General features: G+C 42.6%; 105 protein-coding genes, 1 tRNA gene and 4 pseudogenes (2 of these 110 cut by a window edge). 97 read left to right on the plus strand and 13 right to left on the minus strand.

Annotation, left to right across the window (positions count from 1 at the left end):
- The 12 genes from HMPREF1150_RS03675 to HMPREF1150_RS03620 form a co-directional block, all read left to right on the plus strand.
- A protein-coding gene (locus HMPREF1150_RS03675) for a hypothetical protein (RefSeq protein WP_002902213.1) crosses the window boundary here: on the plus strand, window positions 1–315 show its 3' portion. Its footprint begins 48 nt before the window's first position; 315 of the gene's 363 nt are visible here — the last part of the coding sequence; its start codon lies off the left edge, out of view; its stop codon occupies window positions 313–315.
- Window positions 305–1,885: a hypothetical protein gene (locus HMPREF1150_RS03670; protein WP_002902214.1), complete on the plus strand. Its 1,581-nt coding sequence runs from the start codon at window positions 305–307 to the stop codon at window positions 1,883–1,885. The genes HMPREF1150_RS03675 and HMPREF1150_RS03670 overlap by 11 nt, the downstream gene beginning before the upstream one ends.
- Before the next feature lie 17 nt (window positions 1,886–1,902).
- Window positions 1,903–2,223 carry a DUF4176 domain-containing protein gene (locus HMPREF1150_RS03665; protein WP_002902215.1) on the plus strand — a complete coding sequence of 107 codons (321 nt, stop codon included), beginning with the start codon at window positions 1,903–1,905 and terminating at the stop codon, window positions 2,221–2,223.
- Window positions 2,213–2,623: a hypothetical protein gene (locus HMPREF1150_RS03660; protein WP_009660045.1), complete on the plus strand. Its 411-nt coding sequence runs from the start codon at window positions 2,213–2,215 to the stop codon at window positions 2,621–2,623. Before HMPREF1150_RS03665 ends, HMPREF1150_RS03660 begins: the two co-directional genes overlap by 11 nt.
- 641 nt (window positions 2,624–3,264) lie before the next feature.
- Entirely contained in the window at window positions 3,265–3,522 is a 258-nt protein-coding gene (locus tag HMPREF1150_RS03655) for a hypothetical protein (protein ID WP_002893837.1), read from the plus strand.
- A gap of 548 nt (window positions 3,523–4,070) precedes the next feature.
- Window positions 4,071–6,047 carry a transketolase gene (gene tkt, locus HMPREF1150_RS03650; protein ID WP_002911641.1) on the plus strand — a complete coding sequence of 659 codons (1,977 nt, stop codon included), beginning with the start codon at window positions 4,071–4,073 and terminating at the stop codon, window positions 6,045–6,047.
- A 177-nt stretch (window positions 6,048–6,224) separates the two neighbouring features.
- Window positions 6,225–6,560 (plus strand): preprotein translocase subunit YajC, encoded by a 336-nt coding sequence (yajC, locus tag HMPREF1150_RS03645; protein ID WP_002911642.1) that lies wholly within the window; start codon window positions 6,225–6,227, stop codon window positions 6,558–6,560.
- Between the two features lie 241 nt (window positions 6,561–6,801).
- Entirely contained in the window at window positions 6,802–7,551 is a 750-nt protein-coding gene (locus HMPREF1150_RS03640) for an isoprenyl transferase (RefSeq protein WP_002902229.1), read from the plus strand.
- Window positions 7,552–7,569: 18 nt separating this feature from the next.
- Window positions 7,570–8,373 (plus strand): phosphatidate cytidylyltransferase, encoded by an 804-nt coding sequence (locus tag HMPREF1150_RS03635; RefSeq protein ID WP_002911643.1) that lies wholly within the window; start codon window positions 7,570–7,572, stop codon window positions 8,371–8,373.
- Window positions 8,374–8,599: 226 nt separating this feature from the next.
- Complete coding sequence (gene rseP / locus HMPREF1150_RS03630) at window positions 8,600–9,856, plus strand: RIP metalloprotease RseP (protein ID WP_002905401.1); 1,257 nt, start codon at window positions 8,600–8,602, stop codon at window positions 9,854–9,856.
- 65 nt (window positions 9,857–9,921) lie between these two features.
- On the plus strand, window positions 9,922–11,772 hold the full coding sequence (locus HMPREF1150_RS03625) for a proline--tRNA ligase (protein ID WP_002905400.1): 1,851 nt from the start codon (window positions 9,922–9,924) through the stop codon (window positions 11,770–11,772).
- Window positions 11,773–11,862: 90 nt separating this feature from the next.
- Entirely contained in the window at window positions 11,863–12,243 is a 381-nt protein-coding gene (locus HMPREF1150_RS03620; RefSeq protein ID WP_032905620.1) for a PH domain-containing protein, read from the plus strand.
- 55 nt (window positions 12,244–12,298) lie between these two features.
- Here HMPREF1150_RS03620 and HMPREF1150_RS03615 read toward each other — a convergent pair whose 3' ends face one another.
- Window positions 12,299–12,841 carry a hypothetical protein gene (locus HMPREF1150_RS03615; RefSeq protein ID WP_002911644.1) on the minus strand — a complete coding sequence of 181 codons (543 nt, stop codon included), beginning with the start codon at window positions 12,839–12,841 and terminating at the stop codon, window positions 12,299–12,301.
- Between the two features lie 167 nt (window positions 12,842–13,008).
- Between HMPREF1150_RS03615 and HMPREF1150_RS03610 the strand changes: the two genes are divergently transcribed.
- From HMPREF1150_RS03610 to HMPREF1150_RS03570, 9 genes are all read left to right on the plus strand, one after another.
- The gene (locus HMPREF1150_RS03610) at window positions 13,009–17,397 is read left to right on the plus strand and encodes a PolC-type DNA polymerase III (protein ID WP_002911646.1); all 4,389 of its coding nucleotides are present in this window, start codon (window positions 13,009–13,011) and stop codon (window positions 17,395–17,397) included.
- A 271-nt stretch (window positions 17,398–17,668) separates the two neighbouring features.
- Entirely contained in the window at window positions 17,669–18,934 is a 1,266-nt protein-coding gene (locus HMPREF1150_RS03605; RefSeq protein WP_002911647.1) for an ABC-three component system protein, read from the plus strand.
- A gap of 4 nt (window positions 18,935–18,938) precedes the next feature.
- A complete protein-coding gene (locus HMPREF1150_RS03600) occupies window positions 18,939–19,634 on the plus strand; it encodes an ABC-three component system middle component 1 (RefSeq protein ID WP_223321695.1) in 696 nt (231 codons plus the stop codon).
- A 4-nt stretch (window positions 19,635–19,638) separates the two neighbouring features.
- Window positions 19,639–22,338 (plus strand): AAA family ATPase, encoded by a 2,700-nt coding sequence (locus HMPREF1150_RS03595; protein ID WP_002911649.1) that lies wholly within the window; start codon window positions 19,639–19,641, stop codon window positions 22,336–22,338.
- A 148-nt stretch (window positions 22,339–22,486) separates the two neighbouring features.
- Window positions 22,487–22,750 carry a type II toxin-antitoxin system RelB/DinJ family antitoxin gene (locus HMPREF1150_RS03590; protein ID WP_002911650.1) on the plus strand — a complete coding sequence of 88 codons (264 nt, stop codon included), beginning with the start codon at window positions 22,487–22,489 and terminating at the stop codon, window positions 22,748–22,750.
- Window positions 22,743–23,021 carry a type II toxin-antitoxin system YafQ family toxin gene (locus tag HMPREF1150_RS03585; protein WP_002911652.1) on the plus strand — a complete coding sequence of 93 codons (279 nt, stop codon included), beginning with the start codon at window positions 22,743–22,745 and terminating at the stop codon, window positions 23,019–23,021. The genes HMPREF1150_RS03590 and HMPREF1150_RS03585 overlap by 8 nt, the downstream gene beginning before the upstream one ends.
- 87 nt (window positions 23,022–23,108) lie before the next feature.
- Window positions 23,109–23,261 (plus strand): hypothetical protein, encoded by a 153-nt coding sequence (locus HMPREF1150_RS12160; protein WP_002911653.1) that lies wholly within the window; start codon window positions 23,109–23,111, stop codon window positions 23,259–23,261.
- A gap of 21 nt (window positions 23,262–23,282) precedes the next feature.
- Window positions 23,283–24,524, plus strand: coding sequence for an aminopeptidase (locus HMPREF1150_RS03575; protein ID WP_002911654.1), 1,242 nt, complete (start codon window positions 23,283–23,285; stop codon window positions 24,522–24,524).
- A gap of 94 nt (window positions 24,525–24,618) precedes the next feature.
- Window positions 24,619–24,849 carry a GlsB/YeaQ/YmgE family stress response membrane protein gene (locus HMPREF1150_RS03570; protein ID WP_002893807.1) on the plus strand — a complete coding sequence of 77 codons (231 nt, stop codon included), beginning with the start codon at window positions 24,619–24,621 and terminating at the stop codon, window positions 24,847–24,849.
- A 61-nt stretch (window positions 24,850–24,910) separates the two neighbouring features.
- Here the strand turns inward: HMPREF1150_RS03570 and def are convergent, their stop codons facing one another.
- Window positions 24,911–25,525, minus strand: coding sequence for a peptide deformylase (gene def / locus HMPREF1150_RS03565; protein ID WP_032905622.1), 615 nt, complete (start codon window positions 25,523–25,525; stop codon window positions 24,911–24,913).
- Between the two features lie 211 nt (window positions 25,526–25,736).
- Between def and HMPREF1150_RS03560 the strand changes: the two genes are divergently transcribed.
- The 4 genes from HMPREF1150_RS03560 (at window position 25,737) to rpsO (ending at window position 29,384) form a co-directional block, all read left to right on the plus strand.
- On the plus strand, window positions 25,737–26,906 hold the full coding sequence (locus HMPREF1150_RS03560) for an MFS transporter (protein ID WP_002911656.1): 1,170 nt from the start codon (window positions 25,737–25,739) through the stop codon (window positions 26,904–26,906).
- An 11-nt stretch (window positions 26,907–26,917) separates the two neighbouring features.
- The gene (locus HMPREF1150_RS03555; RefSeq protein WP_009660069.1) at window positions 26,918–27,646 is read left to right on the plus strand and encodes a pseudouridine synthase; all 729 of its coding nucleotides are present in this window, start codon (window positions 26,918–26,920) and stop codon (window positions 27,644–27,646) included.
- 197 nt (window positions 27,647–27,843) lie between these two features.
- Entirely contained in the window at window positions 27,844–28,839 is a 996-nt protein-coding gene (locus HMPREF1150_RS03550; RefSeq protein ID WP_009660047.1) for a hypothetical protein, read from the plus strand.
- Window positions 28,840–29,114: 275 nt separating this feature from the next.
- Entirely contained in the window at window positions 29,115–29,384 is a 270-nt protein-coding gene (gene rpsO / locus HMPREF1150_RS03545; RefSeq protein WP_004193424.1) for a 30S ribosomal protein S15, read from the plus strand.
- An 885-nt stretch (window positions 29,385–30,269) separates the two neighbouring features.
- Here rpsO and HMPREF1150_RS03540 read toward each other — a convergent pair.
- Entirely contained in the window at window positions 30,270–31,196 is a 927-nt protein-coding gene (locus HMPREF1150_RS03540; protein WP_009660048.1) for a S9 family peptidase, read from the minus strand.
- A gap of 288 nt (window positions 31,197–31,484) precedes the next feature.
- On the opposite strand from HMPREF1150_RS03540, the pseudogene HMPREF1150_RS0111290 reads away from it, so the two are divergent.
- From HMPREF1150_RS0111290 to HMPREF1150_RS03525, 5 genes and pseudogenes are all read left to right on the plus strand, one after another.
- Window positions 31,485–31,898: pseudogene (locus HMPREF1150_RS0111290) on the plus strand (YjdF family protein).
- Between the two features lie 188 nt (window positions 31,899–32,086).
- Window positions 32,087–32,308, plus strand: coding sequence for a DUF4649 family protein (locus HMPREF1150_RS03535; RefSeq protein ID WP_002899027.1), 222 nt, complete (start codon window positions 32,087–32,089; stop codon window positions 32,306–32,308).
- 18 nt (window positions 32,309–32,326) lie between these two features.
- The gene (gene trxA, locus HMPREF1150_RS03530) at window positions 32,327–32,641 is read left to right on the plus strand and encodes a thioredoxin (protein WP_002922416.1); all 315 of its coding nucleotides are present in this window, start codon (window positions 32,327–32,329) and stop codon (window positions 32,639–32,641) included.
- 156 nt (window positions 32,642–32,797) lie between these two features.
- Window positions 32,798–33,208: a hypothetical protein gene (locus HMPREF1150_RS12240; protein ID WP_002922412.1), complete on the plus strand. Its 411-nt coding sequence runs from the start codon at window positions 32,798–32,800 to the stop codon at window positions 33,206–33,208.
- 192 nt (window positions 33,209–33,400) lie between these two features.
- On the plus strand, window positions 33,401–34,372 hold the full coding sequence (locus HMPREF1150_RS03525; RefSeq protein WP_009660113.1) for a hypothetical protein: 972 nt from the start codon (window positions 33,401–33,403) through the stop codon (window positions 34,370–34,372).
- A gap of 232 nt (window positions 34,373–34,604) precedes the next feature.
- Here HMPREF1150_RS03525 and HMPREF1150_RS03520 read toward each other — a convergent pair whose 3' ends face one another.
- The 3 genes from HMPREF1150_RS03520 to HMPREF1150_RS03510 all read right to left on the minus strand — a co-directional run bounded on the left by HMPREF1150_RS03520 (window position 34,605) and on the right by HMPREF1150_RS03510 (window position 38,599).
- A complete protein-coding gene (locus tag HMPREF1150_RS03520; protein WP_002922406.1) occupies window positions 34,605–35,252 on the minus strand; it encodes a hypothetical protein in 648 nt (215 codons plus the stop codon).
- A 74-nt stretch (window positions 35,253–35,326) separates the two neighbouring features.
- Window positions 35,327–37,123, minus strand: coding sequence for an oligoendopeptidase F (pepF, locus tag HMPREF1150_RS03515; RefSeq protein WP_009660032.1), 1,797 nt, complete (start codon window positions 37,121–37,123; stop codon window positions 35,327–35,329).
- Between the two features lie 114 nt (window positions 37,124–37,237).
- Complete coding sequence (locus HMPREF1150_RS03510) at window positions 37,238–38,599, minus strand: MFS transporter (RefSeq protein WP_009660085.1); 1,362 nt, start codon at window positions 38,597–38,599, stop codon at window positions 37,238–37,240.
- A 520-nt stretch (window positions 38,600–39,119) separates the two neighbouring features.
- On the opposite strand from HMPREF1150_RS03510, the gene pnp reads away from it, so the two are divergent.
- From pnp to HMPREF1150_RS03470, 8 genes are all read left to right on the plus strand, one after another.
- Complete coding sequence (gene pnp / locus HMPREF1150_RS03505) at window positions 39,120–41,321, plus strand: polyribonucleotide nucleotidyltransferase (RefSeq protein WP_009660114.1); 2,202 nt, start codon at window positions 39,120–39,122, stop codon at window positions 41,319–41,321.
- Window positions 41,322–41,411: 90 nt separating this feature from the next.
- Window positions 41,412–42,029 (plus strand): serine O-acetyltransferase, encoded by a 618-nt coding sequence (cysE, locus tag HMPREF1150_RS03500; RefSeq protein WP_002899011.1) that lies wholly within the window; start codon window positions 41,412–41,414, stop codon window positions 42,027–42,029.
- Window positions 42,030–42,059: 30 nt separating this feature from the next.
- Window positions 42,060–42,278: a YdeI/OmpD-associated family protein gene (locus tag HMPREF1150_RS03495; RefSeq protein ID WP_002911671.1), complete on the plus strand. Its 219-nt coding sequence runs from the start codon at window positions 42,060–42,062 to the stop codon at window positions 42,276–42,278.
- Between the two features lie 13 nt (window positions 42,279–42,291).
- The gene (locus tag HMPREF1150_RS03490) at window positions 42,292–43,056 is read left to right on the plus strand and encodes a nucleoside phosphorylase (protein ID WP_002911672.1); all 765 of its coding nucleotides are present in this window, start codon (window positions 42,292–42,294) and stop codon (window positions 43,054–43,056) included.
- Between the two features lie 8 nt (window positions 43,057–43,064).
- Entirely contained in the window at window positions 43,065–43,586 is a 522-nt protein-coding gene (locus tag HMPREF1150_RS03485) for a dihydrofolate reductase family protein (protein WP_000301974.1), read from the plus strand.
- A 17-nt stretch (window positions 43,587–43,603) separates the two neighbouring features.
- Window positions 43,604–44,947, plus strand: a complete 1,344-nt coding sequence (gene cysS / locus HMPREF1150_RS03480; RefSeq protein WP_009660039.1) for a cysteine--tRNA ligase — start codon at window positions 43,604–43,606, stop codon at window positions 44,945–44,947.
- The gene (locus HMPREF1150_RS03475) at window positions 44,940–45,332 is read left to right on the plus strand and encodes a Mini-ribonuclease 3 (protein ID WP_002911674.1); all 393 of its coding nucleotides are present in this window, start codon (window positions 44,940–44,942) and stop codon (window positions 45,330–45,332) included. Before cysS ends, HMPREF1150_RS03475 begins: the two co-directional genes overlap by 8 nt.
- A 128-nt stretch (window positions 45,333–45,460) precedes the next feature.
- Window positions 45,461–45,931 (plus strand): DUF6287 domain-containing protein, encoded by a 471-nt coding sequence (locus HMPREF1150_RS03470; protein ID WP_002911675.1) that lies wholly within the window; start codon window positions 45,461–45,463, stop codon window positions 45,929–45,931.
- Window positions 45,932–46,088: 157 nt separating this feature from the next.
- On the opposite strand, the gene HMPREF1150_RS03465 is transcribed toward HMPREF1150_RS03470, so the two are convergent.
- Window positions 46,089–47,045 (minus strand): aromatic acid exporter family protein, encoded by a 957-nt coding sequence (locus tag HMPREF1150_RS03465; protein WP_002911677.1) that lies wholly within the window; start codon window positions 47,043–47,045, stop codon window positions 46,089–46,091.
- A gap of 152 nt (window positions 47,046–47,197) precedes the next feature.
- Here HMPREF1150_RS03465 and rlmB point away from each other — a divergent pair, with 152 nt between their 5' ends.
- The 5 genes from rlmB (at window position 47,198) to rpsI (ending at window position 50,336) form a co-directional block, all read left to right on the plus strand.
- Window positions 47,198–47,926, plus strand: a complete 729-nt coding sequence (gene rlmB / locus HMPREF1150_RS03460) for a 23S rRNA (guanosine(2251)-2'-O)-methyltransferase RlmB (RefSeq protein WP_002911678.1) — start codon at window positions 47,198–47,200, stop codon at window positions 47,924–47,926.
- The gene (locus tag HMPREF1150_RS03455) at window positions 47,923–48,444 is read left to right on the plus strand and encodes an NYN domain-containing protein (RefSeq protein WP_002902298.1); all 522 of its coding nucleotides are present in this window, start codon (window positions 47,923–47,925) and stop codon (window positions 48,442–48,444) included. Before rlmB ends, HMPREF1150_RS03455 begins: the two co-directional genes overlap by 4 nt.
- Window positions 48,434–49,297, plus strand: coding sequence for a DegV family protein (locus HMPREF1150_RS03450; RefSeq protein ID WP_002911680.1), 864 nt, complete (start codon window positions 48,434–48,436; stop codon window positions 49,295–49,297). The genes HMPREF1150_RS03455 and HMPREF1150_RS03450 overlap by 11 nt, the downstream gene beginning before the upstream one ends.
- A gap of 180 nt (window positions 49,298–49,477) precedes the next feature.
- Window positions 49,478–49,924, plus strand: a complete 447-nt coding sequence (gene rplM / locus HMPREF1150_RS03445) for a 50S ribosomal protein L13 (RefSeq protein WP_002893769.1) — start codon at window positions 49,478–49,480, stop codon at window positions 49,922–49,924.
- A 19-nt stretch (window positions 49,925–49,943) separates the two neighbouring features.
- The gene (rpsI, locus tag HMPREF1150_RS03440; protein ID WP_002911681.1) at window positions 49,944–50,336 is read left to right on the plus strand and encodes a 30S ribosomal protein S9; all 393 of its coding nucleotides are present in this window, start codon (window positions 49,944–49,946) and stop codon (window positions 50,334–50,336) included.
- A 109-nt stretch (window positions 50,337–50,445) separates the two neighbouring features.
- Here the strand turns inward: rpsI and HMPREF1150_RS03435 are convergent, their stop codons facing one another.
- Together HMPREF1150_RS03435 and HMPREF1150_RS03430 are read right to left on the minus strand one after the other, a co-directional pair.
- Window positions 50,446–50,667, minus strand: a complete 222-nt coding sequence (locus HMPREF1150_RS03435) for a tyrosine-type recombinase/integrase (protein ID WP_002893762.1) — start codon at window positions 50,665–50,667, stop codon at window positions 50,446–50,448.
- 244 nt (window positions 50,668–50,911) lie between these two features.
- Complete coding sequence (locus tag HMPREF1150_RS03430; protein ID WP_002893760.1) at window positions 50,912–51,520, minus strand: DUF1269 domain-containing protein; 609 nt, start codon at window positions 51,518–51,520, stop codon at window positions 50,912–50,914.
- Window positions 51,521–51,873: 353 nt separating this feature from the next.
- Between HMPREF1150_RS03430 and HMPREF1150_RS12165 the strand changes: the two are divergent.
- The 12 genes and pseudogenes from HMPREF1150_RS12165 to HMPREF1150_RS03385 form a co-directional block, all read left to right on the plus strand.
- Window positions 51,874–51,999: pseudogene (locus HMPREF1150_RS12165) on the plus strand (IS982 family transposase); the annotation flags it as partial.
- A gap of 18 nt (window positions 52,000–52,017) precedes the next feature.
- Window positions 52,018–52,351, plus strand: a pseudogene (locus HMPREF1150_RS12245) (diacylglycerol kinase family lipid kinase); the annotation flags it as partial.
- Window positions 52,352–52,487: 136 nt separating this feature from the next.
- Entirely contained in the window at window positions 52,488–53,090 is a 603-nt protein-coding gene (locus HMPREF1150_RS03420; protein ID WP_255260894.1) for a transposase, read from the plus strand.
- A gap of 180 nt (window positions 53,091–53,270) precedes the next feature.
- The gene (locus HMPREF1150_RS03415; RefSeq protein WP_002893755.1) at window positions 53,271–53,549 is read left to right on the plus strand and encodes a DUF6110 family protein; all 279 of its coding nucleotides are present in this window, start codon (window positions 53,271–53,273) and stop codon (window positions 53,547–53,549) included.
- A 1-nt stretch (window position 53,550) separates the two neighbouring features.
- Complete coding sequence (locus tag HMPREF1150_RS03410) at window positions 53,551–55,614, plus strand: heavy metal translocating P-type ATPase (RefSeq protein ID WP_009660066.1); 2,064 nt, start codon at window positions 53,551–53,553, stop codon at window positions 55,612–55,614.
- A gap of 299 nt (window positions 55,615–55,913) precedes the next feature.
- Window positions 55,914–56,528 (plus strand): CadD family cadmium resistance transporter, encoded by a 615-nt coding sequence (locus HMPREF1150_RS03405; protein WP_002911684.1) that lies wholly within the window; start codon window positions 55,914–55,916, stop codon window positions 56,526–56,528.
- 11 nt (window positions 56,529–56,539) lie between these two features.
- The gene (gene cadX, locus HMPREF1150_RS03400) at window positions 56,540–56,878 is read left to right on the plus strand and encodes a Cd(II)/Zn(II)-sensing metalloregulatory transcriptional regulator CadX (RefSeq protein WP_000711078.1); all 339 of its coding nucleotides are present in this window, start codon (window positions 56,540–56,542) and stop codon (window positions 56,876–56,878) included.
- 42 nt (window positions 56,879–56,920) lie between these two features.
- A pseudogene (locus HMPREF1150_RS12295) lies at window positions 56,921–57,172 on the plus strand (hypothetical protein); the annotation flags it as partial.
- A gap of 570 nt (window positions 57,173–57,742) precedes the next feature.
- Window positions 57,743–58,045, plus strand: a complete 303-nt coding sequence (locus HMPREF1150_RS11825) for a TMEM175 family protein (protein WP_006151097.1) — start codon at window positions 57,743–57,745, stop codon at window positions 58,043–58,045.
- Complete coding sequence (locus HMPREF1150_RS03395) at window positions 57,970–58,329, plus strand: hypothetical protein (RefSeq protein WP_000397555.1); 360 nt, start codon at window positions 57,970–57,972, stop codon at window positions 58,327–58,329. Before HMPREF1150_RS11825 ends, HMPREF1150_RS03395 begins: the two co-directional genes overlap by 76 nt.
- Window positions 58,326–58,649: a potassium channel family protein gene (locus HMPREF1150_RS03390; RefSeq protein ID WP_000825751.1), complete on the plus strand. Its 324-nt coding sequence runs from the start codon at window positions 58,326–58,328 to the stop codon at window positions 58,647–58,649. Before HMPREF1150_RS03395 ends, HMPREF1150_RS03390 begins: the two co-directional genes overlap by 4 nt.
- Window positions 58,646–59,695 (plus strand): DUF389 domain-containing protein, encoded by a 1,050-nt coding sequence (locus tag HMPREF1150_RS03385; protein WP_000126416.1) that lies wholly within the window; start codon window positions 58,646–58,648, stop codon window positions 59,693–59,695. The genes HMPREF1150_RS03390 and HMPREF1150_RS03385 overlap by 4 nt, the downstream gene beginning before the upstream one ends.
- A gap of 479 nt (window positions 59,696–60,174) precedes the next feature.
- On the opposite strand, the gene HMPREF1150_RS03380 is transcribed toward HMPREF1150_RS03385, so the two are convergent.
- Both HMPREF1150_RS03380 and HMPREF1150_RS03375 read right to left on the minus strand, forming a co-directional pair.
- Entirely contained in the window at window positions 60,175–61,311 is a 1,137-nt protein-coding gene (locus HMPREF1150_RS03380; protein WP_002911688.1) for a YcjF family protein, read from the minus strand.
- Complete coding sequence (locus tag HMPREF1150_RS03375; protein WP_002911689.1) at window positions 61,301–61,537, minus strand: hypothetical protein; 237 nt, start codon at window positions 61,535–61,537, stop codon at window positions 61,301–61,303. Before HMPREF1150_RS03375 ends, HMPREF1150_RS03380 begins: the two co-directional genes overlap by 11 nt.
- Before the next feature lie 462 nt (window positions 61,538–61,999).
- Here HMPREF1150_RS03375 and HMPREF1150_RS03370 point away from each other — a divergent pair, with 462 nt between their 5' ends.
- The 8 genes from HMPREF1150_RS03370 (at window position 62,000) to HMPREF1150_RS03335 (ending at window position 72,429) form a co-directional block, all read left to right on the plus strand.
- Entirely contained in the window at window positions 62,000–62,443 is a 444-nt protein-coding gene (locus HMPREF1150_RS03370; protein WP_002908719.1) for a hypothetical protein, read from the plus strand.
- A gap of 267 nt (window positions 62,444–62,710) precedes the next feature.
- The gene (locus HMPREF1150_RS03365; RefSeq protein WP_032905594.1) at window positions 62,711–63,163 is read left to right on the plus strand and encodes a hypothetical protein; all 453 of its coding nucleotides are present in this window, start codon (window positions 62,711–62,713) and stop codon (window positions 63,161–63,163) included.
- A complete protein-coding gene (locus HMPREF1150_RS03360) occupies window positions 63,147–64,880 on the plus strand; it encodes a hypothetical protein (RefSeq protein WP_152904139.1) in 1,734 nt (577 codons plus the stop codon). The genes HMPREF1150_RS03365 and HMPREF1150_RS03360 overlap by 17 nt, the downstream gene beginning before the upstream one ends.
- A gap of 38 nt (window positions 64,881–64,918) precedes the next feature.
- Window positions 64,919–65,200 carry a hypothetical protein gene (locus HMPREF1150_RS03355; protein ID WP_002908722.1) on the plus strand — a complete coding sequence of 94 codons (282 nt, stop codon included), beginning with the start codon at window positions 64,919–64,921 and terminating at the stop codon, window positions 65,198–65,200.
- Between the two features lie 15 nt (window positions 65,201–65,215).
- Window positions 65,216–65,545: a hypothetical protein gene (locus HMPREF1150_RS03350; RefSeq protein ID WP_002908723.1), complete on the plus strand. Its 330-nt coding sequence runs from the start codon at window positions 65,216–65,218 to the stop codon at window positions 65,543–65,545.
- Between the two features lie 184 nt (window positions 65,546–65,729).
- Window positions 65,730–66,980, plus strand: a complete 1,251-nt coding sequence (locus HMPREF1150_RS03345; RefSeq protein WP_002908724.1) for a dicarboxylate/amino acid:cation symporter — start codon at window positions 65,730–65,732, stop codon at window positions 66,978–66,980.
- Between the two features lie 14 nt (window positions 66,981–66,994).
- Complete coding sequence (locus HMPREF1150_RS12170) at window positions 66,995–67,933, plus strand: RimK family alpha-L-glutamate ligase (protein ID WP_009660041.1); 939 nt, start codon at window positions 66,995–66,997, stop codon at window positions 67,931–67,933.
- Window positions 67,934–68,211: 278 nt separating this feature from the next.
- Window positions 68,212–72,429, plus strand: a complete 4,218-nt coding sequence (locus HMPREF1150_RS03335) for a GH32 C-terminal domain-containing protein (RefSeq protein ID WP_009660062.1) — start codon at window positions 68,212–68,214, stop codon at window positions 72,427–72,429.
- A gap of 150 nt (window positions 72,430–72,579) precedes the next feature.
- Here the strand turns inward: HMPREF1150_RS03335 and HMPREF1150_RS03330 are convergent, their stop codons facing one another.
- Window positions 72,580–73,416 carry a helix-turn-helix domain-containing protein gene (locus HMPREF1150_RS03330; protein ID WP_009660054.1) on the minus strand — a complete coding sequence of 279 codons (837 nt, stop codon included), beginning with the start codon at window positions 73,414–73,416 and terminating at the stop codon, window positions 72,580–72,582.
- A gap of 86 nt (window positions 73,417–73,502) precedes the next feature.
- Between HMPREF1150_RS03330 and HMPREF1150_RS03325 the strand changes: the two genes are divergently transcribed.
- Window positions 73,503–74,537 (plus strand): dihydrodipicolinate reductase, encoded by a 1,035-nt coding sequence (locus tag HMPREF1150_RS03325; protein ID WP_009660109.1) that lies wholly within the window; start codon window positions 73,503–73,505, stop codon window positions 74,535–74,537.
- Window positions 74,538–74,595: 58 nt separating this feature from the next.
- On the opposite strand, the gene HMPREF1150_RS03320 is transcribed toward HMPREF1150_RS03325, so the two are convergent.
- Entirely contained in the window at window positions 74,596–77,703 is a 3,108-nt protein-coding gene (locus tag HMPREF1150_RS03320) for an LPXTG-anchored zinc carboxypeptidase (protein ID WP_009660065.1), read from the minus strand.
- A gap of 255 nt (window positions 77,704–77,958) precedes the next feature.
- Here HMPREF1150_RS03320 and HMPREF1150_RS03315 point away from each other — a divergent pair, with 255 nt between their 5' ends.
- The 33 genes from HMPREF1150_RS03315 to HMPREF1150_RS03155 form a co-directional block, all read left to right on the plus strand.
- The gene (locus HMPREF1150_RS03315; protein WP_009660056.1) at window positions 77,959–78,225 is read left to right on the plus strand and encodes an ACT domain-containing protein; all 267 of its coding nucleotides are present in this window, start codon (window positions 77,959–77,961) and stop codon (window positions 78,223–78,225) included.
- A 10-nt stretch (window positions 78,226–78,235) separates the two neighbouring features.
- Entirely contained in the window at window positions 78,236–79,573 is a 1,338-nt protein-coding gene (locus HMPREF1150_RS03310; RefSeq protein WP_002905355.1) for a PFL family protein, read from the plus strand.
- Window positions 79,574–79,705: 132 nt separating this feature from the next.
- On the plus strand, window positions 79,706–80,602 hold the full coding sequence (locus HMPREF1150_RS03305; protein WP_009660051.1) for a hypothetical protein: 897 nt from the start codon (window positions 79,706–79,708) through the stop codon (window positions 80,600–80,602).
- A gap of 136 nt (window positions 80,603–80,738) precedes the next feature.
- The gene (locus HMPREF1150_RS03300) at window positions 80,739–81,440 is read left to right on the plus strand and encodes a histidine phosphatase family protein (RefSeq protein WP_009660043.1); all 702 of its coding nucleotides are present in this window, start codon (window positions 80,739–80,741) and stop codon (window positions 81,438–81,440) included.
- 99 nt (window positions 81,441–81,539) lie between these two features.
- The gene (locus tag HMPREF1150_RS03295) at window positions 81,540–82,238 is read left to right on the plus strand and encodes a histidine phosphatase family protein (protein ID WP_009660033.1); all 699 of its coding nucleotides are present in this window, start codon (window positions 81,540–81,542) and stop codon (window positions 82,236–82,238) included.
- Window positions 82,225–83,013, plus strand: coding sequence for a D-alanyl-D-alanine carboxypeptidase family protein (locus HMPREF1150_RS03290; RefSeq protein WP_032905596.1), 789 nt, complete (start codon window positions 82,225–82,227; stop codon window positions 83,011–83,013). The genes HMPREF1150_RS03295 and HMPREF1150_RS03290 overlap by 14 nt, the downstream gene beginning before the upstream one ends.
- 220 nt (window positions 83,014–83,233) lie before the next feature.
- On the plus strand, window positions 83,234–83,557 hold the full coding sequence (locus HMPREF1150_RS03285; protein WP_032905599.1) for a PadR family transcriptional regulator: 324 nt from the start codon (window positions 83,234–83,236) through the stop codon (window positions 83,555–83,557).
- Window positions 83,557–84,129: a DUF2812 domain-containing protein gene (locus HMPREF1150_RS03280; RefSeq protein ID WP_009660093.1), complete on the plus strand. Its 573-nt coding sequence runs from the start codon at window positions 83,557–83,559 to the stop codon at window positions 84,127–84,129. The genes HMPREF1150_RS03285 and HMPREF1150_RS03280 overlap by 1 nt, the downstream gene beginning before the upstream one ends.
- 41 nt (window positions 84,130–84,170) lie before the next feature.
- Entirely contained in the window at window positions 84,171–85,010 is an 840-nt protein-coding gene (locus HMPREF1150_RS03275; RefSeq protein WP_009660104.1) for an ABC transporter ATP-binding protein, read from the plus strand.
- Window positions 85,003–85,731, plus strand: coding sequence for an ABC transporter permease (locus HMPREF1150_RS03270; RefSeq protein ID WP_002911717.1), 729 nt, complete (start codon window positions 85,003–85,005; stop codon window positions 85,729–85,731). The genes HMPREF1150_RS03275 and HMPREF1150_RS03270 overlap by 8 nt, the downstream gene beginning before the upstream one ends.
- A gap of 163 nt (window positions 85,732–85,894) precedes the next feature.
- Window positions 85,895–86,929: a heat-inducible transcriptional repressor HrcA gene (gene hrcA, locus HMPREF1150_RS03265; RefSeq protein WP_009660105.1), complete on the plus strand. Its 1,035-nt coding sequence runs from the start codon at window positions 85,895–85,897 to the stop codon at window positions 86,927–86,929.
- Window positions 86,930–86,964: 35 nt separating this feature from the next.
- Window positions 86,965–87,501, plus strand: coding sequence for a nucleotide exchange factor GrpE (grpE, locus tag HMPREF1150_RS03260; protein ID WP_002905347.1), 537 nt, complete (start codon window positions 86,965–86,967; stop codon window positions 87,499–87,501).
- 253 nt (window positions 87,502–87,754) lie between these two features.
- Entirely contained in the window at window positions 87,755–89,584 is a 1,830-nt protein-coding gene (dnaK, locus tag HMPREF1150_RS03255; RefSeq protein WP_009660060.1) for a molecular chaperone DnaK, read from the plus strand.
- 227 nt (window positions 89,585–89,811) lie between these two features.
- Window positions 89,812–90,444, plus strand: coding sequence for a DJ-1/PfpI family protein (locus tag HMPREF1150_RS03250; RefSeq protein WP_009660091.1), 633 nt, complete (start codon window positions 89,812–89,814; stop codon window positions 90,442–90,444).
- Window positions 90,445–90,581: 137 nt separating this feature from the next.
- Window positions 90,582–91,715: a molecular chaperone DnaJ gene (gene dnaJ, locus HMPREF1150_RS03245; protein ID WP_002905343.1), complete on the plus strand. Its 1,134-nt coding sequence runs from the start codon at window positions 90,582–90,584 to the stop codon at window positions 91,713–91,715.
- A gap of 320 nt (window positions 91,716–92,035) precedes the next feature.
- The gene (locus HMPREF1150_RS03240; RefSeq protein WP_009660078.1) at window positions 92,036–97,768 is read left to right on the plus strand and encodes a ZmpA/ZmpB/ZmpC family metallo-endopeptidase; all 5,733 of its coding nucleotides are present in this window, start codon (window positions 92,036–92,038) and stop codon (window positions 97,766–97,768) included.
- A 254-nt stretch (window positions 97,769–98,022) separates the two neighbouring features.
- Complete coding sequence (truA, locus tag HMPREF1150_RS03235) at window positions 98,023–98,772, plus strand: tRNA pseudouridine(38-40) synthase TruA (RefSeq protein WP_009660030.1); 750 nt, start codon at window positions 98,023–98,025, stop codon at window positions 98,770–98,772.
- Window positions 98,762–99,532, plus strand: coding sequence for a bifunctional hydroxymethylpyrimidine kinase/phosphomethylpyrimidine kinase (locus HMPREF1150_RS03230; RefSeq protein WP_009660083.1), 771 nt, complete (start codon window positions 98,762–98,764; stop codon window positions 99,530–99,532). Before truA ends, HMPREF1150_RS03230 begins: the two co-directional genes overlap by 11 nt.
- On the plus strand, window positions 99,513–99,995 hold the full coding sequence (locus tag HMPREF1150_RS03225) for an ECF transporter S component (RefSeq protein ID WP_009660028.1): 483 nt from the start codon (window positions 99,513–99,515) through the stop codon (window positions 99,993–99,995). Before HMPREF1150_RS03230 ends, HMPREF1150_RS03225 begins: the two co-directional genes overlap by 20 nt.
- A 12-nt stretch (window positions 99,996–100,007) precedes the next feature.
- Window positions 100,008–100,571: a TIGR01440 family protein gene (locus tag HMPREF1150_RS03220; RefSeq protein WP_009660086.1), complete on the plus strand. Its 564-nt coding sequence runs from the start codon at window positions 100,008–100,010 to the stop codon at window positions 100,569–100,571.
- Window positions 100,572–100,650: 79 nt separating this feature from the next.
- Window positions 100,651–101,934 (plus strand): trigger factor, encoded by a 1,284-nt coding sequence (gene tig, locus HMPREF1150_RS03215; protein WP_009660077.1) that lies wholly within the window; start codon window positions 100,651–100,653, stop codon window positions 101,932–101,934.
- Window positions 101,935–102,120: 186 nt separating this feature from the next.
- Entirely contained in the window at window positions 102,121–102,711 is a 591-nt protein-coding gene (gene rpoE / locus HMPREF1150_RS03210) for a DNA-directed RNA polymerase subunit delta (protein ID WP_002898937.1), read from the plus strand.
- A gap of 120 nt (window positions 102,712–102,831) precedes the next feature.
- Window positions 102,832–103,515 carry a B3/4 domain-containing protein gene (locus tag HMPREF1150_RS03205; RefSeq protein WP_009660116.1) on the plus strand — a complete coding sequence of 228 codons (684 nt, stop codon included), beginning with the start codon at window positions 102,832–102,834 and terminating at the stop codon, window positions 103,513–103,515.
- Window positions 103,516–103,713: 198 nt separating this feature from the next.
- Window positions 103,714–104,415, plus strand: a complete 702-nt coding sequence (locus tag HMPREF1150_RS03200; protein WP_002911738.1) for an ABC transporter ATP-binding protein — start codon at window positions 103,714–103,716, stop codon at window positions 104,413–104,415.
- A gap of 1 nt (window position 104,416) precedes the next feature.
- Window positions 104,417–106,123 (plus strand): FtsX-like permease family protein, encoded by a 1,707-nt coding sequence (locus tag HMPREF1150_RS03195; protein WP_002911740.1) that lies wholly within the window; start codon window positions 104,417–104,419, stop codon window positions 106,121–106,123.
- A gap of 324 nt (window positions 106,124–106,447) precedes the next feature.
- Window positions 106,448–108,061 carry a CTP synthase gene (locus HMPREF1150_RS03190; RefSeq protein ID WP_002911743.1) on the plus strand — a complete coding sequence of 538 codons (1,614 nt, stop codon included), beginning with the start codon at window positions 106,448–106,450 and terminating at the stop codon, window positions 108,059–108,061.
- A gap of 70 nt (window positions 108,062–108,131) precedes the next feature.
- A complete protein-coding gene (locus HMPREF1150_RS03185) occupies window positions 108,132–108,542 on the plus strand; it encodes a GyrI-like domain-containing protein (protein WP_002911744.1) in 411 nt (136 codons plus the stop codon).
- Window positions 108,543–108,686: 144 nt separating this feature from the next.
- Window positions 108,687–108,772: transfer RNA gene (locus HMPREF1150_RS03180), tRNA-Leu, on the plus strand.
- A 177-nt stretch (window positions 108,773–108,949) separates the two neighbouring features.
- Window positions 108,950–109,831 carry a class II fructose-bisphosphate aldolase gene (locus HMPREF1150_RS03175; RefSeq protein ID WP_002905307.1) on the plus strand — a complete coding sequence of 294 codons (882 nt, stop codon included), beginning with the start codon at window positions 108,950–108,952 and terminating at the stop codon, window positions 109,829–109,831.
- Between the two features lie 319 nt (window positions 109,832–110,150).
- Window positions 110,151–112,571 (plus strand): pneumococcal-type histidine triad protein, encoded by a 2,421-nt coding sequence (locus HMPREF1150_RS03170; protein WP_002911746.1) that lies wholly within the window; start codon window positions 110,151–110,153, stop codon window positions 112,569–112,571.
- A 20-nt stretch (window positions 112,572–112,591) separates the two neighbouring features.
- Window positions 112,592–113,509, plus strand: a complete 918-nt coding sequence (locus HMPREF1150_RS03165) for a metal ABC transporter solute-binding protein, Zn/Mn family (protein WP_002911747.1) — start codon at window positions 112,592–112,594, stop codon at window positions 113,507–113,509.
- Window positions 113,510–113,727: 218 nt separating this feature from the next.
- On the plus strand, window positions 113,728–114,720 hold the full coding sequence (locus tag HMPREF1150_RS03160; RefSeq protein WP_009660027.1) for an ATP-binding cassette domain-containing protein: 993 nt from the start codon (window positions 113,728–113,730) through the stop codon (window positions 114,718–114,720).
- A gap of 1 nt (window position 114,721) precedes the next feature.
- On the plus strand, window positions 114,722–115,343 hold the 5' portion of the coding sequence (locus HMPREF1150_RS03155; RefSeq protein WP_009660115.1) for an ABC-2 family transporter protein. The gene runs 197 nt beyond the window's last position; the window shows 622 of its 819 coding nt (coding positions 1–622); it begins with the start codon at window positions 114,722–114,724; its stop codon lies beyond the right edge, outside the window.

Below are 115,343 nucleotides of genomic sequence, written 5' to 3' on the forward strand. Positions count from 1 at the left end.
AAACTGGATAAGGCTGAGGAGCAAAAGCGTCGTCTAGACCGCTTTGAAGAGGATATTGATTATCTCTATGACCGGGGACTTTCGGCCTTGAGAGAGCTGAATTACCTGCCCTTAACGGCCAAGGACAGTCAGGATTTTTATGATATTATGGGTCTGGTTGAGCACAGTCACCGATTGCTGGATTTGGATATCCAGGATGGTCAGGATCGGCTGGATAAGGAAAGAAAAAAGCTAGACCGTCAGATTGAGATCATCCAGGGTCAGTATAGACAAGCTCTGGAAGCAGAAGACAAGGAGGCTGGATATGGGCGCTAAGATGGAACTCCCCGTTTCCAACCAGCAGGCAGGGTCAATGGCCACTGCCAGCCAGGTGAGGATCGCGGCTTATGAATCTGCCATGCAGGCCATGGAAAATTTTGCAGGGGAAAGCGGGCTGACCGGAACAGCATATGACAGTGCTAAAACCTACTGTCAGGGGATGTTCCTTCCCCTCTTTAAGGCAGCGATTCTCTTTGAAGAAGAGCTGGTCAAAGCTGGCAGCGATCTGCCCAGCCGTTATGTCAGTGAGGTGGCAGAAGAGAGTTTGGATCAGGATGTCCTGGAGAGTCAGATTGCTTCTTATGATCAGACCATTGACAGCCAAAATCAGGCTCTGACCGAGGCCAATAAACAGAAGGATGTGGCTGCTTCTACCAAAAGCAGCATCCAGAATGCCATTACAGCAGCTCAGGACAAACGTCATGAATTGCAGGACAAGCTGAATAAACTGCTGGCCTTTTATTCATCGTCGGCCACTATTTTCGACAATCTGCCGGGGCTGGCTGCTGCTTTGGACCAAGCTCTGAGCCTGATGACAGAAGGCTTTGCAAACTTTAACGGCAGCTTTGTCCTGCCTAGTCCGGACAGGATGACCTGGACCCAGACTGTTGAAACAGCTTGGGAGAGCAAAAAAGCAGTTGAAGCTGCCTTTCAAAAGGTCATGGATAAGCTAGACAGCGGTGAAGAGCTGACTCCGGAGGATATCCAGGCTGTCCAGGCCTATCTAGAGCGCTATCCCAGCCGGAACATTCCGCAGGCCCTCCGCAGCCATCTGGAAGAAGCGGTCCAGCAGGCTGATCCCATCCTCAAGGTACGACTGGACCAGGCCAAGGCAGATCAGGCTTCTGGTAGTCTCTCGCAGGCTGCTTTCAATGGGCTGTGGGCTGGGGCTATGCTGGGCTTTATGAAGCAAGCAGGCAATCAAACTGGTGCCCAAACAGTAGCTATGCCTGCTGCCAAACAGGCTGCTGGTAGTAGCGGTGGTTCATCGGGCTTTTGGGACTTTCTTTTTGGTCATACCAATACCCTGGAACACTCCAAAAAGACTGACTGGAGTACAGGCTGGTTATATAGTACCTATGCCAAATACTCGACAACTGTGGAAGAAGATGATCCTGGTATTTTCAAGTACAAGACAAATAATGGTATTTTTAATGGAGTAGCTGTAGATTTGGGTGTGGCTTCTGTTGATATAGATGCCAGTGACTGGAAGCTTAATGCCAGTCCTCAAATCAGTGTCGGTGGCTATCATATTGGTGTCAATGGCAGTGTTGGCTTAAATACAGACACAGGTTGGCTCCCTATGCCGGAGATTAATCTTTCTCTACATGCTGGAACAGAGCAGCACGATACTGGGGCCGGTCTTAAAGTATCTACTGATATCTGGAATGGTATGGTTGGAGTCTATGGCGTCGACTCGAATATCAGTAAAGACTCGAATGGAAATAAAACGGTGAATTCGGTTGAAACGGGGGCGCAAACCGTGAATGGTCTGGAAGTTGCAGCTGTAGTAGTTGCAGTGACAGTAGCTCCTGTAGTCGCCCTCCCAGCGCTTGCTCTGGCTTAAGGAGAAAGGAGACTTTGATGAAGCAACAATTACCTATCGGAAGTGTAGTCATGGTTAAGGGCAGTTCTCAACCCCTGATGATTGTCAGCCAGTTTCCTGTGACGACCCTTGACGGACAGACCGGCTACTTTGACTTTGGAGCAGTAATCCTGCCCTCCGGTCTGACGGGAAAAGAATTAATCTTTTTTAATAAAGAAGATATTGAGCGGCTGGTCTTTGTTGGTTATGTAGATGTGACTTTTCAGGATTTGCTCCAGCGTTATGACGAGCTGATAGCTGATATCCCCTATCCCAGGCTGACCGTCCCGGAAAGAGCAGGAGCGGCAGATGAAGCGTAAGACAATTATTTTCTCAGGCCTAGTCCTCCTTGCTTTAGCTTTTGGAGCTCTCTTCCTCTTTGCCAGCCTGAATGAGGCCAGTCTGGACGGAGTGTATTACCGCCAGATTGAGGATGGGGCAGACGGCTTCAGTGGCTTGGACAAGGAAACGATTCTGAATATCAGAGACCAGCAAGTCACCTTCTATAAAGAGGGTCTGGAAGAGAAGGGCAGCATTGACCGCAAGGCCGGCAGTATCCGGCTAGGGTCTAAACTTTACAGCTATGTCCACAATGGGGATTTGCTCATGCTCAAGCTCAAGGAGGATCCGATCAATTCCAAGGAGGGCCTTTATCTGGTCAGAAAAGACAGCCCCTCAGCCAAGAGGCTAGAGCAGAAGTCTAAATCTCAGTCACCTTAATGCACAGCTACATCCGTCTCGTTCTAGCGAGGCGGATTTTGTCATTTGAACAGGCTCCTGCAGCAGAGAAAGAGCTGATAAGCCTTATACAAGTCTTCTATCAAAACCTTTCTATTGGCTTGGTGCTCCATTTCATAATTTGGAAATACTTGCAAGGGCATAAGAACTATAACTTGTCATCTGCTCTTTGTTTTCTTCTAGATACTGCCGTTCTCTCTGATAGACTAACATACTGGCTTCATGAAGCTGCTTACTTTTTAGAAAGGTTAACATTGCTATTTTCCTCTAAATTTTTTAAGTTTTTTCTTGAAAACTCTAAAGCAGACTAGTGTAAAATGCGGGAACGCAATACTGTATTTCATCAGCTTTCAGAAAATTAAAAAAACTGTTGGAAGACACTCACATAATCTGAACTAGCATGATTTAGGCTTCTAAAAAATGTTTAGATAATTTGGAGGAAGACAGCAAATGACAATTGGGCATTTTAAATTTTTTAGATAATGGAGATAAAACATGAAAAGTTGACATTTCAATAGATTGTGTTCTAATTTTTTTGTACATTTTCAAGTTTTTATATATGTAAATGTCAGAAAAAAGTGTATAATGGATTAGTAAATTAAATTTTAGGAGAGGATTTAATTATGAAAAAGTTGGATATTACAACTATGCCTGACTATAGGAAAGTCGAGGCTGTTGTTCAGTTGTTAGTTAATGGAACCTTAACTAGTTATCGAATTGCGACGGATGCAAACATCAGCAAGATGAGTATCCTGACCTTAACTAAAGGGACCAGCAAAATTAAGAACATTACTTATCAAACTGCGATGGCCTTAATTAATTGGTATGAAGAAAACCATGAAAAATACGGCATCACCATTCATCAAAAGGCCGCAGGATAGTCTAAAACTATGATGTAGCTCAACCCTAACCCAGCTAACCATTTGGATAGCTGGGTTTTTCTATGTCTCTTAATGAGACAAGCTGTGGGCGCAGTCGAATTTAGAGGCATTGATGCAGACTGAGTGCAAGCTAAGTCTACGTTCCGCTATTTTTTTAGCGATTGCCGGCTCGCAGAGTCGAGCAGAGCTTAGAAGCATAGATGCAGTTTGAGCGTAAGCGAAAACTACGTTCTGTAAAAACTTAATGAAACAATCTGTGGGCGCAGTCAAACTTAGGAGCAGGATGCTCAATTTCTTACTTTTTCTGTCCTTATGGGCAGATTTTTTTGACAGTCCAAGAGTGAACAGTCGCCTGTGTAATTCTTGGTCTTTTTGTTGCCGTTTTCAAGATTTATAATAAATCTATAAAAAAGATGAGATTATCCCTATCTTGCGATATAGGGATAATTTTCTTATAATAGATATGAGACAATTTTTATCGTTTCTACGACCATTGTTTATCCTGTTCTGATGTCAGGACAGATTTTAGTAAAAATAAGGAGAATCCAATGTCACAATTATCAGTTAATGCCATTCGCTTTTTAGGGATTGACGCGATTGAAAAGTCTAAGTCAGGTCACCCTGGCGTAGTCATGGGCGCTGCGCCGATGGCTTATGACTTGTTTACTAAACAATTGCGTATCAATCCAGAAGAGCCAAACTGGATTAACCGCGATCGCTTCGTCCTGTCTGCAGGACATGGTTCTATGCTGCTTTATGCCTTGCTTCATCTGTCTGGCTTTAAAGATGTCAGCATGGACGAAATCAAAAACTTCCGCCAATGGGGCTCTAAGACACCAGGTCACCCAGAGTTTGGCCACACAGCTGGTGTCGATGCTACTACTGGCCCACTAGGACAGGGTATTTCTACAGCTACTGGTTTTGCTCAGGCAGAGCGTTTCTTAGCTGCTAAGTATAATCGTGAAGGCTACCCAATTTTCGACCATTACACTTATGTCATCTGTGGTGATGGTGATTTGATGGAGGGGGTTTCAGCTGAAGCTGCTTCTTATGCTGGCCTACAAAAGCTAGACAAGCTGGTTGTTCTCTATGATTCAAATGATATCAACCTAGATGGAGAGACTAAGGATTCCTTTACAGAAGATGTTCGTGCCCGCTATGAAGCGTATGGTTGGCATACTGCCTTGGTAGAAGACGGAACAGACCTTGCAGCGATTGATGCAGCTATCAATGAAGCTAAAGCTTCTGGCAAACCATCTTTGATTGAAGTTAAGACTGTTATCGGTTACGGTTCTCCAAACAAGCAAGGCACTAATGCAGTTCACGGTGCTCCTCTGGGAGTAGAAGAAGCGGCAGCTACTCGTAAAGCCTTGGGCTGGGACTATGCGCCATTTGAGATTCCTGAGGAAGTCTATGCTGACTACCGTACAAATGTGGCGGAGCGTGGTGCAGCAACATACGATGCTTGGAAACAGCTAGTAGAGGACTACAAGCAAGCCCATCCAGAATTGGCAGCAGAAGTAGCAGCTATCATCGCTGGTCAGGATCCAGTAGAAATCAAACCAGAAGACTTCCCAGTACTTGAAAATGGCTTCTCTCAAGCAACCCGTAATTCTAGTCAGGATGCCCTCAATGCAGCAGCTAAGGTCCTTCCAACTTTCCTTGGCGGTTCTGCTGACTTGGCTCATTCCAATATGACCTACATCAAGGAAGATGGCCTGCAAGATGATGCCCACCGTCTCAACCGCAATATCCAATTTGGTGTGCGCGAGTTTGCTATGGGAACAATTCTCAACGGTATGGCGCTTCATGGTGGTCTTCGCGTTTACGGTGGTACATTCTTCGTATTCTCAGACTATGTCAAGGCAGCTGTCCGCTTGTCTGCCCTTCAAGGCTTGCCAGTGACTTATGTCTTCACACACGATTCTATTGCAGTTGGTGAAGACGGCCCAACTCATGAGCCGATTGAGCACTTGGCTGGTCTGCGTGCTATTCCAAATCTGACTGTTTTCCGCCCAGCAGATGCGTGTGAAACTCAGGCAGCTTGGTACCTGGCCCTTAAGAGTCAATCCACACCGACTGCTCTGGTCTTGACCCGTCAAAATCTGACAGTAGAAGAAGGCACAAACTTTGACAAGGTAGCTAAAGGAGCTTATGTGGTTTACGAAACAGGAGCAGATTTCGATACCATCTTGCTGGCTTCTGGTTCTGAGGTTAATTTGGCTGTTGCAGCTGCTAAAGCACTTGCAGCAGAAGGCGCTAAAATTCGTGTGGTCAGCGTGCCATCAACAGAGCTTTTTGATGCTCAAGATGCAGCCTACAAAGAAGAAATTCTTCCAAATGCAGTTCGTCGCCGCGTAGCAATCGAGATGGCAGCTAGCCAGCCTTGGTACAAGTATGTCGGTCTGGACGGTGCAGTTATCGGAATCGACCAGTTTGGTGCATCTGCTCCGGCAGGCAAGGTTCTGGAAGAATACGGCTTTACAGTTGAACACGTAGCAGAAGTTGTTAAAAATCTTAAATAAAAAGACATAAAATCAGGGTGTTAGTCATCCTGATTTTTGCTTTTTAAAAAATGTGGTTAGGCCAGTCATGCTTCATCCGACTTGAGACGGACTTTACTTGAAAAGTCAGAATCGTCTTGTAAAAATAAGGGAAATCTGCTATAGTAGTTCATATATGACATTCGAAGGAGAAAATATATGAATCCAACTATGCTTATTGTATTTGCGGTTGTACTGGTAGGGATGACCTATTTCCAAATGCGTACTCAAAAGAAACAGGCTCAGCAGCGTATGGAAAGTCTTAACAAGCTGCAAAAGGGTTATGAAGTCATTACCATCGGCGGTTTATACGGAACAGTAGATGAAGTGGACACAGACAAGAAAACAGTTGTTCTGGATGTGGACGGTGTTTACCTGACCTTTGAACTGACAGCTATTAAAACTGTACTGCCATTGACTGAGGGCACTCCTGCTGTTGCTGGTGGTGAAGGAAGCGTTGATGTTCCTGAGGAAGAATCAGCGATTGAAGAGTAAAGAAATAAACAGCTTGCGGGCTGTTTTTTTGTTTTGACTCATACGTTTAGGAGGTGTCTGGTTTCAAGCTTATTGGCCTCGCGGTTTAGACAGGCTGGGTGAGTTTTAACTGAGTTTGGATTCTCTGGTTGACATTCTGTCCTTATTTTATGACCTCAGGCTTGAAAAAGCGGATGAATTGCCCACATTCCAAGGATTTATGATATAATGAACTGATAAAACTTTAAATAGGATAAAAAGTATGTTTAGTTTTAAGAAAAAAGAAAAGCTGAACGCACCGCTGAATGTTCCCAAACACATTGCTGTCATTATGGACGGCAACGGCCGCTGGGCCAAAAAAAGGATGCAGCCGCGCGTGTTCGGTCATAAGGCTGGTATGGAAACCCTACAAAAGGTGACGATTGCTGCCAAGGAAATGGGTGTTCAGGTCTTGACTGTCTATGCTTTTTCAACGGAAAATTGGTCTCGGCCGGAAAAGGAAGTTTCCTTTATCATGAATCTGCCGGTTGAATTTTACGACCGCTATGTGCCGGAGCTGCACAAGAACAATGTTAAGATTCAGATGATTGGTGATACGGCTAAGCTTCCTAAGGCGACATTTGAAGCTCTGGAAAAGGCTGAAAGCTTGACCAAGCTCAATACAGGTTTGATTCTCAATTTTGCTCTAAATTACGGTGGCCGATATGAGATCAATCAGGCGGTTAAACTGATTGCTCAGGATGTTCTGGATGCCAAACTCAGTCCTGGCGACATTACTGAGGAAGTCATTGGCAACTACCTCTATACCAGCAACTTGCCTAAGATGCTGCGCGATCCGGATCTGGTGATTCGGACCAGTGGAGAGCTGCGCCTCAGCAATTTTCTGCCTTGGCAGTCAGCCTACAGTGAGCTTTATTTTACGGACATTCTCTGGCCTGACTTTGATGAGAAGGCTTTGAAGGCTGCAATTGCAGAATACAGCCGTCGGAATCGACGCTTTGGCGGTGTTTAAGGGAGAAAGTAAAAGAGTATGAGTAAAAATTTACAAAAACGTCTAATCTTTGGAGGAATCGCTCTTGCTATTTTTATTCCTCTGGTATTGACAGGAGGAGTCGTCTTTCAGATTTTTGTGGGCCTGCTGGCCATGCTTGCGGTGCATGAATTTCTCCAAATGAAAGGTCTGCCGACAGCGACCATCGAAGGTGTCTTAGCCATGCTGGCAGCCTTTGTTCTAACCCTGCCCCTGGAGAACTATCTGAAGTTTCTGCCGGTCGATGGCAATGTCGTGGCCTATGGCTTGGTCGTCTTCCTTCTGCTGATCTCGACTGTTTTAGGTTCCAACTACACCTTTGAAGATGCGGCCTATCCGATTGCAGCGAGTTTTTATGTCGGTTTTGGTTTTAATGCCTTAATTGATGCCCGCTTGATGAATATTGACAAGGTCCTGCTAGCTCTCTTTATCGTCTGGGCTACTGACAGCGGAGCTTATCTGGTCGGGGTGCGTTTTGGTAAAAGAAAGCTGGCGCCGAGAGTTTCTCCTAATAAGACTATTGAAGGAAGCCTGGGCGGTATTCTATCAGTCGTTCTAGTGACTGGAATCTTTATGTTGGTTCGACCGCAAGTGTACGCACCTTACAATGCCTTTGTCTTTTTAATTCTGGCAGTGCTCTTTAGTATTGCAGGCCAGCTAGGTGATTTGGTCGAAAGCTCAGTCAAGCGTCATTTCGGGGTCAAGGATTCTGGTAAATTCATTCCTGGCCACGGCGGTGTTTTGGACCGTTTTGACAGCCTTCTCTTCGTCTTTCCGCTGATGCATTTCTTCGGCTTGTTCTAAGACAGTCGAGCGTAGCTGAAAGCAAGGGATGGCAAGCTTGTCTAACGACCGCACAATCTGAGAAGGAACTGGGATTTGGAGCTCAAAATTTTGAGAGGAGCTTCTACCCTATTTTCAAGAGTGTCAGCTATGCAGGGGCGGGAAGCTCGGTATTTGGCCGTTTTCTGCTCCTTCTTTGATTTAAAGAAAAAACAAGATTTCTAGGAAAGGTAAAATATAGAAGTCCATGCAGTTTATAACCTTTATTATTATTTTTGGGATCATTGTGGTGGTCCATGAGTTCGGACACTTCTACTTTGCGAAGAAGTCCGGCATTTTGGTCAGAGAGTTCGCTATCGGTATGGGACCCAAGATTTTCTCCCATATTGGTAAGGATGGGACGGCCTACACGATTCGGATTTTACCCTTAGGAGGCTATGTGCGCATGGCCGGCTGGGGAGAAGACTCCACTGACATTAAGGTGGGAACACCGGCTAGTCTGACCTTGGATGCAGAGGGCAAGGTGGTTCGCATCAATCTCTCTGGCAAAAAGGTTGACCAGACAGCTCTGCCCATGAATGTGACCGGCTTTGACTTTGAGGAAAAGCTGGAAATCACAGGTCTGGTCCTTGACGAGCTCAAGACTTATGCAGTAGATCATGATGCAACGATTGTTGAAGAAGACGGCACTGAGGTGCGGATTGCACCGCTGGATGTTCAGTATCAGAATGCTAGTATCTGGGGCCGCCTCATCACCAACTTTGCTGGCCCTATGAATAATTTCATCCTGAGCGTGCTGGTATTTATGCTGCTGGCCTTTGTTCAGGGCGGCGTTCGCGATGAAAACAGCAATCATTTTCAAGTCATGGATGGTAGTGCTATAGCAGCTGCTGGGGTTCAAAATAACGACCAAATCCTTAAGATTAATGACTATGAAATTAGCAACTGGGCGGATCTAACCAGCGCTCTGGCGAAAATCACAGCCAAGAGTAAGGAAGCGCCGACCTTGTCTGTTACCTACAAACACGGCAGTGAAACGAAAGAAATTACCGTACAGCCTAAAAAAGACGGCAATCGTTATCTGCTAGGGGTTTCCCCAACGATCAAGACTGGCTTCTGGGACAAGGTGATTGGCGGCTTTACTGCAGCTTGGTCTACTACGGTTCGCATTTTGTCAGCTCTGAAAGATATCGTCTTCAACTTCAATATCAATAAGCTGGGCGGTCCGGTCGCTATTTACAATTTCAGCAGTCAGGCTGCAGAGCAAGGATTACCAGCAGTCCTTAGCCTTTTGGCCATGCTGTCGCTCAATATCGGTATTTTCAACCTGATTCCCATTCCAGCCTTAGACGGCGGAAAAATCGTCCTCAATATTCTGGAGGCTATCCGCAGAAAACCACTGAAAAGAGAAACTGAGACCTATATCACTCTGTCTGGAGTGGCTATTATGGTCATCCTGATGATTGCCGTTACCTGGAACGATATCATGAAATTATTCTTCTAAGAAACTAAAGTTCTTAGAACTATGAAAAAGAAATTATTCAATGAAAGTCAAGGAGTTTTGTTTTTATGAAACAAAGTAAAATGTTAATTCCAACCCTGCGTGAGATGCCTAGCGATGCTCAAGTTATCAGTCACGCTCTGATGCTGCGGGCTGGCTATGTCCGTCAGGTTTCAGCTGGGGTCTATTCTTATCTGCCGCTGGCTAATCGTGTGATTGAAAAAACAAAAAAAATCATGCGGGAAGAGTTTGACAAGATTGGTGCAGTGGAGATGCTGGCGCCTGCCCTGCTCAGTGCAGACCTTTGGCGCGAGTCTGGCCGTTATGAGACCTATGGTGAAGACCTCTACAAACTGAAAAATCGTGAGAAATCCGACTTTATCTTGGGGCCAACCCATGAGGAAACTTTTACGGCTATCGTCCGTGATTCGGTTAAATCCTACAAACAGCTGCCGCTCAATCTCTATCAGATTCAGCCTAAATACCGCGATGAAAAACGTCCCCGTAACGGACTCTTGCGGACGCGTGAGTTTATCATGAAAGATGCCTACAGTTTCCACGCTAACTATGACAGCTTGGATGTAGCTTATGATGAATACAAGTCTGCCTATGAGAAAATCTTTACCCGCAGCGAGCTGGATTTCAAAGCCATTATCGGTGATGGTGGTGCTATGGGGGGCAAGGACAGTCAGGAATTCATGGCCATTACGCCAGACCGGACGGATTTGAATCGCTGGGTGGTTTTGGACAAGTCTGTAGCCAGCTTTGATGAAATTCCTGAAGATGTTCAGGAAGCTATTCGGACAGAATTGACCAGCTGGATGGTATCTGGTGAGGATACCATCGCTTACTCCAGTGAGTCCAGCTATGCTGCCAACCTTGAAATGGCGACGGATGAATACAAGCCTGCAGGACGTGTCGTGACTGAGGAAGAAGTTGCCCGCGTTTCCACGCCTGACTGCAAGACAATTGACGAAGTTGCTGCCTTCCTTGGACTGGATGAAAGCCAGACAATTAAGACCTTGGTTTACATGGCTGACGAGTCTCCTGTCGTAGCACTTCTGGTCGGCAATGACCAGCTTAATGAAGTCAAGCTGAAAAATCATTTGGCAGCGGATTTCTTTGACGTAGCTAGTGAAGATGAAGTCCGTCAGCTCCTAGGAGCAGGATTTGGCTCACTAGGGCCAGTCAATCTGCCAGAAGGCGTGAGAATCATCGCTGACCGCAAGGTGCAAGACCTGGCTAACGCTGTAGTGGGTGCTAACGAAGATGGTTATCACTTGACTGGTGTCAATCCAGGCCGTGATTTTACCGCTGAATATGTAGATATCCGTGAGGTTCGTGAAGGTGAAATTTCACCGGACGGCCAAGGTGTCCTCAAGTTTGCTCGTGGGATTGAGATTGGACACATCTTCAAGTTGGGAACTCGTTACTCTGACAGCATGAACGCCAATGTCTTGGACGAAAATGGCCGAGCAGTACCGATGATTATGGGTTGTTACGGTATAGGCGTCAGCCGTCTCCTGTCTGCTGTTATGGAGCAGCATGCCCGTCTCTTTGTCAATAAAACTCCTAAGGGTGAATTCCGCTATGCTTGGGGCATCAACTTCCCTAAAGAGCTAGCACCATTTGATGTGCACTTGATTCCGGTCAATGTCAAGGATGAGAAAGCCTTGGCGCTAACTGACCAAATCGAGGCTAACTTGCTAAGTGCTGGTTATGAGGTCTTGGTGGATGATCGCAATGAGCGCGCTGGTGTCAAGTTCAGTGACAGCGATTTGATTGGTCTCCCAATCCGTGTGACAGTTGGTAAGAAAGCTGCAGAAGGCATTGTCGAAGTCAAGATTAAGGCTACTGGCGATACCATTGAAGTCCACGCCGATAATCTGCTAGAAACCTTGTCAATTTTGACAAAATAAAACAAACTGCCAGTTTTGTCTGGCAGTTTTCTTTTGCTTATTGGAGGTGAAAATGCTATAGTAGGAAAAAATAGATTGGAGGACCGAATGATGGGATTATTCAGCGGTTTATTAGGCAATGCCTCTCAGAAAGATATTGAAAAAACAGAAAGACAATTGGAGGATATTCTGACAACAACAGAGAATGTGGAACTGGCTTTTAGCCTCATTCGTGACTTGATTGTCTTTACAGATAAGCGTTTAATCTTGGTCGACAAGCAGGGAATGACTGGCAAAAAGACTTCTTATAAGTCCTTTCCTTATCGCTCTATCAGTCGCTTCTCAGTAGAAACAGCTGGGCATTTCGACTTAGATGCCGAGCTGAAAATCTGGGTTTCCAGCGCTCAAGAGCCAGCAGAAGTCCTGCAATTTACCAGCGACCGTAGCGTCATCGCTATCCAAAAGGCCTTGGCAGAAGCGGTGCTAAGATAGACAGAAAAAGCCTTCTGAGCATTAACTGTAAAGTTAAATCACTCAGAAAGCTTTTTTATTCTTCTTTAAGTCCTTGCCCCTTCAAATAATCAAAGACAACTTCTGGTTTATCTTGAAGTTTCCTGAAGAAAGTCTGACTACTTTCAGAGTCACTTGCTGATTGAATCAACTGTTCTTGATCTATTTTACTGAGATCAAAGTCAAAAATGGCTATAGCGTTTTTCTTGTCTTCAGAAATTTTAAGATGAATTTTAAGTCCTTTTAGCTTTTCTTGATTTTCAATCATGGGACTTTTCTTAAGATCTTCTCTATAGGATTTCGTTAATTCTTCAACGCTCATTTTTTGATTTTCTTCAGGGATGGCTTGGCTGGAAATGAGCTGGAAAGATAGGATCTTGTCTTTAGTATAGAAAAGTTTGACTGAATTAGTATAATACTCATCAATTTTATTAGAAAAAGTTTTCGTCTGTGTCTTTTCTTCTTTGGTTTTACTTTGACTCTGACTTTGCTTGGGTGTATTTTCTTGCTTATTCTGACTGGTCGTGCTACAAGCAGTTAGGGTCAGTAGACAGATGCTAGCTAGTAAGATTTTCTTCACAATTAAGTCTCCTTTTGATAAATGTTTTTTTCTATTATATCATAACTTAGCATCATGAAAAACGACTTAATAATTGTGTAGGAACTAGCGCTTTGCCCTATTCTTTTTCTGTCGAAAAAAGTGCTGATTTATGGTAAAATAGGGTCACTACTGTACGAGGAAATGTCATGTCAAACAAGTTTGAAATTTTAATGCATCAGCTGGATATGCCACTGGAAATGAGAAATTCAGAGGCCTTTTTGAATGCAGAAATTGAGAAGGTTCTGGTCCACAAGGTCAGTCGGGTCTGGGAGTTTCATTTTTCTTTTGCGAATATTCTGCCCATTGAGATTTTTCGGGAATTGCAGAAACGCCTAGCTCAAGAGTTTTCGAAGACAGGCAATCAAGCTATTTTTGAAATTCACTGTCAGGCTCCCCAGGTATCGGATGAGATCTTGCAGGCTTATTACCAGCTGGCCTTTGAGGAAGGTCCATGTGCCAGCCATGGCTTCAAGAGTCTGTATCAGGATTTGCGGGTTCATTTGGATGGGGACAAGCTGCTGATTGAGGGGGCTTCGACCATTGATACGGAGCATTTTCGCAAGAATCACCTGCCCAATCTCAGCCAGCAGCTGATCAAGTACGGCTTTCCTCAGCTGACCTGTCAGGTTCAGCACAGCGATGAGCTGACCCAGCAGCAAGCGGAGAATTTCCAGGCGGAGAATGATAAGATTGTCCAGGCGGCCAATGAAGAGGCGCTCAAAGCCATGGAATCCCTGCAGCAGATGGCACCGCCGCCAGAGGAAAAGCCAGCCTATGACTTCCAAGCTCGCAAGGCGGCGGCTAAGCCAAAGCTGGACAAGGCAGAGACTACCCCTATGATTGAAGTTCAGACTGAGGAAAATCGTCTGGTCTTTGAGGGAATGGTCTTTGACCTAGAGCAGAAAGTTACTCGGACCGGCCGGGTCTTGCTCAATTTCAAGATGACAGACTACACTTCTAGCTTTTCCTTGCAGAAATGGATGAAAAACGAAGAAGAAGCCAAGAAGTTTGACATGATTAAGAAAGGCGCCTGGCTGCGCGTGCGGGGAAATGTGGAGATGAACAATTTCACCCGCGACCTGACCATGAATGTGCAGGATGTGCAGGCCGTCACCCACTATGAGCGCAAGGACTTGATGCCTGAGGGGCAGAAGCGGGTTGAATTTCACGCCCATACCAATATGTCTACTATGGATGCCCTGCCTGAGGTCGAGGAAATCGTGGCAACGGCCGCAAAGTGGGGCCACAAGGCTGTCGCCATTACCGACCATGGCAATGTGCAGAGCTTTCCCCATGGCTACAAAGCTGCTAAGAAAGCTGGTATTCAGCTGATTTATGGTATGGAGGCCAATATAGTAGAGGACCGGGTGCCCATCGTCTACAATGAAGTGGACATGGAGCTGAGCGATGCGACCTATGTAGTCTTTGACGTCGAAACAACAGGGCTTTCGGCGGTCTACAATGACTTGATTCAAGTTGCGGCCAGCAAGATGCACAAGGGCAATATCATCGCTGAGTTTGATGAGTTTATCAATCCTGGGCATCCTCTGTCGGCCTTTACGACGGACTTGACTGGGATTACTGATGAGCATGTCCGCAATGCCAAGCCACTGGAGCAGGTGCTGAAAGAGTTTCAGGAATTTTGCCAGGACAGCGTCCTCGTTGCCCATAATGCCACCTTTGACGTGGGCTTTATGAATGTCAACTATGAGCGTCATGGCCTGCCAAAAATTACCCAGCCAGTCATTGACACGCTGGAATTTGCCCGCAACCTCTATCCGGAGTACAAGCGCCATGGTCTGGGGCCTTTGACCAAGCGTTTCCAGATTGCTCTGGAGCACCACCATATGGCCAACTATGATGCGGAAGCGACGGGTCGCCTCCTCTTTATCTTTATCAAGGATGTGGCTGAAAAGCATGGTGTGACCAATCTCAAGGATTTGAATACGGATCTGGTCGATGAGAATTCCTACAAGAAGGCTCGGGTCAAGCATGCGACCATTTATGTGAAAAATCAGACGGGATTAAAAAATATTTTCAAGTTAGTCAGTCTGTCCAATACCAAGTATTTTGAAGGTGTCCCTCGGATTCCACGGACTGTGCTGGATGCCCATCGAGAAGGCCTGATTCTGGGCTCAGCCTGTTCAGAAGGCGAAGTCTATGATGCTGTTGTCTCTCAGGGGGTGGATGCGGCTGTCGAAGTGGCCAAGTATTATGACTTTATCGAGGTCATGCCACCAGCTATCTATGAGCCGCTGATTGCCAAGGAGCAAATCAAGGACCAGGAAGAACTGCAGACCATAATTCGCAATCTGATTGAGGTTGGCGATCGCTTGGGCAAGCCTGTCCTTGCGACGGGGAACGTCCACTATATCGAGCCGGAAGAAGAGATTTATCGTGAAATTATCGTCCGGAGTCTCGGTCAGGGAGCCATGATTAACCGGACCATTGGTCACGGTGAAAATGCCCAGCCGGCTCCGCTTCCTAAGGCCCACTTCCGAACCACCAATGAGATGCTGGACGAATTTGCCTTCCTGGGCGAGGATTTGGCTAAGAAGCTAGTCATCACCAATCCGAATCAGCTGGCCGAGACCTTTGAGCCGGTTGAGGTAGTTAAGAGCGACCTCTATACGCCTTTCATTGAAAAGGCCGAGGAGACGGTTGCTGAGCTGACCTATCAAAAAGCCTTTGAGATTTATGGCAATCCGCTGCCTGATATCGTGGACTTGCGGATTGAAAAGGAGCTGACCTCTATCTTGGGGAATGGCTTCGCCGTGATTTATCTGGCTTCGCAGATGCTGGTACAACGCTCCAACGAGCGGGGCTATCTGGTAGGTTCGCGGGGGTCTGTCGGATCCAGCTTTGTCGCGACCATGATTGGGATTACCGAGGTTAATCCCTTGTCACCCCACTATGTCTGTGGCAAATGCCAATACAGCGAGTTTATCACAGATGGCTCCTATGGTTCAGGCTTTGATATGCCGGATAAGGACTGTCCAGAATGTGGCCACAAGCTGAGCAAGAACGGTCAGGATATTCCTTTTGAGACCTTCCTTGGGTTTGACGGGGACAAGGTACCCGATATTGATTTGAACTTCTCCGGAGAGGATCAGCCAAGCGCCCATTTGGACGTGCGGGATATCTTTGGTGCGGAGTATGCCTTTCGGGCTGGTACCGTTGGTACCGTTGCGGCTAAGACGGCCTATGGATTTGTCAAGGGATATGAGCGCGATTACGGGAAGTTCTATCGGGACGCAGAAGTTGAGCGTCTGGCGCAGGGAGCTGCCGGAGTCAAGCGGACGACTGGACAACACCCGGGTGGAATCGTTGTTATCCCTAACTACATGGATGTTTATGACTTTACACCGGTCCAATATCCAGCTGACGATGTGACGGCCGAGTGGCAGACCACCCACTTTAACTTTCATGATATCGATGAAAATGTCCTCAAGCTAGACGTTCTGGGACACGATGATCCGACCATGATTCGGAAGCTTCAGGACTTGTCTGGCATTGATCCAAATGACATTCCTATGGATGATGCCGGTGTCATGGCCCTCTTTTCTGGGACAGACATTCTGGGGGTGACTCAGGAGCAAATCGGCACGCCGACTGGTATGCTGGGAATTCCGGAGTTTGGAACCAATTTTGTACGGGGCATGGTTGACGAGACCCATCCGACCACCTTTGCGGAGCTCTTACAGCTATCTGGTCTCTCTCATGGTACGGACGTATGGCTGGGCAATGCTCAGGACTTGATCAAGCAAGGGATTGCTGACCTGTCTACCGTTATCGGCTGTCGGGACGACATCATGGTTTACCTCATGCACAAGGGCTTGGATCCTAAGATGGCCTTTACGATCATGGAGCGCGTGCGGAAGGGCCTTTGGCTGAAGATTTCTGAAGAAGAGCGCAATGGCTACATCGCAGCCATGAAGAAAAACAATGTGCCAGAGTGGTACATCGAGTCCTGTGGAAAGATCAAGTACATGTTCCCCAAGGCCCATGCGGCAGCCTATGTTATGATGGCCCTGCGGGTGGCCTATTTCAAGGTGCATCATCCGATTTATTACTACTGTGCTTATTTCTCCATCCGGGCTAAGGCCTTTGATATCAAGACCATGAGTGGTGGTCTTGATGCCGTCAAACGCCGGATGAACGAAATCGCTGAGAAGCGCAAGAACAACGAAGCTTCCAATGTAGAAATTGACCTTTATACGACTCTGGAAATCGTCAATGAAATGCTGGAGCGAGGCTTCAAATTCGGAAAGCTGGATCTCTACAAGAGCCATGCGACTGAGTTTCTCATCGAAGAGGATACCCTTATCCCACCATTCTCTGCTATGGACGGTCTGGGTGACAACGTTGCCCGCCAAGTAGTCAGAGCGCGCGAAGAAGGCGAATTTCTCTCTAAGACAGAGCTCCGCAAACGTGGCGGTCTCTCTAGCACCCTAGTTGAAAAAATGGACGACATGGGAATCCTGGGCAATATGCCTGAAGATAACCAGTTGAGTTTGTTTGATGAGTTTTTCTAAATAAAACTAGAAAAATAGCAAGGCTTTTGAAAAGTCAAGGTTTTCAACATTAACTATCTTGATTGGGATTAGGATGATTCTTTTTTAGAAGAACACTCTGTCTAAGTTGTTGATAGTCTATTTGAGAATCTATAGTTATTGGAACAGTTTCTATCTCTTTGATAGTGCAGAAACTAGCAATGAAGCGTGAAGCATATTAATGTATTTATAATTTAGAAATGAATGATAGCTCACCTGATTAAAGAGGTAGTAATCTGAAGGAGGAAATAGATTGGCTGGGGAAAAAAACAATGCAACATCCAGTTGGAGTGGATATAACCATCAAGGTCAGGTTGGTATTTTTCTTGCTTTGAAAGAACTAAGTGAGTTGATTCAGAACGATGAAGATTTTAGGGGTTACTCTGTTCAATTTGAAAAAGAAGATGGAGAGGATATTGATATAGTGAAAGGGATTGAAGTTATATCAAGACATCAAGTAAAGGCAAATAAAAATAAAAAGAATCTTAATGATTATAAAGATGTACTAACTGGATTTAAGGAAGATGGAGTTGAAGAAAATTCTAGATACTTACATACAATTTGTGATGTAATTGGCTTTGAATTATCAGAAGAGGAGTTTAAAGAACTACCATATAAACCCAAATTTATTTCAAATGATAAAAATGTTAAACTATACGAGTATCCTGATGGTTGCAAGTATTGTGACTTGAGTAATGTTAGTGAGTCTAAAATAGATAGTTTTTGTAAGGAAGAAATAAAAAGTTTACTCATTGCACATAGTCCTAGCCTGAAAGATGATGATGAACATATTAAAGAAACTTTATTTGAACTGAAAAATTTACTGTGCACAAAAATAAGAGAGGCGCATGAAGATGGAGGAAGTGCAAATCCAGTAATTTTATTTCCAGAGATTTACAATATTGTTACTTCTACTGAAAAACGCGAAAGACAATCAATTCGTAGAGCAAAAGGGTTATTTTCACTTTATTGGAATGAAAATTTTGATAATGATGTTGATAATACAATAATAAATGAAATTCTAAATTTAGCTGATGATGACTTTAAAAATCTATTAATTGACATGCATCCCGATAATAGCATTTCGAAACTACAAGATTTGAATAATCTAGATAATTTGATTGATAGAGATAGTATTAAATATATTTTGTATAATTTTTTTAGGTGGTATAAAAAAGAAAAATTTATATTAAATAACTTGTATTATCAAACTAATCAGGAGTCGTTTAGGTTAAGTATGGTTCACCAACCAAAAGCTGCTGCTGGTGAAGTTAAAAATGACATTATGAAAAATATTGGATTTATAAGAGCTAGTTTTAATACAGATTATTTGATCAATATGAATATTGAAGGCAAAAAATTTTTTGAAGTTCAACCTATAGATGAAGAGGGAAAAGAAAAATTGAAGACTGGATTACTGGGGAAGGAGAAGGATAATATATTTTCAATTAATTTAGAATATATAGACTATGAGAAAACTGTTCTAAAATTGAGGGAGGATCAAAATAGTGATGAATAACTTCATGAAAAAAATTTTAGAAAAGGATGACTATCATTGTATTGACCAAGGTATTGAATTGTGGAATAATAACAATGAATTTTTTATAATTCAAGAATATGATGTAGAAGAATTGGAATCAAGTGGTGACAAAACACAAAATTTTTTTACTTGTGAAAAGACGAATCAGCTAATATCGGAATTTGAAAAAATTCAAGATAATAAAATAAAAAAGAATACATCCTTATTTGTGTCTGTGAAAGTTAATAATATTAAAGAAGTATATGAACGGTTTAAGAATATAGCCATGAGAATCGAAGAAGATGAATACTATTTTAGGAAGTATATTATTTTTTATACCGATAAAGGTCTAAATGACCTTGCCCCTGATGTTCAGTATTTGCTTCATATTGTTCAAAATAATGTCGATGATTTAGAAGAAAGTTTATTCGATAAATTTGAGAAAGACATGTTTTTTGATGATTCCTACTTTATTGCTATGCAACTGATTATCAAGTTACCGTTTATTTCTCTTCCTCATTCTGATAAACCTTTTGCAACAATTGAGGATAAAATAAAATTACGTATGGAAAGTGAACAACAAGTCAAAAAGGAGCAACAAGTAAATCAGATTTTAGAATGGTTTGATAGTGATAATATTCGCGAACAACTTGAAAATAGTGATATATTTGATAATTTAAGACAGATTTTGGAAGAATAATGTTATGAAAATAAAGAAGATTTTACTTTATAATTTTAAGAATTTTAGGCAAAAAACGATTATTGATTTTAGTAAGGATATAACTTTTTTAGTAGGACCAAATGGGTTTGGTAAGACGACTATTTTTGATGCAATAGAGTTAGGTTTAACAGGTAATCTTTCTCGCATTAATAAAGTTACTGCTGAAAATATTGTATATAATAAGCCCTTCTTTCAGAATGAAATTGGTCAGCCTGTAATTATAAAATTGTGGCTAGAAAAAATGAATGGGGACCAACTTTTAATTGTAAGAAAATTAGTAAATAGTTCTACTGATCGTAGAAACATATTTGCACCTTTAAAATCTGCTAGTCAGTTTAAGTTATTTAGACAAGTGGAAGTGAGCGAGACAGATTTTAGTTCTATAGATAATACTAGTCTGGAAAAGATTACTCAAAGTTCTATTGATGCATTTTTAGGTATTAATGGGAAATATGAGATAGAAAAAATTTTTAATCTATTTAATTATATTCAACAGGAAGAAACAACTTTCTTTCTAAAGCAAACGGAACAAGAAAGAGGCGATAGTTTATCTTTTTTAGTAAAAACGGATAAAGTAGAGAAGAAAATAGAAAAGATTAATACAGTAACAAACGTTATTAGAAGAAAGATTAGTAATTTCAAGGGGCAATTACAAAACTTAAAACAGCAAGAACTATCAGATACCCCTTATCATAGATTATTTAATCATAGGGAATTTGCATTTGATGCTGAAACTCCTTTTTCTATTGTTAATCTTGACCAATTATTAACTTATCAAAATACTTTACAAAATATTATCAATTTTAAGAAGAATTTCTCGATAGAGGAGTATAATAGAAAGACGGAAAGAGATAAACGAAAAAAAGATATTGCTGGTGATACGGCTATTAAACAAGCATTATATTTTTCAATGTTATCTCCAAATATTCTTAAATCAAGTTTTCAATGGCTGTGGGAAAAGTATTCATTAGACAATCCAATATTATTTGAATATGTGCTTTTAGAGAATTACCTACAATCATATGAGAGTGTTGTTCATGATTACAATCGAAGAAAGCAACTAAATATCTACTTGACTAATTTATCAGCAGATATTACTGAGATGACAGAACAGTCCATTACTTATACTCAAAATGATAGATTGTCCGGTGATTTTGAATTGCTTAAAATACAAGTAGTTAAATTCCAAAGTCTGAGGAATAATGCTAGCCAGGTAGACAAAAATTTAAGTGAACTACGACAATTAAGGAGTAACTTAGGTAATAAGTTTGACGAGTTGAGACATCGACATATTGATGGAAACAAATGTCCATTCTGTAATTCACAGTTCCAAACATTTGAAGAATTGAAGCAAGCTTATTATAGTTATAAAAATTATCTAACTGAAATTTCGTCTCAAAATAGTCTGCAATTGCAAGAAGCTCAATTATTGCTGAATGAACTGATCCAGCAACTGAAGCAGAAAATCATTGATGAAATAAATAGCCTTTCTACGGATGTAGATAAAAATTTATTAGATAGATTACAAGAATTAAAAAATTTGCATCAAAGTTATTCTCAAAATGTCGAAGGTTTTAAAACTTTTATTCAGTCGTATACAATTATAGTACCATATGAGTTGGGAAGGTTAGAATTTAAAGACTATAATCAGCAGCACCAGTTAAACTTGCAAGAATTTCAATCAAAATTAGTAGTTGATAATGATGTTTATCGGTTACTAGATATTAATAATCTGGAAAATATAAAGAGGCAACTGGGTGATTTAAGAGAAGAATTTTCTGAATTACAGTTTGAAACATACCAATTGGAATCAAGTTCATATTCGAAGATAAATATGGCGATGATTGATAGTCGATTGCTTGAATTAAAAAATGCTATTCACTCGGCAGTTGATAATAACTATGCTATTAATGAGAATCTGATAGCAGACGCTGAGAACATATTTCCCACATATTTTCAAAGTAAAGTGGAAGTATTAGAGGATACTCGTATTGGAGATTTAGAGAATAAGAAACTTTATCTTGATAGACAGCATAAACTAGTTCAAAATCAGCAACTTCAAGATTTATCAAGTCAGATAGAAACATTGAGAATAACTGTGGAACGATTAGAAGAAATTAATACTATATATAAAGAAGAGGTAAAACAGTTCAAAATAGATATTGTTAAAAAGCTACGTATCCCATTTTTTATATACTCAGCAAAAATGTTACAAAATTATCAACAAGGTATGGGAATTTTCTTAACGCATAAGAAAACAACGACTGATGAAGTAGAAACAACGACTTATGAGTCAACGGGCAATGAAGTAAAAACGGCTAAAAAGCTAACAAAGACAATTATTAGGTTTAAGTCGGATCCTAATAATGATCATGATGCAATTAATCAACTAAGTACTGGTCAGTTAGCGGTTGTTTCACTAGCATTTACTCTTTCATTGAATACGATGTTTAAATTATCTGATAATTTGAATTTCTTAATGATAGATGATCCAGTTCAAGATATGGATGCTATGAATGTACTATCTTTTATTGAAATTTTACGTCATGGAATTATAGATAAGTATCAGATCATTTTATCAACTTATAGCGATTTTAATGCTTTGTTCATGGGTTATAAATTTGCAAATTCAAATTCGGAAGTAAATATAAAATATGAAAAGGTTAGTGACTTGCAAGGATAATATGTAAAATTCTTATTCTTTGTCTTGTTTTCTCTGTGGATCTTTTAGACTATTATAAGAATCAATTCGAAGAAGGCTAATGTATATCCAATAGATTTACAATAGCTTTCTTTTTTGTTAAAATAGTCTATAGAAAGAAGGTGAGAGTATGTCAAAGACTAGTATGAGTATCCGCTTGGACAGTGAGGTCAAGGAGCAGGCTCAGCAGGTTTTCAACAGCTTGGGCATGGATATGACAACGGCTATCAATATTTTTCTTCGTCAGGCTATTCAGTACCAAGGGCTACCCTTTGATGTCAGACTGGATGAAAGTCGGAAGCTGATGGAAGTATTGGGGGATTTAGATCAAAATAGGAATATGAGTCAGTCTTTTGTGAGTGTATCAGACTTGATGGAGGACTTACGTGCTTAAGATTCGTTATCATAAACAGTTTAAAAAAGATTTTAAGTTGGCTATGAAGCGTGGACTTAAGGCAGAATGGTTAGAAGAAGTCTTGGAGTTTTTGATTCAAGAAAAAGACTTTCCTGCTAAATATCGAGATCATCAACTGACAGCATCCAAGCACTTTAAAGGAGTGCGAGAATGCCATATCCAGCCAGATTGGCTCTTGGTTTATAAAGTGGATAAGGAAGAATTGATTTTAAACTTGCTTAGGACAGGCAGTCATAGTGATTTATTTTAATCTATTAAAAGATAATTGAGGATTCTGAAGACGCTAGTACAAGTAAGAGTTCATACCTTAGAATTATGATTTAGAAAGGACTCTCTCATGAAACTTAGAATAAATGCCGAAGATAAGCCTGCGCAAAAGGTGTTTGATTACCAGCTGGATCTTGACCCAGATACGATTTTGAAAATGACCGCTTTGATTTGCGGTACGGTGGCAGCGGTTAGCCTGCTGTCCCTGTTTAAAGAGAATTAACAAAAGAAAAGGAGAAGCAGCATGGTTCTGCCAAATTTTAAAGAAAACTTAGAAAAATACGCTAAACTATTGGTTGCCAATGGTATTAATGTGCAGCCGGGTCACACGGTGGCGCTCAATATTGATGTGGAGCAGCGTGAGCTGGCTCACTTGATTGTCAAGGAAGCCTATGCTCTGGGTGCTCACGAGGTCATCGTCCAGTGGGCGGATGATTTGACTACGCGGGAGAAATTCCTCCATGCACCGATGGAGCGCTTGGACAATGTTCCAGACTATAAGGTGGCTGAGATGAACTATCTCCTCGAAAAGAAAGCCAGCCGCTTGGGCGTTCGTTCATCTGACCCAGGAGCTTTAAATGGCGTGGATGCCGAGAAATTATCGGCTTCTGCTAAGGCTATGGGGATAGCCATGAAGCCGATGCGGATTGCAACCCAATCCAATAAAGTCAGCTGGACAGTCGCTGCAGCAGCCGGTACAGAGTGGGCTAAGAAGGTCTTTCCAAACGCAGCCAGTGATGAGGAAGCGGTAGACTTGCTTTGGGATCAGATTTTCAAAACCTGCCGTGTCTATGAAGATGACCCAGTAGCCGCTTGGAAAGCTCATGAAGAAAAACTCAGCTCAAAAGCTAAGGTTTTAAACGAGGAGCAATTCACAGCTCTGCACTACACAGCTCCTGGAACTGACTTGACATTGGGCTTGCCCAAGAACCATCACTGGGAGTCAGCTGGCAGTCTAAATGCTCAGGGCGAGTATTTCATTGCCAACATGCCGACAGAAGAGGTCTTTACAGCACCGGACTTCCGCCGAGCTGAAGGTTATGTGACTAGCACCAAGCCTCTCAGCTACAATGGCAACATCATCGAAGGCATCAAGGTGACCTTCAAGGATGGCCAGATTGTGGACATTACTGCTGAAAAGGGAGATCAGGTTATGAAGGATCTTGTCTTTGAAAATGCGGGTGCGCGTGCTTTAGGTGAGTGTGCCTTGGTGCCAGATCCAAGTCCGATTTCTCAGTCAGGTATCACCTTCTTCAATACTCTCTTTGATGAAAATGCTTCTAACCACTTGGCTATCGGTGCAGCCTATGCGACTAGTGTAGTCGGTGGAGAGAATTTATCCGAAGAAGAGCTGGAAGCAGCGGGTCTCAACCGCTCGGATGTCCATGTGGACTTTATGATTGGCTCTGATCAGATGGATATTGACGGTATCCGCGAAGATGGCAGCCGCGTAGCAATCTTTAGAAATGGAGACTGGGCAATCTAAGCTTTCGAGTTGCCTTAAATGACGCATTCCATAATGACAGCTTCCACTTGCTTCTTGAGAAGCCTTGCTAGAAATATAGAAAGAAGGGGCATATATGATTGGTAGTATGTTTGTCGGTTTTATTATCGGCCTTATCGCCGGGGCTATTACCAGCCGTGGGGAGCGCATGGGCTGTATCGGAAAAATCCTTTTGGGCTGGTTTGGTTCCTTGATTGGTCAATTTCTCTTTGGCCACTGGGGACCAATGCTGGCTGATACAGCTATTGTTCCATCAGTGCTAGGGGCAGTTATTCTCTTGGCTATTTTCTGGAGACGGGATAGTTAGAATAGAAAAAATACCTAGATAGTTTCTATCTAGGTATTTTCGATAATGATATGCAAGTTATTTACTCAATCACCAACATGCCGTCTTTGACTGCAAATGGGTCTTTTTCATTAATACGGTCATAGAACATGATGCCGTTGATATGGTCGATTTCATGCTGAACAACAATGGCGTTATAGCCCTTGAGTTTGATACGATGCTTTTGACCATCCTTGTCAAAGTAATCCACGGTCACTCGTGCATGACGAACTACGTAGCCCGGTACTTCTCGATCGACTGACAGGCAGCCTTCACCATCAGCTAAAGCTGCATCCTGAACGGAGTGGGCTACAATCTTAGGATTGTACATCAGCGTTTGCAGACTATAAGCTTCCTTAGGCGGATTGCCCTCTTCGTCGTCAGGGTTGGGAACTAAAACAGCGATGAGCCGTTTGGAAATATCCAGCTGGGGAGCGGCTAGACCAACACCGCCGCGCAGCCCCATTTTTTCTGCCGTGACTGGGTCCTGGGAATGCTTGAGAAATTGCATCATCTTCTCGCCCAGAATGATTTCTTGGTCTGATAGAGGGAAGCTGACTTCCTCAGCGATAGCGCGCAGGGTTGGATTGCCCTCGCGGATAATATCCTTCATATCAATTAAATGGGCTGGTTTGGTTAATCGTTCAATAACAGATATTTTTTCACTCACAGACATGATTCTCTCCTTTTTCTATCCTTCATCATAACATAAAACCTGTAAGAAATAAAGGCGGGAGCGGTTTTGACTGGCTGGGGGTGTCTGCTTTTTGATGGAGCCACAGGGACCCATAATATTCCTGACAAAGAAATTGCGTCTTGACCCAAAAAACTGTATGATAGAGGTAGTGTGAATTTTAAAGGAAAATAGAATGAAAAAATTGATGGAAAAGGTGAGTATCCTCTCGCTTTCTTTGATTCTGACGACGGCTTTTTCGATTTCCAGTGCCCAGTCGGCCATGTTTGCTTTTTATAAAGGGATTCCAGAAAGTTGGGTAGAACTATTGGTTTCTTTGCCTTCGGCTGGGATTATGCTCATGTTACTGTTAAATCGTGTCATTGAAAAGTACCTGACCGAGCGCCAGATGATTGTGAGCGGACTTGTGATTTTTTCACTTTGCGGGCTTCTTCCTCTTCTTAACCAGTCTTACTGGCTTATGTTTGCCTCTCGGCTTGTCTTTGGGATGGGAATCGGTCTGCTTAATGCCAAGGCTATCTCAATTGTTAGCGAGCGCTACAAGGGACAGGAACGTGTTCGGCTTTTAGGACTGAGGGGATCAGCAGAAGTAGTCGGGACAGCCCTCTTAACTTTTGGCGTCAGTTGGCTTCTTCCTCTCGGTTGGCAGGCTGCCTTTCTCGTCTATAGCTTCGGTCTTGTGGTTTTGGCGCTTTATCTGCTTTTTGTCCCTTATGACAAGGTCTCTGAAAAGCAGCAAGAACAGTCTGAATTGGCTCCTAAGCTAAGCCAGCAGGATTGGCAGTTAAGTCTAGCTTTTGCCTTTGTGGCGGGGGTTATTGTGCTGACCTATATTGCCATCAATGTGCGGGTGCCGGGGATTGTGGAGAAGTCTGGTATGGGAACCGCCCAGACTGCAGGCGTGATTCTTTCCTTGATGCAGTTGATTGGGATTGCAGCGGGCATCAGCTTTGCTAGTTTGACCCGTCTTTTTAGAGATAAACTGCTGATGCTTTCTGGTCTGGTTTTTGGACTGACTCAGATTATCATTGGCTTCTCACCTAATCTTTTGTCACTCAGCATGGCTACTATTAGCGCCGGTTTTGTCTATAGTGTCGGTCTGACGACCATTTTTTACACCCTGTCCGAGCGCATTTCCGCCCACCTACTCAATCAAGCTACTTCTATCGTGATTTTAGGTTGCAGTATCGGAGCAACGGCCACTACATTTGTCCTCAGTTTCATCGGGAGATTCTCCAACGTCCCAGCCTTTATCTTCAGCGTTTTGGGACTAGCTATGATTTTGACCTCGCTCTTTGTTCTAAGATTTAGCAAAGGAAAGAGCGGATTGGCCCCAAAAAGCTAGGAGGTTATACGATGCGTCTGGATAAATTTTTAGCAGAAAATGGTCTGGGCTCACGTGCTCAGGTCAAGCAGTTCCTAAAGAAAGGGCTGGTTTTGGTCAATGGCAGAGCAGAGAAATCACCTAAGACCCAGATTGATGAGACAGCAGATGAGATTGTCGTTTCTGGCCAAAGGCTGACCTATGAAAAATTCGTCTACTATCTTCTCAACAAGCCGCAGGGAGTCATTTCGGCGACAGAGGATGACCGTCATAAGACGGTTCTGGACTTGCTGGACGAGACTGCCCGTCAGAAAGAAGTCTTTCCTGTCGGCCGTTTGGATATTGATACCCACGGCCTGCTCCTTCTGACCAATAATGGCAAGTTGGCTCATGCCATGCTGTCACCCAAAAAGCACGTAGAAAAAATCTATCGTGCTCAAGTGGCAGGCCTGATGAACCAAGCAGATGTAGAGCGCTTTGCTGCAGGAATAGAGTTGAAAGATTTCACCTGCCAGCCAGCTCAGCTCAAGATTGTAGAGCTGGACGAGGCAAAAGAGACTTCTCTCGTAGAAATTACTCTAGCTGAAGGCAAGTTCCACCAGGTCAAGCGCATGGTGGCTTCCTGCGGAAAAGAAGTGACGGATCTTCAGCGCCTCACGATGGGATCCCTACAGTTAGATTCCGCACTTGCACTTGGAGAATGGCGGAGGCTGACCGAGATAGAAATGCTTTCTTTAGAAATCTTTGGGGTTGAATTGTAAATGACTTAGTACTTCACAGCTAATTTTTTACATCTCACATAGTTGTAATCTATCAAATGCTAGCCCAAGTCACAAATTTTTTCACTAGTGAATGTTTTTCTGGTTAATATATATGGTATAATAAATTTCAAGATAGTAAATAGTTAGTTTGCTAGCAATGAGAATTCACTGTTAGAATCATTATAGAGGAGGATGTTATGAATCAGAATGAGTGGGTTGCGCAGTTTGAAGCTACTTATCATCGAAAACCAACAGCTCAAGAGTTTCAAGCGGCAAAGACAAGTGGGCAGTTTGTAACTCAAGAAATTCCTAAAGCAACAACGATACTTCAAGCTAAGAACAAGCGCCGTAACCTTATAGTGGGGATTTCAATTGCTGTTACAGTCTTAGGAATTTTGGTGTTTGTACTATTTGGAATGGGACCGAAGATTTCGGATCTTGATGGCGTATGGATTAATCCAGCTGACTCTATTTCTTTTGTTTATGAACTGAATGATAAGAAAAAGCTATTTAATGGTAAAAAAGATATTGAAAAATTAGCTGAAGGGGACAAAGCTAAAGCTGATTTTGAAAAATTTATTAAGGCAGAAAACGATCCAAAAATTAAGACCTTAGCTGATTTTGATAAGCATTTCAAACTCAATACCAAGGCTATTTTTTCTGCTTATATTGACGAAAACAAGATTTACCACCTTCTGCAAAATGATGGAAGTATGATTATTTATGATAGTCGTTCAGGTATCAATAGTTCAAATGACTCACAGTATATCAAGCGTCTTCGATTTTATAAAGTTCAGTATCCTAAGGCATTTGTTGGTGAGTGGAAAATTCGTTATAAAAATAGTGAAAATTCAAAGAATGTAAGTATTTCTGATGTTGGAATTGTAAATATAGAATCCGATCGTGATGAAGAATATAATTCTAGTGATTCGAGTAGATTGGGGCTCTATCCCTTTGTAGAATATACGAAATTGATTGCTGATAATTCTGAAGAGAAACTGAGTGAAAAAGAAGTCGGGGAAAAGATTGCCATGATTAAAGAATCAGTCGGAGAAGAAGGCTATCAAGTCAAAAGTAATAAGGATATCTACATTGAAATCAATTCTAACAATTATTTCGTAGTAGTTCAAAATGGTAAGAAAATACTTATTCTTGATACTGGCGGTACAATCAGAGCAAGTTTAGAAAGATAGATGAACTAAAGTTTTTTAACCAGTCCTAGGAGGCTGGTTTTTTATGACTATCCTGAGCAGATTATCTTTTTATTTGCTTGCTGGGGAATAGCTGCTTATGCTTGGCTATCTCGAAAAAATTACAATTTAGATAGGAAGAAGATGGAGTAGAATCATTTGACAAAGGTAGACCTTCTTGGTAGAATAAGTATGTCGTAAAGACAAATAACTTCTTCTTGGTTGCAGGCCATGCCAAACCTGTCACTCGGATGAAGCGTAAAGAAAAGGAGTATATCATGGCAATCTCAAAAGAGAAAAAAAATGAAATCATTGCACAATACGCACGTCACGAAGGTGACACTGGTTCAGTAGAGGTACAAGTTGCTGTCCTTACTTGGGAAATCAACCACCTCAACGACCACATCAAACAACACAAAAAAGACCACGCTACTTACCGTGGATTGATGAAGAAAATCGGTCGCCGTCGTAACTTGCTTGCATACTTGCGTAAAAACGACGTTAACCGTTACCGTGAGTTGATCAACTCTCTAGGACTTCGTCGTTAATCTTGCGTCTAAAACGTTTCTATACTTCGTTGACTTCGTCTCGATGTACCATTAGTACAATCTTCGACTCGTCGCCTAGTCTATAAACGTTTTATCCAGCAAGAAACGGGATGCTAAGGGCGCCAAAAATCCGTATGAAAATAGGGAAACGACACCGTGTTCGATGAACACAAGGAGTTTCATCTTTTTCACTAGGATTTTAGCCCGAGCTCAAATCGGCTCTCTGGATTCAGAGGGCTTTTTTGTTTTATCAACTCATTTAGGCCGAGTTGTTCAATTAACAAGATACAAAAGCCGTCAAAAGCACAAAGCAAAAATAGGAAATTGACGAAGGAACTTCAGTTTCTAGGAGATTTTATCTTTTTTGCAAAGTGCTTAGGCCGTGTTCAATTGTGCATATCTTGATAATGAAGCTACTCTAAATTGGGTAGCTTTTTTCATGGATTTTAGCCCGAGCTCAAAATGGCTCTCTGGATTCAGAGGGCTTTTTTGTTTTATCAACTCACTTAGGCCGTGTTCAATTAACAAGATACAAAGGCTGTCAAAAGCACAAAGCAAAAATAGGAAAATTGACGAAGAAACTTCACTTTCTAGGAGATTTTATCTTTTTTGCCAAGTGCTTAGGCCGTGTTCAATTGAGCACATCTTGATAATGAAGCTACTCTAATTGGGTAGCTTTTTTCACTAGGATTTTAGCCCGAGCTCAAAAAATATTCTCACTTTATGCGCGTTTTTTGTTAATTTTTTCTATAAATTACTTAGTCCTTTGTTAGCCTATATTGATTGGTTTAAATACCAGTGTTTTTCTATCTTCATCCGGCATTTCTTGTTTTTCTAAATAAAAAGTCCTTCTATCCCTTAGAAGAACTTTTTCTATCAGCAAATTTACTCTTTCAAGAATTTTTGGATTGCAGGAGCGGCAGTGATAGCAAATCTTTCGTCGATGCCATGCTCCCCACCTTCTACAGTGACTAGCTCTGCATTTGGAATAGTCTGACTGGCTTCGACCGCATACTGGTAGGGAACGACTGCATCATCAGTGCCATGGATAATCAGAGTCGGAGCTGTAATTTTGGCCAGCTCAGATTGGATATCGATACCTAAAGCATCAATTAGATAAATCTTCCCTAGAGTAACATTGTGGTGTGTCAGGCTATCGGGAAGTTGATCGAAGTCAGGGCTCCCTAGCTCACGATAGGTCTCTTTGGCATCGTCAAAAAGAACGAAAGCTGGAAAGATGAGCATGAGTTTGTGCACGCGGTCCGGATAAGCAGCAGCATAGAGACTGGCAACGACACCACCTTGGCTAGCACCGAATAAGCTCATTTTGCTCTTATCTACAAAGGCCTCGAAACTCAGCTTTTCCATGACTTGAGTCAAGTCTGTGAGTTCGGTCTTGACCGACATATTCAGCATATCTTGTCCACCGCTTTTCGATCGGCGGCTGCCACCGTAGAAATCAAAGCTGTAAACCAGATAGCCTTGCTTTGCCAACAGCTGGCTGTACATGTCATATTGTTCAAGGGTGTTGTTCAATCCATGTGCAATGACAATGGTCGGCAATTTTTTACTCTTGTAGTCACGAGGAGCAGTAATCTTTCCGTAGAGCTGCTTGTCGTCGTATGAAACACTGTATTCTTCAGACACGATGTCTTCTGTCGGAGTCGGTTGCTTGTCGATTTTCTCGCTAGAAGCTGTCTGTGTGGTTTCTGGCTTAGGAGGGGTAGGATTTGATTTGGTTTGGGAATGCCAGAAGAAAAGAACCAGTCCAGCCAAGCTCAAGGTTGCTAAGAAAGCCCAAATATACTTCATAGTTCTCTCCTTTCAGTATTTGTAGTATTATAGCGGAAATGAATGTATTTTACAAGAAGAGAGCTTTCTTGTCTTTTGATTTTTCTGCCTTTCATACAAGAAAATCCAATTCACTTATCTAAGCGAGATTCTGATAATCTTGAATTTTTTAGAAAATCTTGCTAGACTGTAGCTACTAAGATAAAAACACAGTTCTGGTTGGTAGTCCAGACGCAAAAAACCATTTTTTGTCAGTAACCTTCCTCCTTGGTTGTCCATTCTTAGGGATTTTTTAAAGGAGGTGCTGTCATGGATAAGATTTCAATGACGCTGACAGTTTATTTTGAAGAGGGATTTTGGCACGGTCTTTTCGAGCAGGAACATGCTTAATCTTATAGAGTTTGCCGAGTCACCTTTGGTGCAGAGCCTAGCACGCAGGAATTGTTGGATTTTCTAAACCGTTATTATCATCGGTTGCAGTTTAGTCCTAGCATCAGAGTGAAGGAGAAGACTAAGTCGGTCAGTCCTAAACGCCTGCAGAGACAGGCTAAAAAGGAGCAGCTGGCTTCACGTTCTTCAAAGTCTCAGGAAGCGCTGAGTCTGCAATTAGAAGAGCAAAAGATAATTGCTCGAGTCAAGCACAAGCAGCAGAAAGAACTGGCTAAGCAAAGGAAATTCGAACTCAAACAGCAAAAACGATTGGAAAAGCACAAGGGGCATTGAGCCTGCTTTTTCTCATTTATATGGGAAAGTCTTCCGATGGGAGGCTTTTTTGTTTGTCAGGAAATCAGTGAGTGGCTTGAAAAGCGAAGTTATTTCTCCAAGTCGTTTTATTTGACAGATGTAACTAAAGATATTACAATATAATCATAAAATAAAAATTACAAGAGTAATTTGAAAAAGGAGAGTTTATGATTGAAATTACATATTTGGATGCTGTCAAGCAGGAGCGCAAGATGACCTTTGAGTCTTATCAGGAGTTTGAGCAGTCCCAGCAAGCCTGCTTGATTGGAGTGGCAGATTATTACCCAGTTAAAAAATTGACTTATAAAGGTCATGATTTGAACTACCAGGGTACTTATGGCGATGTCTTCTTTTTCCTGATGAAGCAGGATTTGACAAAGTTTGACTAAGAATAAAGGAGAAAAATAATGGTAAAAGCAATCACAGATGCAACATTTGAGCAAGAAACAAAAGACGGATTAGTGCTCATTGACTTTTGGGCGACTTGGTGTGGGCCTTGTCGCATGCAAGGGCCAATCCTTGACAAGCTCTCAGAGGAACTTCCCGAAGATGAGCTTAAGATTGTCAAGATGGATGTGGATGAAAATCCAGCTACAGCACGCGACTTTGGCATCATGTCTATCCCGACCTTGCTCTTTAAAAAAGACGGTCAGGTCGTCAAGCAGCTAGCGGGTGTTCATACTGCCCAGCAGATTAAAGCCATTGTGGCGGAGTTGGGATAGTCAGTGAGTACAAGACTAAAATAGACCTGTTTTAAAATGAGACTGCTCTTGTTTGGAGCGGCCTTTTTTATTTCGATTGTAACAATAAGAAGTCAATTTTAAAAATTTGTTCGAAAATTCACTTTTTAAGGTATAATAAGTAGAAGTATTTTTTCAATGGGTCTCGTTAGGGAGCCGGGTTATTTAAAACATGATGGGAATGAAGTAATGTTAATGATTGAGTTTCTAAAACATCTTTTATTTGTCTTTATGATTTTTACACCATTCATCGCTCCAGCGGTTTTATGTTTCTTTGTGGGGTGGATGATTCCTAGGGAAGAGATAACGCAAAAAAGAATCATACTAGTATTAGCCTTGTTGATCCCTGTTTTGCTTTTAATTTCATATTTTGCCCCTCAGATATTAGGCCTGGTTTTTTGGAGTCTGATCTGGTTTTTCATCGGGCTGTTGCGAATGAAGAATTATACTAAGTCACAGTACTGGACAAGATGGCTTATATTTATCGCTTGTTTTAGTGCCTACATTTTACTTTATTTCCACTTTTTTGGGCCTCTTTATTTTTATTAAACTATTTAAAAATCAGCTTGAAGCAAATCTTCAAGCTGATTTTGTTTATTCTTTATTCCCCCAACTATTTGCTGTAAGAAATATGATAAAGAAACTGGAAAATCAAAATCTTCTTGTTCCAGACTCGTCAAAAAAAGTTATCATGATATAATAGATAGTAGTCATTAAAATCAATTGGAAAAGGAGCATATCATGAGAAAGATATTTAGATTTTATTTCCTTGTAGCTATAGCAGCTTTATTAGTTGGATGTTCGTTTAATCGCTCAAATACTGCAAGAAATAGTTCAGAAGCCCCAAAAAACACTGAGACTTCGACCTATCATAATACGGATGTAACTGGCCCTGCTGCATCATTTGACTGGAATGCAAAAGTCGGGCCTGTTTCCTATGAGAAAACATATATTGAAACAAATAGCGGCAAGGAAATTAATACAACTTTAGATGGCGTTAAACAGGCGGCTGATAATCTTGAAAAGAAGAAAAAAGAAATTTCTGACCCTAAGGTTCAAGCGGCCCTTAAATTGGTGGATGCCGTCTTTGTCAATCAAGAAAACTTCGATTTGGTTCTGAAAGCTACAGGTACAAGCAATCAAGAAGAATTTTTTAACAAAATTTGGAATGAGGTTTTAATCCCTACCTTATCTGAACGCTATTCAACTTTTTCAAATGATACGGTCTTTAAGTATAAGGGAGAAAGTTATCCAATCAAGGTATACGCACCAATGTTTTTCAAGGTGAATACTAATGCATTGGGAAAAGCTGGGGCCTATACTCTTGAGGATTATAAGGTAGAGGGCGACATGGTTTATTTGCAATTTAAGGCTCCATCAGTAGATACTTATCAATATGAAGTGAAGGCTTCTTATCATGATAACTATAAAGAATTCTTCCAAGGAATGGTAGATGAACACAATAAGGTTGTCGAAACCAACTATGCCAAAGGATTGAATATTCGATTTGTCTATCAATTAGCTGCTCTTGATTTTAAAGCAGACAACTATGTGGATTTACAGGGGATGGATTATCTTGATAATAGTACCCATTACCTTGCTATTAAGGTAGATAGTAAGGGAAAAGCTACAATAGACAAAGAAAATATTGCCAATCTTTTACAAATCAATATGACACCAGCAAATGAAGCGAATAAAAAGAAATTTGAATAACCTTTAGTCAGAGCTCTTCGATACATGCGCACTCATATCTTCTGCTAGTTGGACATTGAGTAGATAAAAGCTACCTAGATTGCATGAAAAAATCACCCGTTTTGTACTGACCCCAAAAAGTTAAACAATTTATTTAAGCGAAGGACTTAGTCCTGTACAATACAGAACTAAATCCTTCGCTTAAATTATTTATCTAGTTTTTGGGGTCAGTACAGCTACCTAACACTCTTCATTAATCCGTCACGGCACCTGTTCCATCAAAGCTCCAAGTATCTTTGACATAAGTTGTCAATTGAGCTATTGTTTTTTCATTGCAAACACACGTAATGACATACACCTTATCATCCTTTTGGAATGTCCAGAAAATAATATAATTGCCTGATTTAAGACTCATATTTACTTGAATTGCTTCGTTTCCTCCAACATTAGCAGAAGATCTTGAAACCTTAACAACTTTATTTTTTCCGTTCATGGCACTTTCAAATCTTTGAGCCATCATCTCAGCACTAAATTCCTCTCCTTCAGCTACATTTGCTTTTTCTCTATTGGAGGCATTTAAAATAATAGCATTAGTACCACTCTGATCTTTGTATTGGATGTTATCTCCACCTTCTACATATTCATATTTTTTCCAGTCACTCGGGATATTGACATATCCATAATCTGCTGAACCGATACGTTTAGTTTCTTCAGAACTCTGATTACCATCTGATGTTTTTTCCTCTACCTTACTACTCGATTCTGTAGTCTCTTTTACAACACTTGTGGAACTAGATTCCGAAGATGATGAGTTACTGGACTCTTTCTTTGGACTGCTACAAGCAACAAGACTAACTAAAGACAAGACTGCAACAGCCACTAGTAGGGGCTTATTTTTCATGTTATCTCCTCATTGATAGATTTTTACTAACTAGTCTAACATATTCGCCAACGAATTCCTCACGGAATAAGTATCTATTCCCCCAACTCCTCGCTGTAGGCAATAATCTGATCAACTGTGTCGGACAAGAACTGGATGGTATCGCGGAGCGGTTTGTCTGTCGAAATATCTGCTCCGATAATCATAGCTGACTCAAGCGGAGTCTTGCTGCCGCCAGATTTGAGCAGCTCAAGCCAGTCACGGGCACCATTTTCGTCATTTTTCAGGTGTAGGTAGCCTGCAGTAGAGATGACCAGACCAGCTGAGTAAGTATAGCTGTAGAGCCCCATGTAGTAGTGGGCTTGGCGCATCCAAGTCAGGGCAGCGTCGTCGTCGATTTCAACGGCATCGCCCCAGAAGTCCGTCAAGACTTCTTTCATGATAGCGTTGAGTTTGCTTGCGCCGAAGGTTCCGCCTTCTTCAATCAAAGTATAGACCTTGCGTTGGAAGGCAGCTTCCAGCAAGTGAGTGATGAAGTTGTGGAAGTAGGTATCCGTCAGACGGTGAGCCAGGGCAAAGCGTTTCTGGCGTGGGTTATCAAACTGGCGTTCCAGATAATCACTGAGTAGGAGCTCATTAAAGGTAGACGGTGCTTCCACGTAGTAGGTAGACATGTGGGCGTTAAAGTAGCTTTGGTGATTGTCAGAGAAGATAAATTGACCAGAGTGGCCAATCTCGTGAATCAGAGTATAGACATCACTCATACGGCCAGTCCAGCTCATGAGGACATAAGGGTGGACCCGATAAGGATCAGCAGCATAGCCTCCAGAGTCTTTCCCGGCATTGGCCGCAAAGTCGACCCAACGTTCTTCCTTATAGCGGGCAACTTCTTGACAATACTCTTGTCCGAGTGGCTCAACTGACTTCATGACGAGGTCGTAGGCATCATCAATGCTGACTTCGGGATTGAGCTCGCTGTCCAAGTCCAGCTTCCAGTCGGCAAAGGTCATTTTTTCAAGTCCGTTTACCTTAGCGACATGTTTGAGGTATTTCTGAGCTACTGGGGCAAATTCGCTCATGATCAAGTCGATCTGCCGGTCAAACATAGAGCGATCAACTTCTTGCTCAGCTAGCAAGTAGTCAAAGACAGAGTCATAGCCCTTCATGTCAGCCAGTAGTTTTTCAGACTTGACCTGAGCCAGATAGGCAGCTGCAGCGGCATTTTGGTGCTTGCGAAGGCCTTCAGAGAAAGAACGGAAAGATTTTTCGCGGATTTCTGCATTTTCATGGTTTTGATAGAAATTCTCATAGGTGACAAAGCTGTTTTTGTAAACTTTGCCGTCTACTTCAAAGTCAGCCATAGCAAAGTCGCCAGCTCGCATCTTGGTGTAAATATCCTGTGGACTGTAAAAGACTTCACCTAGGTTGGTCAAGGCTTTTTCGACATCTGCACCCAAATAGTGGGCTTTTTTGATTTTAGCCTGGCGGATGGCTGAGGTCAGATGGGGCTCTTGGCCTAGTTTCTCCAAGACAGCCTCGTCTGCGCCGACTAGGGCGTCGTCAAAGAAGCTGAGTGCGACATTGGCCTCGGTCTCAAACTCCATAGCTGCTTGGGCAATCTGCGCAAAGTTCTCGTCGCCATAGTCAGTGGTCTGTGGCATAAAACCGTAGTTACCGATGTGGCTGATTTGGATATAAATCTGCTCTAACTCAGCAAATGCCCGCTCAAAATCTTCGAAAGTGCTAAGCTTGCCTTGATAATCACGGACGAATTTTTGGATGTCCTCTTTAGCCTTTTCGATGGCCCGGAGGAAGTCCTCTTGGTCTTGGTAAAGGGCTGTTAGGTCCCAGAGTTCATTTTCCGGAAATTCAGAACGATGTTTTTGTTCCATAGTCTACTCCTTTTGTCGTATATAGAAATAGTATAGCAAAAAATCCCCCAAAATGTCTTTGGGGGAGAAGGATAAGTCAGTATTTTTTAGATGTCTATCACTTAAGGATAAAAGTCAATGTTTCTTTGCTGCAATCCTTTTAAAAAGCAGTAGATAAGACAAGAATACGAAGATAACCAAACCTAATAGCAGGGTGAAGACGTTTTGAGTTCCTTTTGTCATATTGGGAGCTTGGTTGGCGATGACAGCTGTAACTGCAGTACCTATAGCGCCCGCAAAGGTCTGGGCCAGCTGAAAGAGCGCAGTCGTATCTGCAGTCTTTCCTTTATCAACTTGAGTCGTGGCTAGAGCAAGTGTGTTATTGAAGGCCATGTTTCGCCCCAAGGTAAAGCAAATATAAATCGCAATAACAGCTGTTAAGGTAAGTTCTTTTGTAAAGATAAGGAGCAAGAATACAGCAAGGAAAAGAAGAGAATTTCCTGTAAAAAGGGTTGGTTTAGGACCATTTCTATCATAGAGTTTGCCAAAGAGAGGAGATAGGAAGGCTCCGAGCATGGTTCCTGGAAGAAGTGCGAAGCCTGCCTGAGCAGTTGAAATGTTTTTTTCTATGACTAGGAAGTTGGGAATCAGAAAATTAGCTGATAGGTTGATAAACTGAAAAATGAAGAAGGGTAAAATAGCCAATAAGACTGTTGGTTGCTTTAAGATACGAATATCTAGGAATGGATGGTCAATCTTCAAGCTCCGATAGATAAAGCAAGCTAGTGGCAGTATGCAGAGAACAAGATAGAGCCAATCGATATGTCCTTCTTCTAAGCTGGAGATAGCTACAATGGCAAAGACGAGTGAGCCTGCTAAGAGGAGAAATGAGAGGAGGTCAAAGGCGCGTTTCCTCGACTGTTCGGAATTGCTTAAAAAGAAAAAGCCAAGAATAAAAGAAATGATTGGGACAGGAAGAATAAAGGTATAAATCATATGCCAGTCAAAACGACTAATCATAAAACCACCGTAAGTCGGCCCAACTGCTGGTGCTAGGCTGACCACCATCCCAGATAAGCCCATGTAGGTTCCAATTTTTTGCTTAGGAACACGCTCAACAATCAAGTTAAAGAGCAAAGGAATGGCTAATCCAGTAGCTCCTCCTTGTAGGACTCTCCCTATCATCAAGATAGGAAAGCTTGGAGCCAACATGGCAATCAGTGTGCCCAAGCAAAAATTGGCCAAAGCAGTAAAGAGGATGGTTCTCTCTTTCCAATTGTGGGCTAAGGTTGCTCCTAAAGTAATCGTAATGGCCACTGCTAACAAATATCCTGTTGTAATCCATTGTAGCGTTCCCAATCCTAAGCCAAAGACCTTACTTAGATGCGGGAAGGTTACATTCATACTGGTTTCAGATAAGATGCCTGCAAAGCAGACTAAGGCTGTCGCAAGGAGCGAGAAAAAATCTTTCTTTTCAACTGTTTGATGATTTGGCACGATTGTCTCCTTTACATGTTTGAAATGAGTCACTGTCTTTATTATAAAGCAAGAAATCCTCTTTGAAAAGTGAATAGTGGCTATACCGCCATCTTATTTTACGAATCGAAAGGGAAAAACGAACTCAGCCAGCCAGCTATAATCAGCTATAGAAAAGAAAAATAGATTTTCAGTACTTTTATAGAAAAAAGCCATTTCCAGCCTTTTTCTTTTGCCTGAAATTGTGGTAAAATAAGGTCTGTACGTGCTTGATACAAAGATGAGGATATAATAAGCTACTAAGGCCATGATATTAAAGTCAAAGTGCTAACTGAACACGTCCTATGGGTTGCTTAAGGGCTTAATATCTTGATGAACTGAACACAATCTAAAAGCTGTGTAAAAAAGATAAACTGTCTTGTCTTCATCGAAGACTTTGTCAGTTTCCTATTTTTACTTTGCTTTTGACGGTCTTAGTATCTTGATCTTTGTAGCCAAGGCGTATGAAAAAATTTGAGCATGTGCTCGGCAAGGAGTCTTTATGACAAAACAAGTTTTTAAAACCGTTTTTGCAGGTCGTGAGCTGGTAGTTGAAACTGGTCAGGTTGCAAAACAGGCAAATGGCAGCGCCGTTGTCCGATATGGAGAAAGTACCGTTTTAACTGCGGCAACCATGTCCAAAAAGATGGCTACTGGTGACTTTTTCCCATTGCAGGTCAACTATGAGGAAAAAATGTATGCAGCTGGGAAATATCCTGGTGGCTTTAACAAGCGCGAAGGCCGTCCGTCAACAGATGCGACTTTGACTGCCCGCTTGATTGACCGTCCGATTCGTCCTATGTTTGCGGAAGGCTTCCGCAATGAAGTTCAGGTTATCAATACAGTTCTTTCTTATGACGAAGATGCTTCGCCTCAAATGGCTGCTATGTTCGGTAGCTCTCTGGCTCTTTCTATCTCAGATATTCCTTTTAACGGCCCTATCGCAGGAGTTCAGGTCGGCTATGTAGATGGTGAATTTATCATCAATCCTAGCAAGGAACAAAAAGAAGTTTCACTTTTGGAACTGACAGTGGCTGGTACCAAAGAGGCTATCAACATGGTAGAGTCTGGAGCCAAGGAACTTTCTGAAGATATCATGCTGGAAGCTCTTCTCAAAGGGCACGAAGCGGTCAAAGAATTGATTGCCTTCCAAGAAGAAATCGTTGTGGCAGTCGGCAAGGAAAAAGCAGAAGTAGAATTGCTGCATGTTGATGAAGAGCTGCAGGTAGAGATTATCGCAGCCTATAATAGCGACTTGCAAAAGGCTGTTCAGGTAGAAGAAAAGCTGGCGCGTGAAGCCGCAACTCAGGCTGTCAAAGACCAAGTCACAGCAGTTTATGAAGAGAAATACGCGGACCATGAAGAATTCGACCGTATCATGCGTGATGTGGCTGAAATCTTGGAGCAAATGGAGCATGCAGAAGTGCGGCGTTTGATTACCGAAGATAAGGTCCGTCCTGATGGTCGTAAGGTTGATGAAATCCGTCCGCTGGATGCGGAAGTGGATTACCTGCCGCGCGTGCATGGTTCTGGTCTCTTTACTCGTGGACAAACCCAAGCCTTGTCTGTCCTGACCTTGGCACCAATGGGCGAAACGCAAATTGTGGATGGCTTGGATCCAGAATACAAGAAACGCTTCATGCACCACTATAATTTTCCGCAATATTCTGTCGGCGAGACAGGCCGTTATGGGGCTCCTGGCCGTCGTGAAATTGGACACGGTGCTCTTGGGGAACGTGCCTTGGAGCAAGTCTTGCCTAGCTTGGAAGAGTTTCCTTACGCTATCCGTCTGGTAGCAGAAGTCTTGGAGTCAAACGGTTCTTCCTCACAGGCCTCTATCTGTGCGGGCACTTTGGCTCTGATGGCCGGTGGTGTGCCGATTAAGGCACCGGTTGCTGGTATTGCCATGGGCTTGATTTCAGATGGCAGCAACTATACGGTTCTGACGGACATTCAAGGTTTGGAAGACCATTTTGGTGATATGGACTTTAAGGTAGCTGGTACTCGCGAAGGGATTACCGCCCTGCAGATGGATATCAAGATTGAAGGAATTACAGCGGAGATCCTGACAGAAGCTCTGGCTCAGGCTAAGAAAGCCCGCTTTGAAATTCTGGACTTGATTGAAGCGACAATTCCGGCTCCGCGTCCTGAGTTGGCTCCAACTGCTCCGAAAATCGACACCATCAAGATTGATGTGGACAAGATTAAAATTGTCATCGGTAAAGGCGGGGAAACCATCGATAAGATCATCGCTGAGACTGGTGTTAAGATTGACATTGATGAAGAAGGAAATGTATCCATCTACTCTAGCGACCAAGACGCCATCAATCGTGCTAAGGAAATCATTGCTGGCTTGGTCCGCGAAGCAAAAGTGGACGAAGTTTACCATGCCAAGGTTGTTCGGATTGAGAAATTCGGTGCCTTTGTCAATCTCTTTGATAAGACGGATGCACTGGTTCATATTTCAGAGTTAGCCTGGACTCGGACCAATAATGTCGAGGACGTCGTACAAATCGGTGATGAAGTGGATGTCAAGGTTATCAAGATTGATGCCAAAGGCCGGGTAGATGCTTCCATGAAAGTATTGCTGCCGCGTCCACCAAAGTCTGATAAGCCAAAGCATCACCATGACAAGGGACATCATCCACACAAGGAGCACAAGGGTCATAAGGACCATCAAGAAAGCCCTAAAACAGAAGAATAAGAGGTCGCTCATCCCTGTAGACCTCATCAAAATCGGCAGAGGCGAGCCTAGTTCTCGTCTCTCCTTGTTTATAGAAGGAAGGAGGCTAGCATGGGTTGGTGGAAGGAATCAATTGATATCGTAAAAGAAAATGACCCGGCGGCACGAACGTCGTTGGAAGTCTTGCTAACCTATCCAGGCATTAAAGCTTTGGCGGCCCACCGCCTCTCGCATTTTTTGTGGCGGCACGGCTTCAAGCTGCTGGCGCGCATGCACAGTCAATTCTGGCGTTTCTGGACCCAGATTGAGATTCATCCCGGCGCTCAGATTGAGTCGGGTGTCTTCATCGACCATGGCAGTGGCCTAGTGATTGGTGAGACAGCCATTGTGGAGAAGGGGGCCATGCTTTACCACGGTGTGACCCTAGGCGGTACGGGCAAGGATACAGGCAAACGCCACCCGACCGTGCGTCGGGGCGCCTTGGTCTCTGCCCATGCTCAAGTCATTGGACCAATTGAGATTGGTGAAAAAGCCAAGGTCGGAGCCGGTGCAGTTGTTGTAGCCGATGTCCCAAGTGATGTGACGGTGGTCGGAGTTCCGGCGAAGATTGTCCGTGTTCACGGTGAGAAAGACGAGCCAACCATTCACGAGGTAGAGGAGAAACGGGAATACTATCTAGACAAGCTAGAGCATGCCCGTGAAGCCAGCCACCATTCATCAAGTCTTTAGGAAAGGGTAGCAAAGCTATCGAAGTGAAATATGACAGGAGGAACCGACATGTCAGATTTATCAGATGCTATTTTGAACCAGGTAGTCCTTGAGCTGAAAGAAGGCTTAGAAGGTCCCGCCAAGGAGCGTTTTACAAAACTGCCACCTAGCCACCAGCGCGAATGGGCTCGCTATATCAGTGAAGCCAAAAAAGATGAGACCAAGCTGCGCCGCATAGAAAAGATGAAGGTGAATTTGCTGGAGCCTTAAAGAAAGAGAAGTTATGCTATTAGAGGAATTTGAAGATGTAGCTGGAGTTATTGAGCCAACAGATAGGCAGATTATTGATAAGGGTGAAGTGTGTGAAACCATCATCCTATCCTTTAACGGGGAAATTCTGAAACGTTTGATTGAGTCAGAAGAAGTCTATACAGGAGGCTATTTGAAAAGCATAAACGGACAGCATCCATGGTATATTTATGACCAAGGAACTAGCAAGCTAGCAGTTATGTTGGCTCCAATTGGGGCTCCCATGATAGTCGGCCAGCTGGAGGAGTTAGCGGCCAGAGGCTTCACGAATTTCATCATTTTAGGTTCCTGTGGCGTTTTGGATCACTCAATTGAGGCGGATAAAATCATCCTGCCTGCGGCTGCATTGCGAGATGAAGGAACTAGCTATCACTATGCCCCACCGGGTGACGAAGTAGCCTATGACGAGTCTCTGCTGATCGAGCTGGAAGCCATCTTTGACAAGCACAATATCGAGCATATCCGCACCAAGTCTTGGACGACTGATGCCTTTTATCGAGAAACGCCTGATAAGGTCAAGCGTCGCTTGGCTGCTGGAGCCAAAGTGGTGGACATGGAAGCTTCGGCTATCATGGCTTGGAGTCAATTTCGCAAGAGTAAAGTCTATCAATTCTTCTACACAGCTGACTATGTGGATCACCATAACCGAACCTGGGATGCCCGCCATGAAGAGCGGACAGCTGATGCCATGACTTTTTTCACTATCGCTTTGACAATAGCAAAGGAACTAGAAAGGTAACTACAAGAATGGCAGTATATTTTTACGGCTGTATCACCATGGATGGCTACTTGGCAGACAGCCAGCACAGGATAGACTGGCTGCATCAGCTTGGTTCTGTAGAGGATACAGGCTATGATGACTTTTACAGGCAAATGGATATCACCATCATGGGCAAGCGGACCTTTGAGGAAATCCAAGATTTGCAAGATGTAGAAAGTTTTTATCAAGCTACGGAAAACTATGTCTTTACGCATGATAGGCACCTGCCTGTCAGCAATTACCAGCCAGTAGCTGGGGATGTGGTGGACTTTGTTCACCAGATTGACAAAGGCAAAAATGTCTTTGTGATTGGTGGTAATTCCTTGGTAGGACCGCTCTTGGATGCGGATCTTTTCGACCACCTCATTATTCAGATAGCACCCCTTATCCTAGGAAAGGGGGTTCCCCTCTTTACCCAAGAGGAAGGGCAGCGCTTTTACCAACTGGATAGCCTCAGACAATTTGGCCCTTTTGCAGAGCTGGTTTTCAGCCGAAAAAGTCAGAAATAGAGAAGGGAGTGGACCGCATGATTAAAATTTACGACACCATGACCCGCAGCCTACGTGAATTTGTGCCCATTGAAGAGGGCAAGGTTCGCATGTATGTCTGCGGTCCGACGGTTTATAACTATATCCATGTCGGCAATGCTCGCTCAACAGTAGCTTTTGACACAGTTCGTCGCTATTTTGAGTATCGGGGATTTGAGGTCAATTATATTTCCAATTTTACAGATGTAGATGATAAGATTATCCATCGCGCCAAGGAAGAAGGCATCACACCAAAAGAAGTGGCGGACAAGTATATCGCGGCTTTTCGTGAGGATGTATCAGCTTTGGGTGTTAAGCCGGCTACTCAGCATCCGCGCGTGATTGACTTTATGGAGGCAATCATTGACTTTGTGCGGACTTTGGTGGACAAGGGCTATGCCTATGAGTCAGAGGGCGATGTCTACTTCCGCGTCGAAAAGTCTCACAATTATGCCAAACTAGCCAACAAAACCTTGGCAGACTTGGAGTTAGGTGCTTCTGGTCGGACAGATGAGGAGACCGCTCGCAAGGAAAATCCAGTTGACTTTGCTCTCTGGAAGGCAGCTAAGCCGGGCGAGATTTCCTGGGACAGTCCTTGGGGAGCAGGTCGCCCAGGCTGGCACATCGAGTGTTCGGTTATGTCGACGGAGATTTTGGGTGATACTATTGATATCCACGGTGGTGGGGCAGACCTAGAGTTTCCTCACCATACCAATGAAATCGCCCAGTCAGAGGCCAAGACTGGTCAGACTTTTGCCAATTACTGGATGCACAATGGCTTTGTCAACATTGACGACGTCAAAATGTCCAAGTCTCTAGGTAATTTTATCACCGTTCATGATGCCCTCAAGACCATTGATGGTCAGGTGCTGCGTTTCTTCTTTGCTACCCAGCATTATCGCAAGCCGATTAATTTCACGGAAAAAGCAGTTCATGATGCAGCGACCAATCTTAAGTATTTGAAGAATACCTATGAGCAGCCTTTCACTGGTCAAGCAGACTCTGCTCAGCTTCAGGTCTTTCTAGACAAGTTCACCGCTGCAATGGACGAAGATTTCAATGCGGCCAATGGTATCACGGTTGTCTTCGAGTTAGCCAAGTGGATCAACTCTGGCAACTACACCGCTGATATTAAGGCAGCCTTTGCCGAGCTCTTAGAAGTTTTTGGTATCGTCTTTGTGGAAGAAGTCTTGGACGCGGACATTGAGCGCTTGATTGAGGAACGCCAAGTGGCGCGGGGTAATCGAGACTTTGCGACTGCAGACCGTATTCGGGATGAGTTGGCCGCTCAGGGCATCAAGCTTTTAGATACCAAGGACGGAGTGAGGTGGACCCGTGACTGATGTCAACCTGATTAACGGCATTGCCCTCGCCTTTGAGGGTGATGCTGTCTACTCCATGTATATCCGGCGTCACCTGATTTTTCAGGGGCTCACTAAGCCCAATCAGCTGCACAGGGAAGCGACCAAGTACGTTTCTGCCAAGGCTCAGGCCAATCTCATCTCTCTCATGCTGGAAGAGGGGATTCTGACGGATAAGGAAGAGGATATCTACAAGCGCGGCCGCAATGCCAACAGCCACACCAAGGCTAAGAATACAGATATCGTCACCTATCGGATGTCTACCGGCTTTGAAGCTGTCATGGGCTACCTGCATATGACCGAATCCATTGAGCGACTGGAAGAACTGATTGACTGGTGTATCAAACGGGTGGAGGAAAGCAAATAAAGAAAGATTTTCTAGCTCCGTTTACAAGCTAGATAAATTGAAGATATCTAAAACAGAGTTGCTGCGGCAGCTCTTTTCTTTAGTGTCTGTATTTGCTATAATAATAGAAACTAGTTAAGGAGAATATCGTGAAAAAATATTTGGTTATATCGGTAATAGCCTTGGTTTTACTTCTGCTATGGGCGTATAGCAACAGAAATAACAAACAAATCGAGACTTCTTCTGGAAAGACCAATAGTGCTAGCACAACTTCGTCCAAGGCGTCTAGCAGTAGCCAGAATTCAGAGCAAGCCAGCCTTCAGGAAACTTCTTCTAGTAGCATAGAGCTGTCCAGTTCAGAAGACACAAGTGAGCCAGCAGCAGAAAGTTCTGAATCTTCCATGAATGAAGAAGAGATAAAAAATGGAGACTACTCTAGCATTGTAGGAACTTGGAAAAGTGGTACTGGAAATACATTGGTGTTTGATGCCAATGGTTTGGTGAGCGAAACTCAACATTTGAGCGAATATGGTGCAAGAGATATGTATGGTTTTGTTAGTATTGGAGTCCTCCCTAAGCAAGGTGCAGGTGGTTATGTAATAGCTTTTATACCTAAATGAAAAGACTACACTATCACTAATGCAGGAGAAACATATAAAGATGCATCAGATCATGATCGAGATCGGATTTGGGCTGGTCAAGGACTGGGAACCAATACAGATCCGAATTCCTTTTATTATAAAATAGACTGAAAAGACTAGCTGCTTTCCATGGCAGCTAGTCTTCTTTATAATTTTCGTAAAATTCTACCTTAATTCTAATAAAGGTTTCCAAGTCTCGCAGGAGCTGCAGGAGCATGGCGCGGGTTTCAAATTCCTGGCGGGTCTTAGGGAGCGGCCGCTCGCGAAATACGGTCAAATAGTTGTCAATCTCGTCCAAGAGGTCTCGGGCGGGATTTTCTTGGCTCAGTTGCTTAGCGGTCTGAGAGAAGAGGCGGGCTAAAATCAAGCTTTCACTGGCTGCTAGATGGCAGTTGTTGATATTGCTAGCCATGTCTTGCAGGATGCGGTTTTGGGCCTGTCGCATTTCAAAATAGTGGATATGGTAGTTGGTCTGGTGAAAGAGGTGGTTGGAGTGATCCAGATAGACCAGCTGCAAGGCCTGCTGCAGAACCTTATCCAGCTCCTTGATCAGCGCTGCATCATTTCGGCCGTCTCCAGCTTTTAAGAAATATTCAAAGCGCAGCAAAATCTTTTTCAGCTGTTCCTCCACTTGCCCATGGTAGCTATCGATCTCTTGCTGGCGCGAGGGCATATAGAGATTGGCAAGGAGAGCAAAGCCAGTTCCAATGAGAAATAGAGCTAGTTCATTTCCAAGGAGTGACCAGGAGGTGGATTTTTCTAAGAGCAGATGGGTGACGAGGACGGTACTAGGTGTAATGCCGATTTCCCAGCCAAGGCGAAAGGCCAGAGGCACATAGACTACGATATAGATGGCCAATGCTCCGAGATGAAAACCTAGAAAGTGAAAAGCCAGGCTTCCGATAGCCAGAGCCAGCAGGGTAGATAAAAAGCGATTGCCAGCTAGCTTTGCAGTGCTGCGGCGGGTATCGGTCACGCTGAGGATAGCAATAATTCCAGCTGAAGTTGAGTAGGCCAGACCTAAAAAGTCAGCCAGCCAAGCAGCTAGACAGGTAGCTAGTACCAGCTTGATGGTGCGTTGGAGGAGAGACATGAGTAAGAGTTTCCTTTTTTAGACTTCTTTCTATTATAGCATGACAGACGGGGAATCTTAGGGGCTGCTGATTGCTTTTTATCAGAGCAGAATTCTGTCTCGCCCGAGTAAATCCTGCCGCCATTTTTTCGCCTTTGTGTTATACTAGTCCTATGGAAAAAAACGATATTGTCTACGGTGTGCATGCGGTGACAGAGGCTCTCGCAGCTAACACTGGAAATAAACTCTACATTCAAGACGACCTGCGTGGTAAAAAGGTCGACAAAATCAAAGATTTAGCAGCAGAAAAGAAGGTTTCTATCTCATGGACGCCTAAGAAAACCTTGCAGGAGATGACTGATGGAGCTGTTCACCAGGGCTTTGTCCTGCGGGTGGCGGAGTTCGCCTATACTGACTTCGAGGTGCTGTTGAAAAAAGCAGAGCAGGAAGACAATCCGCTCTTGCTGATTTTGGATGGGCTGACTGACCCGCATAATCTGGGCTCTATCTTACGGACGGCTGACGCGACCAATGTAGCGGGAGTCATCATTCCCAAGCACCGGGCAGTCGGTGTGACACCAGTCGTGGCCAAGACTTCAACGGGTGCCATTGAGCATATTCCTATTGCCCGTGTGACTAATCTCAGCCAGACTCTGGACAAGCTCAAGGAAGCTGGTTTCTGGATTTTCGGTACAGATATGCAGGGGACGCCTTCTCATAAGTGGAATACAGCAGGCAAGCTGGCCCTCATCATCGGCAACGAAGCTAAGGGGATCTCAAGCAATATTAAAAAGCAAGTGGACGAGATGATTTCCATTCCCATGAATGGGCATGTTCAGAGCCTCAATGCCAGTGTCGCAGCGGCTATTCTCATGTATGAAGTATTTCGCAATCGCCTATGAAAAGAAAAATCTTACTGGTGGACGGTTACAATATGACGGCCTTTTGGCGGGAGACTCGTCCTTACTTTAACCGCGGAGAACTAGATGCCGCACGAACGATTCTGCTTCAGAAGCTCAGTAATTATGCCAGTTTTGAAGGACTGGAAGTTATCTGCGTCTTTGATGCCCAGTATATGCCGGGAGTTCGGCAGACCTACGAGGAGTTTAATGTGACGGTCGTTTTCACTGAAGAGGAGGAAACGGCGGATGACTATATCGAGCGCTTGGCAGCTGAGCTCAATACACCCAAAAATCAGGTGTCAGTTGCGACTAGCGATCTCAATGAGCAGTGGACTGTCTTCGCCCAAGGAGCTTTGAGAGTTTCCGCTAGAGAGCTAGAGAAGCGAGTGGCTGTTACCAAATCAGACCTCAATAAACTGAGCGGACAAATCAACCTGCAAAGACCGCCCTTGCGACCGATGGACAGCCAATCTTTGCGTGATTTACAAAAAATGATGGAGAAAAAAGATGACCTTTAAAATTTTAACCGATTCAACAGCAGACCTGCCAGAAAACTGGACCCAGGAAAATGATGTTCAGGTCCTAGGCCTGACCATTCAGCTAGATGGCCAAACTTATGAGACAGTTGGCGCAGGCAAGCTGACCAGCCAAGAACTTCTGGATAAGATGGAGTCCGGCAGTAAGCCGACTACCAGTCAGATCAATGTCGGCCAGTTTGAAGATGTTTTTCGTAGCTATGCCAAGGAAGAGACACCAGTTCTCTATGTAGCCTTTGCTTCAGCCCTGTCAGGTACTTATCAGAGTGCTGTCATGGCACGGGAGATAGTCTTGGAAGATTTTCCAGGTGCACTGATTCGCATCATTGATACCAAGGCGGCTTCTATGGGGGAAGGACTTTTAGTCATGAAAGCGGCAGAAGCTAGAGCGGCAGGCCAGACCTTGGAGCAGACAGCAGACTTGATTGAGAGCTTGGTGCCTAAGGTCAAGACATATTTTCTGGTTGATGACCTCAATCATCTCATGCGGGGTGGTCGGATTTCCAAAACTGCTGCGCTTATGGGGAGCTTGGTCAATATCAAGCCGATTATCGCTGTCAAGGGAGATGGGACTCTGGACTCGGTCGCTAAGGTTCGCGGCAAGAAGAAGGCACAGGCTGAAGTTGTCCGCATGACTCTGGAGGGAGTTGCTGACCCGCGGGTGGTTATTGCCTATGCAGGTGCCAAAGAAGTTGCTGAGAGTCTAAAAGCCCAGCTGCTGGAAAGCGACCAAGTAGAGGAAGTTCTCCTCATGCCTCTGGGACCTGTCATTTCTACCCATACTGGTCCTGGAACTTTGGGACTCTTTAGTATTGCCCAAGACATTCAAGACTAAGAAAACATGAAATCGCTATTTCATAAATAATTGCTTCAAATCTATTGCTTTTGCCTACTATTTTTGATATGATAGTAGGCGGTATTGTTTACCCCATTTGTAAGGCCCCGGAACCTTTCAAATAACTCGCGGACCGGAACATCCGCCCTGTAAACAAAAACGATATTCATAGGAGAAATCATGAACAAAACAACATACATGGCTAAGCCAGGTGAAGTTGAACGCAAATGGTATGTAGTGGACGCTACTGATGTCCCTCTTGGACGCCTTTCTGCTGTTGTAGCAAGCGTACTTCGCGGAAAAAACAAACCAACCTTTACACCACACACTGATACAGGTGACTTCGTAATCGTTATCAACGCTGAAAAAGTAAAATTGACTGGTAAAAAAGCGACTGATAAGATCTACTACACTCACTCTATGTACCCAGGTGGATTGAAACAAATCTCAGCAGGTGAGCTTCGCTCTAAGAACGCTGTTCGTTTGATCGAAAAATCAGTTAAAGGTATGCTTCCGCACAATACTCTTGGCCGCGCTCAAGGTATGAAGCTGAAAGTATTTGTAGGCGCTGAGCACACTCACGCTGCACAACAACCAGAAGTTCTTGATATTTCAGGACTTATCTAAGGAAAGGAACAAATAAGCTATGTCACAAGCACAATATGCAGGTACTGGACGTCGTAAAAACGCTGTTGCACGCGTTCGCCTTGTTCCAGGAACTGGTAAAATCACTGTAAACAAAAAAGATGTTGAAGAGTACATCCCACACGCTGACCTTCGCTTGGTTATCAACCAACCATTCGTAGTTACTTCAACTGTTGGTCAATACGACGTTTTCGTAAACGTTGATGGTGGTGGCTACGCTGGTCAATCAGGCGCTATCCGTCACGGTATCGCTCGTGCCCTTCTTCAAGTAGACCCTGACTTCCGCGATTCATTGAAACGCGCAGGCCTTCTTACTCGTGATGCCCGCATGGTAGAACGTAAGAAACCAGGTCTTAAGAAAGCTCGTAAAGCATCACAATTCTCAAAACGTTAATCAATACGATTATATCAACGTTTACAGACATTCAAGAATTATTTCTTGGATGTCTTTTTTGTTTCAAAAAATCAAAGTTCACCCCAAAATTCACCCCATATTCACCCCATCAATTTTTTAAACTACGAAAAGCAATATCACCTACAGTCTGATTGACTTTATCTTTGATATTAACGTAAGTTTTTGTAATCTCTTTATCACTATGAGTAAGAGCTTCTGAGAAGGCTTCAAGAGAAACACCTGCTTGTTTAGCAAGAGTAGCACCAGTATGTCTTAGTTTGTGTGGTGATGCTGGTGCTAATTCGGGATGTCTTCGTCTGACTGATTTCATCTTGATAAAACTTAAAATTTTTCTAATTATAACGAAGCATAGTCAAAAAGCTATGACCTCTATATTCACAAAAAAATCCAGACCAATACTAGTCCAGATTTCTTGTCTATTAAACATTCTTTTCAAAGAATGGAAGAACGGCTGTAACGGCTTTGTCAACGCAATTATTTAACTGTGAGAATCCGACGCACATAAATTTTAAATGGTGTCTCAGTCACATTTAAATTTATGAGACGCTTAGACGTTAGGCTTTCAATTTGTCAAATTTTGCTTTGACATTTGCCTTGAATTCTTCAAGTTTAGCCTTGCGTTCGGCTTTACGTTCAGCCTTCATTTGTGCACGTGCCTGGTTGTAGAGGTCTTCTTGGACTTGCAGAGCTGCTTCGATTTCGGCTACGACGGTTGCTACATCCCAACGCACGATTTGGGTGTCGTACTTGGTGAAGTAAGCATCGATGACTGCTTCGTTGTTTTCTTGCACCAAGGCGACAACGGCTGTTTCGCCGTCGATCAATTTTTGAGACACAACGTCAATCAAGCCAGCTTCTGCCGTATCAACGGTATCACCAGCAGCCAAACCATAGAGGCTGCCAATACCATAACCAAACAAGACGCCGATAGGACCACCCAAAAGCCCGATAACTGCACCGAGCAAGCCACCTTCTAGGGTTGCATCCGTCGTTGAATCTTCAAAGTCATAGCGTTCTTTTTCAACGATGTGACCGTTTTCATTTTTGACCAAGGCGATTTGAGCAACCTTGGTCGTCTGAGTTTGGCGGAAAGCCTTCAAATCCGCAAAGGACTGATAAGCTTCGCTTTCAGTGTTAAAGACTGAAACTACTAGGTTTTCCATAGTTAGTACCTCTTTTCTAAATATATACGTTCATTATAATACAGTTTCAATCACTTTTCAATCATTTTAGTGCGACATTTTAATTGATATGTCGCGTTTATCAGCGTCAAAGAACAGTTTCAGGCAGCGGTATATCTTTGCCATATCCCAGCCCAGACACTCTGGCGACTCTGAGTGATTATCAAGAAAGGCGTCCAGCAACATCTTAAAGCCTCCCGTGCAAAAAGTAAATAAATAGTGTTTTTCCTGTATGCCTGTCACACGGCTAAAAGACCGCTTGACCAAATCTTCCAGAAAATTATAGCAGATATTATGTACCAGCTCTGTGTAGCGAGTCTGATGAGCGTGCCGAATCACATCGACACTTTTATAGAATCTGCCAACTGTTTCCTTATGGTCGAATCCTTGAAAGAAGTCGCTTTATTCGTCGGTCAAGACAATTAATTTGGCTGGTGCAACTGATTCGCCAAGCTATGAACAAGCAATTATTACCTTTTGAAAGCAAAAATGGCAATTATGAAGGTGAAGCTACTCAGGTCTTAGTTCTTCTATCCAATTACTATGCAGACAAAAAACTATTTGATGAAAATACAGATGAATATGGAAATATCTTGATTTTAAAGGATTCATCCATCATTTCTAAATTATCGGCTATCCCAGATTTATTAAAAAGGGGATCTAGTAGGTAACAATAATATCGAATATATCAAAGTACGCAATATTAGGATTTCTTCAGAGGTTGAGTTAGAGTCAGATGTTGATGGGGATAAGTCGGATAATCTGCCAATAGATATAAAAATACTAGAAAACAGGCTTGAAAAAGGCTCGTAAAGCTAGCCAGTTCTCTAAACGTTAATTCGTTGCTGGACAGCAGAATACAAACGAAAACACTTTGCATCTTGCAAGGTGTTTTTTTCTATGAGAACTGGCGGTGCGCAATTAGGATAGCTCTAGCGACTTTAGTCGCATAGAGATATGCTATGCACAGTTGCCTCAAGAAAACAATGCTTCTTGGTCCACCCTGTTAGACAAGCTTCAAAACCAAGGAATCCAACAGATTTCTCTTGTAGTTACAGATGGCTTTAAGGGGCTTGAGCAGATTATCAGTCAGGCTCACCCATTAGCTAAACAACAATGTTGCTTAATTCATATTAGTCGAAATCTAGCTAGTAAAGTGAAACGAGCAGATAGAGCGGTTATTCTGGGGCAATTTATAATGATTTATCGTGCTGAAAATTTAGAAATGGCAGGACAAGCTTTAGAGGACTTTCTCGCCGAATGGAAACCAAAGTATAGGAAAGTCATGGAAAGTCTGGAGAAGACGGATAATCTTTTAACTTTTTATCAGTTTCCCTACCAGATTTGGCACAGCATGTATTCGACAAACCTCATTGAGTCTCTTAACAAAGAAATCAAACATCAAACGAAAAAGAAGGTTCTTTTTCCTAATGAGGAGGCTCTGGAACGTTACTTAGTTACGTTGTTTGAAGATTATAATTTCAAGCAAAGTCAACGAATCCATAAAGGGTTTGGTCAATGTTCTGATACACTTGAAAGCTTATTTAATTAACACTCCGTAACTCTACTTAAGTGTTTACACATAATTATTGACAGTATCAAAAAATAAAGTATATTGTTTTCATCATAATATAATTAAATATCAGTATAGAGAATTTTATCTATATATCAGATATCAGCAATTGCTTTTGCTGTCATTTTTCGCTACAATAGTTACAAGGAGGAAATAAACATGTTAAAAGAAGTATTAAACGTCGCAAAAGTTGCGAAAAAATCATCTCTCTTCTTAGGAGGGGTAGCATTTGGGACGCTTGGCTTGAAAGTCTTAGCAAGTAAAGAAGCTAAGAAAGGCTATTCTAAGGCCTTGGCTAAAGCTTACAAATTGAAAGATGGACTGGATGCATCTGTTTCTGTTGTAAAACAACACGGTGATGATGTTTTACAAGACGCTAAATATTTATACGAACAGGAAAAGAAAGAAGAACAATTAGATAGCCTGACAGGTGAATAATATGTCTTTTAAAGTGCTACACAGAGGATATCAACATATCCGATTATCGTCCTCGTTTTCACTGACCTTGGATATTCAAGATTATCTTCGTTCCTTGGCTAAAGATGAAAAAGGGATCGACTCTATTCAGTTTTATATGGATCAGCAGCACTTTACTCTACGTATGAAAGAAGGCTTCTCTGTATTAGAAAATGCAGAGGCCTTTTTAAAAAAAATTGACAAGGGGAAAGTTTCGGACTTGATGACTCTTCCCATTCGTAGAGAAGAGAGTGCTTATTCAATTGTATCGGGTGCAGCGATTAAGCGTTTGCTGTTTCGAAGTTTTGTACCCTACCCTATTCGTTATATTTGGACTTGTTATCAGGCTTTGGGTTATGTCAAAGAAGCCTATCAAACTTTAGCGCGCAAGGAACTAACCATGGAGGTCTTGGACTGTTCGGCCATTTTGTTGTCCTTGTTTATGAACCAATCCAAGACAGCTAGCAACATCATGTTTATGCTTGATTTGGGTAATCATCTGGATCAGTGGTCTTTAAAAAAAACAGCAACAGATTTGGAACAAAGCCTTCTTGCTAAAGAAAGTGATGTTTTCTTAGTGCGGGGAGACATGGTCATCAGCATCAAGAGTTCTGATGTTCAAGTAGGTGATGTATTAGTTGTCTCCCAAGGGAATGAAATCTTGTTTGACGGCCAAGTGGTTTCAGGATTAGGCATGGTCAATGAGAGTTCCTTGACTGGAGAGAGCTTCCCTGTTGAAAAGAAAGAGGGAGATTCTGTATGTGCGAATACTGTTTTGGAAACAGGAGAGTTAAGAATTCGTGTGACTGATAATCAGATAAACAGTCGTATTTTGCAACTCATCAATCTGATGAAAAAATCTGAAGAGAGTAAGAAGACAAAACAACGTCATTTTATTAGGATGGCAGACAAGGTTGTAAAATATAACTTCTTAGGTGCTGGTTTGACTTATCTGTTAACAGGTTCGTTTTCAAAAGCCATTTCCTTTTTATTGGTGGATTTTTCATGTGCTCTAAAAATATCCACACCTGTAGCCTACCTTACGGCCATAAAGGAAGGTCTAAATCGAGAAATGGTTATTAAAGATGGTGATGTATTAGAAAAATATCTGGAAGTGGATACTTTCTTGTTTGATAAAACGGGTACCATCACGACGAGTTATCCTTTGGTTGAAAAGGTTCTTCCTTTCGGAGATTATACTGAGAAAGATATTTTAAGAATAAGTGCATGTTTGGAGGAACATATCTATCATCCTATTGCCAATGCAATTGTTAAACAAGCTGAAATTGAAGGCATTGAACACGAAGAAATGCATGGCAAGCTTCAGTATGTTGCAAGCAAAGGGATTAAATCGCAAATTGATGGTCAATCGGTTGTCATTGGAAATTATGTACTAATGCAAGACGAACAGGTAAGAATTAGTTCTGAGCAGCTGGCCTTGATTGAGCAATATAAGACTCATTACAATTTATTGTTTTTGGCTTATAAGAAAGAATTAATTGGGATGTTTTGTATCCACACTCCCTTGAGAAGCGAGGCGAAAGTTGCATTGAAAAAGCTAAAGCGCCAAGGGAAAAAACTGATTCTGGCAACTGGTGATACGTTGGCTAGAACAGAAGAGTTGGTTAAAGATCTGCCATTTGACAACGTTTATACTGATTTAAAACCAGATGGTAAGTTTCAGTTGGTTCAGGAATTACAGAAAGCTGGCCGAACTATTTTGATGGTTGGAGACGGGTTAAACGACTCTGCTGCCTTGACGCTTGCAGATATTGGGGTTGTGATGAATGAAAGTGCTGATATTTCTAAGCAGATGAGTGATATTTTATTATTAGATAATCGTTTAGATTTCTTCGAGGAATTGAATTCTTTATCTGAATCGTTGCAGAAATTAATTCAAAGAAATATTCAAGAAACAGTTGTAATAAATGGAAGTTTAATTGGATTTGGGTTGTTAAATTGGTTAAGCCCATCTAATCTTTCGATATTGCACAATCTGACTACTTTAAGAATCGTCCTTCGTAGTCTTTCTATTAAAACTAGGTAAGAGACCGAGAAGCTGAGGTTATAAAAACTAAAAGGAGTTGTCTCATTTGAGAATAACGGCTCTTTGTCAACTGTAGTGGGTTGATGGAAAATTATACCCTGGAGAGGACCAAATTGGTTCTCTCCTTTTAAATATTGAAAAAACCATTGGCAGTGGACATACTTTAAGACTATATATTTCTGAAACTAGTTTCACAATACAAATATTGACATGCAATTATTAATTGGTGGATTTGAAGTTGACATCTACAAAGGTTAATGTTAGAATACATTCAAAAATATATTTGAATGAGGTGTTTTATGATTCAAAATATTGTTACTTCAATAATCCTGTATTCTGGGACAGCCGTAGACTTACTTATTATCCTAATGTTATTTTTTGCCAAAAGAAAAAGCAGAAAGGACATCATTAACATCTATTTAGGACAATTTCTAGGCTCTGTTAGTCTAATATTCCTAAGTTTGCTTTTTGCATTTGTCTTAAATTATATTCCTAGTAAAGAGATTTTAGGTTTACTCGGTTTGATTCCAATTTTCCTAGGCCTCAAAGTTTTGCTTTTAGGAGATTCTGATGGAGAAGCTATTGCAAAAGATGGTTTGCGAAAAGACAATAAAAACCTGATTTTTCTAGTCGCTATGATTACTTTTGCAAGTTGTGGCGCTGATAATATTGGTGTCTTTGTCCCATATTTTACCACCTTAAATTTAGCGAATTTGATAGTGACTTTACTTACTTTTCTAGTCATGATTTATCTCTTGGTTTTTTCTGCCCAAAAATTAGCACAAGTCCCTTCTGTTGGAGAAACTTTGGAAAAATATAGTAGATGGTTTATTGCCGTTGTCTATTTAGGATTGGGGATGTATATCCTGATTGAAAACAACAGCTTTGACATGCTATGGGCTGTGTTAGGCTAGGAGAAAAAATTATGAAAAAAGATAGTATCTGTCAAGTGGATGTTATAAATCAACAAAATGTTACAACCGCAACGAACTACCTTGAAAAGGAAAAAGTCCAAAAATCACTTCGCATTTTATCAAAATTTACCGATAATAAACAGATAAATATCATCTTTTATCTCCTTGCCGTCGAAGAACTCTGTGTCTGCGATATAGCCTGTTTATTAAATCTCAGTATGGCATCTGCCTCCCACCATCTTCGTAAACTAGCCAATCAAAACATCTTGGACACTAGAAGAGAGGGGAAAATTATATATTATTTTATAAAGGATGAGGAAATCAGAGATTTTTTTAATCAACTAGGATAACAACTATTTTTACTACTTTTCCATGATTATAGGGAGATTATAATCGTTGTTGTTTCAACGGTAGCAAACTGGTTTTTACATAAAGTAATTGATAAACCCAATATAGATCAGAAAGAATTACTTGAAGCTACCGCACAATATAGAAAGTTATTGATACCTGACCTAATAATTAAAGGAGTGGGATTGATTCTATCCTTAATTGTCTATCCTCCGATTATGATGTATAGTGTTTTAATTGCGGCATTTTATATCATAACTTTAAAAACACTATCTGAAAAAAGAGTGAATAACTAAAAAAATGGTGATCAAAGTTAGGTGTATTATTTTAATGCTTACAGACCTAAACTATTCCCCTATTTATAATCTATTGATTCATATTTTATGAAATTAATCAGTAGATATCGTTCTGAAAAGCCTTGATAATACGCTGTTTTTAGTCCAACTGAAACCCATACTTTCCAAACCAGGCTTGAAAAAAGCTCGTAAAGCATCACAATTTAGTAAACGTTAAAACTTATTTAAACTTATTGAAAGCATTTCGTATCAAAAATACGGGATGCTTTTTCTGTTCACCCCAAATTTTTGTAACTAGGTGATACTTGAAATTAATACAAATTTGGTTGTTTTTGATAAATCTAAGCAACACTACATGATGAAGTGAAAGGGGATGAATCTTTGATAGTATTCACTTATTGTGAAATATGATATATTTATTAATTAGATGGATGAATACTTCTAGAGTTAAATATAGTATAATAGGGACATACTTTTTGGTTTATTTTTGTTTGTAGTCGGATTATGAAAGAATATCCAATATTATGCGATAAGATAGAATGTTACAAAAAAGAAAGGGGATGCAATCCGATGAAGAAAGACAGATTAATTGTATTGACAGATGCTGTTCTAGCAATTATTATGACCATCTTGGTTTTAGAGTTAGAAAAACCAACAACACCAAGTCTTGAAGCTTTTTGGGATTTACGGCAAAATTTCTTTGCTTGTTTTCTTTCCTTTTTCTGGTTGGGATCGTTATGGATGGCACTAAACACATTATGGGAAAAGGTTGAGAAAATTTCCTCAGAAATTATTTGGTGGAATTTGTTTCTACTCTTGGAGCGGCAGGAGTTCTCTTTGGAGAATTTCATGCCATCCAAGATACCAGTCTGAATGATGTGGTGGACCGGATCTATATAAATGTCAAGGATTTACCGTTTCAGTCCTTGGGAGCTTTAGCTAATATCCTGTCTGATATTAAGAAGGGACTGATTCAAGACAGTCATATCTGGTCTTTCTTCCAGTCATTTTTCAAACAATATCAGTTGATAATCAGCTTAAATCAGATCTATCAGTTTGTCTATCTTTCTCTGATGGAGATCATGTCCTATCTTCACTTTGATTATTGGAAAAAAACGGCTCGGTCAGGAGCTAGTATGAATAAGGAGAACAAATGAAACGTTTAAAAATGTTATGGCATATTATGCAGGTTACGGGTTTTACTCGGTTTGCTCTGAGTTTTGTGACCTTTGTTTTTGGGTCAGGAGGCGTGCTTTTCCTAGTTGAACCTGCTATCACAAATTACGGAGACGGTCTTTGGTATGCTTTTGTGACTTCGACGACTGTCGGCTACGGGGATCTCCTAGCTGTGACCTTGATTGGAAGGATTACCAGTGTCTTCTTGACGATTTATGGGCTCATATTTTTTGGCTGTTTATCAGCTGTTATTTTTAATTATTATACCAATTTAAATAAGGAAAGAGGAGAGGACAAATGACTGCCAATTATTCAACACGGGAATACCGTGAGAAATTATACGATGACCTTCATGTTCGATTGAGAGATACAGCGATTTTGATGTGTGCAATTTTTATTGCCTCTATCGGACTAAATATGAATTCAACAGCTGTCATTATAGGAGCCATGTTGATTTCACCTCTCATGACACCGATTGTTGGACTGGGATTCGGTTTAGCTATTTTTGATACGCGTTTAATCAAGCAATCTCTAGAGGTTTTATTGACTCAAGTGTTGGTCAGTTTGCTTGTCTCGACTCTGTATTTCTGGATTTCTCCCTTGTCTTATGCAAGTAGCGAGTTGATTGCACGAACCTCTCCAACCATTTGGGATGTCCTCATTGCTATTGCTGGTGGGATTGCTGGTGTGATCGGTTCAAGGAAAAAAGAAGCAAACAATATCGTGCCAGGAGTAGCCATTGCTACAGCTCTGATGCCGCCTATCTGTACTGCTGGCTATGGTTTAGCTAATGGGAATGTACGATTTTTATTGGGGGCTCTCTATCTTTTCTTGATCAACTGTGTCTTTATCATGCTAGCCAACATTGTTGGAACAAGAATTTTGATGAGAAAATCTCCTTTAACTTCATTTAAAGAGCTGAGCATTAAAATGAGAATTGGCTTGATATCTTTGATTGTATTGTTGATTCTTCCAGCTAGCTATTCGGCAGTTACTCTGACAATAGAACAAGCGCGCAAAGAAGGGATCAAACAGTTTGTAGGAAAAGAGTTCGCCAATTATACGGTTATTAATCAAGTCTACAAGTCAAGTAACAATGAATTGGTCTTGACGGTTGTTGGAGATCCGATTTCAGAAGAAGAATTAGAAACACTCCACCAAAAACAAGCCTCTTACGGTATTCAATCTGTTCAATTGAAAGTGAATCAAGTTCAGAACTCGCCAACATTAGATAGTGAAGCGACCAAGGAATTTTATGAAAACATTGACAAGTATATTGATCAAAAACTCTCTGAAAAAGATTCACAAAACGATCTCGTAAAAGAAAATGAAGCAGACAAGGATTGAGGACAATGAACTGAATCGGTTTTTACGCCGTGTTTTTCTTGTATCTTCCTCTTTCTTACTTATAGCAGGTTGTTTTTGCTTGAATAAGAAATAAATTAGAAGTTCTATCATCTAAGAAAAATGATGAACAAAAAATCATTTAACTAATGGTGTGAACGTTTAGTGTTTATCAGCTCCATTCTCTGTAATTTTGGGGGTAAAATCCACACCATTCGGATAAAATTAGTTGAATTTGATTGGAAAAAAGCTTTTATAAAAGCGGAGAAAAGTCTTGATATTACGCTGTTTTTAGTCCAACTGAAATTCATACTTTCCAAACCAGGTCTTAAGAAAGCTCGTAAAGCGTCACAATTCTCAAAACGTTAATCAATACGATACTATCAACATTTACAGACATTCAAGAATTTCTCTTGGATGTCTTTTTTGATGTAAAAAACAATTTAACCTAAAAATACACCAAGATTCAAAATCTTGGTGTATTATCTTTTTTTAGATAATTGTTCTCTAAAAAGTTTTGTCATTTGTTTTTGTCCGGCAGGAGTACCTAGTGCTTCTTTGCTTATTTCTCCTTTAAATATTTGTTCCATTAAAAATAGGTAAGCCTCGCCTAAAGCAGTTGTAATTAATCCAGCAGTGGTTCCAGAAATCGTTCCGCCAACTGCTGTTCCTACTCCGGGAATAAATTTGAGTATATTAGAGACAATTGTTTTTCCGAGGAATGTTGCTCCCCCAGACCCTAAGGTTGAGGATACAAAGGCGGTTAGAAAAGTTTTATTTATATCAAGGCCAAATATTACAGTGATGCCAGTAATCATGCTTATCTGGGTTGGAACAAGCATGAATGCATCTGCGAATGGAACTGGAGCGAAACCTTCACCAAAACTTGCTGCTACTGCAGTCGCAATGACTGCCCTAGCATGTTTTTTTTTAGATTCCAGAGATACTTTTTGGATATTTTGGAGAGTATCTTGTAGTTCAGTTGGCAATACCTCAGACATTACATCAATCAAAGTATCTAATCCAAAAGCTTTAGCGACATATTCCTCATCAAAATCCATATCTTGAGCTAAAATTGGCACAACTTTACAAACATCTAAGTTTTCCTGCTCAACATGAGCTTTCATTTCTAGTGCTTTCTTCTTAGGTACAGATTGAGTAAGGACAACAATGATAGGTACCTTAGACGTTTTATTCTTCTCAGAAAACTCTCTAAGCCATTCCACTTCCGAACTATCGAAAGTACGGTTTGAACCGACATTAATACAATACCAAATGCAGTGGATCACCTCATTGATATCATTAGAAGAGTAACCGTTGTTAATTAGGTTAATCACTTCATCTTTGACACTCTCCTGTTGGGTATATGATAATTCAAAGCCGGGTGTATCATAGATAGCCAAAGGATATCCATTTTTTTCAATTTTGCGAATTTCCTGAGTTACTGGTCTACCCAATCCAGTATCGGCAAAATTACCTCTAAACAAACTGTTGATTAGTGTGCTTTTACCGACACCTGATTTCCCAATTACGATGATGTTTAATCTTTTTAAATTGTGAATTCTATCATTAATCGCATTGAGACATTGTTGCGCAATATTGTCAGTATTAATTTGCATGTTCTTCTACCTTTTTATATTCAGATTTTTTAACCAATTTGTCCTTGCAATCAAAAGTTACTTTTCGATGATTAGTTATTTTTACTTGCTTTTTATACAAATAATTTGTAGTTTTTTTCAAAACTTTAGGCAGAATCACTGTAGAAGCTAGAATTAAAACTCCACTTCCTAAGATATATTTTACTTTAGAAGAATTTCTTTTTTTGTTACCTTTTGTCTTTGACATAATATTTCTCACTAATATGATTTTTAAAATAATTATATCATATAAGAAATTAAAAGAGTCAATTTAATGATTTTGGTTATCTCTTTGTTTTAAAGATTTTAGAACAACTTCTCCGATAGAAATTGAAGTAATGTTAGCAGAGTTCTATTAGGTGTAATGAAGAGGATGTAAAGATCTTGAAGATAGAGAAGTAGTTATGTGGTTTTCAGCCTGTCTGGCTCTCCAAGGTACAAGAAAAATAAACCACCTGCCTTGCGTGTGTGGTCCCTAGATGGGTGGCTATGATTTGTAAAATAAGTCTAAGTAAATTGCTTGATAAGATTTAGTAATTTATAGATTTTAAAAAATTTATATAGTAAACTAGATGTGTAGCATTGGGTTTTGAGTGACTGAAAAATTAGTATGGATCGTACCAGTTGTTTTAGAGAATTAATGTGGTATCAAAAAAATTAAGGAGACGTTATGAAGAAACGAACGAAAATCATAATTGCAACAATTACATCAATAGTGGCGCTCGTAAGTCTGGGAGGATGTGCCATGACTCAAAAAGAAAGTAATAAGCAAGATAAGAAAGTTGCTTCTTCAAAAAAGGATATTGCAGATGACAAGGAAGCTATCAAACAAAAACAACTCGCCTATCTCAAAGAACATGAGCAGGAAATAATCGATTTTGTGAAAGCCCAAAGTCCAAAAATTGAATCAGTTCAGATTGATTGGGAAGAGACGCAATGGAGTGATGGCGGTCTTACAAATCCCGAGTATTATATTAATGTTTTTGGGCGTATAAATAATATTGAAGAATCGGGTTGGGGAGTGGACATCCCAATTAATGATGATGAAAGTGTAAATCTTGAAGAAATGATTATGGGTGATTACATAAGTATCGGAGGTGAACCAATTACCTAATTAGAATTTGAAAGATTTTAATGATATATATGCTTCATTAGCGGTATCAACCTATAGGGATAGACCTAATCATTTTCCATATGAATAATTAGATTTGGAAAGCCGGATAGTACTTGATTCAGGTAAATTAATGTCATGAATACAGAACTGTTGGCCATTCAATAAGGCGACAGCCAAAAGATTAAAAAGAAAAGTTTAAACTTTCTTGGTGTTGCTAGACAAAAAAATTAGCGGTATAATATTAATAAAATAATACAAGGAGGCGCTATGAAAAAAAGAACGAAAATCATACTTGCAACAGTTACATCAATAGTGGCGCTAGTAAGTATAGGAGGATGTACCATGACTCAAAAAGAAAACAATAAACAAGATAAGAAAGTTGCTTCTTCAAAAAAGGCTATCAAAGATGATAAAGAAACCATCAAGCAAAAACAGCTTGCTTATCTCAAAGAGCATGAACAAGAAATTATAGATTATGTGAAAACTCAAAGTCCAAAAGTCGAATCGGTTCAGATTGATTGGGATGATGTTAGATGGAGTGAAGCGAGTAATGGTACTCCTCAAGGTGGAGGAAAAATGTTACAAATTTATGGAGGTTTCAATAATATTGAGAGCTCAAGTTGGGGAACATTAATTCCAATAAACGATGATGGGACATTAAATATGGATGAAATGTTTCTTAGTAATCCACTAAGAATAGGAGGTGATCTTTTTGCCTAACTGGAATTTGAAGAATTTTAATAATATATATGCTTCATTAGCGGAATCAGCCTATAGGGATAGACCGAATGGATTTAGTTTTGAACAATTGCTTCCTAAAGAACAAAAGATACTTAATTCTGGTAAGTCTTTAGTATTTGACTTCTCTATAGATGCAAAAGATAAAAAAGGTCAAGTTACCCAAGGTGGTGGCACTGATCTCCCCAACCAAGGGAAGGTTTATCTTCAACCTGACAATGAAGGACTGCTCGAAGACAAAAATTCAGGCTACAATGCCTACTATGTCACAGATACTGATACGATTAACCAAAATACCAAACAAACCTATTTTGCTGTTCGTGGGAGCGATGGTTTCGGAATTGATTTAGGTGAGGCACAAAAGGACTGGGGTGGATACTTGCAGACATACAACCCTAGCGATTTCAACTTCCAAGACTGGATTTACAATGATGCAGCTTTTGCTCTGACAGACGCGATTATTCCTCAAGCTAAGTATGCAACCGAAGGCATGAAGGCAAAAATAGCTGAACTAAATCAATATGCAGCACCAGATGCCAAGATGGATATAACAGCTCATTCATTGGGGACGATGACTTCGATACAAGGGGTTGCAGGACTTAATGAGGAAGAGTTGAGTAAGGTTGGCCATATTGTTCTTTTTGATGGTCCGGATCCTACTAAGAGTCTAGAAAAAGCAGGTTATGGCGATAAAATCCCACAATTAGATGCTAAAACAACTTATTATGTTAACCCTTTTGATCCTGTTAGTATGCTCAATCGTGATAAACCTTGGGATCAGCAATTTGGTGATGTCAGAGTGGTAGTTCCGATCGAATATACAAGTATGATGGATAAACACTCCTCCCATGACTTGGGCGCTTATCAGATAGATAGTAAGGGAAATCTCTTAGAGGTTTCTGAAGACTATCACCCTGAGTTGTGGAAAGCAGGTCATAAACTTGCGGACTTAAACAAAAAGAGCATTGAAAATATAAAAAGATATGTTCCAGAAAAAGTGATTGAAAAATTAGTAACCATGAGTCCAGAGGAGTTTAATAGATTAGCGGGACAACTACTAGATAGTATGAAAGAGGGAAGTCTATTAGGGATTAAAAAAAGTATAATTGAGATAAAAGATAAATTGGGGTTGAGCTGGGAAGAAGTACGGAATATTTTTAATAACAGAGATAAGCTCATAGACACATATGAAAATTATGAAAAGGAATATGCAAAAATCATCAAGGATGCAAAGAAGGAGTCTTTGGAATGGGATCGAGAGAATCTCGATCTTAAGAATCCGAATAATTTACACGAGAGAATCAAGCGTGCAGGTAGTTACGAAGATCGTATTTTGCTGAGGAGTCAGCTATTGTATACTGCTGTAGAATTGGCTGGTTCAGATATTGAACAAAAGATATCTGAAGTGAAAACTGCCTTAGCTGATGCCGAATCAAATCTTAAGGAATTTATCGACTCTAAGAGAAGTGCTATTGAGGCTCTAGGAAGTTTGTTGTCTGCTTCGGAGATAGAGGGGCTAATGTCAGAACTGTCCTTTGAAAACTTGTGGGATTCAGGGATTAACGAATTAAATATCACTCATTTAAAAGAATTTGAAACTAAGATAACTAATTTCTCTCAAAGTATGATTCAGTGTGCACAAAATCTTGAGCAAGTAGATGCTCAAGGTGCTGCAGATATTTTTGCAGCCTTCTCTTGATTGTACTGAAGTTTAAATGATAAAAGCAAAGGATAATTATGGCAGAGAAAACAAGTGAAAATATTGTAATAGAAATATTGAAGAATCAACAAAGAGTAGCTATAAAAGCGGCTGTTATAGCCTCTGTAGCAGCTGCCAAGGCCAAGAGAGAGGCGCTTCAACAAACATTAAATACCAAAGCACAAGAACTGCAAGATTATGCTAAAAATACATATAATACGAATATCACGGATGGGCTAGAAGGTCAAGCAGCAAATGCAGCTAAAGACTATCTATCGCAAATGCCAAAACCAGAATTAACAAGTCCAATCAAAAGTTAGTTTTAGGTGATAAAGATGAATGCAGAAATTTATAGACTGGATGAACAGTTTGATAAAAAGATGAGGGAATTAAAGAAAAAAGAGGAATATTTAGAAGACAATTTGTCTTATGTCCTTCATACGACAGAGCAATTAAAAGATGAAGTTTATCAAATAGCAAACGGAGAACTGCCTGTGGAGGCGTATCCCGATATTTTTCAAATGGATACTAATGCAGAGTTGTTTCGAAAAGATGTTCTTGAGCAAATCGATGATATCGGTGAGGAACGCTCAAAACTTCGTTGGGATTATGAGGAGCAATTAGATGCTCTCTATAAGAAAAAAGCTAAAAAGCAAAATAACTAAGCAAGTATTGGAGTTTTAGGAGATTAAATGTTTACAGACATTCAAGAATTTACTCTTGGATGTCTTTTTTTCACTATTCAACTCCACCATAAAATTCTTCTATTACTTTCATAGAAAATATATATTAGCCAGATAGGGGCAATCATAGTAAAATAGCTATCAAAATAGACTAAAGGAGTTTGGGATGAAAATCGTTTCTTTATGGTCAAAGATTTCTCTGGGCTTGCAGTTGTTGATTGCTTTGATTTTGGGTGTTCTTGTTGCTCTTATCTGGCCGCAGTTTTCGGCTTTTTACCAGTTTTTGGGTCAAGCTTTTATCAGTTTGATTAATATGGTGATTATTCCGCTAGTCTTTCCGGTTGTAGTCGTAGCTGTGGCTGGTGTGATCGGCAAGAAATCTTTCGGGAAGCTTTTGTCAAAGAGTCTGCTCTATTTCTTTGCGGTCACGACGGCGATTACCTTTATTTTTGTCTTTGCAGCTTATTATCTAGGCTTTGGTCAGGGAGTCAATATCGGTCAGGCGGGAGCCAGCATTGATGGGATTGCCAAAAGTATTCAATTGGATGAGTTTTTTCTTAGCTTCATTCCCTCCAATATCATCAAGTCGCTTTCAGAAGGGGCTTTGCTTCCTATTATTGTTTTTGCTATATTTTTAGGTTTTGGGCTTGGAAGTCTCAAGGAAGAAAAGACTCAGAAAGCTGTTGAGCTGCTGCAGATTTGGATTGAGGCTATTTATAAAATTGTCGGTGTGATTGTGAAGCTGTCTCCGATTGGTATTTTTGGTTTTATTGCTAAGGATGTGGCTACGACAGGAGTTGACAAGTTGGTCGGTTTGGGGCAATTTGTAGCAGGAACTTATCTGGCTTATGCGGTGCTAGCTTTAGTGATTTTTCCATTGCTTGCTCTCGCTTTCAGAATTCCTTATTTGTCAAGCTTACAACGGATTTGGAGTCTTCTGACTTTGGCTTTTGTCTCTGGCAGTTCCAGTGTTGTCCTGCCGCCTCTGTTGAAAGATTTAAAGAAGCAGGGGTATGATGAGCATGTCATAGATTTGGTTGTGCCTTTGGGTTACACTTTTAATCTTGAGGGGGCCGCTGTGTATTTCTCTGTAGCAACTATTTTTATTGCCCATGCTTATGGGATTGCTTTTTCTGTATCAGGACTTTTCTTTACTGTTTTGCTTTTGACTTTGATTGGTAAAACAGCTGCGACGGTGCCTTCTGGAGCGATTGTTGTCTTGCTGGCAGCTGCGCCTCAGCTAGGCCTACCGGTGGAAGGCGTTGCCTTGATTTTTGCGGTTGATTTCTTTGTCAATGCTGGTCGAACTGCCCTCAATGTTCTAGGCCAGGTCTTGGCCGTCAGTGTTATTGAAAAGACGGAAGGCAATGTAGTAGAAGAATCGAAAAGCAGTAAGCTGGCTGTTCGGTATTCATAATGGAGAGGAGACTTATGAGCCAAGCAAAAGTATACGTTATTCATGAAAATTTGGAGTGGACGCAGCACTTGGTCAAGTGGCTGGAGGAAAAAGATGTGCCCTATGAACTATGGGATTTGTCAAGTGGGATCCTAGATTTGCAGAGTCCGCCCCCAACAGGAATTTTCTACAATCGGATGTCAGCCTCTTCTCATACGCGTGGACACCGCTATGCACCGGAATTTACAGAGCAAGTTCTAACTTGGCTGGAAGCTCACGGTCGCAAGGTCATCAACGGCAGCGGGGCTATTAATCTGGAAATCAGCAAAATTAAACAATATTTGAAGCTTTCTGAGGCTGGAATTGCTTATCCAGAGACAGTAGCCATTTTGGGACAGGAGAATATTCTTGAGGCAGCTAGAAAGCTTAATATTTATCCCCTGATTACCAAGCATAATCGGGCGGGGAAAGGTTTGGGAGTGCAGCTCTTCAATAGTGAGGAAGAGTTGGAATCCTATGTAGAGAGTCCTGCTTTTGAGCCTTCTGTGGATGGGATTACCCTGCTTCAGGCCTATATCAAGCCTGCGGATGGTCGGATTCGTCGTTCGGAGTTTATCAACCAGAAGTTTCTTTATACTGTGTCCATTGATTCATCAGATGGCTTTCAGCTTTGTCCGGCAGATGGGTGTCAGATTGGGCAAAAGCCTGCTCAGTTGGAAACATCGGATAAGTTTCAAATCACGGAGCCGCTGCCTGCTAGTCAAAGACAGGCTTATGAGACATTTCTAGCTCAGGCTGGTATTGATGTGGCGGCTATTGAGTGGGTAGAGTCGGAGACGGGTCAGATCTATGTCTATGATGTGAACACCAATACCAACTATAATCCGACAGCGGAAGAAAAAGCAGGAATTTTTGCCCATCAGCACTTGGCAGAATATCTAAAGAACGAGCTGGCAGCATCCTATCCAGAATAAATTTAAAACAAACAAAAGCTTTCCGTTTTGGAGGTTTTTTGTTTTTTCTTCGTTTCTAAAATATGACATCTGTCATTTTGTTTTTGTGACAAACGTTAGGTGAAGCGCTTACAAAAATTTGTTATATTTAGATTATTGAGATTGCTTCTTTTTTATAAGGGAGTTAGGTGCTAAATGAGGTGTTCATTTTGAACAAAGAAAATTGAAAGGAGTGCGGTATGTAGAAGTAATTTGGTTGTGAGGAGTCTGGTTTAATTTTTAGATTATTGAGGTGTGTCATGAAAAATAATCGGGAAAAAGTGTGTAAAAATTGGTTTATGAGAAAAAGCGGCAAGCGTTGGGTTTTTGGGTGTGCCTTGCTAGCTTTTGGAGCTTTCTTGTTAGATGGCGGCGGAGTGGTTTATGCGGATGAGGGTAAGGCTAATCCAGCTCCTGCTCAGGTCTTGCAGACTGATTCTTCAGCTGTCTCGGAGCCTGAGAGCGGGCAAACAGCTGCTCCTACAAGGAATGCCGATAAGACAGAGAACCTTGTAGCTGGGGAGACTGCAGCGACGGAAGCAGGTAGTCAGGATGCAGCAGTAGAGTCAGCCAATCAAAAGACTGATAAGGAAGATCAAGTCACAGCAAATGCCAAAGAGACCAAACAGGAAGAAGACGAACAGCCAGCGGCGAAGGAAGTTGCTTCGGAAAAACTCCCTGCCGCAGAGACTGTAGATAAGCAGTCAGGCTTCAATAGCAATTTAGCAGAAGCCAAGGGAGACAAAAATGGAGTTTGGGAAGTCCGGGAACAAGGTCTTTATAGTGATGCCAGAGGCAAAGGTGATAGTTTCCTTTACTCTCAAAGTCAGGGCAAGGATTTTGTTTACTCAACGGATGTAACCTTCCTCAGTAAGGAAGGGGCGGCAGCCCTCATTTTCCGCAGTAATAATAATCCGGATGACAAGAGCAGCTATGCAGTTAATATTGATGGTGGCAGCAACAATGTGAAGTTTTGGCGTTGGCAAGGCGGGCGTGACTATCAGTTTATCAATGAAAAGCATATTGAACCTACGGATGATAATAAATATCGGCTCAAGGTCGTTTCTATTGGCTCTTGGGTATCCTACTATGTCAATGATATTCTAGTGGCCAGCTCAGGAGATTACACGCTTCAGAGAGATGATAAGGGGCAGAATACTTATCTGTCAGAAGGTTATTTTGGCTTACTTAACTGGAACAGTGAGCTGCTTTTTCAAAATACCTTTTATAAAGAAATCACTCCTCAGTCTAATCCCGAGTTGGAGGATATAAGGGTGACTTCTTCGGTTGGGAAAGTGGAGCAGAAAGGTCAGTTTACTGCTCCTATCACTATCCAGTATGTCAAGCATGATGCTGAGACTGTAGACTTGACTGTCGTAACGAAAAATCCTGCTACCAAGGTAAGCGTGACCGATGCTGCAGGTAGGGTTTATAGTGATTTGAAGAATATTCCGCTGGCAGTGGGGGCAAACTATTTGACTGTGACCAGCACTGTGACGGATGCGGATGGGCAGGAGGTCAGCCTGACTTATTGGCTCAATGTCCATCGTCGGCAGGCAGATGAGGTATACTACAATGAGCTCTATCGCGGTCAGTATCATTATTCGGTCAAGGACGGTTGGGCCAATGATCCCAACGGGCTGGTTTATTACAAGGGAGTCTATCATTTCTTCTATCAGTTTTATGACGATACCAAGTGGGGGCCTATGCACTGGGGTCATGCGACCAGCAAGGATTTGATTCATTGGGAAGAACAGCCGATTGCTTTTTATCCGGATGCTAATGGGGCTATGTTCTCAGGCTCTATCGTAGCAGATGCTACCAATTCCTCTGGTTTATTTGACAATGACCAGGGCGGTTTAGTCGCTCTGATTACTGCTGACGGAAACGGTCAGCGCATTAAGTTAGCCTACAGTAAAGATGAGGGCCGGACTTGGACGAAGCTTGATCAAATTGCAGCTGACTGGACGGATGATCCACTGCAGTCTCAAGATTTTCGTGACCCCAAGGTCTTCCGTTGGGAGGGCAAATGGTTTATGGTCGTTGCAGGCGGACCGCTGAGAATTTATTCGTCTGATAATCTGCGTAATTGGAAGGTGGAGTCAACTTATGCAGATCTCCATACGGAGTGCCCAGATCTCTATCCTCTGCTGGCAGACGATGGTAGCCTAAAATGGGTCCTGTCTCGTGGCGGGCGCTCCTATAAGGTCGGTGATTTTAGAAAGGTGGCGGGCAAGTGGACCTTCGTCCCAGATGCTGAGTTTGCTCAGGCTGATCAGGTCATGAACTTTGGTAAAGACTCTTATGCGGCCATGACTTACTACGTTCAGGACTTTGGTAGCAAGGCTAATCCAACCCTACCTGACATTATCGCGTCTAACTGGATGAATACCTGGGAGGACTACTGTAATCTGGTAGCCGATACCGTCGGTCAGAAGTTCAACGGCACCTTCAATCTTAACCTCAAACTAGGCCTTATCAAGCAAGACGGTAGCTATCGGCTGACTCAGACGCCAATAGCAGCCTATCAGTCTTTGCGTCAGGAAGACAAGGCTGTGTTGTATAAAGACGTGGAAGTTAGTGAGAAGAATGGGCTGTTGAAAGATTTTTCCGGTGATCAGTATGAAATTGTCTCTACTTTCCGGCCGAGTGAAACGACCAAGAAAGTCGGTTTTAACCTACGGGTTGGAGATGGAGAAGTGACTAGAGTTACCTATGATTTAGAAAAGGAAATTCTCTCTATTGACCGCAGCCAGTCCGGCATTCTTCTCAGTAATAAATTTGCTCAGGTGGATAGTCAGTCCGTCAAGCGCAATGCGGATGGCAGCATAGATCTGCATCTCTACATAGATCGCTCCAGCCTAGAAGTCTTTGCCAAAGGATATACTGTGGCGGGTGCCAATCAGATATTCCCTGCGCCAAATAGCCTTGCGGCTAGTGTTTTTGTAGAAGGTGGTGCTGCTAAGGCTGACATTGCTCTTTATCCGCTGAAGGGCATCTGGAAAGACAAGCAGGCAGCGACCAAACCACTGGAACTAGTGCAGGCTTCTCCTGTAACAAATAATATTTATGTCGGTGATAGTTTGGATTTGAAAGCATATGTCATGCCAGCAAGTGTCTCTCAAGCGGTCAGCTGGAGTGTGGATCAGCCAGACTTGGTCTCTGTCACGGAAGATGGCAATAAGCTGCGAGTGACTGCTCTGCAAAGGGGTGTGGTCAAGGTAACGGCAACCTCTAAGGAAAATCCAAGCCTTTCCAAGGTCTTCACCATCAATATCAGCCGTAATGACTTTAAGACCAATGTTCCAGATCTAAAAGCTGTTTCCGGTAAGTGGTATGTCGACGGTGAAAGTCTCTATAATCAGAATACCAGTGCCAATGATTATTATATGGGAGGTCAGAAGATTCCTTTCCCTGAGTATAACTTGGATGTGGATCTCAAGTATCAAAAAGGCTTGATTAACATCTTCTATGCGTCTGAAAATGTTGATCCTCGCAATGCTTATTCTATTCAATTTGGCGATAATGATAAGATTCGACTTTACCGCTTTATGGGAGAGACGATTGCAGAAAGTAGCATGAATGGCAAGCATCTTAATGACGGCCAGTTCCACCATGTTAAGCTAGTGAAAACTAAAAATGGTGTCAGTGTATCTGTGGACGGTGTAGAATACCTGAACCACCAATTTGATACGGTTGAGCCTTATTATAATGATGCCTACGTCGGTCTAGGACTCTGGGATGGAGACTTGGAAGCGCGCAATTTCTTTGTGACCAATCTTCATGCCCCAGCAGTTAATAAGGCTTCTCTGCAGAAAGTGGTAGACAGTACGGTTAGTCTAGATCCAAGCCTCTACACAGATGAGACAGTTCAGGCTTACCAGTCAGCCTTGGCTCGAGCCCAGTCTCTCTTGGCAGATGAAAAAGCGGAGCAGGCAGATTTAGATAGAGCAGAGCAAGATCTGAAGACAGCTCTTGCTGCTCTGGCTGTGAAACCAAGTCATCAGGTCACTCCGGAAGAGGGGATAAAGGACCTAGTGGAAGAAAAACCTTTCTTAGAAGTCATAATGGAAGAGATTGCATATCAGACCCGAGAACAGGAAAATCCAGAACTGGAACAAGGGCAGCGGAGGATACTTGTAGCTGGCCAAAAAGGTCAAAAGCGAGTCTTTGTAGAAGTCTTGAACGGTCAGCGAACCGTCCTCGGTCAGGAAGTGTTCTCTCTAGCAGTTGACGAACTAGTAGAAGTTGGCAGCAAGGTGGTGGCTGAAAGTGCTAAACAGCCTTTGACAAGGACCCAACCTCAAGCTCTGAAGCAAGGTGAGGAAGGAAAAGTTATTTCGTCGCCAAGATTGCAGCCAGCTCCCGACTCAGCTCTGCCTAAGACTGGCACTCAAGAAGATAAGTTTCTGCCTCTGGCTGGTTTAGCTTTTCTGGGAATGGGTCTTCTAGCTGGAAGAAAGAAGCAAGAAGACTAAGATGCTAAGCAATGGTTATTTGCACATAAAAAGGATGGGTGTTTTCCCGTCCTTTTTTTATATAATTACGGCTTGTGAAGTGATTCGTTTTTGGCTGAGCTTGCTCCAGTATCTGGCAAGAAATTCCGCTACATCCTCTTTCCTCCTTTTTTAATCCTCTATCCGAACTTGCATCCGGATGAACATATCGCGGTGCTGCTCCTGGAGTTGTGGCTGTTCATGGATGACCTCGCAGATATAATCACCCACAGGAGTATACCCAGCTTGAGTCAGAGCCTGGTAAAAATGCGGCAGAGCTTCAAGTTCATCTGCAAAGGAAGAGCAGTAAGCAACAGCATAATTTCCTGCCGGAAGCAACATTCGATTTAAGTGAGGGAGTTCATTGGGAGTATGATGGAAGAGACAGAGTTGTTTGGAAATCCATCTTTCTTTTTGGAAATCTTCTTGTTTCATAATGGAACCAACACGACTGAAATGGGTGAAAAAAGGACTGTAACGCAGGATTTCTTGTTTGAAGTAGCGGAGAGCAAGTTCGTATTCCTCACTTTTCATTTGATAAATGTTTTGATCAATTTCAAAAGTAAGCAGCTGCCGTTCAGGAAAAGTTAGAATTTCCAGTTCTTGCTCGCTCTGCTTTTCGCCATAGATACGGGCACCAGACCGAAAGATTTCGATTTCTTGGATTTGTTTTTCTAAATTCTCTTTTTCCTCTAGAAGACGCTGATAGCGCTCCTCGATAAGCTGGTGCAGTTGAAAATGGTCTTTGTCAGATAGGATTTCTTTGATGTCTTCTAGAGAAAAATTCAGTTGACGCAGGTACTGAATGGAGTCAACCAGAGAAGATTGATTGATGTGGTAGTAGCGATAGTTGGTTTCTGGATCGACTTTATAGGGTTTTAAAAGACCGATTTGGTCATAGAATCTTAGAGTTTGGATGGAAATCTGATTTATTTGGGAAAACTCTCCGATACGCAAAATTTTTTTCATTTTTTAAAACCCTCTATTGACTCTCTAGTTACTAGAGATATTATACTACAATTGTGAAAATAATAACAATTAGTGGAGGGTTTGCCATGAGAAATACAAAAATTCGTGCTGTTCAGTATGGCTGCGGCAAGATGTCTAAAGTGATTTTCAAGTACCTACTGGATCACGGTGTAGAAATTGTCGGAGCTATTGATAACAATCCTGCTGTAGTAGGACAGGATGTTGGTGATTTTGCAGAGCTAGGCTATAAGACTGGCGTCCTGATTTCTGATAATGCTGAACGTGTCTTTGGAGAGTGTGACGCAGACATTGCCATTGTCACCATTGCTTCCTATATGCCAGAAATGTATAATTTTTTTGAAACAGCCATCAAGCATGGGGTGAATATCATCACGACCTGTGAGGAAGCTATCTACCCTTGGACGACGTCGCCATCCGAAACAAACCGCTTGGACAAGCTGGCCAAAGAATATGGTGTCACAGTAATGGGCTCAGGCATGCAGGATATTTACTGGATTAATATGCCTTGCTTGGCTATGTCTGGCCTTAATCGCATTCAAAAGGTGAAAGGGATTGCCAGCTATAATGTGGAAGATTATGGTCTGGCTTTGGCAGAAGCGCATGGTGCTGGTTACGATTCAGAGCGATTTGAAAAGGAAATTGCCAGTGCTGAGAGTCTGCCGTCCTATATGTGGAATGCTGCTGAAGCTATTTGCTCTAAGATGAACTGGACCATTCAGGATATTTCACAAAAGAGCGTTCCTTATATTTTGGATGAAGATGTTTATTCTGAAACGCTGGGACGTACAGTTCCGGCGGGGCAAGTAACAGGTATGTCAGCTGTGACAACCATTCATACCCATCAGGGAATTGAGTTGGAAGTAGAGTGTATTGGCAAGGTCTATCGTGAAAATGACGGCGATATGTGTGATTGGGAAATTACTGGCGAACCAAATCTAGTCTTCTCAGTCAGCAAGCCTGATACTGTAGCCTTGACCTGTGCCACTATCGTCAATCGAATCCCTTCTGTGTTAGATGCACCGGCAGGTTATGTAACCTCAGAGTTGGCGCGTGACTTGGCCTATCCGACCTATCCGCTTCATACCTATGTGGAAAAATAACAAAGCTTATAACTAAAAATACACCTCCCGCATCAATTGGGAGGTGTGTTTTTAAGTATTAGTCTTCCTTTTTCTTTAAAAGTAAGAGTCCAGCTGCCCCTGCGATTAGGAGTCCAGCTAGAGCAAAGCTAGTAGGTTTTTCTTGACTGCCGGTCTGCGGAAGGGTCTGACTCTTGTAGGTCAGGACTACTGTTTGAGCCGGTGGATTCACTGTAGCAGGCTTCCAGTCAAGGACTGTCTGACTTGGTGCTTGATAGGTTGGGTCAGGTGCCGCAGGACTTGGAAGATCTGTCAGCTCGGCCAACTGGCTGCCAAAGATAGCGTTGGAGATCCAGCGGTAGAAGTGAACAGGGTGAAGCCGATTGGTCGGATTGCCAGCATAGACAAAGAGAGGCTGCTCTTTATAAGTGCCGGCAATAGCTACGACTTTGTTGGCCAGTTGTTCATTGCCAGGCCACCAGCCAGCGATGTAGAAGTCGCTGCCAGCAATGCTAGCAAGAGTCCTAAAGTTGGCAGGAATCTTAGCAATCCAGTTACCAGAGTTGGAGTAAAAGAGTCCATCCTTCTTGTAGCCGCTGGTCAGCGGGTCTTGGTCTTGTATAACGGCCTTCATCAGTCCTTCATAGTCACTGCCGTTCTTGAAGCGCTCAGCGTCAAATCCATCTAGGATTCCTAGTTTTTCCAAGTGCTGCATAGCAGAGCCTCCGACGACGATGGTTGGCTTAAGTCCGACAAGAGACTTGTCATAGTCGTTGCTTTCAAGGACGATGACGTCCGCTTCTTCTGGGCTGTCAACGATTTCAAAGCCCATATTTTTCAGAGCCAAAGCAGTGTGAGCGGGTGAGTCCACACCTGCCCAGTAAAACTGATGTGGCGGTGCGTAGACCTTGAGAGGTTTCAGAGTCGGCCCCTGTGGAATCTTATAGAGGGCATCACCGTAAATAGCATAACGATCTAAAAGGCTGGTAAAGGTTGGTGTATCAACGATGTAGCCATCATCTGTCAGGTAGACCTTCTTACCTTCAGCAAGAGCTTTGTTGACGGCCCTGACCGCACTCTCAGACGTATTGGCAATGACGTAATAAGGCGCTTTCTGATCAACCTGACTGGTACGTGCAGCACGGAGGGCTGTCACGTCGCCTAGCTTGCCTTCAAAGAGCTTGTCGCCAAAGACTGGTTGGGCTTTGAAGCCTTTCATATCAGGGAAATTGACGACCAATTCCGCATACATGGCAGCCCACTTGGATTCATTTGAGCCTTTGTAGAGGACATGGTTGGCATAGCCGCGCTTGGCCTGGGCCATATCGACAACCAAATCGCCTTTTTTATAGTTGCCGCTGTCTTCCTTGAGTTCTTTGACAAGGACACCGTTGCGCTTGAAATAGTCAATCATATTAAAGGCTTCTTGGGTATCGTTGTCCTTGTCTACTCCCATCGGGATGACATAGTAGTCTGGGAAGAATTTTTCCTGGCCTTTTTTAATCCGGCCTACGACCTGACCATCTGGTCCGACGAGTTCATTTTCTGCCTTAGGATCTTCGACTTTATTGATGCCGCGCAGGTAGAAGTTGAGACGCATCTCCATGAGCTTGTCGGGGTTCTGAGCTAGATAGTCAAGGCCTCCTAGAACTGCATAATATCCAGCCTTGTAGGACTCTTGATTGCCCTCGGGAATTTCGATGGTATGTCCCAAGATGCCATGATACATAGAATAAACCGCTGTGTAGCCGGAGAAGGAATCGTCCCATCCGTCTCCCCAGTCCAGTTTTGGAATGATGTATTTGTCGTAGCCAGAGTTGGCAACGCCGGCCCGTCCCATATGATGGGCATTGTCCAGCATGAGGTCGGCTAAAAGGTCATATTCAAAGTTAGGATCGTGAGGCGGGGTTGCTGGCTCAATCAGGAATTCCTTGACAAAGCCGTGGATATCATAGAGGGCAATTGGGTTCCATTTGTTAATCAATCCAGCAACGGTGCGGGTTTCAGGATTGGCTTGGTAGCCAGTATCACGGTTGGGGTCAAGGCCATTGGCCAGAGCCCGAGTGTTGAGGACATCTCCGTCAGGGTTCTCCGTAAAGTCAAAGAGGAAGATAAACTTCTTCAGCAATTCTTGGATGTTGAGGGTGACCATCTTTTCGGAGCCATCAGCAGCACTTGTTTTGAAGCTGACTTGGTCTTTGGTGGCAAAGGTCTTAAAGAGACCTGTGATAATATCAATCCCCGGCTGTTCATCAGCGTGGGTATTGTTGATGAGAACAGGCAGTTTATAGTCTAGGTTGCCATTTTTGAGGGCTGCCAGCATTTCAGCTGGTTTTGTCAAGGCCTGAGGATTGGTTTTACTGAGGTAGTCATCAATGCTCTTTTGGTCGGAACTAATGATACCCAGCTTGATATCACGACCCTGAGCGCTCTTTCCGATGTTCTCAATCTGTACCAAGCGGTCCGTTTTAGCATCCTGTCTGCTCTTTTCAATAGATGCCAGCATTTCCTCATGGCTGTGGAAGTCTTCGTAAGGGCGCAAGACGATATTTTTACGAATGGTCAGTCCTAGGTCCTGACTTCTACCGACCAATTCATGGCTACCGATAAAGTTTCGATAGGTCCGGCGGATATTGTTGGGAGAGCGTAGGCTGAGATCTTGTCCGAAAAGTTCCTTGAACTGCAGATTCAGATGAAGGTCGTTCCCGTCAGCCTTTTCCTCAATTGTGACAAAGGGTTGGCCGGTAAAGGTGCCGCTGTCCATGTTCCAGGTTTTCCAGTCAGCAATCGGTTTATTGTCCAGAGTCCAGGTCAGCTTGCCTGCCTGAGAGCCCTGTCCTTGGACGGTATCCTTGAGCTCTGCAGACTCAGACATATAAACGGTGCCATCAGACAGCTGGGTCTTGGCTTCTTCAGAAGCAGCTGCTCTTGTTTGAGCTGCTGCAGAGACAGCTGGATTGTCCGCTGCAGGAGCAGGATTCTGTTCTTTTTCTCCTGTCTGATTTGGAGCAGCTTGAGCAGCTTCTGTCGCAGGAGTTACAGCCTCTACCTGATTGGCAGCTGGCTGTGACTCAGTGCTGTTCTGCTGGTCAGCCGCAGCCTTGCCCTGAGCTAAAACAGCCATCAATACTGCGGCTGATAAACTCAAGGCCTGAGTATAGAGACGCTTCTTGTATGAATCGTTCATTAGGAAATCTCCTTTGTGTAAAACATTCTATATTTAGTATAACAAATATAGAAAGCGCTTTCAAACAAAAAATAGAAAAACATACAAAGATGTTCAAAATAGTTTCTCAGGTGAATTGCTGAGCATATGAGAATCTTCCTTGTTTCAAGTGCTATTTGTAATATCCGAACCTTCTGCCTTTATTTTCTGAAATAGTATACAAAATCCTCGAATTTATGCTACAATGAGACAAACTAAAAATGATTGGAGCCAAGCATGAAAGCAATTATTACCGTTGTCGGAAAAGATAAAACAGGGATTGTAGCCGGAGTTTCTACTAAGATTGCGGAGCTGGGGTTGAATATTGATGATATTTCCCAAACCGTTTTGGAGGAATATTTCACTATGATGGCCTTGGTGTCAAGCGATGAAAAGCAAGATTTTACGGCCCTTCGCAATGAGTTTGAAGCTTTCGGCCAAGTGCTCAACGTTAAAATCAACATTCAAAGCGCAGCCATTTTTGATGCCATGTACAATATCTAAGGAGTGAAGGATGGATATTAGACAAGTAACAGAAACCATTGCCATGATTGAGGAGCAGAATTTTGATATTCGGACCATCACCATGGGTATTTCACTCTTGGACTGTATCGACACAGATATTGATTGGGCGGCGGAGAAGATTTACAAAAAAATCACGACCAAAGCGAAAGACTTGGTGGCAGTTGGGGATGAAATTGCTGCAGAGCTTGGGATTCCTATCGTCAACAAGCGGGTTTCAGTGACTCCGATTTCGCTGATTGGGGCAGCAACAGACAGCAGAGACTATGTGCCTTTGGCCAAGGCTTTAGACAAGGCAGCCAAGGAAATCGGCGTTGACTTTATCGGTGGTTTTTCTGCCTTGGTCCAAAAGGGCTATCAAAAAGGCGATGAAATCCTCATTAATTCCATTCCGCGTGCTTTGGCTGAGACGGACAAGGTCTGCTCCTCTGTCAATATCGGCTCAACCAAGACTGGCATCAATATGACAGCAGTTGCAGATATGGGGCGGATTATCAAGGAAACGGCCCAGCTTTCTGACATGGGGGCGGCCAAGCTAGTTGTCTTTGCCAATGCGGTAGAGGACAATCCTTTCATGGCAGGCGCCTTCCATGGTGTCGGTGAAGCAGATGTGGTCATCAATGTCGGTGTTTCTGGGCCTGGGGTCGTCAAGCGGGCTTTAGAAAAGGTCCGTGGTGAGAGCTTTGATGTGGTCGCTGAAACGGTCAAGAAAACGGCCTTCAAAATCACTCGTATCGGTCAGTTGGTCGGTCAGATGGCTAGTGAGCGTCTGGGCGTCAAGTTCGGGATTGTTGATTTGAGTCTGGCTCCAACACCAGCGGTCGGGGACTCGGTGGCCCGTGTCTTGGAAGAAATGGGTTTGGAAACAGTCGGCACTCATGGTACGACAGCGGCACTTGCCCTGCTCAATGACCAAGTCAAAAAAGGCGGTGTCATGGCTTGCAATCAGGTTGGCGGACTGTCTGGTGCTTTCATCCCTGTGTCAGAAGACGAGGGCATGATTGCGGCTGTGCAAAACGGCTCGCTCAATCTAGAAAAGCTAGAAGCGATGACAGCTATCTGCTCAGTAGGCTTGGATATGATTGCCATTCCAGAAGCGACACCGGCTGAAACCATTGCGGCCATGATTGCGGATGAAGCAGCGATTGGCGTCATTAATCAAAAGACGACAGCTGTGCGGATTATTCCGAAAGGCAAGGAAGGCGATATGATTGAATTTGGCGGACTCTTGGGAACAGCTCCAGTCATGAAGGTCAATCAGGCTTCGTCAGCGGCCTTTATAGCACGTGGCGGTCAGATTCCAGCGCCCATTCACAGCTTTAAAAACTAAAAAGCTAGATTTAAAACAGTTTTTAAGAAAGCATCGTAAAGGACAGCTATTCAGTTTCCGAGTAGGAGTTTGCGGGATTGAATCTAGCTGGATGCTTGAAATATAGGGGATTATAAGGAGATTGTTTAGGTTATGAATAAAAGAGAGCTAGCTGAGCTGGCCCTTGATTTAGGTTTGGATTTTGATAAGGAGAGCGGCATTATATATGGCCGTAGAAGGGATTATGCTTTTTATCTAGAGACCATAACAGATGGCGACGAATTTGCGATTTTTTTCTCGGTCAGATGTGAGCAAGGTTATATCGGTCGAGATACCTTGGAAGCGTTGATTAACGATTCCGAGGTTTTGATTGATTTTGAGAGAGCTGGCTACAGCCTAGCCTGTCAGATTTTGGCTGATCAGGATCGGGATCTGCTGCCGGATATTTTGGAGGAGGCTATCGAAGACTGCACCCGCTACTTTGAGGAGCAAGGGCTGATTAGCGCCTGTGAGAAAACTGGTGAAATCGGAGATGTGGACCTGTATCAGTTTAAAGGAGATTGGCTTTTTCTCACGCCATCTAGCTATGAGCGGATGGTTTCCATCTCGCAGGATAAGGTGACAAAGCGCTCCCTTCCTCATCAAAATCCGCAGAAAATACATTATTTGCTGGGGCTTATCGGAGCATTCTTGACGAGCTTGCTTGGTGCATGTCTTGTCTTCTTCCTGACAGGTGCATCCTTGGCCATGGGCTTCATATCAAGTTTTACACTGCTATTTAGCATTGCTTGCTATGAAAAGTTTGTCAAAGGCATTTCTGTTTTAGGAATTGTGGCAAGTTTCTTTTTTACTTTAGCGATGAGCTTTGTAGCTGTTCAAATTGGTTATGCCAATTCTTTTTACCAAGGGGAAGGCAATATTTTGCAAGCCATTATCGCTATTAATAAAGCTGCTTTATCCGGACAGTTTGGTCTTAATTATTGGCTCCATTATCTGTACATTATTCTTGGGTGTGTCAGTGCCGTCAAAGTTCATATTAAGTCTCTATAGTTGATTAGATGCTGATTTCACGGTGAGCCGCTGTCTATCATAGTGGGAAACCGGGTTCTCCCTCTTCTTTATCATAAAGAATTCGAAGGCCTTTTTCAAAATATACTATAACAAACAAAAATAAAAGAGGTAAACTATGTCAAAAACAAGACTCTATGTTATCCGTCATGGCAAGACCATGTTCAATACTATCGGCCGGGCTCAAGGTTGGTCTGATACCCCGCTGACTGCTAAGGGGGAGCGCGGTATTCGCGAGCTGGGTATCGGATTGCGAGAGTCTGGTTTGCCTTTTGTCAAGGCTTTTTCCAGTGATAGTGGTCGGACCATTCAGACCATGGGGATTATCCTAGAGGAGCTGGGCCTGACTGGTCAGATTCCCTATCGCTATGACAAGCGCATCCGGGAGTGGTGTTTCGGCAGTTTTGATGGTGCTTATGGTGGTGAGCTCTTTCATGGCGTTATCCCACGAGTTCTTAAGACGGATAATTACAAAGAACTCAGTTGGCCGGATTTGGCGAATGGCCTGGTAGAAGTGGATTCAGCTGGCTGGGCTGAACCTTGGGACAAGCTTAGCGGTCGAATTTTAGAAGGATTTGAAGCCATTGCTAGAGAGGTGGAGTCCTCAGGCGGTGGCAATGCTCTGGTCGTCAGCCACAGCATGACCATTGGTACCTTGGCTTATCTGGTTGATGAGAATATCACGAAAAATCCTAATGTCGACAATGGCAGTGTCACAGTGCTGGAGTATGAAAATGGCCGCTTTAGCATTCAAGCCCTGGGAGATGTGTCTTACCGTCAGGTCGGAGCAGCCATCTTAGACCGAGAAAATCAAGAATGAGCGGGAGTTTTGAGACTCCCGCTTTTGGCTTTGAAAGCCAGATGGCGCCAATTTCTTCATAAAATGGTATAATATGAAAAGAATAACGGAGGAAATGAAATGGCAAAAACAAGATTATACTTGGTTCGTCATGGCAAAACCATGTTTAATACTATCGGCCGGGCTCAAGGCTGGTCTGATACCCCATTGACTGAAGTTGGGGAACGTGGCATTCATGAGTTGGGCATTGGCCTGAGAGAAGCTGGGCTTGATTTCAAATTGGCCCGTTCCAGCGACAGCGGCCGGACTATTCAGACCATGGGCATTATTCTGGAGGAGCTGGATCTGACTGGTCAGATTCCTTATACCTTTGACAAACGTATTCGCGAATGGTGTTTTGGCAGTTTTGATGGTGGTTATGATGGAGAGCTCTTTATGGGGGTGATGCCTCGGGTTTTCAATATTGAGCATGTTCATCAACTTAGCTATGCTGAGTTGGCAGAAGGTCTTGTAGAAGTCGATACAGCAGGCTGGGCAGAAAATTGGGAAAAGCTCAGCGGCCGAATTTGGGAAGGCTTTTCAGCCATAGCTGAGGAGCTGGAAGCTGGTGGTGGTGGCAATGCTCTTGTAGTCAGCCACGGCATGACCATCGGAACCTTTGTCTATCTAATCAATCGAACTCGGCCTCATGGTTTGGACAATGGTAGTGTGACGGTTGTAGACTATGAAGACGGTAAATTCACAGTAGCTTGCGTCGGAGACATGTCTTATCGAGAGGCCGGTGCCAAAGTAATGGAGGAAGAAGTTGAAGCGCGCTAAACATCGCAAAGAAAAGAGAAAATCGAAGTCTAAGAAGATTGGGTTAACGTTTTTATTGTTAATCGTCTTGTGTCTAGTAGCTGGAGGGACGGTGATTTATTTCCGTCCGTCCTTGTTACAAGATCTGCTTGCAAAGATTCAGTTTTCGGGTTCATCTAGCAGTTCTGCTACGAAAGGCTCTTCTGGCTCAGAGAGCTCGCAGTCTGATTTGCCCAAGGTTTCTTCTACTGATTGGAATTTGATATTGGTCAATCGAGACAACCAGCAAGAAGAAAAAACACCTAATCTGACTCAGATCGGAGAGGTCCAGGTGGACAGCCGCATTGCTGAAAATACTCGGCAATTCCTAGCAGCAGCCCAGGCGATAGCTCCTGAAGAAACTCTAATCTCTGGCTATCGCAGCCGAGCGGAGCAGGAGGAGCTCTATAACGAAAAAGTTGCTGGGGAAGTCGCCAAAGGCTTGTCAAATGAAGAAGCAGTCAGCATCGTGCTGAAGCAGGTGCAGCTTCCAGGAGCCAGCGAACATCAAACGGGCTTGGCTATTGATATGAGTGTTCCAGAAGGTCAGGAGGATGAATTGGCAGCCAAGATTGCTGAGCTAGCTCCACAATATGGCTTTGTCCTTCGCTATCCAGATGGCAAGAGTGACATTACTGGAGTTGACTTTGAGAACTGGCATTACCGCTATGTCGGTGTGGAGAATGCCCGGTATATGCAGAAGCATAATCTGGTTCTGGAAGAATATATCGCCCTACTCAAGGAAGCAGGAAAATAAAAAAGTAAGTCAGGATTTCCTGGCTTTTTTTATGCTGATTTATCAGGATGCAGGTCTCTAATCCTTTTAGCTTCTGATCAAATCAGCTGCAAGTATTGATAGATAAAAATGAATTACTTTTTGTAAAAAAATATTTATAAATCCTTGACAACTATATCGGACTGCGATATAATTTTTTATATCAAGGTTCGATATATCGAGGTGAAAGTGAGATGAGAAGATGAGTGGATTGACAGAAAAGCTTAGGAGAGTCTATGTGCCAATGACAGAGACAGGTTTTTATATCCTCTTCTGTCTTCAGAAAGAAAGGCATGGCTACAGTATTACTCAAAAAGTCAAGCAATTGACAGAAGGACAGCTATCTATCAGCCCGGGAACCATGTACGGGACTTTGGCAAAGATGGAGAAAGATGGCCTGATTGCCTTTGTTCGTGAGGAAGAAAAGAGAAAGCTCTATTCTATCACTGAGCTTGGGAGGCAGATTTTAGAGTTGGAAATCCAGCGGATTGAGCGCCTTTACCGCAATAGTAAGGAGGAAGTTTGATGGAAAAGAAAATTGTCTATAAAATCTTTACCATTGCAGACTATGACAGAGAAGCAGCTTATTTTAAACAAATGCACAGCCAAGGCTGGAAATTGAAAAAAGTAAGTTATTCTCCCTTTCTTGTTGCGGTTCGCTATACTTTTGAAGTCTGTCCGCCTCAGGAAGTGGCCTATCAATTAGATTTTCGCCCCATGAAGAAGGCGGAGCAAGAATCCTATTATCAACTGTTTGAGGATTGTGGCTGGGAGCATATTACAAACTTTAATCAGTTCTCTTATTTCCGCAAACCGGTTTCTCAGCTTGATGCAGACAGCGATCTTGAAATCTATAATGACGCATGGTCTAAGCTAGAAATGGTCAAGCGTTTGCTTGTATGGAGGTTTTTACCAGCCATCATGGTTTTGTGTGTCACTACCTATCTCATTCTAGATATTTCCCAGAAAAGTTTGAAAGCAAGTCTATTATTCAAATCAATCTTAGCAATAGACTGTCTTATATTGCTCATTCTGTTTTGCCAACTGGTCCATATTGCCTTGCGTTTTTGGAAAATGAGGCAGGAATTGAAAGACTGATTGCAGTTTTGTTAAATACTGTTGTGAAAGCGAGGAAAACAATGAACAAGACCATTATTGAAGTGCAAGGCTTGAAAAAGAAGTTCAAGGAGCAAGAAGCCCTGGCAGGAATCGATTTTTCCATCCGAGAGGGAGAGATTTTTGGCTTTCTAGGGCCTTCTGGATCTGGTAAAACCACGACTATCAATATTTTGACTGGTCAGTTGTCTGCGGATGCTGGATCAGCTCATGTGCTGTCTGCACCGGTTGAGGATTTGAAGGCAGAAGTGCTGGAGCAGATTGGGATTGTCAGCGATGGCAGTGGTTTTTATGAAAAGATGTCACTTTATAAAAATCTCAAGGCATATGCTATGCTCTTTGGGGTTAAGATGACAGAAGTCGATGAACTTCTCCGAAAAGTGGGACTCTATGATAGTCGCAACAAGGTGGCTGAAAAACTATCTACGGGTATGAAGCAGCGCATGTTACTGGTGCGTGCCTTGATTAATCAACCTAAATTGCTCTTCTTGGATGAGCCAACCAGTGGTTTGGATCCGTCAACCTCTCGCACCATTCATGAACTACTGCTAGAACTAAAAGCTCAGGGGACAACTATTTTTCTGACGACTCATGATATGCAGGAAGCTACCCTCTTGTGTGATCGCTTGGCCTTGCTAAGTAAAGGAAAACTAGTCGAAGTAGGCAGTCCACATGAGATAATCCAAAAGTATAATACAGATAAGAAGGTTCGTTTAGAATATGAAGATTTGACGACTAAGACGGTGGCTTTTGAAGAACTGCATGGAGGCATGGATTTGGCCAATGTTATCAGTATTCATTCCTGCGAACCAACTTTGGAAGATGTTTTCATCACGTTGACAGGAGGTACCTTAAATGTCTAATAAATTAAAAGGTATGATTTGGCTAAGAGGTCAAGTGACGCTAGCTAATAAAAGTATTCTGTTGCAAGTTTTCATGCCGATTTTCCTTATTTTTCTCTATAAATTTATTTTTTCTCTGAATGGAGCAGGTAAGGAAATTGGAGCGGATAAACTAGCTACTATGTTGCTTACTATCTCTCTGCCCTTTTCTCTAGCCATGTCAGTTGGAACCCCCATTATCATCATCCTAGCTGAGGAGAGGGAAAAACATAATTTGCAAAGTTTGCGCTTGGCTGGTGTGACAGCTGGTCAATACATTCTCTCCGCTTTAATCTGGCCGGCGATTATTGGGATTTTTTACATCGTCATTACCCCAATTTTGGTGGGAGCCAAGCTCTCTCATCATCTGTTCAGCTATAGTTTGGTTCTCTTATTGACCATGCTGGTCTTAATTTTCTTCTTTTTAATGGTTGGCTTGTTTTGTAAAAATCAGGTCATGGCACAATCCCTTAGTGTTCCAGCCATGCTCTTGGCGGCATTTATTCCTATGTTTTCAAATATGAGCGAGGATTTATTTAAGGTGCTGCGTTATAGTTTTATGGGTCTCTTTACTAGCTACATGAGAGATTGGTCTCATTTCCATTTATGGAGCGGAGAATTCTTGGCTCTTGTAGTTTGGTTGCTTCTTTTTGCAGGAATTTCTTTCTATTTGATGCGCCGTTTGCAAATTTTGGACGACTAATCTAGGTCGCCAGACCGATTTTTAGCACTCTTGTAAAAAGAGTGCTAATTTTTTGAGTTTTTGTCTTGACTTTGGAGTAGAAGAGTGTATAATAGAATCATGAGTTAGCACTCGAGATGGTTGAGTGCTAATCAACAGCAGAATCTTGATTGGAGGTGATGCCGTGGTCACGGAGCGTCAAAATGAGATTTTGAATTTGATTATTGATATCTTTACCAAGACCCACGAGCCGGTCGGCTCCAAAGCCCTACAAGATTCTATCAATTCCAGTAGTGCCACTATCCGAAATGATATGGCAGCTTTGGAAAAGCAGGGGCTTCTTGAAAAGGCGCATACGTCCAGCGGCCGTAAGCCTAGCGTGGCTGGTTTTCAGTACTTTGTCAAGCATTCTCTGTCCTTTGATCGTCTCGCTGAGAATGAACTTTATGAGGTTATCAAAGCCTTTGACCATGAGTTTTTCAACTTGGAGGACATTCTTCAACAGGCAGCAGACCTTTTGACCAAGCTCAGTGGATGCACGGTTGTTGCACTGGATGTAGAACCCAGTCGGCAGCGTTTGACAGCTTTTGATATCGTTGTGCTCAGTCAGCACACGGCTCTGGCAGTCTTCACCTTGGATGAGTCAAATACCATCACCAGTCAGTTTATGATTCCGCGCAACTTCCTAAGAGAAGACCTGGATAGGCTTAAAGGCCTGGTAAGAGAGCGGTTCTTGGGACAGACAGTGTTGGACATCCATTATAAGATTCGGACGGAAATTCCGCAGATTATCCAGCGCTATTTCACTACGACGGACAATGTCATCCAGCTCTTTGAGCATATCTTTGGTGATATTTTCAAGGAAAATGTGATTCTGTCTGGCAAGGTTCAGCTCCTGGAATTTTCAGATCTGTCAGCTTATCAGTTTTTTGATGACCCGCAGAAAGTAGCCTTTGAAATTCGCGACAGTTTGGCCGAAGATCAGATGCAAAGCGTGCGCGTTGCAGACAGTAGAGAAAGCTGTTTAGCTGATTTGACACTAATTTCCAGCAAATTCCTGATTCCTTATCGAGGCTTCGGAGTACTGTCAGTTGTCGGTCCAGTCAATCTTGACTACCAGCGGCTGGTCAGCCAGATGAATGTCGTCAACCGCGTGCTGACTATGAAACTAACCGACTTCTATCGCTATCTGAGCAGCAATCACTATGAAGTCCATTAAATATAGTATAAATATTCCTAAAAAGGAGGTGCCTTGTGGCAAAACATAAGCAAGAAGAACATCCAGAAGATGTGGAAGTAAAAGAGGAAGCTGTAGAAACAGCTGAGCAGGCTGAATCAGCAAGCCCTGAAAAATCAGAGTTAGAACTAGCTAATGAGCGAGCAGAAGATTTTGAAAACAAATATCTCCGTGCTCATGCAGAAATGCAGAACATCCAGCGCCGAGCAAATGAAGAACGCCAGCAGCTGCAAAGATACCGTAGCCAGGACTTGGCAAAAGCTATCTTGCCTTCGATAGATAATCTGGAGCGCGCGCTTGCCGTTGAAGGTCTGACAGATGATGTCAAAAAGGGGCTGGAAATGGTGCAGGAAAGCTTGATTCATGCTCTCAAAGAAGAGGGCATCGAAGAAATTCCAGCTGACGGAGCTTTTGACCATAACTATCATATGGCCATTCAAACAGTTCCAGCTGATGATGAGCACCCAGCTGACACTATCGCGCAGGTCTTCCAAAAAGGCTACAAACTTCATGACCGTATCCTGCGCCCAGCAATGGTAGTGGTCTATAACTAGGCTAGAAAACTTGAAAAATCTTGTCCGAAACGACAATAAACTATGAAGAAAGATAAAAAATTGTTCAGCTTTGCAATAGTGAGCGAAGCGAACCAAAGACGATACTCTTCGCCGTGGCGCTATTCGCGCAAACTTTGAGACCTTAGGCTCAAAGTTTAGTCAAAGAGATTGATAAAGTCAAGCTCTGACGGCGCCGCCACCTAAGAAGAGTACCAAAAAGAAGATAGAATATAAAATTTAAGGAGAAAAACACATGTCTAAAATTATCGGTATTGACTTAGGTACAACAAACTCAGCAGTTGCAGTTCTTGAAGGAACTGAAAGCAAAATCATTGCAAATCCAGAAGGAAATCGTACAACCCCATCTGTAGTGTCATTCAAAAATGGTGAAATCATCGTTGGTGATGCGGCAAAACGTCAAGCAGTGACAAACCCAGATACAATCATTTCCATTAAATCAAAAATGGGAACATCTGAAAAAGTAGCTGCTAACGGCAAAGAATACACTCCGCAAGAAATCTCAGCTATGATTCTGCAATACTTGAAAGGCTATGCAGAAGAATATCTTGGTGAAAAAGTAACCAAAGCGGTTATCACAGTGCCAGCTTACTTTAACGATGCACAACGTCAAGCGACTAAAGACGCTGGTAAAATCGCTGGTCTTGAAGTAGAACGTATCGTCAACGAACCAACTGCAGCAGCCCTTGCTTATGGTCTTGACAAACAAGATAAAGAAGAAAAAATCTTGGTCTTTGACTTGGGTGGCGGTACCTTTGACGTTTCAATCCTTGAGTTGGGTGATGGTGTCTTTGATGTACTGGCAACTGCTGGTGACAACAAACTCGGTGGTGACGACTTTGACCAAAAGATTATCGACCACATGGTAGCTGAGTTCAAGAAAGAAAATGGCATCGACTTGTCAAATGACAAGATGGCGCTTCAACGTTTGAAAGATGCAGCTGAAAAGGCTAAGAAAGACCTTTCAGGTGTGACTTCTACTCAAATCAGCTTGCCGTTTATCACAGCTGGCGACGCTGGACCTCTCCACTTGGAAATGACTCTGACTCGTGCCAAATTCGACGATTTGACTCGTGATTTGGTAGAGCGCACTAAAGAACCAGTTCGCCGTGCTCTTTCTGACGCAGGCTTGAGCTTGTCAGAAATCGACGAAGTAATCTTGGTTGGTGGTTCAACTCGTATTCCTGCAGTTGTGGAAGCTGTTAAGGCTGAAACTGGTAAGGAACCAAACAAATCAGTGAACCCTGACGAAGTAGTTGCTATGGGTGCTGCTATCCAAGGTGGTGTTATCACTGGTGATGTTAAAGACGTTGTCCTTCTTGACGTAACACCATTGTCACTTGGTATCGAAACAATGGGTGGTGTCTTCACTAAGCTGATTGACCGCAACACAACAATTCCAACTTCTAAATCACAAGTCTTCTCTACAGCAGCGGACAACCAACCAGCCGTTGATATCCATGTTCTTCAAGGTGAACGCCCAATGGCAGCAGACAACAAGACTCTGGGACGTTTCCAATTGACAGATATCCCAGCTGCTCCTCGTGGAATCCCTCAAATCGAAGTAACCTTTGACATCGATAAGAACGGTATCGTGTCTGTTAAGGCTAAAGACCTTGGAACTCAAAAAGAACAACACATTGTTATCCAATCTAACAGCGGCCTGACTGACGAAGAAATCGACCGCATGATGAAGGATGCAGAAGCGAACGCAGAAGCAGATAAGAAACGTAAAGAAGAAGTTGATCTTCGTAACGAAGTTGACCAAGCTATCTTTGCGACTGAAAAGACTATCAAGGAAACAGAAGGCAAAGGCTTCGACGCAGAGCGTGACGCTGCCCAAGCTGCTCTTGATGAACTTAAGAAAGCGCAAGAAGACAATAACTTGGACGACATGAAAGCGAAATTGGAAGCTCTTAATGAAAAAGCTCAAGCACTGGCAGTGAAACTCTATGAGCAAGCTGCTGCGGCTCAACAAGCCCAAGCAGGAGCAGAAGGAGCTGAAAACGCGGGCTCAACTAAAGCAGACGACGATGTCGTAGACGGAGAGTTTACGGAGAAATAGGCGGTGAGATAGAACTAAAAATTGAAAGTTTTTAGTTCGTAGTCGAACCCCCGCGAGGATGATTAGGATTTTTGGGAGTCTGAAAGACGAACCTAAAATCCAATCAGCTACCGCGTCAAAAATTTTTCGAAAAATATTGTTTTGAAAATTTCGCGTCGTAATGATAGGAAGAAATCCAGAGGTTGCAACCCAGCCTCTGTTTTTCGCTAAACTAGAGGGTGACGCTGATGAAGAAAGTGCTCTGTTTAATTTATCCTAATTTTTCACTTTATGAAGTAGTTGGTCTGACCAGTACTTTAGCTCTATCTTTTGGTGTTGAGGTTGATTATGTTGGTACAGATAGAAATGTTATAAGATCGGAAGATGGACTTCCCTGTCAACCTACTAGAACACTGGATGAAGTAGTTATCGAAGACTATTCTTGTGTCATTTTGCCAGGAATGATAAATATTGTCCCTGCTCTGCATGATGAAAAATTGATTTCTTTCCTAAGAAGTTTGAAGCAGCAAGAGATTTTAATTACAGCTATTTCCTCAGCGCCCATTTTATTGGCGAAAGCAGGTTTGTTGAAGGACGCTAAATTTACTGGTGGGATTTGGCAAAACTTTTTTGACTATTTTGAATTTCTTCCACGGGAGAATTTCAAAGCTAAAGCGGTCCTGCAAAATAAGAACATCATTACGGCTGTTGGCTTTGCACATCAAGCGTTTGCGAGAAAAGTGCTTCTTAGTCTAGGTTTGGTAGATAATGCTGACAACTATTTTAAAGAACGGAATCAATATTCGGAAGAGGACTTGATATTCACTTTATCAGAAGAAGAGTTTGCTGAAATGAAGCATGAATTTGAAAATACCCTCTGATCGATATTTTCTAAAATTTAAAGAAAGGAACTGAACCCGACCTAAATTCTCGGAAAAAAGAGAAATCAGCCTAGGAGCATCGCTCCGTCGCCTGATTTCCTATTTTTCAGTCGAATTTTACGGTCTTGGTATCTTATATGAACAATACAGAATATTATGACCGTCTAGGTGTCTCTAAGAATGCTTCTCAGGATGAGATCAAGAGAGCCTATCGGAAATTATCTAAAAAGTACCACCCCGATATTAATAAGGAAGCTGGGGCGGAGGACAAATACAAAGAAGTCCAAGAGGCTTATGAAACGCTGAGCGACGAGCAAAAGCGGGCAGCCTATGATCAATACGGTGCAGCGGGAGCTAATGGTGGCTTTGGCGGCGGTGCAGGCGGCTTCGGTGGTTTTGATGGATCCGGCTTTGGGGGCTTCGAAGACATCTTCTCTAGCTTCTTCGGTGGAGGTGCTTCGCGTAATCCTAATGCTCCGCGCCAAGGGGACGATCTCCAGTATCGTGTAAATCTCCGCTTTGAAGAAGCCATTTTCGGAGCTGAGAAGGAAATCAAGTATAACCGCGAAGCGACTTGTCGTACCTGTGACGGGTCTGGTGCTAAGCCAGGAACTAGTCCTGTTACCTGTGGCCGCTGCCATGGCTCAGGTGTCATCAATGTTGATACCCAGACACCGCTTGGCATGATGCGTCGCCAAGTGACCTGTGATGTCTGTCATGGCCGAGGAAAAGAAATCAAAAGTCCTTGTGAAACCTGTCACGGAACGGGGCATGAAAAACAGGCTCACAGCGTTAAGGTGAAAATCCCTGCTGGTGTGGAAACTGGTCAGCAGGTTCGTCTGTCTGGTCAAGGTGAAGCGGGCTTTAATGGCGGTCCTTATGGAGATCTTTACGTCGTGGTCCAAGTTGAGCCGAGTGATAAGTTTGAGCGAGATGGCTCTACCATTTACTACAAGCTCAATCTCAACTTTGTCCAAGCAGCTCTTGGTGACAGTGTGGATATTCCAACTGTTCACGGGGATGTGGAGCTGAATATCCCAGAAGGAACACAGACTGGCAAGCGTTTCCGCCTGCGTGGCAAGGGAGCACCGAGTCTGCGTGGTGGAAGCATGGGTGACCAGTATGTTACTGTCAATGTTGTGACACCGACTGGCCTCAACGACCGTCAAAAAGCGGCCCTCAAAGAATTTGCGGAAGCTGGCAATATCTCGGTCAATCCTAAGAAAAAAGGCTTCTTCGACAAAATGAAAGATGCCTTGGAAGATTTGTAATCATATAAAAAGGAGCAGCCTAATGCTGTTCTTTTTATGTTTTCTAGAAGGACATTTGGCAAATCTAGTCAAGTAAGAGAGCAGCTCTAATCAGCCTTTTAATTAAAAGAAATTCACAATAAAAAGCGTAAAGAGATTTTCTCTATTTACTTTTACAAAAATTAATTGTTTTTTTAAGTAAAATCTATTGTAAAAATTTCCTAAAAGATATATGATAATACTATATGTATAAAACGCATCTTTTTAGCCTGCTGGGGAGTTGGCTAGGGAGATATTGGGAGATTAGCTTTATACATTTTAGGAAAAAGGGGATTTATAAAGTGAAACGTTTTGAAAAAGTGCAGGAGCGAATTCAGAAATATTCGATTCGCAAATTGTCTGTCGGTGTGGGCTCAGTTGCCATTGCAGCTCTGATTTTTGGGAGCTTTTTGTCCAGCTCGACTGTTGCTGCAGATGAAGTAGGAGACGGTGCGACTGCTCACTATACTTTTGTTGAAGAGCAAGAGCTAACAGAGCAGGAAAAAGGGCTGATTAAGAAAGGTCTGCCTGAAAATCTGCAAACAGGGGAAAATTATTACTTGATTTATCGGAAGCAAGATGGGCAAGCTGTCTTGCCGCGTACAGGAAATAATGGTCAGCCGCTTCTCGGCTTATTTGCGGGAACGGCTATTTTGGCTGTCTTGGTATTCTCACGAAAGAAATCTGGTAAGTTACTAGGAGTGCTTTTGCTAGGTAGCTTGGGACAAACTGTGTTACAGTCTCCTCAAGCGTTTGCGCTAGAAAATCGGGAATTGCTTTCATATAACCGTCAAGTTGCGGTTTCGTCAACAGTTTCTGAAGCAGATGTGACTATTGCAGGCTATAACTATATCGGTTACTTTACCGCTTCTGATTTGCGTACTTTGACAGAGACCAAGATAACCTCTTTGCCAGCTGGTCAAGAGGCTCAAGCGCAAGCAGAAGTGTCAGAAGCTGCAAAAGAGGATTCTGATTCTATTGATCGAGCTGCTCAAGCAGGGGTGCTGTATCAGCTGAATCCTGATGAAAGTGATTCTGGCCATATAGGGAATCTTCCAACTCCAGCTCCAACTCCAAATCTTAGTCCAGCTCCTCAGCCGTCAAATCCACCTATAGAAACGGCAAAAGGGGAAAGTTTACAAGAACCTGCCTTGCCAGAGTACAGCGGTGCTGTGAACGGTGAGTCGCTAGTTCAAGCGGAAACTCCAGTCTATACTGCCCCAGTTGGTACAGTTGGAGACACGGCTCCAGTTGAGCCCGCCCTCCCAGAATACACAGGCGGCGTTAATGGCGAATCGCTAGTTCAAGCAGACAATCCGGTCTATGATGCTCCAGTAGCTACAGTTAGTGACGTGGCTCCGGTTGAGCCCGCCCTCCCAGAATATACAGGCGGCGTTAACGGCGAATCGGCAGTTCAAGCAGACAATCCAGTCTATGATGCTCCAGTAGCTACAGTTAGTGACGTGGCTCCAGTTGAGCCAGCTTTGCCAGAATACACAGGTGGCGTTAATGGTGAGTCAACAGTTCAGCCAGAACAGCCTAGTCTGCATACAGACATCAAGCTAGAAACGATTGAACCTCAAGTTGTCAACAAGACTGATGATAGCAAGTATCTTGATGAGGAGACCACTGTCGATGGAACTCCAGGACAAAAAGAAATTGTAACCAGCTATGAAGTCTTGGACGGAAATCGCATATCGGAGCCACAAACAACTGAAAGAATCTTGCATGAAGCAGTTAATACAGTGGTCACTCGGGGTAGCAAGGCTCGCATCAATAAAGAAGAATTAAGCAAGCAGCTAGCTTTAGCAGCGGCTGTGGATCCTGCAGTTTACACCAATCAATCCTACCAGCAGCTGCAAGCAATTAAGAATATGGCTGAGTCGGTTTATCAAACTTCGTCAAGTCAAGATGAAGTAGATGCGGGTGTCAACCAACTTAAGCAGGCTTTGGCCGACTTATTGGCCCTTAAAGCAGCACCAACTCTGACTGTTTCAGCGGTTAAGAAGGATGAATTGCAGAAATCAGCTCAGATTCAATACCAGCTGACGGACAGGGATCAAGCCTTTACTAGTGCTCATGTTCGTCTGAAGAAAGATGGCCAGCTGATAGCAGAGCAGAACTTGGCGGCAGGCCAGTTGACTGCTAGCTTCAGTGGTTTGGACTACTATACACCATATAAGATTGAGACGACTCTGTCTTATGACTTAGGAAATGGCTCTGAAAGTCAGGAATTAGCTCAAGAGACAGTCCAGCTTGACCTGAAGAAGGTAGAGCTCAAATCGATTACTAATGTCTCCTTGATGAAGGTTGAAAATGGCCAGACAAAATTGATGCCTACTTTGGCTGAAAAACCAGCAAATCTGGACCAATATTATCTGCACTTTACATCCGACCAGTTCAAGGACACTGTACTGCCGGTTACCTCTATTGAGGAAGTGGTCGTTGATAACCAGCCTGTCTTCAAGATTCAGGCTCAGCTGCCAGACTTGCTGCAAAGAAGCGCAACTGGTCTTCAAAACAGCTTTGATTTCTATCTGGAAAAGGCCAAGAAGCGTGAAGGAAATGTCTATTATGACTTCCAAGACCTCCTGGACGGTATCAAGGAAGATCCTTCTGGAACCTTTATTCTGGGCCGCAGTATCAGTGCCAAACTGATTGATAAACCAGCCAACAGCAAGTCTTACCTGCCAGGTGAATTCAAAGGCCAGCTGATTGGTGGGCAAAATGGTGAGCGCCATGCGATTTTAGACTTGGCGCATCCTCTATTTGATACTATTACTGGCGGAACGGTCAAGGATATTGACTTTAAGCGGGTCAATATGGTTTATCCAGATTCGCAAGCGGGCGATACAATTGCGACAATTGCTGCCCGCTTGAAGAATAAAGGAGTAATCGAAAATGTCAATGTCCAAGGATACTTGGAAGGAAGAGACCATATAGCCGGTCTGGTTAACAATATAGAAGGCCAATCTCGAGTTGAAAATGTCTCCTTTAAGGGCCAGATTAAGTCCAAGGGTGGAAACTCTGTCACAGCCGGTATCGCAGGCACCAACGCCATGTCCTTGGTAAGCCGAGCTTATGTCGAAGCAGATATTTGGGTTAAGAGTGGTCAAAATGCAGGTATGCTGGTCGCTCAAAACTTCACTGACTATTCAGGTTCAGGCTGGGGTAATTGGGGCAAGCTAACTCAGTCAGTTGCCAAAGGTAAGTTGGAGGATGCAGCCTCAAGAAATGCGGCTGGTATCGCTGCTTCCATTTGGCCGTATGGAACTATCAATGACACTGTCAGCTATGCTACAGTAGTGAACGGAAAAGAGCTCTTTAGCTCAGATAATGAGATTACCGACGCTTGGATGGGGCAAAAACTCCAAAACCTTTTTGGTGTTCAGGGACACAGCTCTGGAACCAAGACAGGAAAAGATGCCAAGTTCCGTCGCTTGACAGAAGCTGAAGCGGAGCAAAAAGTAAAGAGCTATCGGATTACGGCTCTTGAACAAACCAGCGCAAATGAAGTAACAACTGAGAAGCTAAATGCTGCTATCTTGAGAGCAAGTACTTATCAAGATAAACCAGGATACAAGTCAGAAAATGAACAGCTTTATCAAAACATAGAACGCTTTATGCCTTTCTACAATAAAGAGTTCTTGATTCATGAGGCCAATAAGCTGGTGGACGCTGGTAAGGCGGGCGACCTGTTGACTAAGAAAGTTCTAGCAGTTCAAGCCTTGAAGGGCAACCAGTTTGTTGCTAGCGGAACGGATGCAGATAAGATCTTAGTCCATTTTGCAGACGGAAGCAAGACCATCTACAATCTTCAAAATCAAGCACGATTTGAACAGACGGCTCTGCCAGAATATCAGATTGCAGAGCTTGGTACGGTCTATACTCCAAATCACTCAACGGCGGTCAAAGAAGACTTGCTGACTCAGCTGACAGAGAGCTTGAAGAGTTTTGAACTATACAGTGATGAAGTCTATCGTTCTGTTGGTCTGCCTAATGATAATGATAAGGTCAATAAAGTGAAGCGCCTCTTCTTGGATGAATCTCTGGCTGAGGTGAAAGCCAACTTGCAGGATATGCTTGGTAAGCTCCTGGCCAATGAATGGACAAGATTCCATGCTGACAACCCAGCAGCCAACGAGTCTCTGAAAGCTAAAATCGAAGAGAACAAGACCGCTATCATGCTCGGTCTGACCTACCTCAACCGTTATTACGATCTCAAGTTTGGCGACTATAACCTCAAGGAGCTGGTGCTCTTCAAACCAGACTTCTATGGTGAAAAAGTACCATTGCTGGATCGCTTGATTAAGATTGGTCGTTCGACAGAAAATCAACTGAAAGGGGCAGACAATGTCAATATGTTTGCACGTCAGTTGAAGGCTGAGTCCAAGTCTAGTGATTTGGTTGCTTACTTGGATTACAACCGTCGCCTGCTGACTGACTTTGCAGACATGGATTCTTGGTTCAAGGATGCAACTCGAGGCTTTATTCAGTTTGAAGAGCGCCAGTCAGAAGTAGAGGAGATCAAGTCTGCTAAGTATCGTGTCTTTGACAACCTCAACTCTGAATATTTCAGCAACTATATCCTTCCGCTGCTAACCTTGAAAAATACGCGCTTAGCTATTCTGTCAAACTATAGCACGATGGCCTTTGTCAACAGAGACAAGCGCCGGTCATGGTCTGATGAACGATTTAACGCACGCATCAAGGAAGTAGCGACCCAGCATCGAAATCACGTAGACACTTGGTACAAACTGCTCTCAGATGATATCAAGTCCAGAATGGTCAAGCAAAATGTAACGGCTGTATGGGATGGTTTTGATGTGGAAGGACGTGGCTGGATTGATGTCAACGGAAATGATAATAAGGGCAATCCTTATGCACCATCCCGCGAGTTCTTTAACCTAGTTGGCGGCAGAGCTGGTGGCTGGTACAAGTCAAATGGCTATGGCGCCCACGCTGCTGGTTCAATCCGTGTGAACTTCGAGGCCTTTGACCTCTTGACGGAATACGGTGTGTCCGTCTTCACGCACGAGCTCACCCACGTCAACGATAGAGATATTTATCTGGGCGGCCATGGCAGACGACAAGGTATCGGACCAGAAGGCTATGCCCAAGGGATGCTCCAATCACCTGTTCCTGGTCAGCCAGGCTGGGGTGCTCTTGGTCTCAATATGGCCTTTGATCGTCCAAATGATGGCAGTCTCATTTTCAATAGCTCGCCAAGTCTCTTCAAGAACCGAGCAGACATCGACCATTACATGAAGGGATATAATGATACCCTCATGCTGCTGGATTACCTTGAGGGACAAGCCGTTGTTGCCAAAGGAAATGAAGCAGCAGCCAAATGGTTCAAGAAGGTTGAACCGAAAGTTGTGGATCCTCGAACCCAATACGACGTCGTAAGAGACTTGACGGCAGAGGAGAAAGCGGCCATGTCAGTTTCATCTGTAGAGGACTTGGTTGATCAAGGCTTGCTGTCTAACCGTGCAGTTGACAATCGAACTTATAATCCTGCTGACTATGACTCTAGTTACATTTCTATCGACTTCATGACGGGTATCTATGGTGGCGGTCAAAACAATACTGGAGCGCCAGGAGCCTTGATGTTCAAGCATAATACCTTCAGAATTTGGGGTTACTATGGCTATGAAAAAGGCTTTGTAAGCTATGCTTCCAATAAACACCGCAAGACAGCCAATGAACAAGGTGTGACTGGTTTGAGCGATAACTTTATCATCAAGCAAATTTCTGAAGGCGAATTTGAAACCATGGAAGCCTTCAAGAAAGCTTACTTCAGAAAAGTTGTGGATAAAGCACAAAGCTCAGGTATTAAGCCGGTGACTGTCAACGGAAAAGTCTATAGTACTTATGAAGAACTGAAAGCCGGCTTTGCAGAAGCTGTTGACAAGGATCTGAAGAAGTCTCGTGTCGATGAACGGGCAACCAAGGACTTCAAGTATGCTGTCTTTACGCAATTACTCAAGAACACCAACAGCTTTATGGATGAAAACTCCATTTGGGGTTCCTAAGAAATAGTGTCAGATCTGCTGATGTGTAACTGCAAATAATGACCTTTAGCAATATGCAATCAATAACCCATTTGAATTAGTTCTGTTTGTGTCGTCACTGATAGTCTGATTCAGATGGGTTGTTTTGTTGCATAATGGCAAGTCGGAACAGAAAAAATCCCTGATTCTTAAACGATATTTTAAAAAGATCTGTCCCCGGACAGTTCCTGCTTTTAGGGCTTGCTGGGGGCTTTTTTTCCTGCTAAAATAAACACATGACACGTTATAAAGCGATTATATCCTATGACGGTTATGGCTTTGCTGGCTTTCAGCGACAGCCCCATGCCAGAAGTGTTCAGGAAGAGATTGAAAAGACCCTGACCCGTATCAATAAAGGCCAGCCTGTGGTCATTCATGGAGCGGGCCGGACCGACAGCGGTGTCCATGCTCTGGGCCAGGTGCTGCATTTTGATTTACCAGAAGAGCGGGATGAAGAGAAATTGCGTTTTGCCTTGGATACCCAGACGCCGGAAGATATTGATTTTATTAGTGTGGAGCAGGTGTCGGACGATTTTCACTCTCGCTACAATAAGCACAGCAAGACCTATGAATTTTTGGTGGATATCGGCCGGCCCAAAAATCCTATGATGCGCCATTATGCCACGCATTATCCTTATCCTTTGGAGCTGAGTCTCATAGAAGAAGCGATTGCTCAGTTAGAGGGGACGCATGATTTTACTGGATTTACGGCTTCGGGAACCAGCGTGGAAGACAAGATTCGGACCATTACCGAGGCCAAGGTCCGCTTTGATGCAGAGCGTAATTTTCTAGTCTTTACTTTTTCGGGCAATGGCTTTCTCTACAAGCAAATCCGCAATATGGTCGGTACTCTGCTCAAGATTGGCAACAAGCGCATGCCGGTGGAGCAGATTCAGAGGATATTAGCGGAGAAAGATCGCCATCTGGCAGGGCCAACAGCCGGTCCTAACGGCCTTTATCTAAAGGAGATTCGTTATGAAGAATAAGTTGATTTTAGCCCTTTCGGGCAATGATATTTTCAGCGGCGGCGGGCTACACGCTGATTTGGCTACCTACACAGTCAACGGTTTGCATGGATTCGTAGCTGTGACTTGCCTGACGGCTATGACTGATAAGGGATTTGAGGTCATTCCAGTTGAGGAAGAGGTTTTTGCCCAGCAGTTAGCCAGTCTCAAGGATGTTCCTTTTTCTGCTATTAAGATAGGACTTTTACCCAATCTGGAAATAGCAGAGCAGGTTTTGGCTTTTGTCAAGCAGCATGCGGATATACCAGTTGTGCTGGATCCTGTTCTGGTCTGCAAGGAAAATCATGACTTGGAAGTCAGTGCACTGAGAGAAGAAATCATCAAGTTTTTCCCTTATGTTAGCATCATCACGCCAAATTTGGCAGAAGCTCAGCTATTGACCCAAAAAGAAATCAAAACTCTTGAGGATATGCAGGCTGCAGCCAAGGAGCTCTATGATTTGGGAGCCGAGCATGTGGTGATTAAGGGCGGCAATCGCTTGAGCAAGGAGCGGGCGGTGGATGTTTACTATGACAGTCAAGATTTTGAGGTCATGGAATCGCCAGTGCTGGCCAGCAACAATACCGGAGCAGGCTGCACATTTGCTTCCAGCATTGCCAGTCAGCTGCTTATCGGCAAGTCAGCGCTTGCAGCAGTTCAAGTTTCTAAAGATTTTGTTTACCGAGCGATTCAGCGCTCAGATCAATATGGGGTAGTTCAGTATGAGAAATCATCAAGTTAAAAAATTAGTTATCTTAGCTTTTATCACAGCTCTATCTGTGGTTTTGGGGAATTTTTTAAAAATCCCAACTCCGACAGGATTTTTGACGCTGCTGGATGCAGGGATTTATTTTACAGCCTTCTACTTTGGTCGCAAGGAAGCGGCTATTGTCGGAGGACTCTCAGGTTTTTTGATTGATATGATTGCGGGCTATCCTCAGTGGATGATTTTCAGCCTAATTTGCCACGGACTTCAGGGTTTCTTTGCTGGCTTTGAGGGCAAGAGTCGCTATCTTGGTCTGGTCTTGGCCGCAGGAGCTATGGTCGGTGGCTATGCCCTCTTTGGTAGTATCATGAATGGTGTCGGTGCTGCCCTAGCCGAAATCTTAAGTAATTTTATGCAGAATGCTTTTGGTTTAGCAGTCGGTTTTGCCCTCTACAAAGCCTTCCCAGAGGGTTTGAAAAAGACGATCGCAGTGAAATAAACGAGGTGGGACATGGACTTAGCTAAGATTGGAGCGGAAACTCGTCAGATTGTTCTAGATGTTTTGGACAAGGCTGCCTTGGTCAAGGGAGATATTTTTGTTCTGGGCCTATCTTCTAGTGAGGTTGTCGGAGGCCATATCGGTCAGAATTCCAGTCTGGAAGTCGGACAGGTCATTGTCAAAACCATACTGGATATCTTAGAAGAGAAAGGTATCTTTCTAGCAGTTCAGGGATGTGAGCATCTCAATCGGGCCCTCGTAGTCGAAAGAGCCTTGGCGAACAAGAAGGATTTGGAGATAGTCAATGTTCTGCCTACTCTTCATGCTGGAGGCAGCGGTCAGCTAGCGGCTTTCCAATACATGAAGGATCCTGTTGAGGTGGAGTTTATCGTTGCTCAGGCGGGGCTGGATATTGGCGATACTGCTATCGGTATGCATGTCAAGCACGTGCAGATTCCTATCCGACCGATTCTCAAGGAATTGGGATCTGCCCATGTCACAGCTTTAGCCAGCCGTCCCAAGCTAATTGGCGGCGCCAGAGCGGCCTATACAGAGGATAAAATCAGGAAAGGATAAAAGGAAAAATAATTTTGAAAAAAACTCTAATTATGCTATAATGGGTTGTATTCAATAAATTTTAAGGAGAAATGACAGAATGTCTGTATCATTTGAAAACAAAGAAACAAATCGCGGTCTTTTGACTTTTAGCATCAGTCAAGAGAAAATCAAGCCTGCCTTGGACCGTGTATTTAACTCAGTAAAAAAAGATATTGCTGTACCAGGTTTCCGTAAAGGTCGCCTTCCACGTGCTATCTTCAACCAACGTTTTGGTGAAGAAGCCCTCTACCAAGATGCTTTGAACGCTCTTCTTCCAGAAGCATACGAAGCGGCTGTTAAAGAAGCAGGTATCGAAGTAGTTGCTCAGCCTCAGTTTGATGTTGAGTCTATGGAAAAAGGTCAAGATTGGGTCATCAAAGCTGAAGTAGTCACTAAGCCAGAAGTTAAGCTGGGTGCTTACAAAGACTTGGAAGTAACTGTTGAAGCTACTAAAGAAGTGACTGATGCTGAAGTAGATGAGCGTATTGAGCGTGAGCGCAACAACTTGGCTGAGTTGGTTCTCAAAGAAGGTCCAGCAGCTGACGGTGATACAGTTGTGATTGACTTTGTTGGATCTGTTGACGGCGTTGAATTTGACGGCGGCAAGGGTGACAACTTCTCACTTGGACTTGGCAGTGGTCAATTCATCCCAGGATTTGAAGAGCAGTTGGTTGGCCACAGTGCAGGTGAAACAGTGGATGTTGTCGTAACCTTCCCAGAAGACTATCAAGCAGAAGACTTGGCAGGCAAGGAAGCTAAGTTTGTGACAACTATTCACGAAGTTAAAGAAAAAGAAGTTCCAGCATTGGACGATGAACTTGCAAAAGATATCGACGAAGAAGTGGAAACTCTTGACGAGCTGAAAGAAAAGTACCGCAAAGAATTGTCAGAAGCTAAGGAAACAGCCTATAACGATGCGGTAGAAGCAGCAGCTATTGATCAAGCAGTAGCAAACGCTGAAATCGTTGACTTGCCAGCAGAAATGGTCCACGAAGAAGTGCACCGCGCTGTTAATGAATTCTTGGGCAATATGCAGCGCCAAGGAATCTCACCTGACATGTACTTCCAAATCACTGGCACTACTCAGGAAGACCTGCACAAGCAATACGAAGCAGATGCTGAGTCACGCACTAAGACAAACCTTGTCGTAGAAGCTGTTGCTAAAGCTGAAGGTTTTGAAGCTAGCGCAGAAGAAATCGAAGCAGAAGTAACTTCATTGGCTACAGACTACAACATGGAAGTAGAACGTGTTCGTCAATTGCTGTCAGAAGATATGCTGAAACACGACATCGCTATCAAGAAAGCTGTTGAAGTGATTACTAGCACTGCGAAAGTGAAATAAGCTTCATCATTCAAAATGAGATTATTTGAAACTAGTGTATAAATGCACTAGTTTCTTTTTTGTACTTGTTCCGTGATTTTTCCTGGATTTTCTTTTGACGAAAATAGAAATTTATCGTACAATAGAAAGTAGCGAAAAATTGCAAGAGGGCGACAAGCCTTTACTTAATCTTAAAGGAGATCAACTTTGGAATTAGAAGTATTTGCTGGACAGGAAAAAAGTGAGCTTTCTATGATTGAAGTGGCGCGTGCCATTTTGGAAGCCCGCGGCCGCGATCATGAGATGTATTTTAATGATCTGGTCAATGAAATTCAAAACTATCTGGAAAAATCAAACAGTGAGATTCGTGATGCTCTGCCATTGTTCTACACAGAACTCAATGTAGACGGCAGCTTTATTCCGCTGGGGGATAATAAATGGGGCCTGCGTTCATGGTATGCTATCGACGAAGTGGATGAAGAAATCATTGCTTTGGAAGAGACTGATGAGGACGACGCACCTAAGAAACGCAAGAAGAAACGCGTCAATGCCTTTATGGATGGCGACGAGGATGCCATTGACTACAGCGATGACGATCCAGAAGATGAGGACGGCTACGAAGCAGATCCAGCTCTCTCATACGATGAGGAAAATCCAGACGATGAGAAGAATGAAGTGGAAGCTTACGATGCTGAAATCAACGAAATCGCTCCAGATGATCTAGGTGAAGAAGTCGAACTCAACGAAGAAGATGACGACTACTCTGACGAAGACACGGAGACCGAAGAGGAAGAATAAATCAACCAAAAGAAGCAAGGGACGAAATCCTTTGTTTCTTTTAATATTCCTTGAAATATAAGTTCGGAAGGTGTAGAATACTAATAAAATTTAACAAAGAAAAGATGGAGGTATGCTGCTATGAAATTTGTCATTGATAAGAGTCTGAGTGATTTAGGCATTAAGAGTGTCGTTATCGGGATTGCCAAGAATGTCAATCCTCATGCAAAACTGTCTTCCTCATTTCTAAAAAAGAAAAAGGAAATGGAAGACTGGGCTCTGGCATGCGACTTGGATGAGGTGCTTGAGTCGCCAGTGGTTCAAGGTTATATAGAAATACTGCAGCGCGTAGGTCGCAGTGTCAAGAAAAATCCTCCGACGGTTCCCGCGCTGATTCGCAATATCCAGCACCGAGGCTCGCTCCCTCATATTAATAGCATTATTGATATTTATAATGTCGAAGCCCTGCATTCCCTACTGGCTATTGGAGGGCATGATTTTGATAAGATTGAAGATCAGATAGAATTCACCGTAAGCCAAAAGGAAGATGTTTTTCTGCCTATTTTGTCCAAGGAGAAGCATGTTGCCAAGACGGACTATGTCTATCGGGATGCCAAAGGCATTTTGGCTTGGCTGGATGTTCGTGACAGCGAGTATTATAAGTTTGATGAGGAGACCAAGGATGCTATTTTCATCATTCAGGGGAATGCCAATACCTCTGTCGAAATGCGTCTGGAAGCCTTGGAGCGAATCCGACACGATTTAGCAGAGTGCATGCCTGATGTAGAATTCGAAACACATGTTATTAGTATTGAGGAAAATTAAATGGAAGAGGCTTTCCGATTTTTATAGACTATCAGCTTCCTGTTTTTAGGGAGCTTTTTTGCATGCTTTTGATTTCTTTTGTCAGAGTCATAGTTGAAAAAATGAGAAAGGTGGGAATTGATTATAGTTTGCTTTTCTGAAAATAGGAGACATTACTCAATAAAAAATGGTATAATAAACAAAGAAAAGGAGTGTGCCATGACAGAAGCGCTATTAGAAGCTAAATCAATCAGTAAAAAATATGAGGACAGGTATGTCCTGCAGAATACGGACCTAAAAATTGATCATCAGCAGTTTGTAGCAATCTTGGGTCACAGCGGCTCAGGAAAGTCAACTATGCTTAATATCTTATCGTCTTTACTGAAACCAAGTTCTGGACAGGTCTTATACAAAGGAAAGGAGATAGGTCAGCTGAGCAAATCGGCAGTGGCTAAGTTTAGGAGAGAAGACATTGGTTTGGTCTTTCAGCACTATATGTTAATTCCTAATCTAACAGTGGAGGAGAATATTCAGCTGGGCAGCAAGTATGCCGCAGAGACAGCGGACCTAGAAGAATTGGCTTCGCTACTGGGAATTGAGAAACTTTTGAACAAATATCCTCATCAGCTGTCGGGCGGTGAGCAACAGAGGGTCTGCATTGCCAGAGCTGTGATCAAGAAACCGGCTGTCTTATTCTGTGACGAGGCGACGGGTGCTCTGGACAGCGAAAATAGTAAGAACATTATTGTTTTATTGCATGCTATCAAGCAAACCTACGGGACCAGTATCCTTTTTACGACACATAATCGAGAAATTGCCAGAACAGCTGACCGAATACTGATCTTAGAAGATGGCCGTATTGTTAGGGACGACATGAATATGGAGAAGCTGTCACCGAATCAAATGAGTTGGGAGATTTAATATGGGGTTGCTATTTAAATATCTATCCAGAGACTTTTTTGCTAAGAGGACAATGGTGTCCATTCTATCTCTGATTTTAATATTCATTTCCTTTATGTACTTCTTCGTTCATTTCGCGATTGATGCCAATTTACTTCGTTTAGGTGGAGAGCAATTATCAGGCAATGAGTCAGATTATCTTACAGCATTGAAAAGCAATCAGGTCTTGATTCGAAACATTACTGTCGCCATGGTAGCCATTTTCTCCCTCATTTTATCCTTATTCATCAGAGGGACGCTCCAAAGAAATCGAGTGCAGCTAGCCCAGCTGATGTCCCTTGGCTTTTCTTTCTCCAGTGTGCTAGCAAGCTATGCGCTATTAATCAGCGGTTTATCCTTGCTCAGTTCCTTGCTTGGCTTAGTCTTGGGCTTCTGGGGGTCTGACATCCTCCTTTCTGCTAATAGCCAGACCTATCTCGTACAAGGATTGAGTAAAGGACTTTCTCTGCAGTCGGTTATGACGGGAACCCTCTTCCTAAGTCTTTTCCTAGGAGCTCTTACTTATTTGGCAGGACTGACGGTGAGAAAAACAGATCTGGCTTTAATGATGAAACAGACAGACGGGAAAAGCATCCGTCCCGGTTTGATAGAGAAGTTGATTCAAAAGCTGCCGATGAAGCATAAATTCAAATTTAAGCTAACTCTAAATCATTTTAGCACCTTAGGTCTCTTGTTGATTGCTATCGTTACATTTAGCATCATGTTTGTCTTAAGCTTGTCTCTTACTTTTAGCTCCTCTAAAATCCTTGAATCTCAGAAGGTCGGCCGGCACTATTCTTATGATATCAGCTATGATAACTACCGAAAGGAGGAGGCTGAGTCAGCTTCAGATTCTGTAACCTATCTGAGATACGATGTTGATTTAATGATAAAAGGCGAAACTATAGCCTATCAGGCGCTTTCATTTACCAGTCAAAATGACTTATTTCAGCTGATTGACAGTAAGGGAGAAATTCTAGATCCCACACAAGGTGTCTTTGTAAACCCTGAATTGCGGGAGAATTACGGTCTTAAAGTTGGGGATACTCTAGAGTTAAGAGTAAAGGGAAAGCGGCATCAGATAAAGATAGCTGGATTTGCGGAGAATGCTGATTTAAAGACGATATATATTCCAAGAGGCCAAGCATCCGCTATGGTAAATGAAGCTGACGATCGTTTTAATGGCAGATTGACCAATAACGCTCAAGAAAAAGGTCAGGGAAAAACTCGCTCCCTAGAGGAAAAATTATCAGCGATTCAAAGAAGTCAAACTTCCAACAAAGCAAGCGCTATTATCAACCAAAGTATCGGTGTTATAACAGGCTGTTTATTGATTTACCTAGCGGTGTTTATTGGCTTGAATGGTAATATGAAGACTCTATTGATGTTTGATTTACTAGGATATGAGGAGAGAGAGGTTTATCGTATCCTGCTTAACCCCTACATTGTGATTAGCAATCTACTTTTCTTGCTCACTCTGCCTGTGGCCGTCTATGCTGCAAGGAATATCCAGATTATGACTTCTCTTCAGACAGGGGACTATATGCCATTCCAGATCAACTGGATTACTTTCGTTTATATGTTTGTTATCTTGAATGCCTTATGTTTTATCATTAGATTTTTATTTATTCGAAAGGTTAAAAAAATCAGGGAGGATAATCGGCAGGAAGAATTCTTATCAGAATGGTGAGAAACGGCATGAAGATTTTTAAGATAAGAAGTCGGACATCTTGAAAGGAATCCGACACGATTTAGCAGAGTCCATGCCTGATGTAGAATTTGAAATACATGTTATTAGTATTGGTGAGAATGAATGAAAACCGAATGAAAACATTTGACAATTTTTTAGGTTTGCGATATCATACTGTTCGGGCACCTCTTTTAGAGGTCAGAGCTTCCTGTTTTCAGGGAGCTATTTTTCTTTTTCAGACAGAATATGGGAAATCCTCCTCTAGATAAGTTTCCAGCAACGACGTGGTTGCTGAAATGAATTGTTTTATGAAAAGGAGCACGTATGTCAACTAAATATATTTTTGTCACTGGCGGTGTAGTTTCTTCTATCGGGAAAGGGATTGTGGCAGCTAGCTTGGGTCGGCTTTTGAAGAACCGAGGCCTCAAGGTTACGATTCAGAAATTTGACCCCTATATCAACATTGATCCTGGCACCATGAGCCCTTATCAGCATGGGGAGGTGTTTGTGACAGATGATGGAGCTGAGACGGATCTGGATCTGGGGCACTATGAGCGTTTTATTGACATTAATCTCAATAAATACTCCAATGTCACCACTGGTAAGATCTATAGCGAAGTCCTACGCAAGGAGCGTAAAGGCGAGTATCTGGGGGCGACGGTCCAAGTCATTCCGCATATTACGGATGCTCTCAAGGACAAGATCAAGCGGGCAGCACGGACGACGGACTCGGATGTGATTATCACAGAGGTCGGTGGTACAGTGGGGGATATCGAGTCTCTTCCTTTCTTAGAAGCTTTGCGCCAGATGAAGGCTGACGTCGGAGCAGACAATGTCATGTATATCCATACAACTCTCCTGCCCTATCTCAAGGCAGCCGGTGAAATGAAGACCAAACCGACTCAACATTCTGTCAAAGAGCTGCGAGGTCTGGGGATTCAGCCAAATATGTTGGTCATTCGGACTGAGCAAACAGTTGGACAAAACATCAAAAACAAACTGGCTCAATTCTGTGATGTAGCGCCTGATGCGGTCATTGAGTCGCTGGATGTAGAGCATCTTTACCAAATTCCTCTTAATTTGCAGGCCCAAAAGATGGACCAAATCGTCTGCGACCATCTGAAACTGGATGTACCGGTAGCGGATATGACAGAGTGGTCAGCTATGGTTGAGAAAGTGATGAGTCTGGAAAAGCAGGTTCATATTGCTCTGGTCGGTAAGTATGTTGAGTTGCCAGATGCCTATATTTCAGTTGTCGAAGCGCTGAAGCATGCCGGCTATGCCAATGATGCGGAGGTTAAGATTGACTGGATTGATGCGAATCAGGTAACTGCCCAAAACGCAGCAGAGCTTCTTGGAAGTGCGGATGGGATTATCGTTCCGGGTGGTTTTGGTCAGAGAGGAACTGAGGGTAAGATTCAGGCAATCCGCTATGCGCGTGAGCAGGATGTGCCTATGTTGGGGATTTGCTTGGGCATGCAGCTAACCTGTGTCGAATTCGCCCGTCACGTCCTGGGATTGGCAGATGCTAACTCAGCGGAGCTCAATCCAGACACAGCATTTCCGATTATTGATCTCATGCGTGATCAGATTGATGTCGAAGACTTGGGTGGGACGCTGAGACTGGGGCTCTATCCTTCTAAGCTTAAGCGTGGCTCTAAGGCAGCAGCAGCTTATGACCATCAAGAAGTCGTGCAGCGGCGTCACCGTCATCGCTATGAGTTTAACAATGCTTTCCGCGAGCAGTTTGAGGCGGCCGGATTTGTATTTTCGGGAGTTTCACCAGACAATCGCTTGGTCGAAATAGTGGAAATCCCAGAAAACAAATTCTTCGTTGCTTGTCAGTATCACCCAGAGCTTTCCAGCCGACCGAACCGACCTGAAGGTCTTTATACGGCATTTATCACAGCAGCGGTAGAAAAGAGCCAGGAGAGATAGACTTGCTTTTTCTAGGATAAGCGATTTTTCTAGAGAAATGTTATAATGAAAAACAAAAGGAGGGAAGAAGATGTTTTTGAATATTTTAGCTAGTATTCGTACTAATAATTTTCAAGATGAGCATTGTATAGAAAAAATCCAAGCTCTCTGGCAGGAACAAGAGGGAGCTGTGAAAGAAGCTTTTTCTGAAGGGGAACCGGTCTATGCTGTCTATCATGACTATGCCAGTGATTACAAAGGAGACTACAGTCTCTCTATTTGCCGTTTGACAGATGGGGAAGTCTATGATTTTGACACATCCGAGCAGAACTATCAAGTGTTTGAAGCAGATAAGGAGGATCCTCAAGCGGTTCTTCATGCTTGGCAGAGGATTTGGCAGGCAGAAGAAACAGATGAGCTTCATCGGAGCTACACTTTTGACTTCGAAAAATACGATCCCGACCAAACGGTTGCTGTCTTTGTTGCGACTCAGCAGCACTGAGTTTTCTGTGTTCCTGCCTTAGCTTCATTTTCGTTTAAATTTCCCAGTCTTGCTGATTGAGTAGAAAGTTGATTTTTTCAAATAAACTAAAAAATATTCTTGACAAGCCTTAGCTGTCCTGTTATACTAGTAAGGTACTCAATCGCGGGGATGGCGGAATTGGCAGACGCGCAGGACTAAGGATCCTGTGACCGCTTTAGGTCGTGAGGGTTCAAGTCCCTCTCTCCGCATCAAGTAAGCTGACTTCGGTCAGCTTTTTCTTTTTGCAATAGATACGCTTAAAAAGGTTGAGTGTCTCCCTGTAATTCTTTAAAATTTCAGGAAAAACTAGCAATTTTAGTGAAAAAGTGATAAAATAAACAATGTAAGTGGTTTAACCACAAAAAATAAGAGGAGGCCTGATAAGAATGGCAATCGTTTCAGCAGAAAAATTTGTCCAAGCAGCTCGTGACAATGGTTACGCAGTTGGTGGATTCAACACAAACAACCTTGAGTGGACTCAAGCTATCCTGCGTGCGGCAGAAGCTAAGAAAGCACCAGTGCTTATCCAAACTTCAATGGGTGCTGCTAAATACATGGGTGGCTACAAAGTTGCTCGTAACTTGATCGCTAACCTTGTAGAATCAATGGGCATCACTGTACCAGTTGCGATTCACTTGGACCATGGTCACTACGAAGATGCACTTGAGTGTATCGAAGTTGGTTACACTTCTATCATGTTTGATGGTTCACACCTTCCAGTAGAAGAAAACCTTAAATTGGCTAAAGATGTTGTTGAAAAAGCACACGCTAAAGGTATCTCAGTAGAAGCTGAAGTTGGTACTATCGGTGGTGAAGAAGACGGTATCATCGGTAAAGGTGAATTGGCTCCAATCGAAGACGCTAAAGCAATGGTTGAAACTGGAATCGACTTCTTGGCAGCAGGTATCGGTAACATCCACGGCCCATACCCAGCAAACTGGGAAGGTCTTGACCTTGACCACTTGAAGAAATTGACAGAAGCTCTTCCAGGTTTCCCAATCGTATTGCACGGTGGTTCAGGTATTCCTGATGACCAAATCCAAGCAGCTATTAAACTTGGTGTTGCGAAAGTTAACGTTAACACTGAATGCCAAATCGCATTCGCTAACGCAACTCGTGCATTCGCTCGCGACTACGAAGCAAACGAAGCAGAATACGACAAGAAGAAACTCTTCGACCCACGTAAATTCTTGGCTGACGGTGTAAAAGCTATCCAAGCATCAGTTGAAGAACGTATCGACGTATTCGGTTCAGAAGGTAAAGCATAGGAAGCTTGATATATTTTTAAAAAAGTTTATCCGAAAGGATAAGCTTTTTTTGTATTATGACAATTGGACAAATAAAGAACAAATAATATTTTTCTTACAATCTAATAAAAAAATCTTGACAGACTAGATGATGAGGAGTAAAATATTAACCAGTTAATTAACTAGTTAATTAGTTTAGTAAGTTGTTAAAAATTGGGTTTCTTCTATATTTTATAGAAAAAATATTTAGATGATTTCTTTGGGGGTATATTATGAGTTAATTGTAAATTGTGATAGGTTTTAGCGAATTCTATGTAATCAAAAAAGAAAGTGATATTCAATGGAAAAAAATAAGAAATACTTAACAGGAATTGTTGTCATTGCTACTGTGGGTCTTTTTGCTCATCAGTTAGGTTATTATCAGGCAAACAGTTCGATTAAAAAATCCAATCGAGTTAGCTATATTGATGGTAAGCAAGGTGTTGAAAAGTCTGAGGAGTTAACGCCTGACGAAGTAAGCAAAAAAGAGGGGATTAACGCGGAGCAGATTGTTATCAAAATTACTGATCAGGGTTATGTCACTTCTCATGGCGATCACTATCATTATTATAATGGGAAAGTTCCATATGATGCTATTTTCAGCGAAGATCTTTTGATGAAAGATCCCAACTATCAACTTAGGACTGAGGATATTGTCAATGAAGTCAAGGGTGGATATGTTATCAAGGTTAATGGACAATATTATGTTTATCTGAAAGATATAGCTCGTGCGGATAATATTCGCAGTAAGGAAGAGATTAATCGTCAAAAACAGGAACATGGTCATAATGTTACGAAAATAAGCAATGAAGTAGCAACAGCTAGAGCTCAAGGCCGTTACACAACAGATGATGGCTATGTTTTTAATGCTTCAGACATTATTGAGGATACGGGAGAAGCGTATATTGTACCTCATGGTGATCATTTTCACTATATCCCAAAAAGTGATTTGTCGCCTAGTGAGCTAGCTGCAGCTCAAGCTTACCTATCAGGTAGAGGAAAAGTAGCTAGTACTGTAGTCAGCCCTTCGTATAATAATGGAAACGGTGGCTGGATACAGACACAACCTACTTTTACTCAAATTTCAAACAACTATCAACCGAGTCAAGGAGAAGATGTTAAGAGTCTCCTTCAGCAACTTTATAATCTTCCACTTAGTCAGCGTCATGTTGAATCAGATGGCTTGATCTTTGATCCAGCACAAATTACTAGTCGAACCCAAAATGGAGTAGCAGTGCCGCATGGTAATCATTATCACTTTATTCCTTATACACAAATGTCAGCATTGGAAGAAAAGCTTGCTCGGACAATTCCTCTTATAAGTCAGCCTAATAAACCTATGTTAGGATTGACACCTTATAGACCTATACCAACTCCATCTCAACCAGCTTTAAAACCGATTCTTCCTCCAAAGTTAAATTTGGAACATGCGGATTCATTGGATAAGGATTTAATCCAGCAGGTCGTTAGGAAAATAGCTGACGGTTATGTGCTAGAGGATAAAGGAGTGTCCCGCTATCTTTTAGCTAAAGACTTGCCTAAAGAGATTATTACAGCGATTGAAAATAAATTGGCGAAGCAGAAAAGCATATCTCATGTCCTGCAAGCTAAGAAAGAATCAGTTGAACCGAAAAATCAAGAATTTTACGATAAAGTATATGGTCTTCTGACTCAGGCCCATCAGCAATTGCTAGAAAATAAGGGACGTTTGTCAGATTTTCAAGCCTTGGATGATTTAGTGAAGCGTTTGAATGATGAAACAAGTGATAAGGTGCAATTAATTGATGACTTATTAGCATTTCTTGCGCCTATCAATCATCCAGAACGTCTAGGCAAAGCAAATTCACAGATTGAGTATACTGAAACCGAAGTTCGGGTAGCCCAGCTGGCTGACAAATATACGACATCTGATGGATATATCTTTGATGCCCGGGATATTATCAGCGACGAAGGAGATGCTTATGTAACCCCTCATATGGGACACAGTCACTGGATAGGAAAAGATAGTCTTTCGGCTAAAGAAAAAGCAGCTGCTCAGGCGTATACTAAAGAAAAAGGTCTGCTTCCACCTGCACCAACAGATGATTCCAAAGCCAATCCAAGTGGAGAAAGTGCGGCTGCTATCTACGAACGTGTTCAAGGAGAGAAACGGATACCACTCGTTCGTCTGCCTTACAATGTTGAGCATACTGTAGCAGTAAAAAATGGTAATCTGATTATCCCTCATAAGGATCACTACCACAACATCAAATTTGCTTGGTTCGATGATAAGACTTACCGAGCTCCTAATGGCTATACATTAGAGGATTTATTTGCAACTATCAAGTATTATGTTGAACATCCAGATGAACGACCACAGTCTAGCGATGGATGGGGGAATGCAAGTGATCATGTTTTAGGTAAAAAAGATGACAAGGAGGATGCTGTTAGCCCAGAGAAACCTCAAGAAGAAGTTGAAGAGGAAACACCAACTGAGCCAGAAGTACCTCAAGTTGAAACTGCTAAAGTAGAAGCTAAGTTGCAAGAGGCGGAAGACTTACTTGAAAAGACGAAGGATCCAAGTTTGAAATCCAATGCAACTGAGACCTTAACAGGATTGCGAAATAATCTTAATTTAGGGACTATGGATAATAATAACATCATGGCAGAAGTAGAAAAATTGCTAGCCTTGCTGCAATCTGCTTCTTCAGCTTCTGTGTCAATTACAGAAGTAACTGATTAGCTGAGGTGAAGGAGTATTGTATGAAAAAAAGAACTGCAGTATTACTAATGCTGAGTATACTAGCTCTGATGCTGGGGGCGTGTACTCAAAAGGAAGATCCGCAAGCTAAAGGTTTGAAGATTGTGACCAGTTTTTATCCGGTTTATGCCATGGTCAAGGAAGTATCTGGTGATTTGAATGATGTTCGCATGATTCAATCTAGTACAGGGATCCATTCATTTGAACCATCGGCTAATGATGTAGCTGCTATCTATGATGCGGATGTTTTTGTCTATCATTCACATACCTTAGAGTCGTGGGCGGGGAGCTTGGATCCAAATTTGCAAAAATCTAAGGTGAAAGTACTTGAAGCTTCCGAAGGAATGCCCCTGGAACGTGTACCGGGTTTGGAAGACGTGGAAGCTGGCGAAGGAATCGATGAAAAAACTCTTTATGATCCTCATACATGGCTAGATCCTGAAAAAGCTGGTGAAGAAGCACAGATTATTGCAGATAAGCTGTCTGAACTCGATAAAGAACACAAGGAAATATATCAAAAAAATGCTAAGAATTTCATTACTAAAGCTCAAGAATTGACCCAAAAATACCAGCCAATCTTTGATAAGGCTAAGCAAAAGACTTTCGTCACTCAACATACTGCGTTCTCGTATTTAGCAAAGCGGTTTGGTTTGCAGCAGCTAGGTATTGCAGGGGTTTCTCCTGAACAAGAGCCAAATGCAAGGCAGCTTACTGAAATTCAAGAATTTGTGAAAACCTATAAAGTTAAAACGATTTTTACCGAAAGCAATGCATCGTCGAAAGTGGCAGAAACGCTCGTCAAGTCAACGGGAGTCAGACTGAAAACTCTCAATCCTTTAGAAGCCGATCCCAAAAATGATAAAAACTACCTAGAGAATCTAGAAGAAAACATGAGTATCTTGGCTAAAGAATTGAAATGAGAAGTTAATGCTTAATCTAGCTGAAGACTACAAAACAGAAACCTGCCCATAAGGGTAGGTTTTTTGGTTTGTGATAAAATATAATAATTATTTTTGAATTTCCTATGTTCGTTTGGAAGTAAAAGTGGTAGTATAGTGAGGAGATAAGATTCTATTTTCCTGAGTTAGGTAGGGAAATGGTTTGTAACATGAATTAATGATGGGATGTTGAGAAACGTATGGCAATGATAGAAGTAGAGCATCTTCAGAAAAATTTTGTAAAAACAGTTAAGGAACCAGGTTTGAAAGGAGCTTTGCGCTCCTTTATTCATCCTGAAAAGCAGACCTTTGAAGCGGTCAAGGATTTAACCTTTGAGGTTCCAAAAGGGCAGATTTTAGGCTTTATCGGGGCCAACGGTGCTGGGAAGTCGACAACCATCAAAATGCTGACAGGAATTCTGAAACCGACATCTGGTTTTTGTCGAATCAACGGCAAAATTCCGCAGGATAATCGTCAAGACTATGTCAAGGATATTGGAGTGGTCTTCGGACAACGAACCCAGCTATGGTGGGATTTGGCACTGCAAGAGACCTATACAGTCTTGAAGGAAATTTATGATGTGCCAGACTCGCTTTTCCATAAGCGCATGGACTTTTTGAATGAAGTCTTGGATTTGAAGGAATTTATCAAAGATCCCGTGCGGACTCTTTCACTTGGTCAACGGATGCGGGCGGACATTGCGGCTTCCTTACTTCATAATCCCAAGGTTCTCTTTTTAGATGAACCAACCATTGGGTTGGACGTTTCGGTCAAGGACAATATTCGTCGGGCTATCACCCAGATTAATCAGGAGGAAGAAACAACCATTCTCTTGACCACTCATGACCTGAGCGACATTGAGCAACTCTGTGATCGGATTTTTATGATTGACAAGGGGCAGGAGATTTTTGATGGAACGGTTAACCAGCTCAAGGAAACCTTTGGCAAGATGAAGACTCTCTCCTTTGAACTACTACCAGGTCAAAGTCACCTCGTTTCTCACTATGAAGATTTTTCGGATATGACCATTGATAGACAAGGAAACAGTCTCAATATTGAATTCGATAGTTCCCGCTACCAGTCGGCTGATATTATCAAGCAAACCCTGTCTGATTTTGAAATCCGTGATTTGAAGATGGTGGATACGGATATTGAGGATATTATCCGTCGCTTCTACCGAAAGGAGCTCTAAGATGGTCAAATTGTGGAGACGTTATAAACCCTTTATCAATGCAGGGATTCAGGAATTAATCACCTATCGAGTCAACTTTCTTCTTTATCGGATTGGTGATGTCATGGGGGCTTTTGTTGCTTTTTATCTTTGGAAGGCAGTCTTTGATTCGTCGCAGGAGTCTTTGATTCAAGGCTTCAGTATGGCAGATATCACCCTCTACATCATCATGAGTTTTGTGACTAATCTTTTGACTAGGTCTGATAGTTCTTTTATGATTGGAGAGGAGGTCAAGGACGGATCGATTATCATGCGCTTGCTGAGACCGGTGCATTTTGCGGCCTCCTATCTCTTCACCGAGCTTGGTTCCAAGTGGTTGATTTTTGTCAGCGTCGGACTTCCTTTCTTAAGTGTGATTGTTTTGATGAAAATCTTATCTGGACAAGGCATTTTAGAAGTGCTGGGATTAACTGTCATTTATCTCTTTAGCTTAACGCTAGCCTATCTGATCAACTTTTTCTTTAATATCTGCTTTGGATTTTCAGCCTTTGTGTTTAAAAATCTATGGGGCTCTAATCTGCTCAAGAATTCTCTGATTTCCTTTATGTCGGGAAGTTTGATTCCCTTGGCTTTCTTTCCTAAGA

Source organism: Streptococcus sp. AS14, from assembly GCF_000286495.1.
GTDB lineage: Bacteria > Bacillota > Bacilli > Lactobacillales > Streptococcaceae > Streptococcus > Streptococcus sanguinis_P.

Excerpts from the sequence above, each read along its gene's own strand:
- HMPREF1150_RS03670 (WP_002902214.1), top strand. The coding sequence starts at position 305 with ATGGGCGCTAAGATGGAACTCCCCGTTTCCAACCAGCAGGCAGGGTCA.
- HMPREF1150_RS03665 (WP_002902215.1), top strand. The coding sequence starts at position 1,903 with ATGAAGCAACAATTACCTATCGGAAGTGTAGTCATGGTTAAGGGCAGT.
- HMPREF1150_RS03660 (WP_009660045.1), top strand. The coding sequence starts at position 2,213 with ATGAAGCGTAAGACAATTATTTTCTCAGGCCTAGTCCTCCTTGCTTTA.
- HMPREF1150_RS03655 (WP_002893837.1), top strand. The coding sequence starts at position 3,265 with ATGAAAAAGTTGGATATTACAACTATGCCTGACTATAGGAAAGTCGAG.
- tkt (WP_002911641.1), top strand. The coding sequence starts at position 4,071 with ATGTCACAATTATCAGTTAATGCCATTCGCTTTTTAGGGATTGACGCG.
- yajC (WP_002911642.1), top strand. The coding sequence starts at position 6,225 with ATGAATCCAACTATGCTTATTGTATTTGCGGTTGTACTGGTAGGGATG.
- HMPREF1150_RS03640 (WP_002902229.1), top strand. The coding sequence starts at position 6,802 with ATGTTTAGTTTTAAGAAAAAAGAAAAGCTGAACGCACCGCTGAATGTT.
- HMPREF1150_RS03635 (WP_002911643.1), top strand. The coding sequence starts at position 7,570 with ATGAGTAAAAATTTACAAAAACGTCTAATCTTTGGAGGAATCGCTCTT.
- rseP (WP_002905401.1), top strand. The coding sequence starts at position 8,600 with ATGCAGTTTATAACCTTTATTATTATTTTTGGGATCATTGTGGTGGTC.
- HMPREF1150_RS03625 (WP_002905400.1), top strand. The coding sequence starts at position 9,922 with ATGAAACAAAGTAAAATGTTAATTCCAACCCTGCGTGAGATGCCTAGC.
- HMPREF1150_RS03620 (WP_032905620.1), top strand. The coding sequence starts at position 11,863 with ATGGGATTATTCAGCGGTTTATTAGGCAATGCCTCTCAGAAAGATATT.
- HMPREF1150_RS03610 (WP_002911646.1), top strand. The coding sequence starts at position 13,009 with ATGTCAAACAAGTTTGAAATTTTAATGCATCAGCTGGATATGCCACTG.
- HMPREF1150_RS03600 (WP_223321695.1), top strand. The coding sequence starts at position 18,939 with ATGAAAAAAATTTTAGAAAAGGATGACTATCATTGTATTGACCAAGGT.
- HMPREF1150_RS03595 (WP_002911649.1), top strand. The coding sequence starts at position 19,639 with ATGAAAATAAAGAAGATTTTACTTTATAATTTTAAGAATTTTAGGCAA.
- HMPREF1150_RS03590 (WP_002911650.1), top strand. The coding sequence starts at position 22,487 with ATGTCAAAGACTAGTATGAGTATCCGCTTGGACAGTGAGGTCAAGGAG.
- HMPREF1150_RS12160 (WP_002911653.1), top strand. The coding sequence starts at position 23,109 with ATGAAACTTAGAATAAATGCCGAAGATAAGCCTGCGCAAAAGGTGTTT.
- HMPREF1150_RS03575 (WP_002911654.1), top strand. The coding sequence starts at position 23,283 with ATGGTTCTGCCAAATTTTAAAGAAAACTTAGAAAAATACGCTAAACTA.
- HMPREF1150_RS03570 (WP_002893807.1), top strand. The coding sequence starts at position 24,619 with ATGATTGGTAGTATGTTTGTCGGTTTTATTATCGGCCTTATCGCCGGG.
- HMPREF1150_RS03560 (WP_002911656.1), top strand. The coding sequence starts at position 25,737 with ATGAAAAAATTGATGGAAAAGGTGAGTATCCTCTCGCTTTCTTTGATT.
- HMPREF1150_RS03555 (WP_009660069.1), top strand. The coding sequence starts at position 26,918 with ATGCGTCTGGATAAATTTTTAGCAGAAAATGGTCTGGGCTCACGTGCT.
- HMPREF1150_RS03550 (WP_009660047.1), top strand. The coding sequence starts at position 27,844 with ATGAATCAGAATGAGTGGGTTGCGCAGTTTGAAGCTACTTATCATCGA.
- rpsO (WP_004193424.1), top strand. The coding sequence starts at position 29,115 with ATGGCAATCTCAAAAGAGAAAAAAAATGAAATCATTGCACAATACGCA.
- HMPREF1150_RS03540 (WP_009660048.1), bottom strand. The coding sequence starts at position 31,196 with ATGAAGTATATTTGGGCTTTCTTAGCAACCTTGAGCTTGGCTGGACTG.
- HMPREF1150_RS03535 (WP_002899027.1), top strand. The coding sequence starts at position 32,087 with ATGATTGAAATTACATATTTGGATGCTGTCAAGCAGGAGCGCAAGATG.
- trxA (WP_002922416.1), top strand. The coding sequence starts at position 32,327 with ATGGTAAAAGCAATCACAGATGCAACATTTGAGCAAGAAACAAAAGAC.
- HMPREF1150_RS12240 (WP_002922412.1), top strand. The coding sequence starts at position 32,798 with ATGGGTCTCGTTAGGGAGCCGGGTTATTTAAAACATGATGGGAATGAA.
- HMPREF1150_RS03525 (WP_009660113.1), top strand. The coding sequence starts at position 33,401 with ATGAGAAAGATATTTAGATTTTATTTCCTTGTAGCTATAGCAGCTTTA.
- HMPREF1150_RS03520 (WP_002922406.1), bottom strand. The coding sequence starts at position 35,252 with ATGAAAAATAAGCCCCTACTAGTGGCTGTTGCAGTCTTGTCTTTAGTT.
- pepF (WP_009660032.1), bottom strand. The coding sequence starts at position 37,123 with ATGGAACAAAAACATCGTTCTGAATTTCCGGAAAATGAACTCTGGGAC.
- pnp (WP_009660114.1), top strand. The coding sequence starts at position 39,120 with ATGACAAAACAAGTTTTTAAAACCGTTTTTGCAGGTCGTGAGCTGGTA.
- cysE (WP_002899011.1), top strand. The coding sequence starts at position 41,412 with ATGGGTTGGTGGAAGGAATCAATTGATATCGTAAAAGAAAATGACCCG.
- HMPREF1150_RS03495 (WP_002911671.1), top strand. The coding sequence starts at position 42,060 with ATGACAGGAGGAACCGACATGTCAGATTTATCAGATGCTATTTTGAAC.
- HMPREF1150_RS03490 (WP_002911672.1), top strand. The coding sequence starts at position 42,292 with ATGCTATTAGAGGAATTTGAAGATGTAGCTGGAGTTATTGAGCCAACA.
- HMPREF1150_RS03485 (WP_000301974.1), top strand. The coding sequence starts at position 43,065 with ATGGCAGTATATTTTTACGGCTGTATCACCATGGATGGCTACTTGGCA.
- cysS (WP_009660039.1), top strand. The coding sequence starts at position 43,604 with ATGATTAAAATTTACGACACCATGACCCGCAGCCTACGTGAATTTGTG.
- HMPREF1150_RS03465 (WP_002911677.1), bottom strand. The coding sequence starts at position 47,045 with ATGTCTCTCCTCCAACGCACCATCAAGCTGGTACTAGCTACCTGTCTA.
- rlmB (WP_002911678.1), top strand. The coding sequence starts at position 47,198 with ATGGAAAAAAACGATATTGTCTACGGTGTGCATGCGGTGACAGAGGCT.
- HMPREF1150_RS03455 (WP_002902298.1), top strand. The coding sequence starts at position 47,923 with ATGAAAAGAAAAATCTTACTGGTGGACGGTTACAATATGACGGCCTTT.
- HMPREF1150_RS03450 (WP_002911680.1), top strand. The coding sequence starts at position 48,434 with ATGACCTTTAAAATTTTAACCGATTCAACAGCAGACCTGCCAGAAAAC.
- rplM (WP_002893769.1), top strand. The coding sequence starts at position 49,478 with ATGAACAAAACAACATACATGGCTAAGCCAGGTGAAGTTGAACGCAAA.
- rpsI (WP_002911681.1), top strand. The coding sequence starts at position 49,944 with ATGTCACAAGCACAATATGCAGGTACTGGACGTCGTAAAAACGCTGTT.
- HMPREF1150_RS03435 (WP_002893762.1), bottom strand. The coding sequence starts at position 50,667 with ATGAAATCAGTCAGACGAAGACATCCCGAATTAGCACCAGCATCACCA.
- HMPREF1150_RS03430 (WP_002893760.1), bottom strand. The coding sequence starts at position 51,520 with ATGGAAAACCTAGTAGTTTCAGTCTTTAACACTGAAAGCGAAGCTTAT.
- HMPREF1150_RS03415 (WP_002893755.1), top strand. The coding sequence starts at position 53,271 with ATGTTAAAAGAAGTATTAAACGTCGCAAAAGTTGCGAAAAAATCATCT.
- HMPREF1150_RS03410 (WP_009660066.1), top strand. The coding sequence starts at position 53,551 with ATGTCTTTTAAAGTGCTACACAGAGGATATCAACATATCCGATTATCG.
- HMPREF1150_RS03405 (WP_002911684.1), top strand. The coding sequence starts at position 55,914 with ATGATTCAAAATATTGTTACTTCAATAATCCTGTATTCTGGGACAGCC.
- cadX (WP_000711078.1), top strand. The coding sequence starts at position 56,540 with ATGAAAAAAGATAGTATCTGTCAAGTGGATGTTATAAATCAACAAAAT.
- HMPREF1150_RS11825 (WP_006151097.1), top strand. The coding sequence starts at position 57,743 with ATGAAGAAAGACAGATTAATTGTATTGACAGATGCTGTTCTAGCAATT.
- HMPREF1150_RS03390 (WP_000825751.1), top strand. The coding sequence starts at position 58,326 with ATGAAACGTTTAAAAATGTTATGGCATATTATGCAGGTTACGGGTTTT.
- HMPREF1150_RS03385 (WP_000126416.1), top strand. The coding sequence starts at position 58,646 with ATGACTGCCAATTATTCAACACGGGAATACCGTGAGAAATTATACGAT.
- HMPREF1150_RS03380 (WP_002911688.1), bottom strand. The coding sequence starts at position 61,311 with ATGCAAATTAATACTGACAATATTGCGCAACAATGTCTCAATGCGATT.
- HMPREF1150_RS03375 (WP_002911689.1), bottom strand. The coding sequence starts at position 61,537 with ATGTCAAAGACAAAAGGTAACAAAAAAAGAAATTCTTCTAAAGTAAAA.
- HMPREF1150_RS03370 (WP_002908719.1), top strand. The coding sequence starts at position 62,000 with ATGAAGAAACGAACGAAAATCATAATTGCAACAATTACATCAATAGTG.
- HMPREF1150_RS03365 (WP_032905594.1), top strand. The coding sequence starts at position 62,711 with ATGAAAAAAAGAACGAAAATCATACTTGCAACAGTTACATCAATAGTG.
- HMPREF1150_RS03355 (WP_002908722.1), top strand. The coding sequence starts at position 64,919 with ATGGCAGAGAAAACAAGTGAAAATATTGTAATAGAAATATTGAAGAAT.
- HMPREF1150_RS03350 (WP_002908723.1), top strand. The coding sequence starts at position 65,216 with ATGAATGCAGAAATTTATAGACTGGATGAACAGTTTGATAAAAAGATG.
- HMPREF1150_RS03345 (WP_002908724.1), top strand. The coding sequence starts at position 65,730 with ATGAAAATCGTTTCTTTATGGTCAAAGATTTCTCTGGGCTTGCAGTTG.
- HMPREF1150_RS12170 (WP_009660041.1), top strand. The coding sequence starts at position 66,995 with ATGAGCCAAGCAAAAGTATACGTTATTCATGAAAATTTGGAGTGGACG.
- HMPREF1150_RS03335 (WP_009660062.1), top strand. The coding sequence starts at position 68,212 with ATGAAAAATAATCGGGAAAAAGTGTGTAAAAATTGGTTTATGAGAAAA.
- HMPREF1150_RS03330 (WP_009660054.1), bottom strand. The coding sequence starts at position 73,416 with ATGAAAAAAATTTTGCGTATCGGAGAGTTTTCCCAAATAAATCAGATT.
- HMPREF1150_RS03325 (WP_009660109.1), top strand. The coding sequence starts at position 73,503 with ATGAGAAATACAAAAATTCGTGCTGTTCAGTATGGCTGCGGCAAGATG.
- HMPREF1150_RS03320 (WP_009660065.1), bottom strand. The coding sequence starts at position 77,703 with ATGAACGATTCATACAAGAAGCGTCTCTATACTCAGGCCTTGAGTTTA.
- HMPREF1150_RS03315 (WP_009660056.1), top strand. The coding sequence starts at position 77,959 with ATGAAAGCAATTATTACCGTTGTCGGAAAAGATAAAACAGGGATTGTA.
- HMPREF1150_RS03310 (WP_002905355.1), top strand. The coding sequence starts at position 78,236 with ATGGATATTAGACAAGTAACAGAAACCATTGCCATGATTGAGGAGCAG.
- HMPREF1150_RS03305 (WP_009660051.1), top strand. The coding sequence starts at position 79,706 with ATGAATAAAAGAGAGCTAGCTGAGCTGGCCCTTGATTTAGGTTTGGAT.
- HMPREF1150_RS03300 (WP_009660043.1), top strand. The coding sequence starts at position 80,739 with ATGTCAAAAACAAGACTCTATGTTATCCGTCATGGCAAGACCATGTTC.
- HMPREF1150_RS03295 (WP_009660033.1), top strand. The coding sequence starts at position 81,540 with ATGGCAAAAACAAGATTATACTTGGTTCGTCATGGCAAAACCATGTTT.
- HMPREF1150_RS03285 (WP_032905599.1), top strand. The coding sequence starts at position 83,234 with ATGAGTGGATTGACAGAAAAGCTTAGGAGAGTCTATGTGCCAATGACA.
- HMPREF1150_RS03280 (WP_009660093.1), top strand. The coding sequence starts at position 83,557 with ATGGAAAAGAAAATTGTCTATAAAATCTTTACCATTGCAGACTATGAC.
- HMPREF1150_RS03275 (WP_009660104.1), top strand. The coding sequence starts at position 84,171 with ATGAACAAGACCATTATTGAAGTGCAAGGCTTGAAAAAGAAGTTCAAG.
- HMPREF1150_RS03270 (WP_002911717.1), top strand. The coding sequence starts at position 85,003 with ATGTCTAATAAATTAAAAGGTATGATTTGGCTAAGAGGTCAAGTGACG.
- dnaK (WP_009660060.1), top strand. The coding sequence starts at position 87,755 with ATGTCTAAAATTATCGGTATTGACTTAGGTACAACAAACTCAGCAGTT.
- HMPREF1150_RS03250 (WP_009660091.1), top strand. The coding sequence starts at position 89,812 with ATGAAGAAAGTGCTCTGTTTAATTTATCCTAATTTTTCACTTTATGAA.
- dnaJ (WP_002905343.1), top strand. The coding sequence starts at position 90,582 with ATGAACAATACAGAATATTATGACCGTCTAGGTGTCTCTAAGAATGCT.
- truA (WP_009660030.1), top strand. The coding sequence starts at position 98,023 with ATGACACGTTATAAAGCGATTATATCCTATGACGGTTATGGCTTTGCT.
- HMPREF1150_RS03230 (WP_009660083.1), top strand. The coding sequence starts at position 98,762 with ATGAAGAATAAGTTGATTTTAGCCCTTTCGGGCAATGATATTTTCAGC.
- HMPREF1150_RS03225 (WP_009660028.1), top strand. The coding sequence starts at position 99,513 with ATGAGAAATCATCAAGTTAAAAAATTAGTTATCTTAGCTTTTATCACA.
- HMPREF1150_RS03220 (WP_009660086.1), top strand. The coding sequence starts at position 100,008 with ATGGACTTAGCTAAGATTGGAGCGGAAACTCGTCAGATTGTTCTAGAT.
- tig (WP_009660077.1), top strand. The coding sequence starts at position 100,651 with ATGTCTGTATCATTTGAAAACAAAGAAACAAATCGCGGTCTTTTGACT.
- HMPREF1150_RS03205 (WP_009660116.1), top strand. The coding sequence starts at position 102,832 with ATGAAATTTGTCATTGATAAGAGTCTGAGTGATTTAGGCATTAAGAGT.
- HMPREF1150_RS03200 (WP_002911738.1), top strand. The coding sequence starts at position 103,714 with ATGACAGAAGCGCTATTAGAAGCTAAATCAATCAGTAAAAAATATGAG.
- HMPREF1150_RS03195 (WP_002911740.1), top strand. The coding sequence starts at position 104,417 with ATGGGGTTGCTATTTAAATATCTATCCAGAGACTTTTTTGCTAAGAGG.
- HMPREF1150_RS03190 (WP_002911743.1), top strand. The coding sequence starts at position 106,448 with ATGTCAACTAAATATATTTTTGTCACTGGCGGTGTAGTTTCTTCTATC.
- HMPREF1150_RS03185 (WP_002911744.1), top strand. The coding sequence starts at position 108,132 with ATGTTTTTGAATATTTTAGCTAGTATTCGTACTAATAATTTTCAAGAT.
- HMPREF1150_RS03175 (WP_002905307.1), top strand. The coding sequence starts at position 108,950 with ATGGCAATCGTTTCAGCAGAAAAATTTGTCCAAGCAGCTCGTGACAAT.
- HMPREF1150_RS03170 (WP_002911746.1), top strand. The coding sequence starts at position 110,151 with ATGGAAAAAAATAAGAAATACTTAACAGGAATTGTTGTCATTGCTACT.
- HMPREF1150_RS03165 (WP_002911747.1), top strand. The coding sequence starts at position 112,592 with ATGAAAAAAAGAACTGCAGTATTACTAATGCTGAGTATACTAGCTCTG.
- HMPREF1150_RS03160 (WP_009660027.1), top strand. The coding sequence starts at position 113,728 with ATGGCAATGATAGAAGTAGAGCATCTTCAGAAAAATTTTGTAAAAACA.